Source organism: Lachnoanaerobaculum sanguinis (genome assembly GCF_033242365.1).
Lineage (GTDB): Bacteria > Bacillota > Clostridia > Lachnospirales > Lachnospiraceae > Lachnoanaerobaculum > Lachnoanaerobaculum sanguinis.
This window is the reverse complement of record NZ_BTHK01000005.1, coordinates 57,672-170,134: the sequence shown is the minus strand read 5'-3', so window position 1 is coordinate 170,134 and position 112,463 is coordinate 57,672. Positions and strand designations below refer to the sequence as shown.

Sequence of the window (112,463 nt, the reverse complement as noted above, 5' to 3'; positions counted from 1 at the left end):
TACAAAAACAAAGTAAAGGAAAATAAAATACTATTTTTTAAGTTTCAAAACGAAATACAAAAGCCCTGAAAGCCAGTAAAACACTGGGTTTCAAGGGCTTTTTAACTTTTAAAACTGTCAAAGACGGGATTATACGTAATGAGATAGGTCTTAGCAACCAAAAAATATATTAAGTTTGACCTTAAGTATTATGTTTTGTATAATAGTATTTGAAACAACTAAAAATAAATTTAAGGTATGGTTATTTATGAAAATACATATATTACAAACCGGAGAAGTGATGGTAGCTCCTTCTCTTGCATATAATGGAAACACCGGCTTTAATCCGCAGACACATGGTTTATTACTTAAAAGTGAGGATAGAGTAAATATTCCGGTACTTTCATTCCTTATACAAACAGGTAACAAAAATATTCTTGTAGATACAGGTATAAAAAGGGAATTGGAATCTGAAGAGCCTCTCAGCCTTGACAAACAGTTAAAAGCTATAAAGGCACCTCTAACCTTTGCTTCCACACATTTTCACTTAAAAAAAGATTCATCTCTTTTGTCAAGACTTGAAGAGATCAATATTTCGCCAAAGGATATTGACTATGTGCTTCTTACACATTTGGACTTTGAGAATGTCAGCGGTGTTGCAGATATTTCTTCGGAAACCAAAATTCTTGTTTCAAGAGATGAGGCAAAGGCTGCTGTGAAAAATCCTTTAAGATATTCAAGAAGCTGGTGGAAGAATGCAAATATTTCTGTTTTTGACTGGAACGGTAAGGAAGGACCTTTTGAAAAGTCTTTGGATCTCTTAGGTGACGGCTCCATTATACTTATGAAGCTCTACGGGCATTCTGCCGGAATGTTTGGAGTAAAAGTAACATCTGAAAATAATAAATTTACATTATTGTACTCCGACGCAGGATATGGAGAGCTTGCATGGAAAGAGCTTGCTCCTCCTGCTGTCACAGTCGATAAAGAAGCCACCATGCGTTCCCTTGAATGGGTAAGAATGGAATCCCTTGATAAGAACTGTGCTTACAGTCTTGCATCACATGAAGCAACATCTATGAAAGTTTTAAGATTCTAAAAAATGAGCTGTTATAAGGTCTCCCCTATAACAGCTCATTTTATATTTCAAAGTTCTCGCCCTTTATTTTATCTCTCAGTAAAAGTGACAGTACTATTCCCAAAACCGCAATATTTATCCAGAAAAATCCCGAATCTCCTCCTATAAAGAAAGACATAACGGTGTTTATCGCCTTGACTTTTAAAACACTGCCCATAACTTCTATTCCGGAAAAAACAGTTGTTAAAATCACTGTAACCGCCATCCCGGACTTTGAAAGTCTTACAAATTTATTTAATATAATTATTGCAACTATAACTATTGTAATCGGATATAAAATTCTAAGTACAGGCACAGATATCTTAATTATAGTATTCAGTCCGAAGTTTGACATTGCAAATCCTATTAAAGTAAATATATTCACATAAGTCTTATACTTAAATCTTGGAAATGTGTCCACAAAATACTCCGACACCACCACAATAAGACCTGCAGTAGTTGTAAAGCAGGTAAGTATAGTCATTGCACCTAAAAATACCTGTCCGAAGCTGCCAAAAAGTTCGTATGAGCTTTTTGACAAGATATAGGTTCCTATATTGGTATTAGGATCTGCCAATACCTCTGCCGGTACACTGAATTTATTTCCCAATGCTCCAAGACCTATATACAGGCTGCTGAAGAATATGGCCGTCACTATACCGACTATCGCCATTATCTTTATATATTCCTTCTTTGACGAAAATCCGAAAGTCTTTATACTTGAAGTTGCAATCAGGCAAAAGCTCACTGAAGCCAGGGCATCCAAAGTATTGTATCCTTCCAAAAAACCTGTCTTAAGAGCAGACATTGAATTACTCATTTCACCCTGATTTAATGCATGGAAATTCATATTACCAACAGCTATAAGAATAATTATAAGCATTGCAAACATAGGTGTAAGTATCTTACCGACTCTGTCCATCAGCTTTGACGGGTTGATTGCTATAAGGTATGCAAATAAAAAATAAATTGCACTGAATATAAGAAGCGGCAATCTTCCGTTACCTGTTACAGGCGCTATTCCTATTGAAAATGATGTTCCTGCAGTTCTCGGTATTGCAAAGAAAGGTCCGATGGCAAGATATAATATTGTCAGATATGATGTGGCAAACTTCGGGTCCACCTTTATACTGATTTCATTTTTATATCCACCTTTTACCATAGTGCCAAGTACCAGAGTAATTATTGCTATACCTACTCCTGATAATACAAAACCGAGTATTGCCGGATAGAAATTCACCCCTGCCCTAAATCCGAGTTCTGCCGGAAAAATCAGATTTCCCGCTCCGAAAAATATACCGAAAAGCAAAAGCCCGATTAAAAAACCCTTTTTTATCATACCCTTACTTTTACAACCACCTTTTTGGCAGCTGCAGGAGCAGTAAGTGCGCATCCTGGCATATGTGCATCTTCCGGTGCTACTACTATAAAGTCTCCGGGATAGAGTATAACATGTCCATATACCTCCGGTTTATCATAGAAAATGACATCATTTTCAGGTTTACTTTCACTTACTTTAAGACCTTCTCTATTGCATACCCCGAAAAATTCAACACCTTCCACCAGACACTGGATATCAAAGAATTTATCATGTGCCTCAAATCTTTTTTCTTCAACAGGCAATGTGTTATACACCTGTACATTAGCAACCACATCATCACCCGCTATTTCATACTTACCCGGCTCCAATGCCTTTAAATCATTGTTTCTTAACCAGTCATATGCAGCCAAAAACTTTTCATTTAAATAATTATACTTCTTAGCAAGCTTTATGTTTGTAAAAAACATAACCTCTCCCCCTATAATAAATATGCAGTATTCGGATCTATACTCATTTCATCTGTATAAATAATCCAATCTGTTACATCATTGACGGTATATTCACCCTCATCTCCTTCTTTCATGGCTGAAACTCTATATGGTGCCTGTGTAAGAACCGCCTTAAATCCTTCCTCTGTAAATTCTATAAGTTCAAACCAGATGTGCTCAAGGTTTTCATAATCAGGCTTTCCATCCTCACCGTCTGTAGGCAATCCGACCTTTATCAATGCTCTGTAACTTGGATTTTCCAAAATTGCATTTCTCAAAAGTTCATATCTGTCTCTTGCCATAAACTTCATATGATCTGTTTGCTCATTTGTATAATAATAGAGCGGATTTTCGATAAGCTTGTCCTCTATCTCGGAAGGCTTTGTATACTTACCGTTATTTGCATCCTCCTCAGATAAGAAAAGGAAAATAACCTGACTGTTTGTATTGTGACTGTCAACTCTGTCCGCAGGGCCTCCAAGTATGGTAGAAGGATATTTTTCAATAGCAACATTCCAAGGAAGTGGTGCAACTACTATCTCATTTCCGTCTATGAACTCACCCAGGAAAATATAATCTTCTATAGCCTCATTTTGATACAGTACTCTACAAGCCACTGTATTTAATAAGTAATAAATATCATTTGCATTGTCCTGACTTACATCTAAAAGTTCAAACTCCGAAAAGCCTGTTCTGCACATACCATGTGTATGAAGCCAAACTTTCTTTGTTTCATCATCAAATACCGCCTGTACGGTAAATAAACTTTCGGCATTAGGTGTAACACTTGACTCTGCCGCAAGTTTTACCCATCTTCCGCTTAAAAGTCTCTCTGCACTTTCATCCACTACAGCAAGTGTGTCAGGGAAAAATGCCATTATAAGCTTTAGCTGTAAATGATATGAATCAAAATAATTCTTATTAAAGTTCATATGAATAACAAATGAAGTATCCTTTTCCTTTATCTCTAAAAAGTCCTCATCATGAATCTTTTGGTTCTGCAAAGAATACAAACTTTCCAAAACAAAGTCCTCAAAATAGAATCCTACACCATACTCTTCACCTTTATATTCCAATGTAAGATTTCCTGATCCGTCATCTTTTTCATTAAACTCTATAAGTTTTACACCTTCAATCGCTTCAATTCTTTCCCTTGCACCTTCAATATCTTCATCATCTACAAGATTTGAAAGTACATGCATATAGGAGTTTTCCTCCCATGCAGCCATAGGTTGTACCTGTGGTATCTCTACCTCATTCTGCTTTTTCTTAAAAAAATTAAACATTAGTCCTCCACAAAAGTTATTATTTTTGATATTTTTCTAAAAGTTTTATAGCCTGCAAAAGGTATTTTATTCTTTTCAAAAAAATCACATGCAGTATTCATTATAAGCATAAAACTTCCAAATATTAAAAAATCAAGATATCCGTATTTTTTACCGGTTGCACCCTCAAGGAATGCGATATCATGTTCTCTGTTCTTTTCTTTCAGCTTTTTCATAATATAATCAATAAGCTGACTTCGTAAATTCATTATTTCAAACTCATATTCAAGCATATCATCGGAATGTTTCTTCATGTCCAGGCTGAAACAGAAAAATCCGGCCGCAACTCCGTTTCTGTATAACTCATCCATTATCGGCATTTTATCAAACAGATTTGAGGACATATACTCACTTACAAGAGAAGGTAAACAGGTGGTTCCTGTATATATATCCTCTCTTATCTCATCCTCCACTATAGAAGGCAACTGATAGCCTGAATACATTTTCAGATAGTCTTTTGCATTTATTCCAAGCCTTGCGCCCTTACCCTCGGTACATGCTCTAAGTCCTCTGTAGTCAACACATTCCTTTAAAAAATCTTCCCTGTTTTTAAACTTAAGTACTATGCTGCAAGTCTCATCGTTAGGAGAATCAAAATCCTCTTTATCTGCAAAATCAAACTCAAAATCATTTGCCATCAGATCTATTTCACCGAATATATCAATAAAGAGCTTCTCAAACACCTCCAAGGGAATATCGAATTCATCAGCATATATCACTATCTGCCTATCATCACTGACAAAAAATCTAAGTCCTGTTATATCATACTCTCTGTCGTTAAAAAAAGATGTATCCGGAATATCCGATTTCGGTGATATACCTATTCTTATATCAAAAAGCTCTCTTAAATCTCCTGGCATTACATCAAGTACATATTGAAGCATGAAAATATAGGATTTATCATCACCTGCCTCAAGTTCCATTGTTCTGTCACCTGTTATATGTGCATCGGTTCTTTTTGATATTTCCTTAATACCTTTTGCTATGATAGACAAAGCATTTGAATAAAAGTCTTTATCAAGTTTATTGTACTTATTTATATCTTTTCTTACATCTTCCCACATCGAGCTTACTCTTTCAGACATTTTTATTCTTAAATCCGATTCTGAAAGCATATCGGCACAGGAAGTCATCATTTCTATAGTATCACTGTCTCCCGGCTTTGAATCCAAAGCTTTTTTGAAGTAGTGCAGGGCAAGTCCGTCTTCATCCAAATAATAGTATGAATATGCCAGCCTGAAATAATACTTATGATTTCCTCTAAAATATTCTTCATGAGGCTTTAACAGTTCAAGCGCCTGTGCAAACAACTTATATTCCCCCGGTTCTCCAAGGTTATTATAGGCTCTTGCAAGTTCCGAATCCATTTCAGGTGTTCTGGCATTCTCAGGCAATATTTCAAGTGCATCAACTACGCTCTCATAATCACCGTCATCATTCCAGGTTTTACATTGTTCAAGTAATTCCATGTTATTTTCCTATAAAATTTATATTATTTTTCTGATTAGATAAAATCAGTCCAGGAATCCATCCTTAAAACGCCTTAAGCGCAATCAATATAAATATACCATATATAAAAATTACTGTCAGCAGATTTCATAATATAATATTTTTCAATAAAAATAAGGCACAAATCTTACAAAAATAAAATTTGTGCCTCTTTATAAAAGTCTATTTAATTAGTGTAAAAATAAGCTGAGAAGCATTATTTCAACAATACCTGCAATACCTAAGAGCAATGTACATACAGTCTGTGTCTTATATCCCTTTTCAGGTGACATCGCACCGAAGTTTGTAACAACCCAGAAATATGAGTCATTGGCATGTGAAACAGTCATTGCACCAGCACCGATTGCCATAGTTACAAGTGTAGCACTCATAGGACTTGCAAATCCAAGTGCCGGTAACAGTGGAGCCACAATACCTGCAGTAGTTGTAAGAGCTACTGTGGATGAACCCTGTGCACTCTTTAAAATAGCGGATAATAAGAACGGGAAAAGCATACCCATTGTGCTGAGAACCGCTGCATGATCCTTTATAAAGTTAACCATATCCGAAGATGCTATAACCTTACCGAGTACACCACCTGCCGCAGTCACGAACAATATAGGTCCTACAGTCTTTAATGTCTCATTTGTAATACTGTAGAACTCCTTCATTTTACCTGTACCCTGAAGCTGTAATACACCGAAAACCGTACCGACTGCAAGAGCTATAATAGGTGTTCCGAGGAATTTTAAAACATCCGCAAATACTCCGTCCATCTTCATCATTGCAACTATTGATGCAATAGCCATAAGTAATACAGGAACTAAGATAGGTGCTAAAGACATCGGTCCGCTTGGAAGCTTGCCGTATTCAGCTACAAGCTCTTCATATGTCTTTGTAACTTCACCTGAATCAGCCTCATCATCAGCTTTTACACTCTTGCCGATAAATTTAGCATAGAATAAACCTGCTAAAAGAGGGAATATAGAACATACTGCACCCATACCCATTACAAGTAAGAGATTGTCACCGATACCGAGTGTAGAAGCTGCCGCTATAGGTCCCGGTGTAGGCGGTATAAATACATGTGATATGTATAGACCTGCCGAAAGTCCTACAGTCATAGCCACAGACGACTCTGCCGTTCTCTTTACCAAGGCTTTTCTGATAGGGTTTAAGATAACAAATCCAGAATCACAGAATACAGGAATTGAAACTACCCAACCCATAAGCTCTACCGCCAAAACAGGATTGTTTCTTCCAACCAGCTTTATAACCATATCTGCCAGTTTAAAAGCCGCACCTGTTTTCTCCAAAATAGTTCCGATCAGAGCACCAAGTATGATAACAATACCTATACTTGAAAAAGTACCTGAAAATCCTGCTCCGATAACACTTGCAAGACCTTGTATCTTTGTTCCGTCTTCCAATGTCTTATCTACAAGCGGTATTCCTGCTACAAGTCCCAAAATAAGTGATATACACATAATAGATATAAACGGATGTACACCAAACTTTGAGATGGCAACTATCATAACGATAACCGCCAAAATAAACACGAATATAAGTGGTAAACCTGTCATATAAATCCTCCTTGTCTAGACATATGGGTATAAAATCACTTCATAATTGTTAATATTTATACCCTACTCCACTTAATAATATTGTAAGCTTATTATATCATAATATCTAATAAATGCAATTATAATAATAAATTTTATATAAAGAATAATTTTTTAACAACTGTTTTCTAACAAAAACGCCAAGCTGCAAGACTTGACGTTTTTATTATTGGTATCGGTTTTTATTTTTACATTACTCCCTTTTGGAGTATTATACAGCCGTATGGCTGTCTTTCACTTGTACATACAGTGACAAATGCCCTTCCGGCTTTTTCATAAAACTTTGTTCTCTCAATAGTTCCTACAGCGTCTTTATACCCATATTTTTCCGCCACAGCTTTTATATCTTCCCATACTTTATTACTATCCATAACAACACCTGAATCCGAATCCGGAACCATGTATTCAACAGGATGAACGGCGTAGTCGGTATCTATAGGCAACAGCTGTAGTATTGCCTCCAACATCTCGGCTGCACTGTTGCCTTTTGCCTGTATACTTATCGCATTCGGACTTTTACTGTAAGGAGGATAAAAATCATCTGCAATTACCATCAGATCTCCATGTCCCATATCTGCCATTGCCTTCAATAAATCAGATCCTATTCTTTCCGGAATACCCTTTAACATAAATACGCTCCTTTTTATTTTTTAATAAATACGATTCTATCGTTATTAATATGATAATATCATTTAATGTTCTTTTGTATATTGGCATCTTTACCATTCTTTAACGAAATAATTAGGCATAATGCATATCGGCTTTTATATGACTATATCCTATCATCTATATATTTTACTCCCAAAAATATTTAAGAGTTAACCTTTGTATTTCTTATGTTTTTCAAATAAAAACATATATAAAATTGACCTTACAGGCTTTTTTTTGTATAATATATATAATTCAATCTTTTGGAATTTGTACTGTGGAGGGAATAAATGTATGAATTATTTAGAACTTATTGAAAAGAGAAATTCTATAAGAGATTTTCTCAAAAAGTCTGTTGAGCAAGCTAAATTAGATGAGATAACAGGATTTTTTAATTCAGCTCAAAATCTTTTTGACGTGAATACTCAATTACTTATATTTTCAAATGAAGATACTGCTCAAAGACTTACAGGCGTGGTCGGATATCGTGGAAATGCCTTTAATGCTCCTTCCTATCTTGTTATGTTATCTGAAGAAAAGGAAAATTACCTTATAAATGCAGGATTTGTGTCTGAGCATATTTTATTAAAGCTTGAAGAAATGGGATTGTCCTCATGCTACCTTACATGCGATGATGACGATATAGTAAAGAAGGCTTTACTTATTGATTCAGACCTTGCTGTAGCAACTGTGATTGCATTTGGGTATGGCAAAAAAGAAAAGGATACTACAAAGATAGATATACACTCACCTTCAAATGTAAGTATCAGCAGTAAATCCGGACATATCGCTCCAAAAATTGCTGTTACTGCATTGGCATTTGATAGTGACTTCAATACCCCATATAATTTTGATGATGAATATGCGGATCCTGTCATTGCCGATGCACTTTATGCAGCCAGCCTTTCACCAAGCTTTTTGAATCATCAAAATTATCGCTTCGTTATAAACGGAACTCATATCTATCTGTTTAACCAGCTTGACGAGATGGTTACAGATGATGATAATTTCCTTGGACTCGGTGCTGCAATGCTCAACTTCCATATGATATTATCATCAAAGTATTCGGGAATCGGAAACTGGAGCCTTGATGTTTCAAATATCAAACATGATTTTAAAAATCCGAGTGATTATACTTTAGTAGCGGTTTTGGATATTTAAATTTTTAAAAGGCACAGCCATTTTCGACTGTGCCTTGAGCTTTTTAGTGTTTAGTTTTGTGCAAATGCCTTAAGCATCCACAATGTCTTCTCATATTCTTTTACATAGCCTGTAAAAATATCTGCGGTAACAACATCGCCTTCCTTATCAGCCAACTCCACAATTTCCTTTGAATCGTTTACCCAGTATTCAACATCAATAGTAAGTATGCGAATAGCCTCGTCAATGTTGATGGCTTTGTCCGGAAGTTCCTTTACCTTGCTAATTTCCAACGCTTCTTTTAAGTTAGCTATCGGTAGAGCATCCTTAGCAAGTATTCTCTCAGCTACCTCATCAATAATCTCGGCTGTCTGATCGTAATATTCCTCTAATTTGGAATGAAGAGTGAAAAATCCATGTCCCTTCAGATTCCAGTGCATATTATGTAGTTTGATGTACATAATCTCCTGATTTGCTAAATAAGCATTCATTTTTGCAAGTAATTCCTGTTTCATAAAATATTCCTTTCTGCAAAACAATACCATTTATGCAATCCATTTCTATCACCTCCAACTTTTCAAAAATTAATATTCAGCTTCAAATATATCTGCTGATATAAAACTTTTGAAATGATAGTCTCTATCAAGAGGCAATTATATTTTATCATTTTTTATTGCTAAATCAACTCTTATTGCACATGTATACAGTATACTTATATTTAACCCTGCTACAAATATCTTTTCACATACTTTCCGGTATATGATTTCTCTATATTCGCTATCTCCTCAGGGGTACCGGTAGCAACCACTTCGCCACCTCCTGCACCGCCTTCAGGACCTATATCTATTATATAATCGGCACATTTTATAACATCCAAATTATGCTCTATAACAAGCACCGTATTCCCGCTGTCTGAGAGTCTTCTAAGTATTTCCACAAGCTTATGTACATCTGCAAAGTGAAGACCTGTAGTAGGCTCGTCCAAAATATAAATAGTCTTTCCTGTAGCCCTCTTTGAAAGCTCTGTTGCAAGCTTTATTCTCTGAGCCTCTCCACCGCTCAGCTCTGTGGACGGCTGACCGAGTTTGATATAAGAAAGCCCTACATCATACAGTGTCTGTATTTTCCTTGCTATAGTAGGCACATTCTCAAAGAATGTTAAAGCCTCCTCCACAGTCATATCCAGTACATCATATATGGATTTACCCTTATACTTTACTTCCAAAGTTTCTCTATTGTATCTCTTTCCGCCACAGACTTCACATGGTACATACACATCAGGCAAAAAATGCATCTCTATCTTTATGATACCGTCACCTGAACAGCTCTCACATCTTCCACCCTTTACATTGAAACTGAATCTCCCCTTCTTATATCCTCTCATCTTGGCATCCTGAGTTGCCGCAAAGAGATCTCTGATCATATCAAATACACCTGTATATGTGGCAGGATTTGATCTTGGAGTTCTTCCTATCGGTGACTGGTCTATTGCAATTACCTTGTCAAGCTGCTCTGTACCCTCTATAGACTTATACTTGCCCGGAATAGTATGAGCACGGTTTAGCTTCTTAGCAAGTGCCTTATATACTATTTCATTTACCAAAGAAGACTTTCCTGAGCCTGAAACACCTGTAACACATGTCATCACTCCTGTAGGTATATCTACATTTATATTCTTTAGATTATTTTGAGCTGCCCCTTTGACTTTAAGCCAACCTGTAGGTGTTCTTCTGCTCTCCGGTACCGGTATCTTTATCTCACCTGAAAGATATTTGCCGGTGATGGAATCCGGATTTGCCATTATTTCCTTAGCAGTTCCTGTAGCCACCACTTCACCGCCATGACTTCCGGCTCCCGGACCTATATCAACTATATAGTCGGCTTCCATCATGGTATCTTCATCGTGCTCCACCACCAAAACTGAATTTCCTATATCTCTTAGATGTTTCAATGTGGCAAGAAGCTTATCATTATCTCTTTGATGGAGTCCGATACTTGGCTCATCCAAAATATAAGCCACACCTACAAGCCCCGAACCAATCTGAGTAGCAAGCCTTATTCTTTGTGCTTCACCTCCGCTAAGTGTACCTGTCGCTCTTGTAAGGCTTAGATAGTCAAGACCTACATCTATAAGGAATGTAACTCTTGCCCTGATCTCCTTTAAAATGAGTGCACCTATAGCTTCCTGCATCTTTGTAAGCTCCAAGCTGTCTATAAAGTTTCTAAAATCGGTAATAGAAGCATCTGTAGCATCATAGATATTTTTTCCGCCAAGAGTTACAGCAAGAGCCTCTTTTTTAAGTCTTCTTCCGCCACAGGACTTACATGGTGCAATTCTCATATACTGCTCATACTCTTCCTTGGCAGACTGTGAAAATGTCTCTCTATAACGCTTTTCCATATTTTTTATAAGACCTTCAAATATAACAGGATATACTCCGCTACCTCTCTGACCCGTATATGCTACATCCACCTGCTCGGTAGTACCGTAAATCAATATATCATGTATTTCCTTCGGATAGTCCTCAAAAGGTGTATCCAGACTGAAGTTAAACTTCTCAGCCAGTGCTCTTAGCATTGCATTACTGAAGCTTTTCTTATCATTGCTGCTCTGCCATCCAAGTACTATTATAGCTCCCTGATTTATAGAAAGTGATTTATCGGGAATCATAAGATCTTCATCAAATTCCATAGTATATCCAAGTCCTGCACAGTCAGGGCATGCTCCAAATGGATTGTTGAAAGAAAAGGTTCTCGGCTCCACCTCATCAATTGAAATACCGCAATCAGGACAGGCAAAGTTTTGTGAAAACTTCATTGGCTCACCGTCTATCACATCAATGGTTGCATAGCCGCCACCAAGATTCAGAGCTGCTTCCAATGAGTCTGTAAGTCTTTTTTCTATATTTTCCTTTACCGAAAGTCTGTCTATTACAATATCAATGCTGTGCTTGATATTCTTTTCCAATGTAATTTCCTCACTGAGTTCATACATATTTCCGTCAATCATAGCACGTACATAGCCTGATTTTTTGGCACTTTCAAGTACCTTTTCATGTCTTCCTTTTTTACCCTTTACCACAGGTGCAAGTATCATAAACTTAGTCTTTTCAGGAAGAGTGAGCACTCTGTCGACCATCTGATCAATACTCTGTCTATGTATTTCCTTACCGCAACAAGGGCAATGCGGAATACCTATTCTTGCATACAAAAGCCTGAGGTAATCATAAATCTCCGTAACTGTACCCACTGTAGACCTCGGGTTTCTGTTCGTAGACTTTTGATCTATTGAAATCGCAGGTGAGAGCCCCTCTATACTTTCCACATCAGGCTTTTCCATCTGTCCCAGAAACATTCTGGCATATGAAGACATTGACTCCATATATCTTCTTTGTCCCTCTGCATATATGGTATCGAACGCCAAAGAGGACTTTCCGGAACCGGAAAGCCCTGTTAAAACAACCAATTCTCCTCTTGGTATGTCCACTGATATATTTTTTAAATTGTGCTCGTTGGCACCTCTTATTTTTATATACTTTGTATCCATTACATCTCTCCATTACAATGTTCGACACATTCGAACATACTTTCGTAACAGTATATAATTTATTTTAATTTCCGTCAATAATGGATATTATCTTTTTTACACAATCTTCTATACTGCCGTTATTCTCCACAGTATAGTCGGCATACTTTTGATATTTTAAAATTCTCATATCATACATCTGCTTAAGTTCTTCCTTTGACTTATCTCTTGCAAGAGGTCTGTTTGTATCTGAGAGCAGCTCTTCATAAATCTTATCAAAATCCCTTACAAGGCATATGATAGTGCCTCCCTTTTTCAAAACCTCACCGTTTCTGTCAAAGGTAAGCATTCCTCCACCTGTGGAAATAACTCCGGCCGGCATTTCGGAAACTTTTTTAGCTGTTTCATGCTCCAAATCTCTAAAATAGTCTTCACCATATTTTGTAAATATGGTCGGTATATCCATTTCATAGGTTTCTATCAAAAGCTCATCTGTATCTACATAACAGGTAGAAATCTCTTTAGCCAACGCTCTTCCTACAGTTGTTTTTCCGCTTGCCATAAAGCCGCAAAGTATAATTTTTTTATTTAACATATCAGTATCCGTTTCTATAAACAGCCACAAATGTTTTACTACACTTGTGGCTTTTAATCAATAAACTAAATATACTTTTCTACAATCTTTTTCATCTCTTCAATATGTTCTTCCATGTCCGAAACAAGCTTTATTTGAGTTCTTGCACGGTCAAGATTATGATTTTCTCTTGCTATCTTAAAATACTTATCTCCTGCAATATAATCTCCTAAAAATCTTATACCGCATTCATAAGTCATTACTATGGCTCCCATATGCAAAAGTTCAATCTCTCTTTTATTTAAACTCTTACCGCAAGCTTCCAAAAATCCCCTTGTAAAAGCCTCAAACAACTCAATATCAAGACCTACTTTTGAAAGATCAACCTCATCCTCAAGTCCTTTATTTGCTCCGAAGCGAATAGAATCACCAAAGTCAAATGCCGCAACTCCCGGCATTATAGTATCCAGATCTATTACACATAATGCCTTCTTTGTATCCTTGTCAAATAAAATATTGTTAAGCTTGGTATCATTATGTGTAACCTTCAAAGGAATCTCATTATTTGCAAGTGCTCTGTTAAAGATATGAGTATATTCCTCTCTGTTTAAGAAAAAGTCTATCTCCTCTTTGACATCCTTTACTCTACCCAGAGGATCTTCATTTATCTGTGCTTTAAATGTAGCAAATCTGTCCTCTGTATTATGGAAGTTTTTGATAACTTCACTAAGTTTATTAACCGGAAAGTCTGCTAAAAGATTTTGAAAATTTCCAAAAGCATAACCCGACTCATAAAACTCTTTGGCATTTGTAACCTGTTCATAGCATATAGTGTCCGCTATGAAATTATAGGCTCTCCAAATATCTCCTTTACTGTCCTCATAAAAGCTTTGTCCGTCTTTGGTCTTTATAAGATTTAGAGTCTCACGGTCCGGATCTCCGCCGTTTTTTTCAATCTTATCTCTTAAAAATGATGTTACCAAGGCAATATTTTCCATAAGCTTCTTCGGCTCTTTAAATATTGACTTATTTATCTTTTGTAAAATAACCTTACCCGATCCCTCATAATCCAGAAGATAAGTATCATTTATATGTCCGTTACCATACTCCGAAAACTCTTTCAGTTCGGTAAAATTATTATATTGCTGCAATACTTCTATTACATTCGATTTCATACTTTTCCCTCTATTTCAAACCATTTTATTTCATTAGGCTCAAGTGTAAGTTCAAATGAACTTCCGTCCCCCTTGTATACATTTGTAGACTGAGATTCATAGGTATTGTTTACCACACAGAATTTATTGTTTTCCACATAGGCATTTACCTCCACATTCAAGTTGGTACTAAACCATCTGTGGATACCCTCTTCATCATGTGTAGCCCAAAGTATTGCTCTATAAAGCAATCTGTTATTTTCCAGACTGTAAGGTAAACCGCTGATATAAACCGTACGTCCTTTTCCAATTTCCTTACATGCAAGCTGTACTGAATCTCCTCTTAGTGCAAGAATATCTGTACCCTCGAGTGCATATATGAAGTCCTTGCCTTCGCCGAAATATATTTCATCACAAACTTCCTCTGTAATAAAATGTGATTTTACTTCTTTATAATACTTGCCTTTTGCCAAAGTAAAGCCGTTTTCAAGCTCCACTCCAAGCTGAGTTGCAAGCTGCAATGTTCTTCCCTGATAATTATATCCGCTCGGCTCACCTACACCTATAAAGCCTCCGCCATTATATATGAAATCTCTTATTGCTGTAAGTATTCTCTCATCAGTCCAATACTTTCCACCGGTTTGTCCTGTGTTCGCATCACCGATATTCATAACTATATCAAATCTGTTTAAAATATCCTTATCTTTTAAAATATCTTCGAAACTGATAAAGTCAATATCAAAAGGTGAACCGCTAAGTGCCTCTATTACTCCTGCATATGAATAGTTGCTCTTATAGTATATAGCATGGTGTACCATATGATTTCCCCATGCCTTATATCTTCCCCAACCGCTTAGCACTGCAATCTTCTTGATACAATGAGCCTTACAACCTTGCGCATTTGCATACAATTCTCTAAACTCATCACATACCTGCTTTGTATAATCTATAAACTCAGGAAAATCAAGTGTAAGCTTCAAATAACCGCCATAGCCTATTCTGTCTACAGGCTTTCTAAGTATTGCTCTTCTTGCTGTAATCCAGTTTCTCTTTGCCTCTCCAAGCGGATCACCTCCCTTATGGAATGTATCCGGGAAGAAATAAGGCAAAAGTCTGCCCTCTGTATACTTCACGCCTTCTATATCACTGATAAGTCTAAGTGTCTGACCGTTTCCTACACTTCCAACCACTGCATCCAAGCCTATATTTTTGAACTCTTCCATATAAGGCTCCATGCCGATCCAGTGATCACCCAAAAACATCATCGCTTCCTTGCCGTATTCGTGAACTATATCCACCATCTCTTTAGCAAGTTTTGCAACTTCTCTTCTTTGGAAATCTATGAAGGCGAAATATTCCTTACACGGAACTCTGTAAGTATTGTTCATATAACCCTGATCTATAATATATTCAGGTCTGAACTTGATTCCGGTTTCCTTTTCAAATTGATCTAAAATATACGGGCTTACGGAAGCTGTATATCCATACCAATCCACATACTTTTGTCTTGCAAGTTCATCAAATATCAATGTGAACTGATGGAAAAATGTAGTAAATCTTATTACATCAACCTTCGGATGCTCCTCCAAAAACTTTCTGAGTCTCTTCATAGAATAGACTTTTGTTTTTGGCTGACGTACATCAAAAGTTATCTGCTTTTCAAAATTTGTCCAGCCGTTTGTCACCGCATTGTACATATGTACCGGATCCCAAATGATATAAGCCAAGAAACTTACCGTATATTCATGGTACTTCTTTGCATTTATAATTACTTCACCGTCTTCATAACTCCAGTCACTCACAGGCTCTCCGATTGTCCTGTCCATGACTTCCCACCATCTTTTTATATCATCATAATCATTGACTTTCAAAAGATCCGGATGTAAGCCTTCCATCAATCTGATTCTAAGAGTATCCTCAGTTGCCATATGAAAGTCAGTCATTATATACATCTGCTGCACTTCATCAGGATTAGCCTTTGCCCACTCATTATCCTTTCTGGTGGTATAATAAGTAGCATAGATCTTCGCATCCAGTTCCTCTATTTCCTTCGGCATATCTGTTCCGTCACAATCTCTGATAGCGTCAGCACCCCAAAGCTCCATTATTTCCTTTGTCTCTTCAATGATATCAACATCTGTAGGTATTGTTACCCTTCCTTTTAACATTTGACCCCCTAGGTATCTATATTTATAATTTTTAAGTCAAAAAGTCTTGTACTCTCCAACATTTTCTCTTCTACTTCACATAAGACTTTTTACAAAAGCTATACTATAAAATATAATATTTTATTACAAAAACTTCAACTAAAATCTTAGTCAAAATATACTATTCTAATAAAAAACCCACCTCTTATAAGGTGAGCTTTTAAATTGGCTTAAATTATTTTTAACCTAAGAAGTTTATGAAAAATGTTATTGTCAAACTGTTTAAGAAATCCGCAAACATACTGCCGACTATCGGAATAAGTAAGAATGCCTTAACTGACGGTAGATATTTCTCTGTAACAGCCTGCATATTTGCCATGGCATTAGGTGTTGCACCCATACCGAAACCACATGTGCCTGCTGCCAAAACAGCCGCATCATAATCACTTCTCATACATTTGAACACAATAAATCTTGCAAAGATATACATAAGAACTACTTGACCCGCCAATAGTATAAACAGAGGAAGGGCAAGTGCAGCCAACTGCCAAAGCTTGAGTGTAATCATAGCTACACCTAGGAAAAGTGAAAGACAAATACTTCCAAGATCATTTATTTCACCCATATGTATTCTAAAGCCGTCTGTATATTCACTGATATTTCTCATTACAGCCGCCACTATCATAGAGCCTATGTATATAGGGAAGGTCATACCTGTCTTTGAAAGTACAAAAGATATAACAGTTCCAATACCCATTGCCAAAGTCAGCTGATACACTGCAGGTGCATACATTGAAACCTCTCTTCTATGCTTTATCTCCTCTTCAACAAGCATACTGTCATCTTCATACACTGCAGTATCCATAAGATTTTTCTTTTTTATAAGTCCGTTTGCCAATGGACCACCCATCAGTGAACCGGCTACAAGACCGAAAGTAGCCGCTGCTGTAGCCAAAGTGGTCGCACCGTCAACATTCATATCTTCAAGCAAAGGACCGAATGCTCCCGCAGTACCATGTCCACCAATCATAGGTATGGAACCTGTACACATACCTATAAGCGGATTTATACCAAGAAGTTTAGAAAGACCAACAGCTACAAAGTTTTGAGATATTATAAGCAGCAATACCAAAGCCAGGAAGATAAATGTGCCCTTTCCGCCACTCTTTAACACCTTCATATTTGCCTGGAATCCTACTGAGGTAAAGAACATTACCATACATACATTTCTAAGAGTCTCATCAAAATTTATCTCAAGAATGCCAAGTGCATACAATACACAGAATATTACGGCAAAGATCATTCCTCCTACCACAGGAGCAGGAATACAAAATGTTGTTAAAAACTTTATTCTTTCCTTTAAAAGTACTCCAATAAACAGTGCAAGTACCGCAACCGCAACGGTCTGATACATATCAAGGTTTAAAGTTTTTCTTGAAACATTATCAGCCTTAACCTCGGCCTTTAATCCGGTTATTCCGTTTGCACTGTACCATTCACTTGCCGCTTTATGGAAAGGCACAACAATACTGTTTAAAGTTGCTTCATCAAAAAAATTTACAGTATTACCTGATATCTTATTGAAGCTGTCTTGATGTGCTTTTATAAGATTTAATACAGTTTCAATATTGCTTGAATTTATATTGTTGTTTGCCACAAGCACAGCCATTACTCCAACTGTGGTAATATCCTTGTTTATACCTTTATATGTACCTTTTTTAATTGTAGTAACACTATATCCGCTATAACTGTTCTGAAGAAATCTTATTGCTCTGTCATCCAACGAAAGAATATCGATAGGTACATTTGAATCAGCCAAATCCGAAATTGCCTTTGTAGGTGCCGACGCCGTTACAAAGAATGCATCCAATTCACCGTTTTTTAAGGCATTTGCGGCATCTTCAAATGACAGATATCTCACATCAATATCATCTACAGTCATACCGTAGGCTCTCAGGATATTCTTCGCATTTTTCAAAACTCCCGAGCCCTCTTCACCTACCGAAACTCTAAGTCCACTCAAATCCTCCACGGAGTTTAGCTTCAGTTTCTTATTTACGACTATTTGATAGCTCTCCGTATAAAGTCCTGCAACAGCCTTGGTTATTTTTAAAGGATTCCCCTCAAACTCACCTTTTCCGTTGTAAGCATCTGTAAGAGTATCATTTTGCACTATTGCCATACCGACGATATTGTTTTCAAGCAATCTGAGATTTGCCGCCGAACCAGCACTTATCTGTATGCTCATATCAATATCGCTTTCCTGCTCGGCAATATCCTTTAGGGTATTTCCATATGCAAAATATGTACCGCCTGTCCCACCTGTTCCGATATGAATATTATTGTTTTCACTTTCCTTTGCACAGCCTGAAACCAACAGTGCAAACATCAATATAATAAATACAAAGCTTAAGTTCTTTCTTATACCTTTAATACGCTATACCTCCTTAACCGAATAATAAAAGGGTAGCATATTCTGCTCCCCTTTAAGTCTATGTCATTTTTTGACGAAGATATTATACAGAAAATCAGGCCGGACGTCAAATTTATTTTGTAATATCGGATGTATTAATGTGCATTTTGCAGTCCCGGTTTTCTATTTATTCAAAAATCTTACCGCCGACTTTCTCGCCTTTTCTATTTTCTCAGCATCCATATCTTCCACAGCCGATTGGCTTATCCACTTCTTTCCAAATAAAATCTGTGCCGATTCTATCATAATGCCACAGGCATGTAAATCAGTCTCTGCTGCAATCACAGAAGCAAAGCAAGGCTTTGTCTTTTCCTGAATCACTTCCTTGTCAATTCCGTGAAATGACATTTGCATAAGGCTTGATGCCGACCACGCTCTGCAAAGACTGTCTTTATCTTCCGACATTTGCTTTATCAAAATATCAATCTCATTTAAAGAACCTATCCATCCGAGAGCTATAATGATCTTTTGTCGAAGCAAAGCATCTTTTATCTCTATAAGCAAAGTCATAATCGGAATAAGTCTGCTGCAAAATTCTGTGTAAAAATCTCTATGTCTCAGTTTTGAAAGAGTTTCAGCCATAAGGTATGCGGCAAATACTTTTAAATTCTCGTCTTTTTCATTATTCAAAACTTTAAGCAAAAACTCTAATCCTTCTTTATCGTGTTTGTAGAAACTGCCTGAGAGATTCAAGTTCGTACCCTCATCCCGGTCTTTACAAATCAGCTGATAATGATATTCTATTTCTTCACTCGCTCCTAAATCCGCAATAAATTTTATTCTTTCGCCGTCGGGGAAGTTTTGCTTTTTTAATTCTTCATAACTTTTTTGTAAATCTGTCATACATATACTCACTTTTTGTTATCTGTTTTATCTTCATCTTTAAAAAGCTGAAGTGAAATATTCAAATCACCAAAAATCAACATATTTAAAATGACGACAGGAATAGCGAGTATATTTTTTATAACTTTTACCACTTTAGAGTCTCTTTTATATTTTGAAATTTTTAATACTAAAAGTACAATAGTTAAAAATATAAATATAAAGTAAAACAGCATGTCAGCATTGGCATATATTATTTTCATATATTTACTCCTTCTGGGTATTGCCACAGTGGGTTAATAAAAGATATATTTATGATTACTTTTCATAGCCATTTTGGAATATTTGGCTATGAAAACCTGATACCGGCGAGAATAATCTCGCCATTATTGGTATTTTGGCGTAGAAAAAATACTATTGGCGAGATAATCTGTTCTTACCTTTTCTATCATCTTATCTTTCATCATCTGTTTAATTTCACATCCCCACACCACTATAACATTAATACCCATGCTCTCAAGTTTGATGTAGTTTTGCTTATCTCTTTGAACATTTCCCTCCAACTTACTTTTCCAAAAATCATGATTATTCTTAGGGATGGAAGCATACTTGCAATTTTCATGCATGTGCCAAAAGCATCCATTTACAAATATGGCAACCTTGTATTTAGGAATATAGATATCGGGACTTCCGGGTAGGCTCTTATAATTCAATCTGTATCTGAACCCTCTATGCCACAAAAGCTTCCTCAAATAAACTTCAGGTTGTGTATTCTTGTTTTTAACCCTTGCCATATTCTCACTTCTGGTCATCGGCTTACTCTTCTTCACTATCTGAATCTCACCTGCAAATTAAGCTTTATAAAGTCTTCTCCGTTTTCACTGTACACTTCCCCGAAATCATGTCTTGATGTGGATGCTGTTTCATACTTTGTATTACTTAACAAATATTCTTCAAAGTAATTTCTGTTGTATATATGATATGCAAGAACATTACCTTCCTTTGTAACTACAATATATCCTCCTGTAGCCTCATCCAAACCGTCCCACACTGTAGCAGGTTTCATTCCCAATGCTACAGCCGTCAAAAACTTTTTGAACTTATATCTATAGGCATTTACATTACCGTAGTTCATAGGATTCTCCTGTTCAAGTTTTTCCACCATATCGTTGCAGTTGCTGATTCCGTCTTTATAAAAATATAAAAGTGTCTCGGCAATAATTCTATCCATATTACTGTCGATAAGAACCAAATTATCTTCAAAAACCTGATTATTCATCTTTCGATATTCAAGAGTTCCGTTTTCTTTAATTATCTTACTTATACGTCCTCTGACATCTGTATGATTTTTGCCGCCTGACACCTTGTATATTTCGTTCGCCTCTCTTATCAAATTCGGATAATTATGTACTATTTTATAAATAAAGTTTGTGGTTTTTCCTGCATTCAACAAAGTCGGAGATGAACCCAATTCGGATTTTATTGAGAATCCTACAGTAGGACTATATCCTGTGTTTACATCAACTATTTTTACCGTAATATCACTTTTATCCGTTGCCGGTGCTGAAAGCTTATAACACAAAATTTTATCCATAAAATTCTGCGTACTTTCTACCGAAAACGCCCCCTTTGAATCTTTGCTGTTAATCTCACTCAACAGATTTCCGGACTCCGATTCGAACTCTGTCGCAGGCAATTCCTTCACCTTTGCCCCGTTAATATAAATCGATATCATTTCTCCTGCGGTATATTCTTTGATTTCACCCTTGGTTTCTTCTCTAATTATTTTAATAATAGGAAAATAAACATCCTCAAGCTTATTCAATTCACTATCCGCAGCATATATCTTTCCGTCTGCCAAAAGTCTCAAAAGGACGTATACTTCAGACCATTCTCCCTTATTCCCTTTAAGCATATTTACCTCCATATAAAAGCCAATTGTTCAAATTCTTCTTCACTTTTCTTTGTTTTCGTATTTTCTTTTTCAAGGTGTGCTTTTATCTTTTCGGCTATCGCACGTATTACAGGAACCGTAACGGAATTTCCGAACTGCTTATATAAGTGTGTATCGGCAACTACAAACTTGAAATTGTCAGGGAATCCCTGAAGTCTCGCCCACTCTCTCGGTGTCATCTTACGGATATACTCTTTATTAACACTGCCTTTTATATGTGTAACCGGAGTAAAGTCGGTTAAACGATCGTCAATTATCAAGTTTCTTTCTCTTCCCATACCGCCGCAAACAATAGCGCCTGCTACGGAGTCCAATTCTCTGATTTCATATCCGAATCCGTTCCCCTTGGAAGCATGTCTTGCCTTATGTCTTTTTAACGAATCCAGATAAATGGTGGATAAATAATATTTGGGTGATACTTCATGCTCTTCAATTATATCTTTTATTACTTTTGTATCATCCGTTTTCTCAGGAAATATGAAATCTTCAGGTGCTATATCGTTTCTGAATCCTACAATATATATCCTCTCTCTGTTTTGCGGAACACCGAAGTTTTTACTGTTGAGAACTTTATAGAACACCTTGTATCCCAAATCCTCCAAAACAGATTTTATAACATCAAATGTACGACCTCTGTCATGGTTAACCAGATTCTTCACATTTTCACAGAATACGACTTTAGGTTTATGGTGTTTTACAATCCTTGCGACATCAAAAAAAAGAGTTCCTCTTGCATCTTCAAAGCCCCTCTTCTGCCCTGCAAGAGAAAAGGCTTGACAAGGAAACCCTGCAAGTAATATATCATGTGGCGGTATATCCTTCTCATCAACTTTTGTAATATCTCCAACCACATCTATACCGTCATTATAATTTGCCTTGTAAGTTTCAACCGCTTTTTTATCCCACTCGCTTACAAAAACTGTTTTAATATCATCTTTAAATGCCTGTTCAAAGCCGAGCCTTATACCCCCGATACCTGCAAATAAATCTATTGATTTATACATCTTATCTTCCTCTTTCGTTTTCAACAATGCCTTACAATATTATAACTCAACTTTATGAATATTCTACCCGAAATTTCGGGTATACAAGGGAATCAATTACTATTATTGAAATTGTAGGTCGTCAAATTTCAATTTATCTTCGCAAATCTCTTTTAATCATGTCTATGTAAAGTAAATACTTTCATAGCTTATTCCACGAGGAGCATACAATCCTCATACTATCTATTCATTCGAACAGAGTTTCTATATTTTATTCTAGCATCTTTTTATTGAAAATAAAATCTCGACTTACTGAACTTTATTAGGAAAATCATTAGTAAATAGTGTAAAGACATCTGCTGTAAAAAGTACTTTAATCACAATATTTTAAGAACCGATTAAAAAGTAAATCTTTTTTATTAAAATTGTATATTTTTAAATATATAAAGCCTAACAAAATATTTAATACAAAAATTTTAACTAGAAAAAGTGGATTAAAATCAACCCACTCCAAAACTTAACATAGAGACTAATAGATCGTTATTAGTCGTATTATTTCTCGTCTAAGAAAGTTGGCATATATTCATCCCAAACCCATCTATCTTCATATATACACTGATACATAGCTGCTTGCCATGAGTTTCTTCTTTGCTCACGTTCGATGTCACAGTCACCCTTAAAAATATCTCTTAACAAATTAATATCTTTTACTATTCTATATATATTTTTAATTTTTAATAATACAGTATTAATCTCTGCAGCAGCTAAAGCCCTATACAAATCATAGAGTTTATATACCTCCAAATGATTCTTGGCACGATTGATTTTTTCATCAGACCATGATTTAGGTTTACCGACTTCAAAATCAAAACCAAACGGAATTCCGGCTTGTCTATTGATTTTTGCATACATCCATATCTCATCATCAAAATCATCAAAATAAGGATGGATAGTCTCTTCATCTCTACTATTTGCTATAACATCATTCTTCTTTTTATTACATGCAATGCATTCCGGAATCAAGTTTTCTACAGTTACTGCATATCTATGAAAAATAGCCTTTGGTAAATAATGATCCAATGTATCCGCTAGATAATACCCACATATCGGACATTTTCCATAAGGAGCAGCAGCTTTAATTTTGTCGTAATACTTTTTACCATTTACCGACTTAACAAGACGTTCATCATACAAATAAATCATATCATTTTTCAATACTCCACCTTTTATTTCAATATTTCTTTCTTCTGCACTCAGTTGTCCTAATTCTGCAACCTCTTTATAGCGTCTTGAATATTCTAACAAAACTTGTTTACTGTTATTTAATCTGGTTTTCCTTGCTTTTTTAACCTCGTCATTATCTCTTATGCCATTAATACATGCATTCAGTAAATCTTCCTGTTTAATATCCGGAATGCTAATCATTACTTCTCATCCTTTCAAATATATACGCTTTCAATAAAGATTGAGCTTCTTTTCCCAGTTCATTATCAAACTCTTTAAGCGCTTCTTCGTAATCATCAATTTTATACGACTCCTCTTTTAGCATTTTATGAAATCCTGAATTTAGAACCTCAAAGCCAAATATCTCTTCTGTAAGTTCTCCTAAGTTTTCACCAAATGTCTGAATAGAAGGCCTTTCAGCAACAAATTCTGCATTTATCCTTCTTATCATCCATACGCATTTTTTAGGAATTTCCTGTACAATAACCGGAGAATGAGTGGCTATTATCCCAACTCCATTTCTATAAATCAATAACTTTGATAAAGCGCGTACAAAAGCTGAAACAAGTGGTGGATGAAGATGTTCCTCAGGCTCATCAAGTATTACAAGTGTCTTCTCTTCAACAAGTTCGACTAATTTTGTCAACGTCAAAAGAATTACTTTGTGTCCTGAACTAAGCAGCTTATATTGTTCTATTATCCTTTTGCTAAATTCTTTTTTCCTCTCTTCATTGTTAGCACCCAATATCTTACTATCTGCGTTGCATATCCCTGAATGCTTCAAAATCTGCTCTGCCCCCTCTTCATTGTTAGCACCCAATATCTTACTATCTGCCTCTATCCAATCTTTTATATTCAGCTCAGCAAAAGTCATATCAGAACTCAGAATATCAATTATTTCATTCCATATTTTCTTTTTATAGCTATTTGAAACCTTATATAAACTATCTACAAAGTCACCAGACAAACATTCTTGATCCTTGACATATTTTTCCCCATTTTCTTTTTGACTAATAAGTCCCACAACTGCATACGGTATTTTTCTTCTATCTGAAGGTAAATCTGTTTCAAACACAGGAATATCAAATGCTGAATAAGAAACAAAAATCACATTAGAAAAATGCATTCCATCAAAACTTCCAAATGCTTCCGAGTAATCTTTTACATATACGGCAGATAACATATTTTTTAATAATGTTGTTTTACCAACACCATTTTTGCCTATAATGGCATGTATATTAGTAGGTGGTTTACTTTCCGGTATAACCTCAAAGTCAATTGATTTATCCTCTCCTCCATAGGAAACTGGAAAACTATACTCAAACGAATATCTTGTTAATCGAGACCCACCATGGGCAATTCTATTCAATTGCCCTAGAATCATTGTCTCCGTAATATCTCTCTTCAGAGAAATTTGAGTAACTGTATAAGCCTTAACAGACTCATAGATATCTATATTAAATGCGATATCATTTAATGCTTTTAATACTCTTTCCCTAATATCTGGTTTTAATTTATCTTTTAATTCAAGATAGTAATCCTCTGAAGTACCCAACGAATAAAAATTCTCACTTAATTCTGAGAATACAGATGGTAGCGATGCTCGTCTCTCTGTCTGCCCTTTTTCTGCAATCTTTACACATCCTATTCTTATCCATGTACTGTTTTCATCAACATAATATGATATATATTGAGTTGAATAGGTAAACCAGTCATCCCAGCTATCATTTAATAAATAAATTGTGTTTTTGCGAAGCCCAACCTCGTTGGCTACAATAAATAATAATTCGTTCATTTGGTATTCCACCCCCAACGCTTTAACACAGCATCCTCAGCTATCTGATACAATACCAACCTGAAATTACTTATAAGCTCCGTCGGAACTGTTCCGGAATCAACTGCTGTTCTCTGATATATTAATGCTTTCTTTACATCATCGTCATGGCACACACTCAATGTGCTTACCATGTTATCCGCCTTCATAATTGTGCCTCTAATACCAAAATCTCCAATAACAACCACAGGACTCTGAACCGGTCTTCCAAGTCCAACTGAACAAACATAAGACAATAAGTGTAGGAAGCGCTGGCTTACGATTCATTACTGTGCCATGAAGATCTTGATAATCGATTACAAAATTTTTTATTTATTGCACAAAGAAAACCTCTTTTTATATTTACATTAGCCTTGAAAAAATTAAAAGCTATATCACCCCAATTTAGAAATAGAATTTGTAAGTATACAAACTTCAGTAAACAAAATTATCATTTTTACACTATATAATTCTATTTCTATATTCTTAACATTTACTTATTTAAAAGAATTTTCTCTACTATTCTCTGATGAGATTACTATTTTAATATTGAATGTTATTATTTAATTTTATCTGCTATATTCAAAAATTCATTAAAAGTAATAGCCCTTGTAGGAACTCCCAAATAATAATAAATCGCTAAAATTCGCTTTCTCAATCTATCATCACTAGTTACAAAATAATTGCAGTAGGTTCCATAAATAGAATGAGTGGTATCATATATACCAGAGATTACAGTTGAGTCCTTTTTATCTCGATTGTACCCACATTTATTGAGTGTTGAATGCAAAAATTCGAAGACGAATTCCATAATTGAATAATTATTGCAAATCTCCTTAAAGCAACCTTTTTTAATTTCAAAAATAGAAATTTCTTTTAAAGGAGCAATCTTTAAGGCGATATTAGTACCATATTCTCTTTCTAGCTCTGAGAAAAGTACGGCATTATGCACCTTTACATAATCTTGAACTCTTGATAATATATCTTTCACTTCATTTCTGTCCCAAATTTCTTTAGAATCCAAATTTGAGTAATTTTGAACATTTGGATTCTTTGAAAGCAAATCTTTAAAATATTTATCTTGTTCTTGATGAATTCCCCTACCATTTTCAACCATTCTGTTGGTAGTATCATACGTTTTTACTCGAGATAAGCAATCATCAAAATTTTCTGGTTTGTTTACAATTCGTGTTATACTTGGATTCAATATACCTTTAGATTTTAATGATGACATCAATAATTTTCGGTCATTATTGTATTTAGTAAACTTATTCTCAGCGTCATTTTTTATTGCAATAAAATATTCTTCAACATGAGCTGTACTGATGTAATAGATTATATTAGTAAAGTTGTTCAACTCATCTATGCTAATATCTATTTCTTTTTTAACAATACCCTCAAAAATATTGGTATCAAAATAGACCCTATCAATATTTCTTCCCATGCAAGTTATCCTTTTTATTAATCTTATTCATCTTTATTTACAAATATCATACCATATTAATCAAAAAAACGCATTACATCCTTTACCTTTGTTATTTCTTATTTTACACGAATAGCTATAATGTGCTCACTTCACTGTACAAGTTATTTGCAATAATACATAAAATAACGCCCGAAATACGATCAGACGTTACTTATTATTCTCACTAAAACACTTAAAATCCTCAGCTGCAATCTGTGTTTTACCGACTTTATATGAATCATAACCTCTTTGTATCTTATTATGAATATCATTAAAACTCATTTTAGTTGTATCTATACTCTCATGTGCAACGGGCAATGATTTATTAAATGAGGTTTCTCCAGACAATATACTAAACAATAGGCATCGAATTGAAAGCTGAAGCCATCTCCCTTTTAGCATTTTTTATTTTCTTTTTATACTTAACTACATTAATAAGGACACTTTCACATTCTGTATCTGTCATTGTAGTTACAATTTCCAACCTAAGTCGCGCCCTCGAAGCTCCAACATAAAACCGTTGAACCGCCTCGCTACCAAACGTTTTTTCGTCGACATCTACCAGTATAATCGCATCAGCTTCTAATCCCTTATACTTTCTACATGTGGTAAATATTTTTTTCTTAAAGGTACTGTTGATACATACATCATTTAAAATGCTGACAGCTTCACTTTTACAAGTGAGAATTGTTACATCCGTAATACCTTCTTCATTTAATTCCTCAATTATCGATGCAACGCAATTGCTTACTTCTTCAGAATTTTCTTTATAATGAATCCTTGCCGGTACTCCTTTAATCGCTCCGTCATACAATTTAGGATTTCTATCCGATATGGCTTTTAAAGATGTTATTGCAATATTTTCAGTGTTTCTGCAGTTCTTATATAATGTTAATTTACAATCGGCATCACTTATAAACTTAGGTATATTTTTAGCCTGAATAAGTTGCAATTTATCATAAAAAACATAAAATGTTCCCCCGGACTCTTCATTATCAATTACAACATCATATATTGTTTGCAGAAGATCCGCCTCTTCTATCTCTTCTCGGCCAAAATCTTGTCCTTCATCTACAATAACATGCTTATAGCGGAATGAGCCTGAAATATACATATCTAAAATTCTAATACCGGCAGCCCGGTAGTCAGGTTTCTCAGTTTTAGCAACCTTACATGCAAATTTGTCGATGGTCATATACTCTATGTACTCATGGTGATACTCTCTATCCAAATAATCCCTTAGCATTACATTGTAACAGAGAAATAATACTCTCTCACCGTTAAAAGCATGTCTGGTTGCCTTTTCCACAGCCATCATTGTTTTTCCTGTTCCTGCAGCTCCATTAATAACAGCAGCTTTTTGTTCAACAAGGTAGTTTAACAATCCCTCCTGCTCCTTCAACAATCTATGAAAAACTATTTTTTTCAAATCATTATCAAAGCTTTTGGAAGGAAAGATATTAAACTCAGGACATATTATTTCTCTAATGAGTCTTCTTACATCCTGTTCACTGAGATCTGTTTTGATATGATTTTCCAGCTCGATATCGAACAAAGAACTGATATATGGTTCAGGATCTTCTAACGCCTCCATTGTAAGAGTAATAGTTCTGTCTGCTTCCTTGGGAAACTTGATTCCGCGCAAGCGTTCCTGTGAAATTGAAGGAAACCACACAGCATGCAAAAACTTACATCTACCTGCAACATCTTTTAATGAGCTGTTTTGTACCACATTCAATAAGTCCCACTTGTTTCCCGCAGCTTGATTGTAAGGTCCACCATGCTTCATAATGCATCCACTTGAGTATTTCCAGTATCCTCCCTCATACTTTATAGCTCCTGCTTTTGCTTCCAAACACAACAATCCCTTAGTTCGATTAAAAATAACAAAGTCTACTTCACCTTCATGAAGTATATTATCCTCAACATATACATTCTTAAAAGAATGTACAACATAATAATCAGATGGAAGTTTTTTTAAAGAATCAAACATTACTCCTTCCAAACTGGCAGGGTCAAATTCTCTTGCCACATCAGGTATCATTATTGCCATTTCAAATCTCCTTTAATACTGCCAATACACTGTCAGCGATAGTGCCTTCTCCACTAAGGCAAAAACACTTCCATTCACTTTTTGATGCCTTATCGAATTCTTCTTCATTTTCAGCACTAAAAATCATTACCTTCTTATTAGGCCAATACAAATCAACATTATAATAGTTAGGATCTCCTAGGACCTGAAATGTGCCTGCTTGAAAAGGCTTCTCTCCGTCTTTATAATCAAAAATTTTATCTATCAACTCATTTATTATTTCCCTCTCATGTTTATTTGATGAAAATTGAAGTATATTCTTCCATATATCTACATAATCTGTATTTTTTAAGTTCGTGCCTGAATCTGTTATAATAATCTGAGATTTCGAACTGTCATTTTTAGAATTTTTTACTATATTACATATTTCTGCATTTTTATAAATATATTCTGAAAAAAATCCAATATTACGCTCTTCGTATGTTCCTATTATCATTCCTCTATCCAGAAAAACATTAAATTCTTCACAGCTTGTTTCGGGTACAAGAGTACAAGCATGACAAGCAGACAGATTTAGCGAATCGCGTCCCTGTCCCATACTCAAACTACAAACAGGATCATTTGAACATGTTATAGCACCCTCAATTGCCTTTTTAAAAATACTCGGAAAAATGTCATATCTGCCCTGACGAACAAGTCCACCCATTGTTCCTTCAGAGTCTCCACTCGCTGTATATATCAAAATGCCTGACATACTTTTACCTTCGTAAAATTCACTGCAATATATTCTCTCTTTAATAGATGCTATGCTATACCCACACTCAAAACTCAACTGTTTCATTAATAAATGGGAAAGCGTATGCAACAAAAGGAATTTCGCCGTAATAGTTCTAGGGCGTATGTCGCCATAATAAGATTTGGAATAATTCTCATTCAATTGATCAACTCGGCGTTGTATACTATGATTGTTTGTTCTCCATTTATCAATAACTTCATCATTTAGTTCAATAAAAATGCCCTCGCCTCGAACATCGTATCCGGGATACCAATTTGTATCCTCCTCTTTGATTGACACCTTTTTTATTTTCGTTGTGTTGTCTACATTATCTTCCTCAACCGGCTCCAATCTTGAAAAACCAACCAACGCCTGAACTTCTCTTACTTTATGAATCAATGATACCTTTTTAACATATGGCAAACCATATTGTTTTATATCAGTGGATTCACGAACAAATTCACCATTTTTATCCTCTTGAACTACCTCTCCACTCAAAGCTTCATATTCTTCAGCTCTATACTTAACACTTGTAGTAGTGTAACTGTCGTCTGTGGTTCCACTCCATCTGCGTATCAAAACAGGCTTTACCGATGCTTCCTCATGCCCTATATCTCGACCGATTTTTGAAGCATATTCACTAATCTTTTGCGATACAATATTTTCCCTAATTTCTTGTGTGAGTTCCATTCCCAAGGATGTAACAGTTTTTATCGATTCTGTAATAGCCTTTTTTAAATCTGAGAAAAAAGGACTTCCCTGTATTTTTGCTGTTAATTGGCTTGAGTAAGGAGGAATAACCAACGAGCTCACGACAATAGGAAAATAAACAGATGATCCACCTCTTTGTAATACATTTGGATATTTCTCACACATCTCTGTAATGTTCTTCCAGGGGTGCCTTCCGGTGCACTTAAAACCGTATTCATAACCTGTAGCCTTATCCAAGTTTTCAAGAGCATTCTTATCAAAAGCCCCCTTAAGAGTAGCTCTGGCATGACATGTTTCACATGTTATTGTCAAACCTTCCAATCCTTCGGTTGATGATGCACTTGTTGTAAACCTCAGTTTAGGATTATAGCATATTTTTTTTGCACCTAAACCGTTCTTGGCATGAACCCATTTTATCCATGGGAAATCATCTATATGACCATGACCGCATGCAACAACAATACGCGCCACTACCAGTTCCTGAAAACAAGAAGGACACTTTAAGTTCTTAGTCATGTTAGGATTATTTTCTCTCATCTTTTTGCACTTAGGATTGGAATTATATTCATTTATCCACTCTTTTAAAGGTTTAAAAGATCTGCATCTTGGACAAAAATACCATTCCGGAAATCTTGAATATGCGATACCTTTTTGATATCTTGTGTCATCCTTACTTCCGGGCATCCCAAAAAAATCCACATGAAGAGCTTTCTCAAGTCTCTCATCATGAACTTCAACTACACTGTCCTCCCACGTTTCAGGTGCTGCTGTCATCAAAGTTTGCTCAGGAAAATCAACCATAGCACCAACACCATACTGTAGTACTGCTTGTGAGGCTCTAACTGCATGTGTTATTTTATTTAATTGAATTTTCTCATATTTATATTCCATGTTATCAATCCTTCCATATTAAAATGCTACTTCCAACAGAAATATCTACATTCCTCATTGATGTCATGGTATCAAATGCATTGTCGCTCCTACTTGAGTTATATGCTTTCATCAGTCTTGCATCTCCCTCTTCAGGATATGTAACCATATACTTCTCACCATAAAAGAAGTGATCATCATATCCTTCTTTAAGTTTCTCCCAGCTTTCCAAAAATATATCTATTTCCTCTCGAATATCTGATTCTTCGGTGTCGGTTCCCGGATTAACCCTATTGATTATGTCTTTATTTCGAGCAACTATATATTTAACTATAGAATCAATTTCTTTTTTGTACTTAACGCGAGAGAAAAGTCCGGCTGCATTTTCAGGTGTCAACTCCGGTAATAATTGTCTAAGCAGTGCAATCACTATAGCATGTAACGCTCTATCTCTTGCAGGCTTTGAAAAAGGTGTAACTCCAGTAGGCTCTACGTGTTTATAAAACGATTCATGATAACCTAAAAACTGCTCATAATGTGATCTGTCTCGGCTCTTGGAACCATCATACATCGCAAAAGCCACTCCCGGATATGATCTTCCAACTCTACTTGATGCCTGGATATATTCGCTTGTCAGCTTAGGTTGTCCCACTAAAAGCATAACGTTCAACCTTGCAACATCTATACCTACAGAAATCATATTCGTTGCAAGCAAAATATTGGAAGGCCATCTTTTGTTTTCTATATTTTCCTTGCTATAGGTCAACTTCTCCAACTTATCCAATGTTTCATTTAATTGCGTAGTTGATACACGACTGGTCAATTCATCTGCACCGGTAATTATTCGAGCATCATTTGCAGTTCCCACACGGTAAGCCATTCTTTTGATAAAATCTTTAATATCATCATCTACAAGTGTTGAGCATTTCCCAAGATCTTTTAAACTGTTAAAATATACAGTAAGCGTCCAATACTTATCCTTTATTTCATAAGGCAAATCCATCGTGTGAATCTTTTGAAGCAATGCCGCCATAGTCCTGATTTCCATCATTGCTTTTGTTTTTCCGGACGGCATAAGACCGACATATTTTCTTCCGTATATTCCCCTTTCATAATCTATAACCGACTCTCTTGCGAAAAAGGAATCTTCAGCATCAATACCCGGATGAGGAAATTGACAAACCTCTCTGTTATACAAAGATGAGCATTGTTCTGCAGCTCTTCTTATAGTTGCTGTTGATGCAATAATCTTGGTTTTTGAACCTTTGCTACTACAAATATAATCAATTGCCGCCTCATACAAACCAACCATTGTTCCCAACGGACCGGAAATAAGATGTAACTCATCTTGTATGATCAATTCAGGTGCTCTGTTATCTGTTCTAACACCAAAAAATGCCCCAATTTGTGGGTTCCAAGGAAGCATTGCAAATTTATCTACTGTGCCAAATAAGAGGGTTGGAGGGTTCTGATATAATTCTTCATCAACAACTTGTATCGGTAACTTACCCCGTTCGTTAAAAAAGCATGCTTCCTGAGGGCACCACAATTCGAAGTGTGAGTTACTTCTCATCCTGTACCCCCATGCACCAATTTTTTTATGTCCTTTGCAATCTTGAACCATTTTTGTACCGCACCATGGACACTTCAACACCTGAAACTTATTGTGTCTGTCCTTTTGATACTCAAGCTCTTCTGCTGTTGCTTTTGTCAATTTAGTAAGTTCCGATTTTGCTTGGGCATTTTTATTCGGTGTATGATTGCTTCCTATCCATAGACCAATAGTTATCGATTCTGAACCAAGATCATATTTCCCATATATCGATTTTTTATCAGTAGCATCTACGCGAATATACTCACATGCACAAATAAGCGTAGATGCACGAGTAAACTGTTGTGCCGCCAGAAGTCGCAACGTATAACGCATAATAACAGTCGTTCCGGACGCATTTTCTTTATGAGCAAGTCTTCTGTAAAAAATAGTGAAAGCTGTAAGACCAAGATAGGCTTCTGTTTTACCTCCACCTGTAGGAAACCAAATTAAATCCACCAACTCTCTATCAACTGAACTGTCATCTACTATTGACTTTATACTCATAAGTAAAAATGCAATTTGGAAAGGCCTCCATGCATAGAAGTCTTCAAGAATCTTTTCAACACTAAAGTAGTCAATCTTCTTCAATATTTCAGTTAACTCTTCATCATCAGGATATCTGTTTACATCCGATGTCTTTTCCTGCAATTTCAGATGAGCTCGCTGCATGAACATAGCTCTGTTAGCCAATTGAAACGCATCCCAAGCCGCATCGCTTGACTTAAGCAGTTCTACTCCCTCATACATACGCTTTGAAGCGGCTTCGCATCCCATTATATTTTTTCCTGCAATATAATGGAATTTCTCCTGTAGTAAATTAGTTTTATCTCTGATTTCACTTATCCATTTATCGTATGCCGCTACAATAGATATTAATTTTTCTACCTTGATACTTTTTTCATCCTTTATCAAATCTGATAAGTATTTCATGGACAAAGCATCTTTTGTCACACCCGAATCTTTGGGTAAGCTAAAATCCATTGAAGGGACTTCGCTTACAGGAAAATATTCACTGAATACTTCGCCATTTCCCATAGCATCAACATTCCATGAAATAGAAGTACCTAATCCTGTTCCATATACTTTTTTATTTCTATATTGAAGCGCCAAAGACTGTTCTTCATCATTTAAATCTGAACAGTCTACGTTAGCACCATACTCTACAAAAACAAAACTGTTATTTTCACTGTTAATTCTTATTTCAGGTTGATAAAGGCAAAGCTTTGCACTTGATTTACTTGAGTCATCATTAACAAGCATAATAGTTAACGACCAAATATCATTTCCCATATTACGCCTTAAAGCGGTAACTTTTGCATTTGTTTGATCTAATTCCTTGTTTTGATCAATATAATCAGAATTGGAAAAATCCAACTCAAGTTCACACATATGAGGTTCTCTTACGTACCCCTTTCCAAGCTGGTCAGAAAGTTTATACATGAGTGAAATAATGTTATATTCATCTCCTCCCAACAAGTCCCTTTCTTTTAACGCAAGTATAGACTTTCTGTTAAGTCCGCCCGAAGTAAGCCTTAATGTCTTTTCCTTGCGGTCCAAATAAACACAATGATTAAACTCTGTTGGAAGCTCATATTCATCCCTTATGTCACCATAAGGAATACGACAATCAGTAGCCACAGCCTTCTTATAAGTAGCAAATCTGACCTTACAATTCACCTTTTCACATTTTCCTTTTACAAAAAAGGTTATTCCCATAGAAGAAGGCATATTTTGTGTGGCAAGTCCAATTTCTTCGTCAAGATTATCCTCGTCAGCATCAGTATCTGAATGATGATGTTTAACAAATCCCTCTTCCGTATTAACTAAAACATCTTCCGTCTCGTCAATCTGCACCTCAGTATCCTGTTCCTCAACTCTCAAAGTGTCATTATTGTCAGCGTTCATTTTAATATTCTTTGTAAAAAGTACACCTACTGAGTATCTGGTATTGGGAGCATCTGAGATAAGTTCATGTTCTATATCAGGAATAGATATCTCCGATCCCGGTCCCATAAGTTCTTTTTTTACAAGATCAATATACTTATCTCGTGCTCTTATCATTTCTTGCTTATCTGCCATAATTACCACCCTTAAATCAAAATCGGTCTATTTGCCATCCACATAGGAACTGCCGTTTCAACCTTAGCTATTCGTTCGACTCTTTTAATCTCTGCAAGCGTATCTATTTTTTTGTAAATTGATTCCATATAATTCCCCCTCTGCGGAGTCCGGCCACTTAGTTTATCAAAAATCGCTGTTCCAACCCGGTCCAATATTTTTCGTCTTATAGATCTTATATCTCTACAGGCTTCAAAAATGTCTTCCGGGCTCTCCTTAAGTTCTTCAACACCTGTAATATTTCCTATATGACGTATTGAATCAACATCTCTTGGGCCAACCGTGTAAGAATCTTCATCCAGCCAATGTAATATTGTTTGCTCGTGTACTCCGGCTCCATCTTCGAGCATTAAATCCACCACTTTCCTAGCAGTGTGTCCATTAGAACGCATAAATTCCACCAACGCTCTTTTCCACAAGTTTGCCTTCCTATACTTTTCTTCCGTATTGCTGTCAAACTTGCCGTCTATAAACAGTTTAGCAAGTATAGAACTGACGATGTCTTTGGTATCGTCATTATTTTTCGTAAAGATGATAGAATCTCCTTCACAAAGTTCCTGTACTCCTACTTCCTTAACTATGCCTGTAGCTTCCTCAAGCACATATCCTTTGTAATTTCTACTTAAATAAGCCTTGGTGTCATCATCAAAAACAACTACAGCCACAATATCAGTATTCATTGCGCCTTCATATCCGGAATCGCTTTTATAGATTGAACCCATATATGACAAGTCAACATTAGCAATATAATCTTCGATTTCTTTTTCGAAACCTTTTGCATTCTCCTCTTCAGTCGTTATTATTTCATCTTCATCCTGATTAGATATTATAATTGTCGATTTCCTATTAAGCCTATTTATCCTATTATGAAATATCTTATTCTTAAAATAATACCCTACTTTCTCACTTTCATATATTACCGAAATAATTGTTGCTGCAGCATTACATCTAAAAACATTAAAAGCTTTTCCTTCGTAATCTCCAAGAACAACTACACAGTCGTACATCTTAGAACCGTCAAATCTGTTTGCAGTAACAAAATCCTTATTCCTAAACAAATACTCCGAAAAAATTCCTGTTCCCTTTATGAGTGTTACATAATATGCTTTTGGAACAACAATGGCCACCCTCTTACCTAAATGATTATATAAAAATTTTCGTAACCACTCATACTTTCCGTTAGTATTTTTCTCCTCAATAAGTATTCTCTCAAGAACTTCAACTACGACTAATGCATTTTTTCTCAAGTTTTCAGGAAAATCTTCTGCCAATCTCCTAAGCTCTAAAATCTTTTTCTCCGGAGAATCAACTTCAATAAGCCCTCTCTCTTCGGCAACTGAAAATCTATCCATCGGAAATGGTGCAGTAACAAATAATTTCATCAACGAGTGTGCAAGCATTATAAAATTATCTTTACCTTCTGTAGAATACTCTTCACGCTTTATCTCAAGAATATTCTTCTTGAACTCGTGAATCACATCCGATTCTATACCATTTTTTTCAATAATGACCAACTCATTATTCTTATCAATAATTGTATTAACTCGTGTTACGAGTTCTGTAATATAATGATTATTTTCGACTTTCTCATAAGTTGTATTTTCCAACAGAAATTCCTTGGTGCATGCAAAGATTTCCATCTTTTCAACATCTGATGTCAATTCAAGTCCCAAGTCACTGTTCATAGAAGAGCATATATATACATACTGAAGCGATTTTCTATTAATCAACTCAGGTAACTCAAAATGGCCTCTTGATATCGAATCTTCTCCAAGAACAATTAGCCCTAAATGCCTGTTTCCACGTCCGGACAAAAGTAAATGTCTTGCAACAGAAATCTTAGCAGTAAACTTTAATGTCGGTTCGTTTTTACCTGTATTACCACCGTATCTATATTCTTCTTCCTCTGTAAAATAAGAAGCCGTTACCAGTTCTAATAAGCTGATTTGTTTTTTGTTAAAAAGCAAACTTATGTTCTTTACCAAAAAATCAGCATGTTCACGGGGTGCCACTATCACACATGACGTGTCCAAAATACTAGGTATATTCTCCTTCTCGAAGCCCAACACATCAACATAAAAAACATCTCTTAGTGACGTTTTCTTTCTTATTCCCCTTCCATCCATGCGAAACGAATCACCATTGTATGGTTCAATATTTCTCCATTCTTTTTCAGGAACATATTTCGTAGATATCTCACTTTGTACAAGTTTTATAAACTTTTTACCTTTTTCTGTTCCAATCTCGCTTCCGTCTATAAAACCCTTAAAAATGTAACGGCATTTCTTTGGTTGTCCGTAAAGAACTGTGTCCCCTTCTGAAAAAGAACTAACAATATCCATGGTTTCAGCTTTATTTGATATTAGATTAAAAATAGTTGCGTAAGTAATTAATACAACATCAAAACAAAGCGACCCTGTATGCATAACCAGCCCGATATTGTGGTCTCGCTTCGCTATTGTTTGCGTCAAAAAATCCCCAAAAGTCTTTAACAGTAACTCCTTTGAAATAGTCTGTCCTTCAATCTGTATTTCACACTTTTCAAAAACTCGATACATTATCTCTTCATTCACCTGTATAGCACCCCCATAAACTATCTAATTCTTATTTGTCTATCATAATCGAACGCACAGTCAATTCAGTAGCAAGATCAATTTTATACGTATTCTTGTCAATCAACATCTTACATAACCATTGTATGAAATGAACATGTTTCTTCATTTCACTTAGCCGCTCTTTCATGCGTAAAACAAAAACGCTAACCTATTGAAAGTATATCACAATTAGACTAATAGTCACAATAACTCTTTAGATAGTAAAATACAATGTTCCACTATACTAAATCTATTCTTTATTTGTTAATTTTTATAGTCGATTTAAGCTATCGATTTATCACCCTACCTATTTTGCTAAAACTCTTTATAAAAGTATACTTACACTACAGAGTACTATAAGCACCTGCCTGATGTTCTCGATTCAGTATACAAGTTCCAAAAATATAATATTAATCTCTATATTGTTTATTAAAATCAGATAATCTGAAAACCTTGCCATAGGCAATAATATTAAACAGCATAAAAAATAATGCCTGACTTATAATCAGGCATTACTTACAATTTTACTATTCAAATTTTCTATTTTGATGATATCGCCTCCTGCATCAATCATATCCTGTATCAAGGCATGTTCCGGTTGCAACGCTTCATATTCGCTTCTAATTTCAGCATCATTAAGTTGTTCATTTAAGAAATCATCAAATTTTCTACTCATTACTATCTCCACTCCTGCTTAAATAGTTATCTCCATATCTTAGTGCTTCATCCGTAATATCAACCCTATATTTTTCCATCAATTATGACTCTCTCTAAATTTATCAAAAGCCTTAGCTGCACTCTGTGTTCTACCTTCTTTATAAGATTCATAGCCTCTTTGTAACTTATCATGAATCTCATCCGGACTCATTTTAGTCATATCAATACTCTCAGGGGCACTTGGTAAAGTTATGGCAAAAGGAATCCCTCCGGTCAATACAATTTGGTTAAGAAACATATCTACAGCCGTAGACATAGGAACTCCCAAGCGTCCAAGTATAGACTCCGCATCTTTCTTTAGTGTAGGATTTACTCTTAAGTTCAATGTTGCCGATTTCTCCATATGTACTACCTCCGTTCTTATATCAATATTGTAACTATATTGTCGTTACTTGTCAATGTAACAATATCACTATAATCTAAAAGCAAAATCTACTCAACTAAACAATATAAAGTATTTTCTTTATGTTAATGAAACTATTGATATACTTGCTTCTCAAATACGTTTTCAGTTCTCTTTATTTGAATTAATTACACAGCTTATTTATACGAGAGTTATATCACCATGATCTAAGTTAAAGATAACCTCTCATGTATTTCCATATCTTTATGGCAGTTTAACCATCTCTGAAGACCGGGCATATGACGGTGTTCTTTCATAGGAGAGTCCCATAAATTGATATCTCTGGCGATGACAACCAAAAAGCCGGTTCACATTAGCAATCTTAATTTCCTCTACTTAACACAGGCTGAAATCGACATTCTCTTTCAAAGGTGCACGCTCTTGTACACCTAAAACTAGATTTTGAGAGAAACGACGGAATTCCGGTATGATAATATACGCACATTTAAATCTGTACGAAAAGTTCTACTGTCGGACTTAACGAAACAATACTAAGCAAGACGCATCAAATCTTATTTTTCAAGCTTTTTATATGCCGGCATTCACATGTTTTTTCCATCTATATTAACAGAGAAGTACCATTTCCCATCGTCCTCAAAGGCATGAAAAACACCTAAGATTAAATAACAATCTTTCCATTTATCACGATATTTTCCAAGTTTACTATCTAAAATAAACTCTTCTTTTCTATCCAACGGAACTAACCATCCCGGCACTTTAAACATAATCTTAGTAAGATTAACAAATTCTTCTTCTGTCATATCAGGAAAAAACATATATCCCTTAACTTTACAGTATTTCTGTATTTCCATATATGCTATTTCAGCGCTTTTATATCGATCATTTTTTATCACTACCGGATTCATTTCCCAATTTTGCATTAACCACTCCTCCAATCAAATTCTTGCTAATAGTCCCACCCAAATAAACCTTACTCTCCATAACGAGTTAATGCCAAAGGAACTACATCAACAATAATACATACTATTTGGAAATAAATCAAAAAGAATATCTTCCAATATTTGATTTTGAGTCAGCATTCTTTCTATTTTCAAAGCACCTATTTTATTTTATACCCGTCCGATGATTTTCTCCCAATCAATGATACTTTAGATAAATTTCCTGCCTTCACTTCTTCACAGATACGGCGTACTACTCTTGGAATCGCCGGAGTATTGCCAAAGAAATCTCTTGCCATATAATTACCCGGAGCTAGACCCGTAATTATAAAAAGTGGGCTGAAAAATCAACCCACCCCAACACTTGACAAAGAACCTTAATTTAGATTCATATGTTTTTTTATTTCGAAAGCCTTATTTCTGGAGTAATTATAACTGATAGGTTCATCTATATCAAAAGAATAATACCCCATGATACCTTCTGCGCAGAAGTGTAGCTTATCTTTAAGTTCTTTATCGGAACTGTTTTTCCAAGCCTTGTAAATAACAGGCATTGCAGCCATATCACTTTCCCTAAGATCATATATATCATAGTATGGCAGATTACCGTTCATATAGGCATTAAGATTATACCCGGCAACCACTGCGTCTATATTGGCAAGACAAAGAAGTACAAAAAGTATATTTCCTGCATAGAAACTTAATTTGGTAACAGGAAAGCTCTTCTTAAATTCTCCCATTATGATAAAGGCAAATACAAAACATAAGAAAATCATAAATACACTTGGAATTATGCGCAGTGTTGTAAGTCCATAAGTGCTTATATACAGATACATCTTGGCAAAGTCAACCGATATAAGTGCCAATGTTAATATTGAATTTAGGATTATATGAATACGCAAATACTTATTATTTTCATTTTTAACTGAAAAAATTTTAGCTACCGCAATAAATACTATATTGATTAAGGCAACAGCCAGAAGTTCAAAAAATCCTCGTCTTGCATATTCTGAATAGGTAAAATCAGCCGGCAAAGAACCGCCTAAAATATCTATAAAATATATAGCCTGTATTCCTATAAAAAGAATATAAAAGCAGCAAATAACTGCATTAACGGTATATAAACTAAATCTTGGTATGAAAGCTGCATTATCCATGGTTTTATTAAACTTATCTATATTAAAGGACTTTGAATTATCCTCTATGGAACTTCCGTAGATAAGTGCGTACAGGTAGGTTGCCATAGGTAGTGACCATATAAGAGTTCCTATATTTTCAGGAACATTGATATCGAAGTTGAATAAATGGTCAAAAATATTTTTAAAAGTAGCATCTGCACTTGAAAGCAGGAAAATGACAATCATTATAAACGGAGTACCAATCAAAAGTCCGAGAAAAATATGCAAAAAGTACTTAGTCTTTGTACTTGAAGTGCTTTTTCCCCTCTTTGAAAACATGCAAATCCAAAAAGAAGTAGCATTATGTATAGGAATAAATACAAGTGCATTGATATAGTCATATAATATAAGCGCTGAAGTTTCGCTTTTTATAAGCTTGTTAAATACCGTTACAGGAAGGTAAATAAGCATAAAATTCATAGCTATTTGCATAAATATATTAAGGGAATAGTTATAAAAAACAGTAAAGCTTATGGCTAAAAGTATCATAAGTACCGATAAAATAATACTTTCACTATTGAACTTAACAGCCTTTAATTTAGCATATGCAAGCACTGAGATAACATAAAGTACTATGTATAAGGTAGCTCCCAAACCTAAAGTTACCATACCTGTATTTAAGTTATAATATTTTATGCATAAAAATGCGAGTATAAATACAACGGGCAGCATTATTATATCTAACGTTTCAAACTTATATTTAGGCTCTTTTTTTATTGGAGTCTTATTTGAAGTTTCAGACTCCATATTAATGCCGACTGTGGGAGTACTTGCAGTATTGTTTGAACTGTCAGCTATATTATTGCCTGCACTTGCAGTGTTGTTTGAACCGTCAGCTATATTATTGCCTGCACTTGCAGTGTTGTTTGAACTGTCAGATACATTATTGTTTGCATTTGCAGTTATATCATTATCTGAATTTATAGCTGTATAATTATCTGATAAATTTTCGCTCATGTTAAAGACCTCCTTTAGTTTTCGTCAGGTATGTATTCCAGTATATCTGCCACTTGGCAGTTAAGTTCTCTGCATATAGCCTCCAAAGTGGAGAATCGTACCGCCTTGGCTTTATTATTTTTAAGAATGGACAAATTGGCAGCTGTGATACCTATTCGCTCGGCAAGCTCTCCGGCAGACATCTTCCTTTTTGCCATTACCACATCTATATTTACCATAATCATAACTTTTCTCCTTATATGGTATACTCATTTTCTTGCTTTATTTCTATAGCCTCTGTAAAGACATTCTTAACTACTCTCAGTATAAGAGCCATAAATGCAGAGCCTGTAACAAGTAATACAAAAGGTAGATAGAAAAATGTTAAAATAAAGCATACAAATGAGACAATAAAACAGCACCATGAAAGCATTCTAAGATACTTGACATTTTCTGCTATAAATACTTTAGACTTATGTATATTACATAAGAGCTTATATAGGAGAAACAGTGCGGTATAAGCAAGTATATCAAGTATGTAAACAGCAATCATACTGAAAATGATATACTTTCCGATAAGTTCTTCCTTGGAAAGAGGAATATAAATGCGCCTTAAGATAATAAATTTTATATCATGGTGTATGTAAATATTAAGCAGTATACCCAATATGGCAAAAACAAATACACATACCTTAGATAAAGCTATACTTTTATTTTGTGTCCAATTCATCACAACCTCCTACTTTACATATAGATATTTACAAGCTGTAAAAAATTCATTAATACTGGGAACATGATAACATATAATTTAATGTTTAGCAATAAAAATGTATTGTTATTCGATAAAAAAATATTGAGATTCATTTAAGAATTGTTTTTTAAGATGAGTTGTAAGGTGATATTATTTATTAAAACATTTTGTAAAATAAAAAGTGAGCTGAAAAATCAACCCACCCCAACATTTGACAAAGAACCTACAAAAAAGAGCAGACGCCCTCGCGTCTGCTCCAAAATGTATCTATATATTATATTACTTTCTCTCAGCAATAGCTGCCTGTGCTGCTGCAAGTCTTGCAATCGGCACTCTGAACGGTGAACATGACACATAGTCAAGACCGATCTTGTGGCAGAACTCAACTGATGAAGGATCTCCACCGTGCTCACCACAGATACCTACGTGGATCTCAGGTCTTGTCTGCTTTCCAAGCTCGATAGCCATCTTCATAAGCTTGCCGACACCAACCTGGTCAAGCTTAGCAAACGGATCGTTCTCGAAGATTTTTCTGTCATAGTAAGCATTGAGGAACTTACCTGCATCATCTCTTGAGAAACCGAATGTCATCTGTGTAAGGTCGTTTGTACCGAAGCAGAAGAATTCAGCCTGCTTAGCGATCTCATCAGCTGTAAGACATGCTCTTGGAATCTCAATCATTGTACCAACTTCATACTTGATGTTTGAGCCTGCTGCCGCAATCTCCTCATCTGCTGTCTTAACAACGATATCCTTAACGTACTTAAGCTCCTTAGCGTCAGATGAAAGCGGAATCATGATCTCAGGCTTAAGGTTCCAATCAGGATGAGCCTTAGCTACATTGATAGCAGCTCTGATAACAGCCTTTGTCTGCATTACCGCAATCTCAGGATATGTTACTGCAAGACGAAGTCCTCTGTGTCCCATCATCGGGTTGAACTCGTGAAGTGAAGCGATGATAGCCTTAATCTGTGCTACGCTCTTGCCCTGAGTCTTTGCAAGCTTCTCAATCTCAGCTTCCTCTGTAGGAACGAACTCATGAAGTGGCGGATCAAGGAATCTGATTGTAACAGGGTTACCCTCAAGTGCCTCGTAAAGCTTCTCGAAATCTCCCTGCTGTACAGGTAAAATCTTCTCAAGAGCTTTCTCTCTCTCTTCTACTGTATCTGAACAGATCATCTCTCTGAATGCGTCAATTCTGTCGCCCTCAAAGAACATATGCTCTGTACGGCAAAGTCCGATACCCTCTGCACCAAGCTCTCTTGCTTTTCTTGCATCCTCAGGTGTATCTGCGTTTGTACGAACTTTAAGTCTTCTATACTTATCAGCCCATCCCATGATTCTTCCGAACTCACCTGCGATCTGAGCTTCCTGAGTTGGGATAGCACCGTCATAAACATTTCCTGTTGTACCGTCGAATGAGATAACATCTCCCTCGTGGAATGTCTTTCCGCCGAGCTCGAACTTCTTGTTCTCTTCATCCATAATAATCTCTGAAAGACCTGATACGCAACAAGTACCCATACCACGAGCAACAACGGCTGCGTGTGATGTCATACCTCCACGAACTGTAAGGATACCCTGTGAAGCCTTCATACCCTCGATATCCTCAGGTGATGTCTCAAGTCTTACAAGAACAACCTTCTTACCTGCATCAGCCCATGTCTTGGCATCCTCTGCTGTAAATACGATCTGTCCGCTTGCAGCACCCGGTGAAGCGGCAAGACCCTTACCGATAGGTGTAGCCTTCTTAACAGCCTCTGTATCAAATGTAGGGTGAAGAAGTGTATCAAGGTTTCTAGGCTCGATCATTGATACAGCCTTAGCCTCGTCAATCATACCCTCATCTACAAGGTCACATGCAATCTTAAGTGCGGCAAATGCTGTTCTCTTACCGTTTCTTGTCTGCAACATGTAAAGCTTTCTATCCTCGATAGTAAACTCCATATCCTGCATATCTCTGTAATGATCCTCAAGCTTATGGCAGATCTCAACGAACTCGTTATAAACGTCAGGCATTACTTCCTTCAACTGATCGATATGCTGTGGTGTACGAACACCTGCAACAACGTCCTCACCCTGAGCGTTCATAAGGAACTCACCCATGAGCTTCTTCTCACCTGTAGCAGGATCTCTTGTAAATGCAACACCTGTACCTGATGTATCACCCATGTTACCGAATGCCATCATCTGTACGTTAACTGCTGTACCCCATGAATATGGAATATCATTGTCACGACGATATACATTTGCACGTGGGTTATCCCATGAACGGAATACGGCCTTAACGGCAGCCATAAGCTGTTCCTTAGGATCTGAAGGGAAATCCGAACCGATTTTTGACTTATACTCAGCCTTGAACTGATTTGCAAGTTCCTTCAAATCTTCAGCTGTAAGGTCAACGTCCTGTGTAACTCCCTTTTTCTCTTTCATCTGGTCGATAAGAACCTCAAAATACTTCTTACCAACTTCCATAACTACGTCTGAGAACATCTGGATAAATCTTCTGTAGCAGTCATAAGCCCATCTTGGGTTACCTGACTTTGCAGCCAGAACCTCTACAACCTCTTCGTTAAGACCGAGGTTAAGAATTGTATCCATCATACCCGGCATAGATGCTCTTGCACCTGAACGAACAGAAACTAAGAGAGGATTTTCCTTATCACCGAATTTCTTTCCTGTGATTTCTTCCATCTTAGTAATATTCTCCATGATTTGACCCATGATCTCATCATTTATCTTCTCGCCGTCCTCATAGTACTGAGTACATGCTTCTGTTGTGATTGTGAATCCCTGAGGTACAGGTAAACCGAGATTTGTCATCTCTGCAAGGTTTGCACCCTTACCACCCAAAAGATTTCTCATTGTTGCGTTACCTTCTGTAAAAAGGTATACCCACTTATTTGCCATACGTAAAAACCTCCATATGTATTTTCCTGTATTTTCCGCTCACCATTATACCATATTCATATAATATAGCAAAGCATAAAAAAGAAAATTATTTACCTTTTACATTGATTTTTTGATATTTTCTTACTAAAAAGATGATAATAGTGATTTTTAACAAAATCTTGTATACAATATTCCGCCCATTTTCGTTAAAATTTGTTTTTACAGTCATTAAATCCACAAAACTCACAGCAAAATAAAACTTTAAAAAATTGTATTATATAAAAATCTTGCAAATATAAACTTTTGCATTATACTATTAGTTGTAAAACAGTAAGAATAAGTTATTTAATGATATAGTAGCTTCGGCTGCTTTATATATGCAAATGTATATGGAGGAATTATGCATCAGGAACAATGTATTAAGGACAATTTATATTATGTAGGTGGAAGTGACAGAAGGCAGAGACTTTTTGAGAATGCCTATCCTATTCCGAACGGAATGTCTTACAACTCATATGTTATATTGGATGAAAAAACTGTACTCTTTGACTCTGTTGACAGATCTGTAGAGGAAGTATTCTTTGAGAACTTAAAGGCAACACTTGGTGACAGACCCCTTGACTACGTAGTAATAACACATATGGAGCCTGACCATGCGGCTACTTTGGGCGATCTTTTAAATATGCATCCTGAAATGATGATAGTAGGTAATGCAAAGATTAAGACAATGATCGGTCAGTTCTTTGACTTCTCTTTGGACCACAGATTCTTGGAAGTAAAAGAAGGCGACACATTGAGCACAGGCAAGCATACATTTAAATTTTATTTTGCTCCGATGGTTCACTGGCCTGAGGTAATGATGGTATATGATGAGAAATCAAAAGCGCTTTTCTCTTCAGATGCTTTCGGTTGCTTCGGTGCACTCTCAGGAAATATATTCGCAGATGAATTGAATTATGAATGCGAGTGGTATCCCGAATCCAGAAGATATTATGCAAATATTGTTGGAAAGTTCGGATTACAGGTATTAAATATATTAAAGAAACTTGCCGATTTGGATATAGAGCTTATCTGTTCACTTCACGGTCCTATTTATAGAAGAAAAGAAGATATACTTGCATGTTTCAAAAAGTATCAGACTTGGGGTTCATATTCTCCTGAGGATGATGAGGTGGTTATCTTCTCAGGTTCCGTTTACGGACATACAGAAGAATTTTCAACATTACTTGCCACTCTGGTAGCACAAAGAGGTATCAGAAATACAAAGGTTCTTGATATTTCATCAATTGATGTATCTTACCTCCTTTCAGAAGCTTTCAGAGCAAGGGTACTTGTATTTGCTTCTTCTTCTTACAATGGCGGACTTTTCACTCCTATGGAAAACTTTCTTATGGACCTTGTTGCACATAACTTCCAGAACAGAGATGTTTTCGTGGTTGAGAACGGTTCATGGGCTCTTACTGCAGGCAAGAGCATGCGTGAGATTATAGGTCAGTTAAAGAAGGTAAATATTGCCGAGGAAACAATCAGCATCAAATCTCTCCTTACAGAGGATCAATACGCCGATGTAGTTGCAATGGCTGACAAGATTGTTGAGTGTTTGAAGAAATAAAATGTTTTTATATGTATACCCATATCATGCGGGTATACATTTTTTATTGATTTTTTTATATTCGGGTAGTAAACTTGTATCTTGATTTAATTTACAAGGAGTTTTTATGGTTTCTAAAAATAAGATAAAGGCCGCTTTCTTTGCGGCATTTCCAAATACAATCCCTATTTTGGCCGGATTTTTATTCTTAGGTATTGCCTATGGCATATATATGAATCAATCCGGTTTTAAATTTTACTATCCGATGTTTATGAGTTTTATTATATTTGCAGGCTCTGTGGAGTTTGCTACCGTTTCATGGTTGCTTGGGAGCTTTGATCCTGTAAACATCTTCTTCCTTACACTTATGATAAATGCAAGACATTTATTCTACGGTCTTTCAATGCTTGAAAAATATAATATTCCGGGATGGAAGAAACTTTATTTAATTTACGGCATGTGTGATGAGTCCTTCTCAATTAATGCCACGGTAGATGTTCCGAAAGACATTGACAGGGGCTTGTTTATGTTCTTTGTAACCATGTTAAACCAGATATATTGGGTAGCAGGTGCTACTATAGGCGGAATATTCGGAAGCTTTATCCCCTTTGATACCAAAGGAATAGAATTTGTTATGACTGCACTCTTTGTGGTTATATTCCTTGAAAATTGGCTTAAAGAAAAGGATCACAGCGCCTCTGTAATCGGACTTTTTATTTCGTTTATATGTCTGATAATTTTTAAAGGTACAAACTTTATCATTCCTTCAATGATTATAATACTTAGTGTACTTACATTACTTAGAGGGAGATTGGAAAAACATGAGTAAAATACAACAGCTTATAATAATATTAATCGTAGCATTTGCCACAATGATAACCAGATTTTTACCCTTTATAGTTTTTCCGGCAAACAAAGAAACTCCTTCATATATAAAGTATCTGGGCAAGGTTTTGCCGGCAGCGGTACTTGGACTTTTAGTGGTATATTCTCTTAAAGATGTATCAATATTTAATGAGTTCCATGCTTTGCCTGAAGCCATAAGCATTGCGGTTATTGTAATATTACATTTTTGGAAAAGACAGATGATTCTTTCCATCTCTGCAGGAACAATACTTTATATGTTTCTTATACAATTTATTTTTAAATAAATTGCTTGCAATTATTTATTAATTAATATATCTTAATTATAGATTGAGCATTTAAGGAGATTTATGAAAGAGATTGCAAAAAAGGTGAAAGCGGACAGTTTTATTCTTATGGCAAGCAGCAATGAGATGAGAAATAACTGTCTTCAAAATATTATTAAAAATTTAAACAAAAACAGAGAACATATTCTCTTGGAAAATCAAAAGGATATTGAAAATGCAAAGGCTGAAAATATATCCTCTTCCATACTTTCAAGACTTTTGTTTGACGAGCATAAGATGGATACGGTTATAGCAGGTATCAATGATCTTATAAAGATGGAAGATCCTATAGGAAAGATTACATTAAAAAGAGAGCTTGATGCAGGACTTACACTTACCAGAACCACAACTCCGATAGGTGTTATAGGAGTTATCTTTGAGGCAAGACCTGATGCCCTTGTTCAGATTGCTTCTTTATGTATAAAGAGCGGAAATGCAGCCATACTTAAAGGCGGCAGTGAAGCAAAGCTTACAAACAGAGCACTTTTTGAAAGTATAAAAGAAGCCGTTTTAGAAGCCGGATTGCCTGAAAATATACTTATACAGCTTGAAGCCAGAAGTGATGTTGGCGAGTTACTTGGCTGCAGTGAATATGTGGACTTACTTATACCCAGAGGTTCAAACTCTTTTGTAAAATATATTATGGACAATACAAATATTCCTGTTATGGGACATGCCGACGGTGTATGTCATACATATGTGGATGAGGACTTTGATCTCGAAAAGTCTGTAAGGATTTTGATAGATGCAAAGACTCAGTACCCTTCCGCATGTAATACTACAGAGACTTTGTTGGTTCATGAAAGAGCGGTTTCAAAGATTTTACCGGAACTTAATAAAGCATTTGTGGCGGCAGACATTAAGGTATATGCCGACAAGGATGTTTTGTCATATTTTGATAATGCAAATCTTGCAAATGATGAGTCTTTCCATACGGAATATCTTGAAAAGACTATCAATGTAAAACCTGTAAAAAGCATTGATGAAGCAATTGTTCATATAAATACATACGGCTCACATCATACAGATGCCATACTTACAAATATAGATGCCAATGCAGATTATTTTATGAGCAGAGTTGATTCCGCAAATGTATATAAGAACTGTTCCACAAGATTTGCCGACGGATTCAGATACGGTTTCGGAGCCGAGGTGGGTATCAGTACCGGAAAGCTTCATGCCAGAGGTCCTGTAGGACTTGAAGGTCTTTGTACTTACAAATACAAGCTCTATGGAAACGGCGATATCGTTGCAGACTATGCAAACGGAAATAAAGAATTTCATTTTAGAGAATTATAAAAGGAAGGGTAATCCCCTTCCTCTTTTTATACTTATCTTACCCATGCACCGTTTGCGCCGAGTCTGAATGAATCAACTGTTGTATTTGTAGCCATATATCCCGAGCCCGGATAGAAATAGTACCAGTTTCCGCTGATCTGTGTCCATCCCTCACACATAGCACCGTTGCTGTCAAGGTAGTAATACTTTCCGTCACTGCTGTGAAGCCATGTATTGCTTAGCATCTTACCTCTTGGAACCTCAGCATTCATGTAATACCACTTACCGTTTGACTGCTGCCAACCGGTTGTCATATATCCGTAGGAATTCATATAGTAATACTCTCCTTCGACCTTCTGCCAACCTGTAAGCATTCTGCCGGCATCATCAAAAAGATACCATTTATCTGCTATATATTCCCATCCGCTTGTCTTAAGACTTCCGTCAGGGAATCTGAAATACCATGTATCTCCCGATTTATTCCAGCCTATGCCGTTTCCAACCTGAGTTGTTACATTATTATTTCCTGTTGAGACATTTGAAGCATCCAGATAGAATTCATCTGAAGTAATCCACTCCGAATGTCTTCCATAGTCCTTATCTCCATGTGAAACCGTTCTGATTCTGAACTTATATGTACCCTTTTGAGTCATATCATTTCTAAAGTTATAATTGCTGCCCTTGTAGTTTTCAACTCTTGTGACCTGTGTACTTCCACGCAACAGTATAAGTTCATAGTATCCTGAAGTCTCAGATGGTTCATCCCACTTGGCAATACCTATACCGCTGTCCTTCCACTCTACATCCTCAGGGGCTTCATAAGTTCCCTTTAACGGATTTAACTTGATATTTACTACCAAATCACCGTTTTTCTTGGATGAAGAAAGAAACTTTCCACCGTTCACAGATATGTTTGAAGATGAATATGTTCCCTTAAATGAATAGTCGCTGTTTGCTTCCAAAGTTATTTTCATCTTTACTTCATCACCTATGTTCAGACTGCTTCTTCCGCTTGTAATCTCGGCATCCGCTATATTGAATCTGTCGGATGTGGTATATACATTTATATCTCCGCCTGAGCTACTTCCGTAGTTTATACTTAGATTATCTGTACGATCTCCTATACTCAAATCCGAATTTACTTTTATCGTGACTGAGCTAATAGTTTTATTTGCAGCATAAGCAGGTTTTGATAAAAGTGAACATAATAAAATAGTTCCGAAAACAGCTATTTTTTTAGCTAACCTCATATATTCCTCCTTATATTTTTTGTATCATATCATATGATACAAATATATTTATACTATAAGTATATGTAATTTGAGTGTATATGTACAGTTAAAATTTTCTTACTTATTCATATCTTTCGGCTCAAATTTTATTCAGAATATATTCAATTAAATGTTGCTTAAAATATACTTCCATTACAATATCTGATAAAAAAGTAAATAACTCAACGTTTTCATCTTTTTTGTCAAAGGCATCCACTTTATTCTTTGCATACTCAAGTCTTTTTTTCAAATCATCTACAATCTCGTTTTTTTTGTCATCCTCTATGTGAACCAGAATATCATACAGCTTCGACAAAGACTCATCTCCCTTATCAAAGCTGTTATATATACTCAAATCACAGAGCCTTTTAATATCCGCAAAGGAGAGTACATTCTTGTAAAAATATATAAGTATAAGAAGCATCACATGATTCTTGGTATATTTTTTCTTATCGGAAGGCGGCAAAAGCTTGTTCTTCGTATAATTATTGATCATGGTTTTTGTAAGAAGCTTATCATCCTCCTCTCGTTTGAAACTTTCAAGCTCCTCGTCAATAAAACTTGTCATCTGATCCATATACAAAGAAATATCCGGTATATCTTCCGATTTTACAATATCCAAGCCCTCAAAATGCTTTATCATATCATTGATAATTTCTTTATTGGTTTTCATAACATCAGTATATAGTATTAAAAACCATATATCAAGTAAAATAAAAGAGCCGCCGGTAAGCGACTCCATATCTTATAATTTATTATTGATAAACTTCTCTAAAAGTGTATATCCTTCCTCTATAAATATTCCGGATTCTTTTGCATTCTTTTCCGTATAAGTTATTGCAACATCCGTTTCATTATTTGATCTGTATATCTTAAAAGGAACAGGGTCTGAAGAATGAGTCTTGGTCTCGATAGGTGTCGGATGATCCGGCATTATAAGCATTGCAAAGTCTTCGTTTGCTTCTCTAAGTGCCTCACAAAGAGGTCCTACAACTCTTTCATCGATTCGCTCCACCGCTGATATCTTACCTTCAGTATCTCCATGATGTCCGCACTCATCCGGTCCTTCCAGATGAATATATAAGAAATCATTTCCGTCCTCAAGCAAAGTCTTTTTTGCAGCTGCAAGCTTACCCTCATAATTTGTGTCCACAGTACCTGTAGCACCTTCCACATCGATGCTCTCCATTCCTGCGCTAATGCCGATACCTTTTATAAGATCCACAGCTGAGATAACCGCACCCCTAAGTCCGTTTTTCTTTTCAAAGTTTTCTACATTAGGTTTGGTACCTTCTCCCCAAAGCCATATGGAGTTTGCAGGATTTTTTCCCTCCGCCTTTCTCTTTAAATTCACAGGATGATCCTTTAAGATATTATAGCTTCTTTCCATAAGAGATAAAATCTTATCATTTTTCGGTAAGTATTCACCTATTACTCTGTCAGATATATCATGAGGAGGTGTAAGATCAAGTCCGGTCTTTCCGTTGTCCCATATCAAACAATGTCTGTATGATATTCCGGGATAAAACTTGAATTCCTCATCTCCAAGCTCTTTTTCCACTGTTTCAATAAGCTCTCTTGCCTCCTCAGTGGATATCTCACCGGCAGAATAGTCAAGCATTGTTCTTTTTTTCGGATCCTCCTCATCTGATAGAGTAACCAGATTACATCTTATTGCAACATCTGTTGCTTTCATATTTATACCTATACTTACAGCTTCAAGTGGTGATCTACCCGTATAGCACTTAAGAGGATCATATCCCATTACTGCAAGGTTTGCCACATCACTTCCCGGCTTTAGCTCCTTCGGCACTGTTCTTGCCATACCGAGCACGCCCTTAAGAGAGTCAATATTTGGCTTTTTAGCCACATCAAGTATTGTCTTATTGCCAAGTTCAGGAATATCTTTATCCGCCATTCCGTCTCCAAGTATAACTATGTATTTCATATTATCCACCTTTTTGTTTATTTGCTTAATGCACCTATAAAGTTCTTCATTCTTTCATTAGTTGATGCAAAGACTTCCTCAGGAGTTCCCGACTCAACTATCACTCCGTCAGACATAAATATTACCTTGTCGGATATTTCTTTAGCAAACGCCATCTCATGTGTAACAATGACCATGGCAATTTTTAAATCGGACAAAGATTTTATTACTCTGAGAACTTCTCCCGTAAGCTCCGGATCGAGTGCGGATGTCGGCTCATCAAAGAAAAGTATCTTCGGATTTAGCGCCAGTGCTCTGGCAATAGCGACTCTTTGAGACTGACCGCCTGAAAGCTGATAAGGATATGCTTCGGCTCTGTCCTCAAGCCCCATCTTCTTTAGCAGAGAAAAGGCTTCTTCTTTCACTTCTTCCTTATCCCTTTTTTGTACTCTTATCGGTGCATCACAGATATTTTGCAATACATTCATATGTGGGAAGAGATTGAAGTTTTGGAATACAAGGCCGAAGCATTCAGAAATTTCTTTCAATTTACTCTGGCTCTCATAAACCGCCTTACCGCCTACACTTTTACAAACCGAGTTTCCGTTATAGCTAAGTTCTCCGTCATCCATTTCTTCCAATAATGTAGCACAGCGCAAAAGTGTGGATTTGCCTGAACCTGACGGACCTATAATACTCAAAATTTCACCTTCTTTTACTTCCAGTGATATATCCTTTAAAATTTCCACACCGCCAAAGGATTTCTTTACTGATTTCATACTTAATAATGACATAATCACCTACTTGTAATATTCTAATTTCTTCTCTATTGCTTCCATTACAAACGCTACTATTAAATTAAATATATAATAGAACAATGCGGCGCACACAAAGGGTAACATACTTGTTGTACTGCTTGCGAGTGCCTTTGCCATTGTAAACATCTCCGCCACACTTATTGTAAAGGCCAAAGATGTATCCTTTACCAAAGTTATTACCTCATTTGTTATAGACGGTAAAATTCTCTTTATTACCTGTGGCAGTATTATAACAAAGAAAGTCTGAGATTTACTGTATCCCAATATCTTTGCGGCTTCGTACTGTCCGCTTGGCATGGACTGAATTCCGCTTCTGTATATCTCTGCAAAATATGCCGCATAATTTACCACAAAACCGATTATGGTGGCAACTATCCTGTAATTTCCTGAAGTTGATACTCCGAAAATATAATATGGTCCGAAGTATACAACCATCAGCTGTAACATAAGCGGTGTACCGCGCATTATTGAAATATATACCTTGCACAGATATGAAATAAACTTTATTTTACTCAATCTGCCGAAGGCAACCAACAATCCCAGCGGAAGTGAAAGTAACAGTGTGATAAAAAATATCTGTATACTGACCAACATTCCGGGTACAAGCTTTAATGCAATATCAAGAATATTCATAAAATCTCCAATCAGTGTAAATATCTTACTATTATATCCTTTATTTTACAATCCTACCATAAGTTATTTCTTAAAGCTTTGCAGAATTGCAAAATAAAAGTCTTATATCTATAAGAAAAAGAAAACGCCGGCATATATCTGTCGGCGTCTTAATTTTACTCTAAAGTTGTAACATCCTTACCAAACCATTTTTCTGAAATAGTTTTCATTGTTCCGTCCGCTTTCATATCTTCAAGTGCTTTTTGTACTTCATTTTTTAAAGTTTCATTTCCAAGCTTAAATCCGACACCGTATTCCTCACTTGAAAGAGGTGTATCAAGTACTGTAAATCCGTTTCCTCCTCTCTTTGTAATCTGATAGTTTGCTACTACACTGTCCATTGCAATGGCATCCACACCGCCCATCTCAAGATCCATAAAACCTGTATTATAATCCGCTACAGTCTGTAATTTACCGAAAGTATTTGCAAGTTCGGTGTTTTCCTTCAACGCCGCCTCTGCTGATGAATCTGTCTGAACCTCTACAGTCTTTCCTGCAAGATCCTCTATTGAATCAATACTTGAATCTGATTTTACAACAAATACCTGATCGTTTTTCATATATGGTTTTGACCATGTGTACTTATCTTCTCTACCCTGAATACTGAAGCCGTTCCAGATACAGTCAATGTTTCCTGATGTAAGCTCCATATCCTTTGCATCCCATGCTATAGGCTGATATTTGATTTCCTTGCCTATTCTCTTTGCAACTTCAGCTGCAAGCTCAAGGTCAAATCCTGTGAACTCTCCGTCATCTCCTACAAAGCCCATAGGTGGGAAGTCCTGATCAAATCCCACTGTGAAAGTAGACTTATTCTCTGATGCCGCTGTGGTAGTATCATCCGACTTACTCTCCACCGCACTTGTATCTGCTGATGCTGATGTGCTCTCTGCAGTCTTTGCTGATGAACAACCTGCCAACATAATTGTTGCTAAGATTCCAAGTAAATAAATTTTTTTCATAAATACACCTCATAACTTTCTTTGACTTTTGTTTTCTCTTTATAGTTCATTATGGTAGCATACTAAAGTATATCTGTCAACACTTTATTTTACTACCATGATAAAGTGTTATTATCAATACATTATCTCTCTACTATAGTATAGAAATATTTTATACTTATATAAAAAGAGCCGCTATACCAATCAAATTCTATAATATATGTTGATCATCTGCTCAACTCACATTATAGACTTTTGTATAACAGCTCTTGTAAAAATTTATTTATCGTAAGAATTGTCTTTTAAATGTACTTCCAACTGATTGTAAGGAATCTCTATTCCGTTTTTATCAAATTTAACCTTAATTTCTTCTATAAGGCCCCATTTGACGGTCCAATAATCATCAGTCTTACACCAGGCTCTTCCACCAAGGATTACAGCAGATGATGCCAAATCGCTAACATATGTTAAAATCTCTTTATTTTTTAATATCAGCCCGTTTTCATCAATGGCGTCTTTTATAAGCTTCTTTGCCTTTCTGATATCGGAATCATATGACACACCTACTTGAATATCTATTCTCCTGGTATCATTCGCAGTAACATTTGTTATAACATCGTTTGCAAGCGCACCGTTGGGTATGGATATTCTCTTATTATCGGCCGTCAAAAGTATTGTATATATTACTCCTATTGTATCTACAATACCCTCGGCCTTCGGTGTGATTATATAATCACCTCTGACAAAAGGCCTGCTGAAAAGTATTATCATTCCACCTGCAAAGTTGCTTAAGCTTCCCTGCCATGCAAGTCCTATCGCAACACCTGCAGAACCAAGTATCGCTACCACACTGCCCTGATTTACTCCCAGTCTCCCGGCCAGTCCAAGTACTACCATGGCGTACAGTAATACTTTCAGCGTTGACAGAAGAAACTTTCTTACAGTCAAATCAACATTTATCTTTTTCAGAAACTTTTCAAGCATTCGTGATAAAAATTTTATCACCTGACCGGCAATAATAAATGTAATTATCACTATTACAATATTATAGGCTATTGCCAATAATACCGGAGAAAGCTCTTTTAAAGTCTGCATCATAACACTTGGTTTAAGCTTTTCTATATCCTGTGCTACAGACTCGGCAACTTCACTTTCAGAAATACTCGGTAAACTTGAACTTATTTCACCGGTCATATAAATTCCGGTAAAGCTTTTTAATATATTATAAAAATCCACTATTTCGCCCACTTAAATACTATTGTAGCCATTGGAGGAACCTTTATCTTAAGTGAATTTTCTCTGCCGTCCACTTTTTTCTTAACAGATTTCTTCGCTCTCTTATTTCCGACTCCGCTTCCGCCATACTTCTTATCATCTGAATTGAAGATCTCGGTATATGTTCCCTTATATGGAACACCGATTTCTCTTTCATAAACAACCGGTGTGAAATTGCATACCACAACCAATGTGTCTTCCTCATTCTCGGTCTTTCTAAGGAATACAACCGTACTTTCATCCTTTGATGTACAGTTTATCCACTCGAATCCGTCAGGATTATAATCAAGCTTATAAAGTGCAGGATAATCCAGATACAGTTTATTCAAAGCCTTTGAATACTTTTGCATCTTACTGTGAATATCGTAATCAAGCAGATTCCACTCAAGTGATACATTTTCATTCCACTCATTCATCTGACCGAATTCCTGTCCCATAAAAAGAAGCTTCTTTCCCGGATGAGTCATCATATATCCGTATGCCGCTCTGAGGTTTGCAAACTTTTCTTCCTGAGTTGCTCCCGGCATCTTTCCTGCAAGAGTAGCCTTACCGTGAACCACCTCATCATGACTTAAAACAAGAATAAAGTTCTCACTGTAGTGATAAAAAAGCGAGAATGTCAAAGCATTATAATCTCCGCTTCTAAAATATGGGTCAAGCTTCATAAACTCAAGGAAGTCATTCATCCAACCCATATTCCACTTATAGTCAAATCCAAGTCCGCCTTCATTTAAATCACCGCTTACTTTAGGCCATGCTGTAGACTCCTCGGCTATCAAAAGGCTTGAAGGATTTTTCTTTTTGTAAATTGAATTCAGATGCTTTAAGAACTCTATAGCATCCAGATTTTCATTGCCGCCATATATATTTGCAACCCACTCTCCCGAGTTCTTACCGTAATCAAGGTAGAGCATTGAAGCTACCGCATCCATTCTTATACCGTCAACATGGTATTTATCCGCCCAGAAAAGTGCATTTGAAATAAGGAAGTTGCTTACCTGAGGTCTTGCATAATTATATATCAATGTACCCCAATGCGGATGTGCTCCCTGTCTGGGATCTGCATGCTCATACAAATGACTTCCGTCAAAACATGCAAGGCCGTGCAAATCTCTTGGGAAATGAGCAGGTACCCAATCAAGTATTACTCCGATTCCCTTCTTATGTAAATAGTTTATAAAGTACATGAAATCATCCGGTGTACCGTATCTGCTTGTAGGGCTGTAATATCCTGTCACCTGATAGCCCCAACTTGCATCAAGCGGATGCTCCATTACAGGCATAATCTCCACATGTGTATAATTCATCTTCTTTACGTAAACAGAAAGTTTATGTGCTATCTCACGATAATTATAGAATACAGAGCCGTTTACTTCCTCACCGTTCTCATAATACTGCATTTCTTTTCTTATCCATGAACCAAGGTGTAATTCATAGATATTCATTGCTGCAGATTCATTCACCTTTGTAGATTGGATATTTTCTCTGTCTTTCATCCAATCCTCATCACTCCATTCAAAGCCTGAAATATCCGCAACTATACTTGCAGTATTCGGTCTAAGCTCTGAATAAAATGCATAAGGGTCGGACTTTAGCATAGGCTCTCCCTTTTTTGTCTTTATTTCAAATTTATAAAGGCTGCCTACACTAACTCCGGGTATAAATATTTCAAAAACCCCGAAATCACCGAGTCTCTCCATCTGATGTCTTCTGCCGTCCCAAAGGTTGAAATCACCTACAACAGATACTCTCATAGCTTCAGGTGCCCATACCGAGAAGTTTACACCCTCCACTCCTGAGATTGTCATAGGCTTTGCACCCATTTTCTCATAGATTTCATAGTTGATTCCGGCATCAAATTTTGATAAATCTTCCTCGGAGTATATACTGTCAAAGGAATACGGATCTGATATGGTCTGTTCTGCTTCATTATCATATTTAACTATAAATTTATATTTAAACTCCTGCTTTCTTCCCACAAAGCATGCAAAAAATCCGGCTTCATCCATACATTGCATTGCAACAGGATTTTTGTTCCCGTCAATCAACAACGCCATCTCTTTTGCACTTGGTATAAAAGCCTGAACCAAAAAACCTCCATCCACTCTATGTGAACCGAGAATCTTCTTTGGTCTGTCACATTCTGAATAAGTGATCTCCTCTATCGCTGCCCAATCCATCAAATCATATAAATTCTTATCCATAGCCTAACCCTTCCTTCTAACATTATGAGTAACAGTTCAGATAATATACTGCCTACTTATCCGCTCCATAACATTTACATAGATTATACTATTCTTTTGCAAAACATGAAAGTAAATGTTATAAACTACACTGTTTAAATATGACTATTATTACTTATTATTTTTATACTTCATTATACTTTTTTACTTCTATTATTATACCATAAAACAAAACTCAAGATATTTAAAGTATTCCAAAATATGTTTATTATTATTTTCATAATTATTTTATCATTTGGTTGTATTATAAATTCAATTATCGTAAAATAGTATGAGTTCAAATAAAGAAAAAATTGTGAGAGAAAATTAGATTGGAGAAGATGATGAATAACAATTCAGATTTTGACGTTGTAAAAGAAATTTTCAGTTGGATTTCTATAATAGTGGTAGCTGCTGTGATAGCGCTTGTTTTAAACCTTTTTATTATAGCAAATTCGAGAGTACCGTCTGCGTCTATGGAAAATACTATAATGACAGGGGACAGAGTTGTCGGATTCAGACTCACTTATCTTTTCCAGGAACCGAAGCGTGGGGATATCATAATATTTAAATTCCCTGATGATGAGAGTCTATACTATGTAAAGAGAATTATCGGTGAGCCGGGAGATATTGTAGATATCAAGGACGGCAAAGTGTATTTGAACAATTCCGAAACTCCGCTTGAAGAAGATTATATAAAGGAGCCTATGATACCCGAGGCCGATATGCATTTTGAAGTACCTGACGGAGCTTACTTTTGTTTAGGTGATAACCGAAACAATTCTGCAGACTCCAGAAGATGGGTACACCCATATGTATATAAAGAGAAAATAATTGCAAAGGTAATCTTCCGCTACTTCCCGGGATTTAAGATGTTGAAGTAATATGAATTGAATTTGAAAAACAGGCATATCAATGATATATGCCTGTTTTTTGATATTAAATTTAGTTTTTAAAACTATGTATAGGTGCAGGTATTCTGCCACCTCTGTTTACAAATTTCTCACATGAGAAGCTGTTTACAGGCATTATAGGCGCATAGCCTAAAAGTCCTCCAAACTCTACCACTTCACCCTCGCCTTTTCCGATAACAGGTATAAGTCTTACTGCAGTAGTCTTTTGATTTATCATACCGATAGCCGCCTCATCAGCTATAATACCTGCTATTGTCTCTTCCGAAGTATCTCCGGGTATGGCAATCATATCAAGACCTACAGAGCATACGCAGGTCATTGCCTCAAGCTTTTCCAAAGTCAAAGCTCCGGCATTCACCGCATCTATCATACCTTGATCTTCCGATACAGGAATAAATGCACCTGAAAGTCCTCCTACATATGAAGAGGCCATAACACCGCCCTTTTTCACCTGATCGTTTAAAAGTGCAAGTGCCGCTGTAGTCCCCGGTGCACCTACTCTTTCAAGTCCGATTTCTTCAAGTATTTCAGCTACGGAATCTCCTACGGAAGGTGTCGGTGCCAATGAAAGATCTATTATTCCGAAAGGAATACCAAGTCGTTTTGACGCTTCTCTTGCCACAAGCTGTCCGACTCTTGTAATCTTAAATGCCGTCTTTTTTATAGTCTCACAAAGCACCTCAAAGTTTTCGCCTTCGGCTCTCTTTAAAGCCGCACGCACAACTCCCGGTCCGCTGACACCTACATTTATAATGGCATCGGCCTCTGTAACACCATGGAATGCACCTGCCATAAAAGGATTGTCATCAGGAGCATTGCAAAATACCACAAGCTTTGCACAACCGATAGAATCTCTGTCGGCTGTCATAATTGCGGTGTCTTTTACTATTTTTCCCATAAGCCTTACAGCATCCATATTAAGTCCTGTCTTTGTTGATCCCAAGTTTACAGAGCTGCAAATAAAGTCCGTCTCATTCATTGCCTGTGGTATTGACTCGATAAGAAGTCTGTCAGCCGCAGTTATTCCCTTTGAAACTATGGCTGAATATCCCCCCAAAAAGTTTACACCTAGGTCCTTTGCAGCCTTATCAAGTGTCTTTGCTATCTGTACAAAGTCTTCTTTTGTCTTGCAGGCGCTTCCACCCACCAAGGCGACAGGTGTGACCGATATTCTCTTGTTTACAATAGGTACACCGAAGTCCTTTGATATTTCGTCACCTACTCTTACAAGGTCCTTTGCGGTGTTTGTTATCTTATCATATATATTTTTACAAAGCTTATTTAGGTCTTTGTCTATACAGTCAAGTAAGCTTATTCCAATAGTAATAGTTCTGACATCCAACAGATCCTTGTCGATCATGTCGTTAGTCTCTATTACTTCAAACATATTCAGCATAATTCCTCCTAGAGTCTGTGCATGGATTCAAAAATTTCTTCTTTTTGAGCTTTTATCTTTACTCCGATCTCATCCCCGAGTACATCCAGATCCTCAACAACTTTTGTAAATTTTACAGTGGCGTTTTCCATATCTGTAATCATCATCATATTGAAATATCCGCTTACTATTGTCTGTGATATGTCCAATATATTTATTTTATTTTCTGCAAGATATGTACATACTCTTGCTATAATACCTACTGTATCCTTGCCCACCACAGTTATTATGACTTTGTTCATAAAATTCTCCATTCCTAACATTACACATAGCAAATTTCAGATAATGCATCTCTTTTTGCCACTTCTATATCAAAATCTTTCGGATTGTAAGGTCTCTCATCTGCAAAAATTTCATATCTTACACTTTCAAGAGCCAGTTCCGGAAGATTATTCTTATCTGAAAGATGTCCTAAAAAGATTTTCTTTATATTTTCATTTAAGATCTCACATATAAGCTTTCCCGAATTTTCATTGGAAAGATGTCCTCTTTCACTTAATATTCTTCTCTTAAGCTCATATGGATATGGACCTGTTTCAAGCATTCTGATATCGTGATTTGCTTCAATAAGTAACGCATCCAGATTTGAAAGATTATCGACAATATCCTTTGTATATCTTCCGAGGTCTGTAGCTACCGCAATTTTTTTATTTTCGCATTCCACCCTGTACCCGAAGGGCTCATTTGCATCATGGTCTATATCAAATGCCAAAACTTCCAAATCTCCCAAACTTGTATATTTTTTTGATTGTATTATATGAAAATAATCTTTAATTTTAGAGTATTTATCTCTTTCTTTTAAATATCTGAGCGTACCTTCTGATGCATATACAGGAATTTCATTTTTTCTTACAAAGACTTCCAGACCTGATATATGGTCACTATGTTCATGTGTCAAAAATATTCCTGAAATATCTTTTCCGCAAAGCCCCAATTCGTTCAGTCTTGTCTCTATTTTTTTATTTGAAATACCCGCATCCACCAGAATATGAGTATTCTCACTGCCAATGTAAGTGGAATTTCCGTCACTTCCGCTTGCCAAGCTAACCAGTCTCAAAGTATCACCTCAAAGCCTCTCTTATGTTTTTCTCCAATTCAGATCTATCGCCGTTATTTTGTATAATTTTATCCGCAATAGACTCAAAATCCGACTCTTTTGGCTGCTTTGCGATTATCTGCTCAATTCTCTCTTTCTCAAGCCCTCTTGATAATATAAGTCTGTCTGTTCTGATTTCAATATCTGTATGCAGATACCAAATCTCATCATAGATATCCTTATTATCAGGCATAAGCGCCTGCTCCACCACATTCAATCTGTTCTCTAAAAGTCGGCTTTTAATTTCTTCATATACCAAAGGATGTATTATACTGTTTACCAGCTTTAATTTCTCTTTATCATAGTAAAGTATATCACCTAATTTTTTTCTATCAATGTTTTTTTTATCATCCAGTATAATATCCCCAAAAACCGACCTAAGGGCAGTGTAACCTGCCCTGTCTTTTTCATATAAAAAATGTGCCACTTTATCGGCTTCTATTATATTTGCAAAATGCTCTTCTCTAAGTATTTTCAAGGCTTCGCTTTTTCCGGAGCCTATACCTCCCAAAAGCAAAATATTCATTATTTTGCCTCCAACCAGGTTTTTCCTATATGAGCATCTACTTCAAGCGGAACTTTGAGGCTTACCGCCTCTTTCATCGCCTTTTCTACAAGTTCTGAGACTTTTGCCGCCTCTTCTTCTTTTACTTCCACCAAAAGTTCATCGTGGATTTGCAATACAATTCTTGCGTCAAATCCGCTCTTTTCAAACGCATCATCCACTTTCAGCATGGATATTTTCATAATATCCGCAGCGCTTCCCTGTATAGGCGAATTCATTGCAACTCTGTCACCGAATGATCTGGTCATAAAGTTTGAACTCTTTATCTCAGGTATCGGTCTGATTCTGCCAAACATTGTCTTTACATAGCCTTTTTCCTTGGCATCCGCCACCTGTTTATCAAGGAATGTCTTTACACCGCCATATATCTTAAAATAATTATTAATATAATCCAGAGCTTCTTTTCTTGATATACTTAAGTCTTCCGAAAGTGCGAATGCGGAGATACCGTATACCACTCCGAAGTTTACAGCCTTGGCATTTCTTCTAAGCTCCGGTGTCACCTCTTCAAGCGGCACATGGAAAACCTGTGATGCCGTAGCCGCATGAATATCCGCTGCAGAGTGATAGCTCTCTATAAGTTTTTCATCACCTGAAAGTGAAGCCAAAACTCTAAGTTCTATCTGAGAGTAGTCTGCATCCACAAATACATAGCCTTCCTTCGGTACAAAGATATCTCTTATCTTACTTCCCATCTCGGTTCTTACAGGAATATTTTGCAGATTCGGATCTGTAGATGAAATACGTCCTGTTGCAGTAATTGTCTGATTGAAGGTACCATGTATTCTACCGTCTTCTCTTATATATCCTGCAAGTCCTGTTGCATAGGTCGAATTAAGCTTTGTAAGCTGACGGTATTCAAGTATATCTCTTATTATCTCATGCTCAGGTGCAAGCTTTTCCAGTACATCCGCCGCAGTAGAGTAACCTGTCTTTGTCTTTTTTCCTCCTGAAAGCTTGAGCTTTTCAAAAAGTATCTCTCCAAGCTGTTTTGGAGAATTTATATTGAAGCTTTCTCCGGCTTTTTTTGTTATACTTTCTTCAAGCTTTGCTATTTTTTCAAGCAATGTGTCTGCATATTTTTTCAGTCTTTCTTCATCCACTCTTACTCCGGTGTTTTCCATCTTCGCAAGTGAATATATCAGAGGCATTTCCACATTTTCATAAAGCTCTGTAAGTTCCAAATCTTTAAGCTTTGCCAAGATATTTTCTTTGGCATGAAGTGCCACATAGCTTTCTGTGGCAAAATAATTTATTGCCTTCTCATCGTTAAATCTCAAGACTTCATTGAGTTTAGCCTTGCCTATCATCTCACTCTCTGAAGAACAGGCACTTTCCATATAATCTCTTGCAATATCCTCTACAAAATAGCTGTCTTTTAAAGGATTAATAAGATATGCCGCCACTGAAATATCATAGAAGTTCTTTGCCGCCTTCATATCTTTTACAAGCTTTATAAGAGGCTTTAATGAAAGTATATACTTTCCGGCATCAAGTCGGATGATCTCCTCAAGTATGTCCGAAATATTTTCCATATCCTTTATGATATAGGATTTATTTCCCAAGGTAATAGATATGGCATAAAGCGAATTTACATGATAGCTCTTTATAGCCGTCTCTTCCAGGCATATGGAAATGCCGAATTCTTTTGAAGTTTTCAGCTCAGTGTAAAAGCTCTCCCATGCTTCCTGTTTATCAATTACACTTGTATCAAGTTCGATACTTGCTTCTATCTCTACATTTTCATATCTTTTTAGGAAGGATTTAAACTCAAGCTTGTTTATCCATTCAAGGCTCTCTTTGGTGTAGAGATTTCCCACTTCCATATCTGAAATATCAGCTTCTATAGGAGCATCGGTTACTATAGTAACAAGCATCTTTGAAAATTTTGCATCCTCTACATGCTCACTTAATGCTTTTGAAGCTCTTGGCGGCTTTAATTCATCCACATGCTCAATTGCATTTTCTATAGAATGATATTCCTGTATGATTTTTGTAGCCGTTTTTTCTCCTATGGAAGGGACTCCGGGCACATTATCTGAGGTATCTCCCATCAGTGCCTTTACATCTATAAACTCCTTCGGTGTAACACCATATTCATTCATTACATCCTCAGGAAGGTAATCATGAACTGTTGTAACACCCTTTGAAGTCTTTGGGATCCTTATCTTTATATGTTTATCGGACAGCTGCAAAAGATCTCTGTCACCTGATATTACACTTACAAAAACTTCATCGCTTTGATATCTCTTTGCAATGGTTCCTATAATATCATCGGCCTCATACCCTTCTTTTGTAAGTATAGGTATATTCATTGAAGAGAGCACATCCTTTATAAGCGGAACCTGCTCTCTGAGTTCATCAGGCATTGACTTTCTTGTGCCTTTGTATTCCGCATATGCCTTATGTCTAAATGTCGGGGCAGACAAGTCAAAAGCGACTGCTATATAATCAGCCGCCTCCTCGTCCAAAATCTTGAACATGATATTCAAAAAGCCGTAAACCGCATTGGTATGTAAGCCCTGTGAGTTTGAAAGCTCAGGAACTCCGTAAAATGCTCTGTTTAAAATACTATGTCCGTCTATCAGAACTAATTTCTTCATATATCTCCTACTAAAAGAACCAAATTCGTAACTGCATCATGGCAATAATAAACACTCCGAAAAACATCAGTGTATTTATGGAATACTTAAGCACCCTACCGATAAATAATATAAAAATCTTTTGGTAGGCCTCTCTTATATGGCTGTTTAGAGCTGCAGTCAGATTGTAATCAATATCTTCACCATCCGACTTATCAAGACCCACTTCAACAATATAATAGATTTCCAGCTCATCCATACATGCTTTGCAACTCCTTACATGTTGCAAAAAGTCTCTTGTTTCCTCAATTGAAAGCTCGTCATGTATAAATGGTATGATGAGCTTTCTGGCTTCTCTGCAAGTCATTTTATGACATTTCCTTAACCCTTTGTGAAACGTTCTCTTTGAAATTTATAACATCATGGTCGTATTCGGTATCCATAAGTGATGATGTTATTATAAAGTCCGCACTGGATTTGTTTATAGCCATAGGTACATCATATACCTGAACTATACGAAGCAGTGCCTTCACATCAGGGTCATGAGGTGCCGCAGTAAGCGGATCGGTAAAGAATATAACAAAGTCAATCTTTCCTTCCACTATTCTTGCACCTATCTGCTGGTCTCCTCCAAGAGGACCTGAATTGTATCCCTTTACGGTAAGACCTGTTTTTTCGGTTATAAGTCTGGCTGTAGTACCTGTTCCGTACAATTTATGTTTTGCCAAAACATCCTTATGTTCTTCACACCAGTTTATAATATCAGGCTTTTTGCCGTCATGTGCAATCAATGCAATATTTTTCTCTTTTGGTATCGTAAGTGTTACTTTATCTATATTATTCATATTTTCTCCATTCTTTAAAACGGTTTTCCACACTCCGGACAGAATTTTGGCGGATTGCTCGGATCGTTTGGAGTATATCCGCAAGATGAGCAATGAATGGAAGCTGCTACAGGCTTCGGCTCTCCGCATTCGGAGCAAAACTTTCCGGTATTGTTTCCATGTCCGTGACTGCAGGTCCATGTGGTTGCCGCCTGCTGAGTACTGCCCTGCTGAGATACTCCGTTTTGCTGCATGGTATTTGTCTGCCCGGCCTGATTCATCTGCTGCCTGGCCTGCTCATCTGCAGCCATCTGATAGAGCTGATTTGCATTTATTCCACCCATCTGGGCTGCCATATTCATGCCTGCAAATCCCATCATTGCACCGCCCGAATTTTTTGCCGCATCTCTCATAGCATCAGCCTGAGCCAAAGTAAGATTTGCAGCTGCCATAGATGCATTCTGTAAAACAGCTGCTCTTTGCATCTGCTTTATATCTTTTTCATCTTCCGGTGGAATGGATATTCCGCTTATTGCAAATGAAACGATTTCAATTCCCAGTCTGTCTCCCCATTTGCTTGACATTATACTGTTAAGTTCATCTGCAAGTTCCATAGCATGGTTTGGAATATCACTGTATCTTGATCCTATTCCTGAAAGTCTTCCAAATGCCGGCTGAAGTGAATTCAAAAGATCCGCATTCATCTGGTCTAACATAGGTCCTTCAAGTCTATAATCACCGTCTACATTTCCTGATACATTTTGATAAAAAAGCAGAGGGTCTACAACTTTAAAAGAGTAACTGCCATGACATCTGATTTTTGTCTCATAATCAAATCCGATATTTGAATCAACTATTCTATATGGTATCGGTGTTGAAGTTCCGAATTTAAATCCCGGTATCTCTTTTGTATTGATGTAATAGACTCTGCTGTCTCCTGTAGCACCACCGCCAAATACAAGTCTGTTCTTAAACTGTTCCCAGGTTCTTTTAACTGTCTCTTTCAGATTACCTGCAAAAATCGTAGGCTCTTCAGTGTTACTGTAAACATATTTTCCGGTTTCCGCACAGACATCCTTTACTCTTCCGTTTTCAACGACTATCATACACTGTCCGTCTGCCACTGCAATAATAGAGCCGTCTGTAATAACGTTATTTGTGGATTTATTGTTTGAACCTCTTTGGTCCACTCTTTTTTTACCCTTTGTTACAATTATATCCCCTTCCAGCGAATCTTCATAGAAATAGTCTCTCCATGAATCTGCCAGTACGCCTCCTGCGGCACCGCTTATAGCTGAAATAAGTCCCATAGATTCTAACCTCCTGTTACGCTTAATCTTTGAAGCAATAATAATTTAATTATATCAATTTTTTACAATCAATACCAGTAAATCAATTCTTAAATATTTATAATCAAATAAAATTCACATACAACAGTAAAAAGAGGGTGTACAAATCTAAAAATTAGTATAAAATATAAGAAAAAGAAAAAGGAGATTCACATGAAAGTAATCGATACAAAAAATGCACCGGGTGCAATAGGACCATATTCACAGGGATTTATCACAAACGGACTTGTTTTCACATCAGGACAGATTCCTGTAAATCCTGCTAACGGTGAGGTTCCGGAGGGAATCACAGCACAGACAGAGCAGAGCTGCAAGAATGTAGCCGCTATCTTGGAGGCTGCAGGTTCAGGAATGGACAAAGTTGTAAAGACAACATGTTTCCTTGCAGATATTGCTGATTTCGCTGCATTCAATGAAGTATATGCAAAGTATTTCACATCAAAGCCTGCAAGAAGCTGCTTCGCTGTAAGAGATCTTCCAAAGGGAGTTCTTTGCGAAATCGAGTGCATCGCTGAGGCATAAAATAAAATATTTTAATTATAAATCGGCTCTTTCTTGTGAAGAGTCGATTTTTTTATAAATTTTACCTCCTTTTTTGCGAATAATTCTCACTAAATGTTGTCTTTTATACAGCTTATATTGTATAATAAAGCTAGGTTTCTGTGAGCTTTGTATTTGAACTTTTATTCACAGATATATAATCGATTTTATAGGAGGTTTACCTGATGGCAAACTCAACCAACAATACTGCATGGCAGCAGATTCAAAACGGAGTTTATGATACCCAAAAGCTTTTGGCGGCTCAAGAGTATAACTTGTCAATGATTAAGGCAAAACAGACTTTGGAAATCATAATAAAGCAGCTCAGCGGTCGTGATGATGACGATGAGCAGAGTATTACCGATATTATAGATTCTTTGTATACAAGTAATGTTATTTCATATGACTCATTTGAACATTATCATAAAATTCGTTCTATAGGAAATAAAGCGATACTTGAAAATAATAACGAGGAGTTTAATGCAACTTTTGCTTGTCAATTGCTCTCGGAGGAAGTACAGACATTTATAAATGAGTACTCTCCAAGAAAAACCCGTGTATCACCCGTGGTTACACCTATTAGAAATGACAGTTCTCAAAAAAGAGCAAGCAGTACAGGTACTGAGGGTTCTCAAAGAAGAAGAGTTGTAAAAAAATCTTCAAAGAACAAGAAAAAGCCTACAGTTAACACTGCAGACTTGACCAAGGTAATCATAGGATTTGTAATACTTATTGTTTTGATTCTTTTATTTAGATCACTTGTTCCTTCAAAGAAGAAAACCAATACAACAAATACTACAACTACTACAGCCGTTTCATCAGACAGTACCGATACTTCAGAAACAAGTGCGGAGACTGCACCTGAGACTGCTGCAAGTGTTAAGTATGTTACAACAGCAAGGTTACATGTTCGTTCTTCACCAAGCCTTGACGGAGACATACTTGCAACTTTAAATGTAGGTGTAAGTGTAGATTATGCAGGAGAACATGATTCAACATGGTCTATTATCAATTACAATGGCGGACAGGCTTATGTAGCTACAGCTTATATTAAGCCGGCACAATAAAACATTTATACTTAAATATAATATTTTAAAAATGAGGGTGCGACTTAAAGCTAAGTTACACCCTCACTCTTTATTAAAAATAAAAGTCTCCGCTTTTTCCTCCGGTTTTCTCTAAAAGATGAATATCGCTTATACGCATTCTCTTATCAATAGCTTTACACATATCATATACGGTAAGCAGTGCAATATTTACCCCCATCAATGCTTCCATCTCCACACCTGTTTTACCTGTAGTCTTTGCTTTTGAGAATACGATTATATCATTCCCTTCAATTTCAAAGGTTATCTTTGAGCTTGTAAGGTTTATATTATGGCACATGGGAATAAGCTCTGAAGTCCTTTTTTGTCCCATAATACCTGCAACCTGAGCTACCGTAAGTACATCACCCTTTTTTATCTTTTTACCCGTTACAGCCTGCATAGCTTCATCACAAAGAGTAATTCTTCCTGTTGCAACAGCAACTCTGTTTGTAATATCCTTATCTGAAACATCTACCATTACCGCATTTTTGTTATCATCAAAATGTGTAAATTCCATATATTCTCCATTCTATTTCAATAATAATATATTTTCTTCATCTATCTGTAAGAATTTGGGCAATCCCCTGCCGGCAATCTTTTCTTTTATATCCTTTTGCACGAGCCAGGTAATGTCTGAATTTCCGTTTGTATACAGATAATAATTATCCTCAAATGGCAGCTTTGCCCTACTCTTTAATTTAAACTCTATCAGATTGGTACCGGTCTCTTCCCATACAGGCACGAACTCATGAGCTCTGATGCCTATGGCATTTATATTCTTTGGCAGCTCTTTTAAAAACTTAAACTTTATTCCCCAATCTATAGCCTCTATAGTATTATCTGAAATATACCTTATATCGGAAATATTTTTACAACCTGTAAGTATTGCAGTTATTTTTGTCTCAGGGTATTTAAATATTTTCTTTGTATTTCCAAGATTTGAAATTTTACCTGCATCAATTACCATGGTACTGTCACAAAGCCTGTATACCTCATCTCTTGAGTGTGAAACGAATATTGCACTGCCTTCAAAGTCTTCCAAGATCTGTGCTATTTCTTCCTGTATATGATCTCTAAGATAGATATCAAGTGCAGAAAATGCCTCATCAAACAGTAATGTTTTCGGCTTTCTGATAAGTATCCTTGCCATTGCAACTCTTGCCGCCTGACCTCCGCTTATCTTATTCGGTTTTGAATCCTTTATCTTTGTGAGTTCAAACTTCTCAAGAAACTTGTCCGCATCGGCTCTCTCAGACTTACTAAGACCTATAACTATATTTTCATACACTGTAAGATTTGGGAAAAGTGCGTAGTTTTGAAAGCAATATCCTATATTTCTGTCCTTAGGTTTTATATCTATTTTTTTCTCAGAATCAAAAAGCAGCCGATCATCAAGTTTTATATAGCCTTTATCAGGCTTTTCAATACCGGCAAGCATTTTTAAAATCATACTTTTTCCGGCTCCTGAACCCCCAAGTATTCCTATTCTGTTGCTGTCAAGCTTACATTCTATATCCAAAGTAAAATTATTAAGTTTCTTTTTTATATTTAATTCAAGCATACTACCTCTGTATATACTCCATCAAAAGCATTATTAAAAATGCGATAAACAGCACAATACCTACCCATATTCCGGCTTCAAGATAGCTCTGATTTTGTACAAGATAAGCTATCTGCTGTGATATTGTGGAGGTTTTTCCCGATATATTACCGGCAAGCATGGATGTCGCACCATACTCTCCTATCGCTCTTGCAAAGCTTAAAATCGCACCTGAAAAAAGTGATGGTGATGTTATAGGACATACCACTTTAAAGAAGATCTGAAACTCTGACAGCCCCAAAGTTCTGCCTGCATATATAAGATTCTTATCCAGCTGTAAAAAAGCCGACTTGGCATTTTTATACATTAGCGGAAAAGCTATAATGAATGCCGCCAGTACACAACCTATAAAGCTTTGTACTATTTTTATATGAAAATTACTGTATAAAAAGATGCCTACCGGTCTTCTTCGGCTAAATATAAGAAGCAGGAAAAATCCCACTACTGTAGGCGGAAGTACCATGGGCAATGTAAGTATGCTGTCAAATATCGCCATTATCCTTTTGTTCATGTAAAGACTGACATAGGCAAGTCCCACACCCAGAAAAAAACATATTATTGTAGAAAGAAGCCCTATTTTTAGAGTTATAAAAAAAGGGCTCCAGTCTAAATGTGCTAAAACATTATTCATATAAATATTTTTCAAATACTTTCTTTACATCATCTGACTTTAAGTAATCATAGAACTTGTCGGCTTCGGCACTTATCTTCTCATCAGCTTCGTCATTGTTTACTCTTGCTATAGGATATGTAATTTTTCCGGTGAGGCTCTCATCTATCTTTTCAATGATCTGAACATCATCTTTTCCATAAGTATCTGTAACATATACAAATCCTACTTCACCAAATCCCTCTACAACAGATAAAAGTGTTTTTGTAACATTAGAGTTTTCAATCACTTCAAGTCCAAGCTTTTCCTGAAGCTCGGCACCTGTACTTTCCTTGCTTATACCAAGGTCAGGATAAGCCTTTGAAAGCGCCTCTCTTGCATATGCACCTGCAGGAACGCTACTTTCACCGATTGATATTGACTTGGCATCCTTTATATTGGCAATGCCTGTAACCTTTGTCTCTGAGTTCTTAGGTGCTACTATACAAAGCTTATTGTGAAGCAGATCAACATCAGTACCTTCTTTTATAAATCCGCCTTCTTTTAACTTCTCCATCTGCTTCTTTCCGGCACTGAAGAAGATATCACATGCAAACCCTTCTTCAATCTGAGTCTGAAGTTTACCTGATGAATCTGTATTTAAAGCAATCTTTACATCAGGATTAGCCTTATTGTACTCTGTAATGATTTCTTCCATTGCAGATTTTAATGATGCTGCCGCAAATACATTGATTGCTGATGTATCTGCTGTGTTCTCGGCTTTGGTTGTTTCTTCACTTGCCTTAGTCTCTTCTGCTTTTGACTCTGCGGTTGTTGTGGTTTCAGGTGCTGTGGTTTCTGCGGCCTTTTGTCCTCCACAACCTGCTAATGTCAATGCTGCAACTACACTAAACACTTTACAAATATTCTTCAATCTCATAAATATCTCCCTCTTGTCTTTAATTTGTCTCTCTACCGCTCAATATTCCAAGTCCATGCTTTAGCGGTGTCATTATATATTCAATATTCTCTTTACAAGCCTTCGGACTACCCGGTAAATTTATTATCAGAGTATTTCCTCTTAGACCTGCAGTTTGGCGACTTAACATAGCCTTCGGTGTGATTGTAAGAGAATAGGCTCTAAGCGCCTCTCCTATACCGGGTACTTCTCTTTCCACAACCTGCTTTGTTGCTTCCGGAGTAACATCTCTTTTGGAAAATCCTGTACCCCCTGTAGTAAATACTAAATCCACCTGTCTTTGATCACTGAAATACAACAGTTTTTTTGCTATTTGACTCTTCTCATCCGGAACTATAATATAATCAACTACCTCCATTCCGGCAGCTTCCACCAATTCCTTTATAACAGGACCTGATTTGTCCTCATATTCCCCCTTTGAAGCTCTGTCAGAAACGGTAATTATACCCACTCTGTACGGACCTTCTTCTTTTTCAATAACTTTTATACTCTCTCCCTTTTGTACAACTCCCCCCTTTAATACTTCTGCAAATATGCCTTCTCTCGGCATAATGCAGTCCCCCATTTTTTTATATATATTGCAGTGACTGTGACATTCCTTGCCTATTTGTGTAACTTTTAGCTTTGCCTCTCCTATTTCAAGTACAGTTCCCACAGGCAGACTTCTAAGGTCTACTCCACCCACAATTATATTCTCACCAAATGCTCCGAAATCTACTTCGGCGCCTTTTTTTCTGAAAGCATCTATTTTTTCAAATGCCAATAAACTGACCTGTCTATGCCATTTTCCCGCATGTGCATCTCCCTCGATACCCCAATCTTCTTTTAATACAATTTTTTCTACTTCTTTTTTCTCAGTGCCTTTTTTCTCACTGATACATACCGCTAAAACTTCTATATTATTTTCCATTACCCACCTATTTCTACCATATCTTTCATTTCACTGATCTTTGACAAGTCTTCAAAAGCATGAGCTTCGGGCTTTCCTGCTATACATTCTCTGATTTTTTCTTTTAATATATTATGCTTTTTTTCAGATCCGATTTCAGTATTTTTTAAAATATCCTTTACATCAATATTTGATTCATAACAAAGACATGGTTTTAGTTTTCCTGTAGATGTAAATCTTATTCTGTTACAATTGTCGCAAAATTTTCCGTGCATTGCGCTGATAAAGCCTATAGCTCCGGTAAATCCTTCAAGTTTTATATATTTTGCAGGACCGTTACCATACTTTTTATTATCCTCGGCGACATTGTATCTTTCTTTTATTCTTTCAAGGATATCGATATTGCTTATCCCGATTGATTCCTTGCCATGCCCAATAGGCATCATCTCTATAAATCTGATATTTAATTTATCATTCTTTGCAAGCTCTATAATATCAAAGAGCTCATCATCATTTACACCCTTTTGTATTACTGTATTTATCTTTGTACTTATTCCTGCATTTATAGCTTCTTTTATACCTGCCATTACATCATTTAATGCATCAACACCGGTAATTTTTTTAAATTTCTCTTTCTTAAGAGTATCCAGACTTATATTTACACTTGAAAGTCCCGCTTTCTTTAAATCCTTAGCGAGCTTTTCAAGGTAAAACCCGTTTGTTGTCATTGTAATGTCTTTTATATTATCCAAGGTATGAAGCTTTTTTATAAAATCAACTATACCGTCTCTTATAAGAGGCTCACCACCTGTGATCTTATACTTTGTAATACCGCATTCGCTTGCCGCAAATGCCACTTCATATATTTCATCCAGGCTTAGAGTCTCTTCCACTTTTTTTGTTTCAGGCATACAGTATGTGCATCTGAAATTGCATCTGTTGGTAACGGAGATTCTCATATAGTCAATTTTTCTATTGTAACAATCTCTCATATTTAATCTTAAACAAGTTCAAGAAGTACTTCTATTCTTCCGCCGCAAACCATACCTTCAATGCTCGCTTCATCATCTGTAAGATCAACATTTAATAAATATGGTTGCATATCATCATCTTTCTTAAGTATATCTTCTACCTTGACCATAATGTCATGTTCGGACTTTCCTCCGCCGATAGTTCCGACAAAGCTGCCGTCTTTTAAAAACAATGCCTTTGCCCCGACACCTCTTGGCGCGGAACCTTTTTTTCCTACTATAGTAGCCATGACCATTCTTTCAGCACTGGTCTCTATCTTCTCAAGCATTCCGTCTATATAGCCGACATTTTTATTTTTTGCATTTTTTACAGATATTATCTCGGCAAAAATTGAAATAGCTATTTCTACAGGAGTCTCTGAATTTATATCAAGTCCTATCGGACTATAGATTTCATCAATCTTCTTTTCATCATAACCCTCACTTCTGATGGCATCAAGTACAAAGCCGACTCTTCTCTTTGCACCCATAAGTCCTACATAGGCATATGGTTTCTTAAGGATTTCTCTGATACATTCTTTATCCCACTGATGTCCTCTTGTAACTACTACAAAATATGTATCATAGTCGGATTCAAATTTTGAAAGTGCTGATGAAAAATCCTCACAACAAACTCTGTCTGCACCTGCAGCCCTTGCCTTATCGGCAAACTCTTCTCTATCCTCTACAACTACCATCTCAAAGCCAAGCATCTGACCTATCTTAATCATAGCAATACTTGTATGACCGGCACCGCAGATTACAATCTTGCTTGTATTACATATATGCTCTACATATACTCTGTTACCGGCTATCTCTACCATACCGGATTTATTTATTTCCTTTATCTGTTCAAGATTTTCCTTGAAAAAGCTTGTATCCTTACTTATCCATGCAAGCTCTCCCTCTCTTATTACAGCCTTACTGCCATAATCTTTATCACCCAATGATGTAAATACAAATGTTCTTAATCCGTTTTTCTTTGACTCAGCTATAACTTTGTATAATTCCTTGTCCATATCCTCGCTCCTTTTAATTTATGACACACCAAATGAACAATTCGGGAATATGCATACCGGACAATGCATGCAATATCCGCCTACTCCCAAACAGTCAATATCAGACTTTTCCACCTTTTCCCCTGCCATAATTCTTGGCAATACAATATCAAATATTGTTTTCTTCTCATACATTACGCAGCCCGGAAGTCCCATAAAGGTTACATTTTCATTTTCACCGCCGTAAGCAAGCATAAACATGGCACCCGGAAGTACAGGTGCACCATAAGTAATAACCCTGCTTGCATTCTGTCCTATAGCATAAGGTGTCTTATCATCAGGATCCACACTCATTCCGCCTGTGCAAAGTACAATATCCACTCCTGCAGCCATGACCTTCTTTATGCACTCTATTTCCATTTCCACATCATCACTGCTTATCTCATGTGCTATAACTTCGGCACCGTATTCTTTTATTTTGTTTATAACAACAGGTGTAAAGGTATCCTTTATTCTTCCGTAGTAAACTTCATTACCTGTAGTCACTATTCCGACTTTCATTTGTTTATATGGTAAAAGTTCAAAGAGAGGCTTATCTCCCACAATTTCCTTTGCCTTTTCCATTTTTTCTTTTTCTATAATAAGCGGTATGACTCTCATACCTGCAAGATGCTGACCGGCCTTTACAGGGAAGTTATCATGTATACTCGCAATCATCATCTCACCAAGTGAATTGAGCTTGTTGATTCTTTCCTTATCTATCTTTAAGAGTCCGTCACATTCTGCAATCAACTCGACCTTACCTTCTTTTATATCCGGATCTCTTGTAAGATGTTCATTCTTACACATATCATAAAGCATAAGTGCCGCATCATTTTCATGCAGCATATTTTCATTTACTTCCCAGATATAGATATGATCCTTACCAACTGAAAGCAGTACCTCCACATCTTCTTCTCTTATTATATGTCCCTTTCTGAATACAGGACCTTTTTTCTCACCTTTTATGATCTGCGTTATATCATGACAGAGCATATGCCCTACGGCATCTTTTGTATCAATAAGTCGCATATTTCCCCTTCTATATTCCGTAACGGTTTGAGCCAATCCGCTACACCATTTTTTTCTATATTAAAGCATTATACTATAAAATCAATAAAAGCGCCATGATTTATTTAAATACAGAATAAATCATGGCGTCTAAAAACAGGATTATTATAAAAATTTCTGATACGGCTTTCTTGCTAAGAACTTACCTTCAGGAGTATCTTTGATTTTGGTATTGTCAACTATTTCGCTACCTCTTAAGAATACTGTGTCGATATGTCCGCTAAGTACTTTACCCTCAAGCGGTGCATAGTCACATTTTGAAACCTGAGTAGCGGCAGTAATCTTAGTCTGAGCATTAGGATCTAATATGACGATATCGGCATCAAAGCCTTCTTCTATGAATCCCTTTCTGTCATAAAGTCCGTAGAGTTTTGCAGGGTTCTCACAAAGTACTTCACACATCTTTTCTACACTGATTCTGCCCGCAGCAACACCTTCGGAATACATTACAATACCTCTTGTCTCTACACCCGGCATTCCTCCCGGAATCTTTCTGAAATCTTCCATTCCAAGTTTCTTTTGCTCATATGTGAAAGAACAGTGATCTGTTGCTACAGTTTGAATTTCTCCGTCCGCAATAGCCTTCCAAAGCTCATCAATATCGGACTGTTCTCTAAGTGGTGGCGCTATAACATACTTAGCTCCTTCAAATCCGGGTAACTCATACAGACTGTTGGTCATAGTAAGATACTGTGGACAGGTCTCCGCATATACCTTCTGTCCTCTTTCTCTTGCAGCCCTTATCTCATCAAGTCCTTCCTTACAGGTCAAATGGACATCAATTATATCACTTCCTGCCACCTCTGCAAGATGAAGTATTCTGTTAATAGCCTCCGCCTCAGCTGCAGCCGGTCTGGTCTTATAATGAGATGAAACTTTGTTCTGTAATCCTGCTTCCACAAATTCCTGCTGAAGTGCAAAGATAAGTCCTGCATTCTCACAGTGTACTCCGGTAATCGCTCCAACTTCCTTAAGTCTTTGTAGTACCTCAAAAGCCTCATTGTCATGCAGAAGAATGTCATATGTCAGGTAAATTTTAAAAGTGGTAACGCCTCTGTCCATCATATCCTGACACTGGCGTTTAGCCTCTTCATTCCAATCACTGATTGACATATGTATTCCATAGTCACAGAATACTCCGTCTTTAGCCTTATTAAGCCAATTGTCCATGCCTTCGTTAAGAGTTTCTCCCTTATATTGGGTGCCGAAATCGATAATAGTTGTAGTTCCACCGCTTATCGCCGCTCTTGTTCCTGAATAGAAGTCATCACATGTCACTGTGCCTGCCACATGCAATTCAAAATGTGTATGTGCATCAATAAATCCAGGGAATATAAGCTTACCGGAAGCATCTACTACCTTTGTATCTTCATCAAGCTTAGCTACCTCACCGTTTTTAAATACTTTGCTTATTTTCTCATCTTCAATGAGTATATCGGCAACAAAGCTTTCTTTGGAATTTACTATTTTTCCACCCTTAATAAAAACTCTCTTCATATTATCTCCTTACATAGCAAAATATGCCACTTTTTAGGGTGGCATATCTTAACTATATCATATTTTATCTCAGTCTATATTATAGGAGCAAATACTCATATTCATTATAGATAGTGTCGATAAGTTCAGCATATCTATAATTGAGCTTGTCATTGCTCTCGCCTATTCTATATACAAGATTTTGTCCGTCAATTCTTACCTTAACATCCTTGCTTCCCTTAACGATTACAAAACCGTCATTTTCTGAATCAAGCATGTCTTCTTCACTTGCGAATAATGTAAGCTTATCCTTGTATGGTGCAGAAGCGTATGGACAGAATGTCTCACAGTTACCGCACTCATTGCACATATAATCCACATGAACTATCTGATGGCTACCCTTTACATTAACATATACATTAGCTCTGTTTGGACAAACCTCTGTACAATTCTCACAAATATAGTCACAAGCTAAACATCTGTTGTCAGCCTTCTTCTCCTCTACCTCTTCAAGGATTCCTCTGTATGAGTATACCTTCTCGTCAGTAGTATCGGAAATCTTAAGCTCACCGATTGCATGATTTACGATAGCCTCGCAAACCTTCTTACTGTCGGCAATAGCCTTTACAATAACAGATGCACCCTTAGCACCGTCACCTGCAGCATATACTCCCTTAACATTTGTCTCAAGAGTAACAGGATCGAGTACCGGAAGATTCTTCTTGTCGATCTCAATACCGTTGCTTGTATAGAAGTCACCTCTTACACTCTCACCGATAGATGCGATAAGTGTATCACATGGTAATTCAACAAGTTCATCTGTCTCCTTAACACCTCTTCTACCGCTTGCATCAGGCTCACCAAGTACATTCTTAGCACATACAAGCTTTCCGCCCTTGAATGATTTTGGAGAAACAAGTGTGACGAACTCTACACCGTCCTCAATTGCCTCGTGAAGTTCTTCCTCGTCAGCAGGCATATATCTTGCATTTCTTCTGTATGCAAGGTATACATTCTTAACACCCGGAACTCTCTTAGCCGCTCTTGCAACGTCCATAGCTGTGTTTCCACCACCTACAACGATAACATTCTCGCCAAGATCCATCTTTCCTTCAGTCTTTTTGAAGTCCTCTAAGAAGTGAAGTGCATTGATTGCCTTTCCTTCTTCAAGCTCAAGTGGAAGCTCCTTATGTGCACCGATTGCAAGGATAACCTTATCAAAGCCTTCAGCCTTAAGTGCATTTATATCATCAATTCTCTTGTTTGTAACAAACTTTGCTCCGTAAGCCTTTGCAAGCTCTACGTCTCTCTGGATATCATCAGCAGGAATTCTGAATCCCGGAATGATGTTTGCAACAACACCACCCATAGTATCTCTCTCATCAAATACAGTAACATCCACACCTTCTCTTGCAAGGAAGAATGCTGCTGCGATACCTGCAGGACCACCACCTACTACAGCAACCTTTAAGTTCTTCTTATCAGCGCTCTTTAAAGTAGGTACAACCTTTTCAAATGCGTTCTGTGCCGCAATAAGCTTATTTCTTCTGATCTGCACATCTTCTTCATAGTGATTTCTTGTACAAGCACTCTGACATGTATGTGTACAGATATGACCTGTCATGAATGGAAGCGGGTTCTTCTCTAAGATGACATTAAGAGCATCCTCATACTTTCCTTCATTAACAAGGATTCCGTAAGTTGTAATATCCTGATTGATAGGACATCTGTTTACACAAGGTGCCATGTAGCAATCAAGGTAAGGAACCTTCTTATCAGCCTTTCTGTTTGGAAGCGGCTTAACAGGCTTAACGTGATGCTTATCACTTCTAACATCTGAAACAAGCTTCTCAAGAGCCTCTACATCAATTCCTGACCAAGCCTTAATCTCAGGCTTTTCAAGCTTTTGCGACATCTCAATAAATCTCTGATATCCGCCCGGTTTCAAGATAGTAGTAGCCACTGTTACAGGCCAAATTCCACTACCGACAACCTTATCTATATTGAAGTAATCACAACCACCTGAATATGCAATTCTAAGCTTACCGTTAAAGCTTCTTGAAAGATTTCTCGCAACAAGAAGTGAAAGTGGATAAAGTGACTTTCCTGACATATACATTTCCTGTGATGGAAGTTCATTGTTCTTTACATCAACCGGGAATGTATTTGTAATCTTAACACCGAACTCAAGGTTCTTTGAAGAAGCGAGTGCCATAAGTCTCTCTAACATAGGAACTGCATCCGAGTACTGTAAATCCTCTTTAAAGTGAAGATCTGTAAACGCAATGTAGTCATATCCCATGCTGTCAAGCATCTCTCTTGCAACTTCATATCCAAGAAGAGTAGGGTTACATTTTACAAATGTATTTAATCCCTTTTCTGTAATAAGGTATGATGCAATAGCCTCGATCTCCTGTGGAGGACATCCATGCAATGTAGATACTGTTACGGAATTTACAATATCAGGAGTGATAGCATCAAGATCGGCCTTTGTAAACTTCTTGAACTTGCTTAAATTCTTCTCAAGATATTCCTTACACTCTTTGTATATAGGTGTTTCTGAAGCATCCATCATTCCGTTGATGAAATTATCAACCTTAGGAAGCTTAATACCTGCAAGATCGTAACCTACTGAAATGTTAAACTGGAATGCATCACTGCCGCCAAGATCCCATTCTTTTGAAATAACCTTAAGTGCAAACCAACCCTTGATATACTCATCAAAAGCCTCCTGAACTGTAAGCTCTGTAGACCACTCACAGTTGTAGCACTCATCCTCAGCTGTAATACATGGCTTGGCAACGCAAGCTGCAAGCTCTCTACCGTCCATCTTCTGAACTGTCTTAAGCTCGAAGAATCTTGCACCTGCATAATATCCTGCGATAATATTCTGTGCGAGCTGTGTATGAGGACCTGCTGCAGGACCTATCTGTGTCTCCAATTTTCTTCCGAAAATAGTGTAAAATTTATTCTTATCAGCCTTATAAGCCTTCTTTACTCCGTAACAAGAGCCTTCTTTTTCCATCTCCTCAAGGAGTCTTCCCATGATCCTATCAAAAGGAATGGGTGTCATTATATCGCCCATTATGCATTTCCCCTTCCATTGATCTTATTTGCAAGTCTCATAGCACCTTCTCTTACCTTAGCAAGTACTTCTTTTTCATCAATGTGAAGAAGCTCTCTATCTTTCATCAAGATATTTCCGTTTGCAATTGTAGTTCTGACATCTTTTCCGCATACTCCAAACAACAGATGACTGTTGATATTTGAATCGTTCATAGGTGTATTCGGTGTATAATCAACAACGATAACATCCGCTGCTGCACCGGGCTTTAATACTCCAAGCGGCTTCTTAAAGTATCTGTTTGCAATATTTGCATTGTACTCAAAGAGCATCTTCGGAACTTCGCTCCAAGCTGCACTAGGATCGCATAAATGGTGCTTATGAAGTACATTTGCAACCTTCCATGACTCTAAAACGTCATGTGTATAGCCGTCACTTCCGAGTCCGCATACGATTCCTCTGTGAACGAGTTCCATTGTTGGAGGGCATCCGCATGCATTACCCATGTTTGACTCCGGGTTATGTACTACGCATGTATTTGTATGCTTAATCAAATCCATCTCGTGCGGGTTAATATAAATACAGTGTGCAAGTAATGACTTATCGCCAAGAACTTTCCAATCATATAATCTGTCAACAATTCTTTGGTTGTGTACTTTTAAGCATGAATATAAATCTTCAATACCTTCAGCCACGTGGATATGACATCCGATATCTTCCGGCTTTCTTGACATAGCATATTCCATTGACTTGTCAGAAATTGTGAAACTTGCGTGCATTCCCATCATACCTGCAATCATGTCTGAATCGTCTTTTTTTGCATAATTTGCAAAATCAACGTTTTCCTTAACAGCCGCCTTCATCTTGTCTTCGCCATCACGATCGGATATCTCATAGCAAAGACAGCTTCTAACACCTGTCTCTCTCGCAGCCTTTTCAATAGCAAAAAGACTTCCCTCGATCTCACCGAAGCTTGCATGATGATCAAAAATAGTTGTAACACCATTCTTGATGCAGTCAATATAAGTAGTCATAGCAGAAAGATATGTGAGCTCGTTGTCTAAATTTCTGTCCATGGTCCACCAGAAGCCGTCCAGGATCTCCAAGAATCCGTTTGGGTTGTAACCGTTGATGCTCATGCCTCTTGCCATTGCAGAATAAATATGCTCGTGTGTGTTGATGAATGCCGGCATTATGAGCCCGCCCTTTGCATCCACGAAAGTTGCATCCGCATATTTTTCCTTCAAATCACGGTAGTTTCCAACCTCTAAAACTGTGTTGCCATCCAGTACTACAGACCCATCCTCAATCAATGGCTGTTCCTGATTTCCAGTAACTACCCTTCCATTACCAATTAGTAGCATTGTAAATCTCCTCTCTGAATTATGCAGTTTTAATTACAAAAACCTAATAATGTAGCTTGTATTTTAACATTTTTCTATATGCTTTTCAATACTTATCTAATTATATTTTATTATTTCTAAAATATTTTAAGACAAACAGGAATGTATTAAAAAATATACACAAAATTCATATTTATTCTATTTTTTCCACTTGACATTCATCTCTCGTTTTGATATCATGACAAAGTAATTTTTTGCAGGTGTGGTTCAATGGTAGAACATCAGCCTTCCAAGCTGAATACGTGGGTTCGATTCCCATCACCTGCTTTTTTTGTGCTCTTCTTTAGGCACTTACTCTCTTTACATAATTGTAAAACATAAGTACAATATATTTGTACAATTCCTATAGAAAGGGGTGATACCTTGAGAATTGAAAGGATTAGTACCAACCAGATAAGATGTACACTGTCAAATGTGGATTTGGAAAACAGAAATTTAAATGTAGTTGAATTGGCCTACGGCAGTGACAATGCCAAGGCATTGTTTCAGGAAATGCTAAGCAAAGCCTCTTATGAGGTAGGATTTGATGCGGATGACTCTCCTCTTATGATAGAGGCGGTTCCTCTCTCAAATGAAAGCATTATTATATATGTAACAAAAGTTGACGATCCGGATGAACTGGATACGCGTTTTGCAAAGTTCTCTCCGACTATGGCTGATGATGTGTTTGCCTCTTTTGATATGAAGTTTAATAATCTTTTAGAGGGTGCGCTCGATCTTGATGAAACTGATAAGTCTGAAGAACAGGAAAGCTATTTAAGAGCATACTCTTTTGAAACTTTAGATGAACTTATAGAGGCCGCAAAGGCGGTAAAGATCTATTCAGGTGAAAACACTTTATATAAGGATGAGGTAAATAAACGCTTTATTCTGGTTCTAAAAAAGAATGAGAATAAAAAGGATTTCGCCTCGGCAGCAAATATTCTTTCAGAATACGGTGTGAAGCTTTCCGCTACCGCATTCAGTGAAGACTATTATAAAGAACATTTCAAAGTAATGGTCAAGGAAAATGCCATTTCACAAATATCAAAAATATAATATTTTGATTATTTTAAAGCACTGATTCGTTCGGTGCTTTTTTATTTCGTATTTTTTTTAACAAAGTTCAAAATATTATTGATTTTTTCCAAATTGTTATGTATATTCTAATAAGGTTATTGTACTTCAAAGAGTACATGACTTTATATTTTGTATCAAGGGGAAAATACCTTTTCACCCGGGTTTCATGATAACAAAATAAATGAATTATAGAAAAGAGGATTATTATGGCAAATATTGATTTAACTCAGTATGGCATCACAGGCACTACAGAGATAGTACACAATCCATCTTATGATGAATTATTTGCAGCCGAGACAGATTCTGCATTATCAGGCTATGAAAAGGGACAGGTTAGTGAGCTTGGTGCCGTTAACGTATTAACAGGTATCTACACAGGTCGTTCCCCTAAAGATAAATTTATAGTTATGGATGAGAATTCAAAAGATACAGTTTGGTGGACATCTGCAGATTATGCAAATGACAACCATCCGCTTTCAGAGGATTCTTGGAAAGTTTTAAAGGACCTTGCAAAGAACGAGCTTTCAAACAAGAAGCTTTATGTAGTAGACGCTTTCTGTGGTGCAAACAAGGACACAAGAATGTCTGTTCGTTTCATCGTTGAGGTTGCTTGGCAGGCACATTTCGTTACAAATATGTTTATTCAGCCGACTGCCGAGGAGCTTGAGAACTTCAAGCCTGACTTCGTAGTTTACAATGCTTCAAAAGCAAAGGTAGCCAACTACAAGGAGCTTGGTCTTAATTCAGAAACAGCTGTTGCTTTCAATATCACAAGCCGTGAGCAGGTTATTCTTAACACATGGTACGGCGGTGAGATGAAGAAGGGTATGTTCTCAATGATGAACTACTATCTTCCACTTAAGGGAATTGCTTCAATGCACTGTTCAGCAAATACAGATATGAACGGTGAGAATACAGCTATCTTCTTCGGTCTTTCAGGAACAGGTAAGACAACTCTTTCAACAGATCCTAAGAGACTTCTTATCGGTGATGATGAGCACGGTTGGGATGACAACGGTGTATTCAACTATGAAGGCGGATGCTATGCCAAGGTTATCAACCTTGACAAGGAGTCTGAGCCTGATATCTACAATGCTATCAGAAGAGATGCTCTTTTAGAGAACGTTACTCTTGATGAGAACGGTAAGATTGACTTTAATGACGGAAGCAAGACAGAGAACACAAGAGTTTCATATCCTATCGACCATATCGAGAATATAGTTAAGCCTATATCACACGGTCCTGCTGCAGAGAATGTAATCTTCCTTTCAGCAGATGCGTTCGGAGTACTTCCTCCTGTATCAATCCTTACACCTGAGCAGACACAGTACTACTTCCTCAGCGGATTTACAGCTAAGCTTGCAGGTACAGAGCGCGGTATCACAGAGCCTACACCTACATTCTCAGCTTGCTTCGGACAGGCATTCCTTGAGCTTCATCCTACAAAGTACGCTGAAGAGCTTGTAAAGAGAATGGAAAAGAACGGTTCAAAGGCTTATCTTGTAAATACAGGATGGAACGGAACAGGAAAGAGAATCTCTATCAAGGATACTCGCGGTATCATCGACGGAATCCTTAGCGGTGCAATCAAGAATGCTCCTACAAAGAAGATTCCTTACTTTGATTTTGAGGTTCCTACAGAGCTTGAGGGCGTTGATACAAAGATCCTTGACCCAAGAGATACATATGCAAATGTTGCCGATTGGGAAATCAAGGCAAAGGATCTTGCTTCAAGATTCGCAAAGAACTTCAAGAAGTATGAGACAAACGAGGCCGGCAAAGCTTTAGTAGCTGCAGGACCTAAGGTAGACTAATACTTTAAAAGATTTATAAATTCCAAGAGGCTGTAGCAAATGCTACAGCCTCTTTTTCTTATCTGAAAAGATTTTTCATAAATGCAAGATCTTCCTTTGCATATTCAGCTCTTTCTTCTTCTCTTATTACACTGATATCCGGTTTTTCTTTTTTAAGCCAGTCTTTAATGATATCATATCTCATAATACCTTCACCGAGCTTACATGCCACATGTCTGCCTTTATCAGGAAAAATACCGTCTTTTAAATGAATAATTTTTGTTTCCTTTCCGAATGCATCTATACATTCTTTCCAAAGAGCTTCCTGTGAATCCACTCTCTCCTTTGTAAGTACATTTAGCGGATCAAATATTATCTTTAATCTCTCACTGCTTAATGTATTCAGCATCTTAGCCGTACATTCCGCATTATACAGCGTATGTGATGCCACAGGCTCCATTGCCACATAGACACCATATTTATCGGCTTCATTTAAAACATCATCAAGTCTTTTTAGAAGCTTCGGAAAAAGCCTTACCTTGTTTTCCATATCCACTTCTCCGTAAGAACTTTCACTTCCTACATATAATGCTCCAAGAGGTTTGCTTATTTTAAGTGCCGCAACAAACTCATCTCTATGCTTTTCCCATACATCTTCATCATCCGTGGTAAAGTCGATATAGCTGCCCAAAACACTTATTTCCATTCCGCAAAAAGCATCTTTTATATATTCAATATTCTCCTGCGTTACATCAATATTTCCGTTCATTCCCGGCAAAGATTTTTTTACAGCCAAATGAACAGCTTCAAACCCGTTTTCTCTAATCTTCTCTGCAAGAATTTTTGCATCATATTTCCCGAAGTCGTGAGCTCTTACACCAAATTTCAAATTTCCATCCTCCAAATAAAAAATTAAATAATTTCAACCATCATCCTTACAGCCGCTTTGCCTGCAATATGCTTATTCTCAGTTGCAGAGCTTACAAGTATAGAATCGTCAAAATCATCGATATCCTTTACCACAAATTCATCTCCTAAAGCAATCTTTTTTTCTTCCAGATATTCAATCAAATCCCTGTCATCTTCAACTTTATGAAGGCGGCAGGAAATCCCCTTTGATACCTCCGAAAGCTTTTTTAATTTATCGGTCTCCGGATGATTTTCGTATATTTCATTTCCGTGTGGGCAGTGCATAGGTTTATTTAGAAATTCATTCAGTCTGTCCTTTAGTCCGTTTGAAGTGACATACTCCAAAGCTTTTGCATCCTCATGGACATCCTGCCATGAATAACCCAGATATTCCACCAGAAACAATTCCCACAATCTATGCTTTGTCAGCAATGCTCTGGCCCTCATTTTACCTGTTTCCGTCAAAAGAATCGACTTATTCTCAGTATATACTTCTCCCTCTTCTACCAGTTTTTTTAACATCTCACTTACAGATGCAGCCTTTACTCCCAAAATCTCCGAGATCTTTTTATTTGTTGCAATTTCCTTTTTTTCAATAAGTTCATAAATTGCTGAAATATAATCATCTCTACCGGTGTCTATCTTAGCCATATCATTTTCCCTTACTCTGAGTCCGTAATGTTTTCTTATATCATCACTTAATTTTTTACCCGTTTCAGTCAGGGAATATACACCTCTTTCTTTTGCACGATAAACATATCCTTTTTTTATCAACTTGTCCAAAACATATTTGAGCTTTCTGTCGGACCAGGCAATATGCTCTCTAATTGTACTGTATCCCAATTCACCGAGAGCATTTTTCTTTCCTGTATGATTATCTATGTGTAAAATCAAAAGTTCTCTACTGAAACGATTTTTGTTTTTAATATATCTTATCATCTTAGTAATGATTCCACCCGGATATACTGCAATGGTTATCATAAATGTTAAACCCGAAACCAAAGCACACATTCCCGACATGGATACATTAAATTTTACAGCAAGAAAATAACCAATGCAAGAATTAACTACTGCATATACAGCCGCCAAAAATATTGTTATTTTAAGGTCCTTTGAAATCAGATATGCACTTGCAGCCGGTGAAATAAAAAAGGATATTGTAAGTATCGCACCTACCGACTCAAACGCAGAAACTGCAGTAAATGAAACCAAAGCCATAAAAACATAATAAAGACCTGCCCCTGCAATACCGGCCACTCCGGCATATACAGGATCAAATGAACTTATTTTCAGTTTTCTAAAAAAGACCGCTATAAATACTGTATTTATCAAAAGCACAAAAACCATCTGTACCAAAGCCTTTGGAAGGCTTAATCCAAGGAAATTTATTCTATGAAGCGGAGCCAGTATAATTTCTCCAATCAAAACCATCTCAGTATCCAGATGTACATTTCTTGCATATCTTGTAATAAGTATAACGGCTATCGAAAAAAACAGCGGAAAAATTATACCTACAGAAGCATCTTCCGTCACTCTTTTACTTTTTATCAGTAACTCTATACAAACAGTCGTTAAAACACCGAAAAGACTTGCTCCTATTATTAATAAAACACTCCCTATATCTTTAGTAACAAAATATCCTATAACTATTCCAAGAAGTACGGAATGTGAGATTGCATCAGAAACCATTGAAAGTCTTCTTAACACTAAAAACACTCCCAAAACAGCACAGGCAAGCGAGGTTATTATAAGAATATACAAAGATTCAATCATTTACCTACCCTCATCTTCCTAATATTTAAAAGCATTCTCACAATACCTCTCGGTGCAAACAATACAGAAAAGAGAGCAATTACAGACATAATAAGTATAATGCTTGGTCCTGTGGAAAATCCCTTCACCGCACTGCTTATAAAAGTACCCAGAAAAGCAGATACGGCTCCTGTTAGTGCCGCAATCATCAATACTTTCTCATAACTTTTACTCCATTGTAAACCTGTAACCGCAGGAGTTATAAGCATACTGCTTATAAGAATGGCACCCACCGCCTTTAGACCTGCCGCAATCAAAATCATGGTTATTATCATTATAAGAAGAGAGGTAAGCCTTGAATTTATCCCTATTGTATACGCATAAACCATATCAAAAACATATACCTTTATCTCTTTGTAAAAGACTATAAATAGGGCAAGAGATATGACAGATACAGCGAGTATTATATAAACATCCTCCCTTAGTATATATGCCGCCTGTCCGAATATATAGCTCGCAAGTCCCGACTGTGAAGCTCCCTGATATTTCGGATTACCCTGTATATAACTTTTTAATACCATACCCATACCAAACATAGCAGATAAAATGACAGCCATTGCGGTGTCCGCTTCTATCTTTGAGCCTTCCGCAATAATCTGTATCAGTATAAAAGCGACTATGCCTGCCACTATTGCACCAAGCATTAAAATAAGAGAACTTTTTCTTCCGGATATCATAAATGCCAGAATTATTCCCGGAAGTGATGCATGACCTACAGCATCACCTATCAGACTTTGCCCCTTTAAAATACTTATCGTTCCGACTATACCTGTTGCCATGGCAAGCAGCATTGTTCCTATCGCAACCACAATAAACGAATACTGTGTAATAATACTTATATTCATAGCCTACTCCCCATATGTCGCATCTATATTCTCTTTTACAAAGGTTTCCTCGGTCCTTCCGCTTGCTATAAGCTGCTTATTAACCATAATTACATGATCGAAATATTCGCATAGGGTGTTTAAATCATGGTGTACCGCTATAATGGTCTTTCCCTCTTTTTTAAACTCCCTCATTGTTTCTATAATTATATTCTCTGTTTTCTTATCAACTCCTGCAAGCGGTTCATCCATAAAGTAAATAAGGGCATTCTGAGCAATTGCCCTTGCTATGAATACCCTTTGTTTTTGTCCACCTGAAAGTTCTGAAATCTGTCTGGATGCAAAATCTTCCATTTTCATTTTTTTCAATGCTTCCAAAGCTTTTTCCTTTTCAGAAGCATTTACTCTTTTAAATAAGCCAAGTCCCACATATCTTCCCATTGTCACCACATCAATTACCGTAGTGGGAAAATTCCAGTTCACCGTGGTGGTCTGAGGTATATAAGCAATCTGCTTATATACCTCCTTGTAAGACTTACCCATAATACTTACTTTACCTGAAATAGGCTTCATAAGCCCCAGTATTCCCTTCATTAATGTGGATTTACCGGCACCGTTTGGCCCTATTATTGCAGTAATACTTCCCTCATAAATATCAAGATCCATATCCCATATTACAGGAATATCTGTATATGCCATTGTAAAGTCTTCCAAATGTATCAATACTTTTTCCATATCTAACCTCAAAGGTACTATTTTAAATTATCGGTAATCAGTTTTACATTATGCTTATACATATCAATATATGTATCTCCGTCTTCACCCTTTGGTGCCAAAGAATCTGAGAACAACTCATTTCCTTCACCGCTTACTATTTTTACATCCGCTCCCTTTGCAGCTGCACCTTCTCTTAACTTTTCCATACGGGCAGGATCAGTTGTAGATTCTGCAAATATAGCTTTTATTTTATGTTCCACTATAAAATCTATAGTTTCTTGTATATCCTGATTTGCCACCTCCGATTCGGTGCTTACACCTTGAGGTGCTTTTACTTCTATATCATATGCTCTTGAGAAATAATTAAATGCATCATGAGGTGTAATCAAATATCTGCTCTCCTTAGGTATTGAAGAAATATTCTCCTTTACATACTCATCAAGCTTTGTAAGTTCCTCCAAATACTTTGTCTTATTCTCTTCATACTTATCCTTATATTCAGGATTCAAATTTTCAAGTGATTCACCTGCAGCTTCTACAGCCATCTTATAAAGTCCTATATCAAACCAGAAATGCGGATCTGTAATAACTTGTCCGTCTTCATCCATTGTTCCTATACGATCTTTCGGAAAATTTCTACTCACAGCCTCGCCTTTAGCTTCAAGTGCCTCCACCATTTTACCTTCAAAATGAAGTCCATGATAAAGTGTAAGATCTGAAGAACTAAGTTTTGTATAGTCCTCAGGCTTTGCAACATATAAATGCGGATCCTCTCCGGCAGGTATTATAAGCTCTACATTAACAGTATCACCTGCAAGTTGTTCTACCATATCCTGTAAAAATGAAGTTGTAACAACCACATTCTTCTTATTCATGGTATCACTGCTTGCTTTTGATGTTTCCTCCATTGACTTTGACTCTGTATTTTGTGCAGTAGCATTAGTATCTGAAGTTTTCCCTCCTGCACATGCACAAAGTGATAAAGCCATTCCTGCGGCTGCAATAAGTATACTCAAATTTCTTTTAAACATATTATCCCCTCCTAATGAATTAGGTTATTTTATTTTTATAATTAGGTTTACCTAACTATATTTTTATTTATACCTTATTTCATTCAAGAAATCAAGTACAATGCAGAGTATTTTATAAATTAAATTCTTCACGTGAATACAGATAATTACAATAAAATACCTTTTCGTAAATAATATTCCGTTATTCTTTAAAATTTATTCTGTTATTTTCGCCGAAATTCAAAATTAGTTACAATATAGTAAGATAAACTTAAGTCTAAAGGACTATATTTTCTACTAAAAATACTTTAGAATATAGTCATAACATTAAAAGATTTATTTCGCAGGATAACCTGCAGAATGGAGGAAAATATGATAAGAAACCATATTAAAAAAGTGGCTTCAGTTGTTTTAACGGCTTCCATGATTCTTGGAATGACCGGTGTGGCTTTTGCCAGAAACACAAAGACAGTTGTACAGAATGTAAGGATCAATATAAATTACGATCTTGCACCGGGTATGAATGCCGGAAACATTGATGTAGACAGTGACAGTGCAGGAGTTGACGATGTAAAAGTCTCTTCTATTACAAACACCGACTTCGGTAAGAAACCTAAGGTTACTATCAAGGTAAAGCCTGATGAGGACTATACATTTAAGGGAACTCCTTCAGGTAATATTACACTTAATGATGCTACAGGTAAGGGCGCTACAATCTCTAAAGTTTCTACAACAAGCGGAAATATGTCAATCACAGTAACTCTTCCAAAGACAAGCGCAGGTGATAGCGGTGCATTGGAAGTAAACGATATTTCATGGGGTGATGATGACAGTCCTGTAGTTACATGGGAAAGTGCAAATTACGCAAAGCAGTATGAAGTAAAGCTTTATCGTAACAATTCAATCAAGGACAATATCACAACATCAGGAACAAGCTATGACTTCCGCAGCAAGATCCGTGAGTACGGTAAGGGAAGCTATACTGTAAAGATTCGTGCAGCTGCAAGCAACGGTACTAAGGGTAACTGGACAGAGTCAGATGAGTTTGATGTAGATGAAGATATTTTAGCAAGCCTTGGCGGACAGTCAAGTTCAAATAACGGAAGTTCTACAGGACCTAACGGTTCAAGTGCAGGTAATACAGGCGCTTGGTTAAAGGACAATGTAGGCTGGTGGTATATCAATGCCGACAGAACATATACAACAAACAACTGGCAGCAGATAGGCGGCAACTGGTACTATTTTGATAACAGAGGTTATATGGTGACCGGTTGGCTTAAGAGCCCATATTCAGGTAAGTGGTATTGGCTCAGCACAGAGGGTGGAAGCAATCTCGGTAAGATGCTTACAAATCAGTGGGTTGATAACAATCGCTACTATGTAGACGGAAGCGGTGTTTGGACACAGAGCAGATAAAATTTTGGGGCTGTCGGGAAATACTGAATTTTAATCCCTACAGAACAAAATAGAAATATCCTGACAAATACAAGGCATTTTGGCTTTGTGACTTTGTCAGGATATTTTACTTTTCTATAATACTGTCTGTTTTTGGGCATAAAACCCCCTTGGCTGAAATTTTGCTTTTGCATTTTTTACTATGCTGTTTTCTCCTGTAGTTTTCCTTCAAATTTCTTTAGTTTGGCATAGAGAAAACGATGATATTTATTTATATTTCTTCCTATTGCAAAAAGCATAAATTCTTTATAAACCTTATCTGAAGTACGATAGTTAAAGCGTCGGAAATCTTCATTCTCTTTAATATCTCCAAAATGACCTTCTGTTTGAATAGAGCGTATCTGTCGTTTCAGAATACCTTTTTCACTCTGTATGTTAGCATGTGACTTCTCTCGAAGCTCTTCCCATACTTCATTGATCTTCATTACTTTATTCTTATCAATATCTTTATCAGGATTATACTTGTATAAACATTTAGACTTATGTTCACATCCACTACAGTCTGAACATCCATATACTTCATATGTTTGTGTATAACCATTCTGTTCTTTCTTTTCTGTGTTGATATGTCTCAGTTCACGGCCGTCATGACAGATATAGACTTGCTCATCCTCAAATACTGTTGTCTTCATGTTGTAGTATTTACCTATATCTTTACTGTATGCTCTTGTTTTTCGTTTTTCGTGATCCTGTAGTTTTATATAACTGTCTATTTGATTTTCTTTCAGATATAAGAGGTTTTTCTCACTACAATAGCCGCTATCTGCCGTAACTTCTTCAAGCACTTCTCCAAATGCTTTCTTATGCTTTTCAAGGACAGGAATCAGTGTGTTATAGTCTGTACGATCATTACTTACATAACCATGCACAATAAAATAATTCTCTACTGCTATCTGTACATTGTATGCCGGCTTTAGCTGCCCGTTCAGCATATGATCTTCCTTCATTCGCATAAAGGTTGCTTCCAAATCAGTTTTTGAGTAGCTGTTTCTATCTTTTCCCATAATCTCAAAGCATTCTTTATAGTGCATTAATCGCTGTCCACAATGTTCAAGCTCTTCATAGAGTTGTTGGAGTTTTGGCTTTCTCTTGCCATTTCCGTTAACAAATACAATACCTTCTCCGTCAGCAATAACCATAAGATTTTTCTGAAGCTTAAGTATTTCAATAGGCGAACAGTTATCAATCTCTATAATACGGTTATTAGATAGCTTTTTATGTTTTGTAATCTTTCTTTTTCTGTTCTTTTCAATAATATCTCTGACTTTATCAATTCCGTCAATCACAAACATCTGTGCATTTCCAAGCTCGTACTTCTCACCAAATCCATTATCTTGTAAAAAAGAGTTATAGTCTGAATAAAGCTTATCTATAGAATCCAGAAGACCTGCAAGATGATAATTAATGCTTCCACGCCATACAAAAGTATAACGATTGGCATTAGCTTCTATTTTTGTTCCATCGATAAATAATTCTTTTAATGTTACAAAACCTTCTTTTTTTAATCGTCTCATAAACTGATAGTTTAAGTCATCTAGAATATCTGAAGTAAGTTTCTTACCTTTAAAATCATAAAATGCATCTCTTTTAGGCTTCCTCCCTTGAGTAAGCCAGATAAAAGCAATATCTCTTTCACATAAATCTACAATACGATCAATAGAACGAATTCCTCGCATATTTGCATAAGTAATAACTGCATACATCATGATTGGATTGTACCCTGTTCTTCCCTTATCCGAACAATTGGCTAACAGTCCGGAAAAATCTAAATCCTCCATAACTTTTTTTAGGGTATAGACCGGATCGTCATCGGGTAAACTCAATTCATAGAAACTAAAGTTGATTTTCTGTTGACCTATTTCAAAAAAGTCGTTATAATAATTAACTGTGAGCATAGTTACATTATAACATGTAACGGAGAAAGATGGTTATCGTTAGCCATCTTTTTTTATGTAAAAACTTAAGGAGGAGTGACTCATTTTAAGTCACTCCTCCCTCTTTTATGACTGCCATTTCCCGACAGCCCCTTTTTATAGTTATTTAATCAGGTGAACATTAGTTATCTAATATATCTTTTCAAATACACCCCAATATTTAATCCAACACCAATAACATGGATATAAGTTCCTGCCATCCGGTATAACGAGAACAAAATCCTCTCGGATTACAACCAATTTCCTTGAATCCAAATTTTTTATAAAGTGCAATCGCATTTTTATTTTCAGCAACCACTTCAAGTTCCAATTGTCTATAGCCGGCAGTTTTTGCGCATTCAATACATGCCTTTGTTAATGCAGTGCCTATGCCTTTTCCATGATATGCTTTTTCAATACTTATCCCGAACTCTGCACGATGCTTTACCTTGTCTTTTGAGCCAACCGAAGAAATTCCTGCTAAACCTACAATTCTATCATCAACAAGCGCACAAATTTGTATCTCACAAGGGCTGTTTTCTTTATCTTCAAGGAATTTCTCTTTTTCCTCAACACTAAAATTTATTTCATCCGGATAAGAAAGGAGGAAGTCTGTTTCCTCACGGATAATCTTTGTATTCTCAAGCACTCCCTTGGCATCGGTAATTGTTGCATTCCTTATAATACAAAGCGTATTGTTTGCAAGTCTTATTTTTTTATAATATTTCAACTCATCATCTCCTCTAAACAACTATACTGTTATATGTATACCTATTAACGACATTATTAATTGTTGTAATAATCGCATTATATAACAACTTTAATGTTTTATATAGCATTTTGCGTTTTTATTATATCTGTTTTTAACCTTGTAATAAAAAAGTTTACATTATAAATCTTGTCTCTTATTCTTGAAAAACAAGTATTATCATTATCTGGGCAGGTATTTTCTCATTATTCTTTAGATTATAGCTTGTGTAATGAGGTCTTATATGACAAAACAATAAACCACATGATTAGCCGGTGGTTTACTAATTTTTTCTTAAATGTTTCGTCCATTTAGCCTTGTATCCATAAATCCATTCTATGTTCCATATATTCTCTTAACTCTTTTTTTGTCCAGAATCTTTGTAAATATTTTTCCAAATCACCTTCAACATCAACTTCTATAAACCATTCCTCATGATCAGTCCCAAATACGGTTGGATTTTCAGAGTTTACATCTTGGCTTACAACATAAATACAGTCAGGATATCCATATCCATAAAATAGCTGAACAAAATCCGGATCCTTATTATCAGTTACATCAAAGATTTCTTTAAATGAGTGCAAATAATCATTGAAGAAATCATTCCATTCTTCAAAATCCGTACTGCCTTCCTTAAAAGGAGTAAACATTTCACCACTCCAGAAATACTGTCCGTAAGCTTCTTCTGTTAAAATAAAATATTTTTCATATAATCTGTTGAAAAAAACATCTTTATCTTTTTTGTATAATTCTATATTTTCATCAACAAAATCTCCTAATCCTTCAATAGGTTCCTCATCATCTGCATTGGACCAAGGTGTATCAACATTCTTTCTATATAAAACTGTATCAAATGTAATACTGCATAAATCCTCGGCTAATGACTTTCCTGCTACCGATGATATATTTCCACCTAATTCTTCTATTCTCTCTAAAATCTCTCTCTTCATATTTTCCCTATCTTAAAAACGAAAAATAAGAAGAACAGCTTTCACTTAAATAAAGATCAAAATGTTCTTCTTAATTCTATAATACATTTATTTATTATCTTGCAGGATATTTTGCTCTGAAGCTTTCAAACCACTCAAGGTATTTAGCCACATTTGCTTTATTCTCAGGATCTTCATCAAACTCTTTAGTTTCTGCATCGACTCTCTCTTTGTCCTCAGCCGATAAAGCTCTCTCGGCAAATGTATATACTACTTCATCCTCTTTTCCTATATGTCTGTTAAGAAGTGTAGCATATCCGGCAGCATTTGTAATTATATCGAGCTTATTTAACGTGGACGGATCTTTTTCATATCTGTCGACAGCTTCTAAAAGCTCGTTCATATGAAGTCTTCCAAGGTCATGCTCTACAAGCATACCGTTTCTGATAAGTTTATCTGCTACAGGACCCAGCTTTTCAAGCATTATTTTGAAAAGGATCTTCTCTTCCTTTCCGTGATGAAGGTGGTCCGCATATGTCTTACCGAAAGCCACGCATTCTTTTACGAGCTTCGCATCTACTTCATTTCCCTCTATGATTGAGCAGCACATAGACTTCATGCTCTTGCAAAACTCTACTATATTCTTGTGTTCATCTACTAAAATTTCTATTCCGTACATATTACTCCCTTACCAACTTATATGAGCCATTTCCCAAAGCATAATATGTCAGACCGCTACCGTCAAACACGCCTTCAATCATGGCATTTCTTATTTCATAAAACAGTGCTACATTTGCACCTACTTCATCCCAGTACTGCTTGTGAATATCTACAGTTTCCTGCCACATAAGCTCATCACTGTCCTCATTCACAACCATATTTACACCGTCGCATGGCATTCCGCTTACAAATGTATTCTCATAATACTCAAAACCGTCAACAGGTGAAGCTCCGCTTTCAATAGCATTTTCCTTGCCGAAAGCTCTTGCACACTCACAGATAATACCGATTGCATCAGCATTGCCATCTGTAAGATTCTTTGCAACATATGCAAGTCTTCTCTCTACTATGGCTATCTTATCCTGTAACCAACCATGTATATTTGTCGGATCAATTATATTTCCAAGATCGCCCTCAGGAAGTGAACCGAACTTCTCATCTATATCGGCAAGAGCCGATACATTCAAGCCCTTATCCTTTGCTGTTGCTATTAAAGCATTTGTTAAATCGTTTTGTATCTTTATCTTTCTAAAAAGCCAATGATGTATTGGACCCAGTATTGCACTCATATCTTTATTCCTTTACTTAATTTATTTTATCTTTCTAACGGAAAAACTACAGTAAGCTGCATCTTAAAGCTCTCAATTGCATGAACTGAATGCGGCTTTCTTGCCGGCATCACTACGCTCTCTCCCGCATTTAATATATATTCTTTTCCGTCTACAATAAACTTTCCTGTTCCCTCAAGCACTGTAACCAAAGCATCTCCGTCAGACTCATGAGTTGAAATCTCCTCACCCTTTGAGAATGCGAAAACTGTAATGCTGACATACTTGTTCTGTGCCAGAGTCTTTGAAACCACCTGTCCGTCTGTTGCCTGAGCCAAATCAGCCAACTTTAAAACTTCTTCATGATTTATATTCTTTAAAAACTTATCCATATTCTTCTCCTTTATGGTAAAAAGCTTTAACCTTCATTACTCTTTCAGTATAGTATTTTTTTATATATTTTTCTGTAACAATTGTTAATTTTACAAATTTATTTTACACAATTTTTTTGGATTAAAAAAACCTGCCTCGTTTTCTCGAAACAGGTTTTTATTAAACTTATTAAAACTCTTTACCGCCGTTTACATTTATATCCGCATCTAAATTTTTATCAATCGCGGCTATTGCGGCTTCAAGTCCTCTCTTTATGTCCTCGAGTGCCATATAAGGAGCCACAGGTGTTCTTCTTGCTACCTGTGCAGGTATAAAAGGAACATGTGTAAATCCACCCTTTATATGAGGATATTTCTTTGCCAATGTATAGAGTACACCATACATCAAATGATTACATACAAAGGTTCCTGCCGTATTAGATACTGCAGCCGGAAGATTTGCCTCTCTGATTGCTTCTACCATCGCCTTTATAGGAAGTGTGGTAAAATAAGCATTCTCTCCGTCTTCAAAAATCTTTGTATCTATAGGCTGATTGCCCTCATTGTCCTTTATTCTGGCATCATCCACATTTATAGCAACTCTCTCAGGTGTTATCTCAAATCTTCCACCTGCCTGTCCTATACAAAGAACTACATCAGGTTTTTCTTCCTCAATAGCCTTTGCCACTGTATCTATTGACTTTCTGAATACGGTAGGTACTTCCAGCTTTACGATATCAAATCTTCCGATTTTATCAGCTACAAGCTTCACTGCCTCAAGCGCAGGATTTACAGCATCACCACCGAACGGATCAAAAGCCGTCAATAATAATTTCATATTTTATCCTTTCAAATGCTTATCTAAAAGCACATATATACATCAATACGATGTGAGTAACTAACATAACAATTGCAAAAGGCAATTGCATCTTTATTATTCCATACTTGTTCTTAGTCTCAAGAAGCGCAGCCGGCATAATATTGAAGTTTGCAGCCATAGGTGTCATCAAAGTACCGCAATATCCTGCTGTGAGTCCCATAGCACCTACTACTAAAGGATTTGCACCCTGGTTGATAAGGAATGGAATACCGATACCCACTGTAATAACAGAGAATGCCGCAAAACCGTTTCCCATAATTGCTGTAAAAAGTGCCATTGCAAGACAATATACAATAACAGCAATAATTCTGTTGTTATCAGGAATAATTGTCTCAATACCCTTTGCTATAACCTCACCGACCCCTGCTGCAGTAAATACTGCACCGAGAGCCGCCAAAACCTGTGGCAAAAGTCCTACAGGACCTACATTGTCCATAAGTCTTGTACCGTCTTTTACAGCATACTCTTTCTTGGCACCTGTTACAAAGAATACAACTATCAAAGCTATAAGAGCAGACAAACCTACAGCATTATTTGCCTGCTCTTCTTTCTTTAACACTAAAAGCCACATTTGTGCCTTTCTTTGTTTTAACCACCACTCTGTCAGCTTTTGTGATTTTTTCAGCTAAGGGTTGTCCCATTCTTTTGGCCACCTTCGGGCTCATTCTGATAAACTCTCTCTCAAATATAGAGCTGTTATCATTTGTATGCATCGGAAATGAAAGAAATCTTGAGCCTTTTTTCAAGGCGTATTCTACCGCTTCAGTAGTAATAAATGAATAATGTGTGGCGCCTATTATCACATCCGAATAATACATTGTGCCCTTCATTTTTTCTATTACTTCACCCGACTGTACACCGTCCGAGGAAAGTATGGTTATCTTCGGAATAACACCGCACTCAAAGGCCGCCAGCTCAAAAATATCGGCTTCTTTAATATGATTTTCATCGGTTATAAAATGTAATACCTCATTTTCCTTTGCCTCTATCCAGTTTTGTATAATACATCTTGCACCTGCAAGAGCTTTTACATTATCTTTAATACTGACAGCCACCAAAATACCCCCCTATGATATTTTTTAAATCATTAAAACAGTGCTTTACCCCTGTCCGTAATAAAAACCTGTCCGTTGCAAATATTTTCATGCTCGAAAAAAGCCACTTCCTCAGGGGTAACTTTATTCATTTCTGTAAACCCTTCTTTACATACCGATTCTTTTTCTATATCACATTTACAAAATAATACGGCACCGCTTGCTCTCCACGGTCTTGCCATATATCCCGGAAGACTTTTATAATTCTTATCCTTATTCTTTTCGATTCTGCATTTATAGAATGTAAATACTCCCTTCGGAGCACATATTATTCCGGGAGATGCCTCCTCTCCCGTATATCCGAGCCATATAAGATTACATTTTATAAAATCGGCTCTTGCATCTTCTTCACCGAAAATATAGTCTACATTGCCATAGATATTGCAGTTAATAAATCTTTGCCTGCCATGTCCTGCATATAATGTGTCCTGACTTGATTTGAAATTACAGCTTACAAATACGGAATTGTCGGCTTCACAGACCAAAGCCGCAGCTCTCTCTTTATTATGATACTCTCCCACTTTAATTTCAAGGGATAATCTCTCTTCATTTATTTCACATTTACTCTGTCCGTATTCTTCACTGCTGATTTTCTCAATGCCGTCTTTTATTTCACTCTCCGTCATATACAGATTAAAAGAGTTTTCAAAGTTTATATTCTCGGCTCTGAAATTATATGCAGATTTTTCAACTATTACAGTTGCGCCCCATCTTTTTGCAAAATGCTTTTCTTCTCCTTTATTTTCCTCAAAATAGCCCGACTCTCCTATGCTTTTATATTTATAGCCTATTCCATAATAAAAGCTTATTGTAGGGCTTACCCCCTCTTTTGCTCTCAATAAGATATCAGGTTTTGTAATAATCACCTGCTCAAAGTATTTTTCATCTGTAAGTATTATCTCTATCTTTTTATTAACTGTATTTATAAAATTAAGAGAGTGCATACACTCTCTTAAGCTGTTGTAATCGCAGTCTTCTTTTCCGACTGTGACTATTATTTTATTATCTTCTGTTTTCAATTAAATTTCACCCCTGTACATTCACAGTCCTCAATATTTTCCATAAAAGGATTATCATCTTTACTGCCTGTAATTTCTATATTCTTTAATATCAGCTTTTTTATATTCTTTGCAAATATTCCTCTTTTACACATAGTCGGGAAATTGTCCATCATTATCGGAACAACAGGCTTGATATTCTCATTCTTATCAAAATTCAATGTAATATTTTCAAGTACAATTTCCTCAATAGGCATCTCAGGCAGTCCATACAAACATACAAATATATTTTTTACATTTTCACATCTGATATCTCTTGCCGCTATTTTCCCGATCTTCGGAGTCTTTTCATTGACTTCCATCTTATCCTGATTTTGTACATAATCGGAATGTCCGTCAGGATCACAGAAATAGAACATATTTGCGGTAAAAGGCATGCATACATCTTTCATAAGAATGTTCTCAAAACAAATATTATCAAGTACGGATTTCTCTCCTCTGCCTCTTCTTGTCTTTATTCTAAGTCCTCTGTCCGTACCTTCAAATATACATTTTTCCACACTTACATCATATACTCCTGCCGCAACCTCGGAACCTATAGTCACACTTCCGTGACCTTTTCTGAATATTGAGTTTCTGATAACTATATTCTTTGCAGGCTTATAATGCTTAAGTGCCATATAGTATTTTCCGCTCTTTATTGCAACACAATCGTCTCCCACAGAAATATCCGCACCAAGTATAAGGACATTTTTGCAACTTTCAGGATCAAGTCCGTCAGTATTTGGAGAATTGTCAGGGTTCATAATTGTATTGTTTAAAAACAAAAGATTGTCACTGTAATAAGGATGAACAGTCCATGAAGGTGAATTCATTATACAAAGTCCCTGCATGGCTATGTTTTTACAATTATGTAAAAATACCGTATTCGGTCTCCATGCTATATTTTTCTTCTTTGCATCCTTCCACCAGTCAAGCATACCGGCATTGCCGTCCAGTATACCCTCACCGAATATGAGTACATTCTCCACACTTATTCCCGTAATAAGTGCGGCAAAGCAGTCCAGCGGATTACCTTCCCATGATCCTATATTGTACTCGTCATTCTCATCACTTGATTGTGTCATACCCGGTAGAATCGGATACTTTTTTCTGTCCTTTTCACCGATAAGTATGGCATCCTTATCTATCCAAATATCTATATTGCTCTTTAAAAATACCGGAGTACATAAATATTTTCCCTTAGGAATATAAACGGTACCGTCCTTAGGACAGGCATTTATTGCCGCCTGTATACATACCGAATCAGTCTTTACTCCGTCACCTGCAGCACCGAAATCTTTTACATTAAGAAGTACATATTCATATTCCGTATGAAAGCTTTTTTTATCGGAATCCTCATTCTCGCAAGTGATATATATATTATAATCACTGTCAGGAAGAAGATTGAAAATTGATATAACATTTTTATTTGTTGATATTTTCTTTTCACCATTTATAAAAACATCATATATTTTTTTATTTTCATAAGGAGTATCACAACCGACTTCAATTGTTACACTCCTTTTAAATACCTTTACAATTTCAAAGTCAATCATATGCCATACCCAACCTTATTATTTCCGTATATGCCATAAGAAGCGGTGCCACACCTTTGGCTTCATTTTTTACAACCGGTTCAGAGTAATAATACTCTGCGCTTCCGTCCCTGTTTTCCTTGCCTCCAAGTCCGGCTACAAGGCAAATTCCTCCAAGTGAGAGTTCTTCTCCCTCAACACACAGATACCTGTCCAAAATACCGTCAAATATCTTCTTTCCGATATCTTCAAATCTTTTCGGTAAAAGTTTATTTCTTACGGCCTTCAAAAAAGCATATGAAATAAGCGCACTTCCTGATGTCTCAAGGTAATTGTCTTTATCATCTTCCCTGTCTACCAGCTGATAAAACATTCCGCTATCATCCTGAAACTTAAGCAAATCGTTTGCAAGATTATAAAGCATCTCCTGTAATCTTCTGAATTCATAGTATAATGACTCATCAATGGCAAGTGCCGTATCCACAAGACTTAAGATAAACCATCCTATTGATCTCAACCAAAAATTTTTGCTTAAGCCGGTTTTCTTATCACACCAAAGCGACTGCCTTGACTCGTCATATCCGTGATAATACAGTCCTGTATTTGTATCTTTCATTATTCTTTCCACATTTTCAAACTGTGAAAAGCTGTTAATACAAAATCTCATCCTGTTATATTTTGTTTCATACTCCATATAAAATGGCTGTGCCATATAAAGTCCGTCAAGCCAAACCTGATAAGGATAAATTTTCTTATGCCAAAAATTACCTTCATTAGTCCTCGGCATGGTTTTAAGCTGAGAGTATACGGTATCCATAGCTTTTCTGTACTTTTTTTTACCTGTAAGTTCAAAAAGCTTAAAAAGATTCTTTCCGGGTCTTATATTGTCGATATTGTACTCTTCTATATCATAGGTATTTATACTTCCGTCCTCGTTTACAAATGCGGATACAAAATCATCGCAAAAGTTCAGATACTTTTTATCTCTCTTTATTTCATAAAGTTCAAGATATGCGCTTATCATGCAGGCGTCAATATAATTCCATTTGTTTTTACGTCCGCTTCTAATCTGCTCTATATTCCACATCGGTGAAGAGGCATCCGAGTTTTCCAATAAAAAATCAATATATTTATCAAGTAATATATATTTTTCTTTTTTTACCATATTAACCCTTTACTCCACCTGCAGATATTCCCTCTACAAACTGATTCTGTGCTATAAAGAATATAATTATTGAAGGTAGGATTGAAATAAGCGATGTTGAAAGTATCCTGTTCCATGCAAATCCTGCATCCGAGTCCATAGCAAGCTTTACAAATATAGTTGCAGGATATTTTGCAGGATTGTTTACATACAAAAGCGGTCCAAGGAAGTCATTACTTGCCCACATAAATTTAAAAAGTGCGCATGAAACAAGTGCCGGCTTTAACATAGGTACTATTACCTTTATCAAAGTCTGTATTTCATTACATCCGTCAATCTTTGCCGCTTCTTCAAGCTCCTTAGGTATATTTCTTAAAAACTGAATAAGCATAAATACAAAATATGTCTCGGTAGCAAACATTGAAGGAACAATGAGCGGCAGATAAAGCTTTGAGCCTACCCAGCCAAAAATATTGTACATAATATACTGCGGTACATTAAAAACCACCTGCGGCAGGAAAAGTGTAGACATAAGTATTGCAAATAATACACTTCTTCCGAAGAATTTAAATCTTCCGAAACCGTATGCCGTTAAAGTGGATGAAACTATTGTAAATATTACGGCAGGTATAACATATGAATATGTATTTAACATCGCCTTCCATATATTTATATCACCACCATAGTTTTTCATTGCATTTAAATATCCTTCAAATGTAGCCTTTTTCGGAAGAATATTAAGCCCTGAGAAAATCTCATTATTCGGCTTAAATGTAGCTCCGATCATCCATAAAAGCGGATATATCATAAATATTCCTACCGCAGTCAATACGGTATACCTTATTACAATTTGTATAGTTCTTTTTGTCTTCAGGCTCATTTTTATCTCTCCTCATCCGCATAGTAAACCCAACGTTTTTGTGAATAGAATGCTATCGCTGTCAAAACAAGTAAGATAACAAATAACACCCAGGCCTGTGCACTTGCCTTACCCATCTGATAGTTTTTAAATGCATTGTTGTATATCAAAAGTGACATCAAAGTAGTTGAACCTCTCGGTCCACCCTGTGTAATGATATAAGGTCCGTTAAACTCCTGAAATGCCTGTACAAGCTGAGTTATCAGATTATAAAATATTACAGGTGTGATAAGCGGTACCGTAACAGAGAAAAACTGTTTCCACTTTCCCGCACCGTCAATTGATGCCGCCTCATAAAGTTCAGCCGGAACTCCTTTAAGTGCAGCAAGGAATATGACCATTGCCGAACCGAACTGCCACATTCTAAGCAGTGATATGGAAAACAATGCCCAGTTGGGATCCGAGAAAAAGCTCGGTGCATGAAGTCCAATCATTGCAAATGCTGTCTGAATAAGTCCTTCATCTTTAAAAAGTGCCTTCCAAAGTACTGAAATAGCTACAGAACCTCCAAGGATTGAAGGAATATAGTATGCGGTTCTGAAAAAGTTTACACCCTTTATCTTAAAGTTTAATATATATGCGATAAACAGTGCGGCTACAAGCTTTAGCGGTACCGTTATAAATGCATATTTAAAAGTCACAATCAAAGCCTTGAGCTCGTTTTTATTTGTAAATACATCCACATAATTTTCTACAGTATACTTTGATATTCCCTTAAACAGGTGAAAATCCGTAAAGCTGAAATAAAGTGATGATGCAAAAGGATAGAGCTTAAAAACGCAGAATCCTATAAGCCATGGTAATATAAAAAGAAAACCTATATTATTTTTCAAAACTTTTTTAAATGTCTTATTTTTCAAAACAATTCTCCTTATAAAAGGGGGCTGTAAAACTACGGCCCCCTCTGTCAGATTAAAATATTTATTTTGCAAACTTAGTTGCTTACATTGCTGAATCCGTCAAAGAGCATCTTTGCGCCGTCCTCGGCACTGTAATCTCCATAGCTTACGCCGCCGAATACTTCTGTATAAAGTCCGCTTGAACCCTTAAGTGATGAATCATCAAATTTAGGACTCATACTGAACTCTGCCGCTTCAAGAACCTTCTTATGTGCATCACCTGTCATAGGATTTATTTTATCTGCCTTTGTAAGCTGCTCAAGAGCCACCTTTGAAGCCGGTATTCCTCTTTCTGTTCCGATTATCTCTATACCTTCAGGATCGTTTACAAGGAAGTTAAGTAACATTGCAGCTTCCTTCGGATGCTGTGATTTTGCAGATATTGCATAAAGCATTGATATCTTTGTGAATACTCCTGTATTGCTTCCGTCTGCAAGATCCTTAAACTCTTCACCTACAACAAGTTCTCTTGCATCTCCCAATGCCTTTTTAAACTTGCTTGCCGAGCTGTCCCACTCTAAAATACCTGCATATTTTCCACTGATAAACTTCTCGTTTACATCAAAGCTTGCCGCACCGTCGCCGTCTACAGTCTTTATTGAAGGAATAACATGGTCCGCTTCAAGTGACTGAATAAACTCTATACCGTCCTTTATCTGATCCTCAGTGAAGTTGAACTTTCCATCGTCACTAAAGATTGCTTCCTTATATTTAGCCTGAAGATAGAATGTCATAAATATTGCTCTGTCATACTGTCCCATTGCCAGAGGATAATAGTCATCTCCAAGTTTCTCTTTAAATGTGGCACCTGCCGCTCTAAGCTCCGCAAGAGACTTAGGTGTATCAATACCCGCCTCATCAAAGGTTGTCTTATCCCAATAGAAAATTCTTCCGGTCTCGGCTATAGGCACACCTGCAAGTCCGCCCTTTGAATCTTTTGATCTCTCAAGAAGTGCACTGTCATACTGAGTAAGATCTATAACATCAGATACAGTGTTTAAATCAAGGAAGGTATCACCGTTTGCATCATAGTTACTTATCCAGTCCATATTTATCTGTGAAAGATCTGCCGCCGTACCTGACTGGAACTCCAAGGCCCTTGCAGTTTCCCAGTCTGTCCATGCACCGAAGTTTACTTCAACCTTTATATCAGGATTCTTTGCCATAAAAGCGTCTACAGCCTTTTTTGTCGCCTCATGTCTGGAATCTCCGCCCCACCAGTTAAATGTGATTGTAACAGGACCTGAAGATCCGTCTTCACTCTTTGCTGTTGTACTCTCTCCGGTTTGTGCTTCCTTTGAAACATCCTTACCTGCATTTCCTGTACACGCTGTTAATGAACCTGCCAATAAAACAGCCATTGCCAAACTTAACTTTTTCATCATAATTCTCCTCTTTTTTTATTATAAATATTTATTTTTATAATTTCTTATAACAAAGCAAATCACTGTCACAGACATAACTGTTATAGAAATATTGCTTACCATCATTACTATACCTATACTTGCATCTTTTAAATTTGTAAAATTTTGAAGAAAGTAAAGTACCGGTATTCTGAATACAAAGACTCTTGATATATTAAGAATCATTGTTATCCTTGTCTTTCCCAAACCGTAAAGTAATGACATCACCGCCGCATTGACTCCCAGGAATAACGAGCCTACGGCTTCGTATCTGTAAACTTCTTTGATCATTTTTGCAAAATTAATATTTCCTCCTGCAAAAATATTACTTAAGAAATCCAGTCCCAGTAAAGTTGCCGTGCATATTATAAATCCCATTACGGTATTTACAATTGCAGTATTATAAAATGCGCTTAACACTCTCCTATATTTGCCTGCACCGAAGTTCTGGCTTATTATTGCACTGCTGCCGTCTTGAAATCCGTTTTGCGGTGATGTTGTAATTCCTCCAAGAGTATTTGATACTCCCAATGCTCCAACCATCAAAGCTCCGTATACGGTACTCATGCTGTTTATAAGGGTCTTTCCCAAAGAAAAGAATATCTTTTCCGCCACAACAGGAATTGAAAGCATATACATATCATTTACCACATTTTTTCTAAAGCTTACAAACTTTAGATCAAATGAGAAAATACTTTCTTTTCCAAAACTGTTATATATTGCAAATATAAGCAATATACTCTGAGACAATAAGGTGGCAATTGCAATCATATGCAATCCGCCGTTGAATATGTATACAAATATTGCTGTAAGTATAAGCTTTGATACCAGTACAAGCATATTCATCCACAGTATTCTTGATGTATTCCCCCTTGACCTCTCCACTGCAATATAAATATTATTTATAAAACTTACAGCCATGGTCAAAATTTCAATACTGAAATATGAAGCACCGGCTTTTATAAGTATATCCGGTGTTGCCGCCAGTTTTAAAAACGGTTCTGTCAGCGGAATGAATACAGCCAACATCAAAACCGCAAATACTGCAGCTGTCAAATAAACAGTACTTACTCTTTTTTTGACCATATCATAGTCGCCCTCTCCGAATGCGCTTGAAATCTTTATTCCGGCACTTACTGAAAGACCGCCCGATATGGCAGACAATAAAGCTATAAGCTGTGACAAATATGCTACCGCGGAAACCGATTCGGCATTTATATGGGCAGCCATTATTGTGTCAAATATTTTGAACAACTGACTGAGTCCCTGATATATCGCCAGCGGCATACCTGTATAAATAACCAATGCAAGCATATCACCATTTAAACTTCTCTCTCTAAATGCTTCATCCCTGCTACATTTGATACTTTCACTCATACTTTTGCCTTTCGTTTAACTAATTTATACAACAGCTTAAGCCAAAAAACCAACTGAAAATAGTGCAAAACAAAGTAAACTACTGTTTTTTTGTTATTTTTAATTAAGTACTGTGTTATAATATTTTTAATCACTGATTTAAGGAGGCCTCATGAGAGTATCAAATTCCGATATTGACAGAATTTATGTGAATATCGCTACAAGAAATAACAGCTATAAATTTAATATGTCTGACAATCACTTTCATATGTATTATGAATTATATTATTGCAAGGCTTCAAAATGTACTTTTTTTATAGAGAATCAAATGCTTGAGATGAATACAGGAGATTTTTTGCTTATTCCGCCAAGAGAAATGCACTATACAAAATATACTTCCGATACTCCATGTGTGAGAATAAATATTTACTTTAAATACAGCGATCTTGTTGACAATATTTATATAAACAATGACACTTTTAAAAACTATTTTTCAAGCAAAGAGGTATTCCATGTGCCTGCAGCCTATCAAGGTAAAATAAATGAGCATCTGCAAAGTATGCTTACGGAGGATAAGCTTGATGATGAACACAGCTCAAAAACTCTCAGGCTTTTATTGAAAGAATTATTCCTGTACTGTATCAGACTCTGCTCTTTTAACCGCTCTACACCGGCTATTATCAATACCACCGACGAGCATATGCTGACATTGGCAAAGTATATCACGGACAATTATGATAAACCTCTAACACTTAATGATATTGCGGATATGGCAGGTCTAAGTTATACCTACTTCAGTAAAAAATTTAAAAATACTACAGGAATGAGATTTAAAGAATATCTGAACTATGTAAGGTTAAAGCAGGCCGCCACAAAGCTTGCCACCACAAAACTTACCGTAACAGATATAGCAATGAGCTGCGGATTCAATGACAGCAACTACTTTAAGGACGCATTTAAAAAAACCTACGGTCTTTCTCCCAGACATTACAGAAAATCAAGTGATGCACAGATTGATGAATAAATTATGTCTAAATTTTTAATAAATACTTACACTCTTCTACATTTATTATATTGTATTTAATGTTACTATTATTATAAGCTTTACACTTGATTGTTTTATTAGGAGGATGAGTATATGAAAAATAGATTAAGTTTTTGTAAGGTAAGCGCAGGTATGTTGATATTTGCCCTCAGCACACCTGCCTTACTTGTAGGATGTTCAGGACCACAGCCTAAAACAGAAGGTGCAATTTATGATACCGGAAAGGTGGCTGAATATGCCGCTCCTTATGTAAGTTATGATGCAAATTATAATACTGAGGAATACAATGCTGTTGATGAAAGTAACTTCAAAGCTGTAGCTACTTCACCACTTTCCACATTTGCAGCTGATGTAGACACGGCGTCTTATGCAAATATCAGGCGTTTTATAAATTCGGGAGAATTACCACCTGCCGATGCGGTAAGGATTGAGGAAATGCTCAATTATTTCCACTATGACTATCCGCAGCCAAATGATGGTGAGCCATTCTCGGTAACTACTGAAATTTCCGCATGTCCATGGAATCCCAACACCAAGCTGATGATGGTAGGAATGCAGGCTAAAAATATGGAGGAACTTGAAAAGAAACCTTCAAATCTTGTATTCCTTATAGACGTATCAGGATCTATGGAAGAACCGAATAAATTGCCTCTTGTTAAAAATGCATTCTTGCTTCTTTGCGAACAGTTAAAAGAAAATGATACTGTTTCCATAGTTACATATGCAGGAAGCGATCAGGTTGTACTTGAAGGTGCAAAGGGATCGGATTCAAAAGAAATAATGGCTGCTATAGAAGATTTGGAAGCCGGAGGAAGTACTGCAGGATCTGAAGGTATCAAGACCGCTTATGAAATTGCCGGAAAATACTTTAAAGCAGACGGAAATAACAGAGTTATACTTGCTACCGACGGTGATTTGAATGTCGGAATCACAAGTGAAGGCGAACTTACAAGGCTTATAAAGAAAGAAAAAGAAAGCGGTGTATTCCTTTCCGTTCTGGGATTCGGTACTGAGAACATAAAGGACAATAAGATGGAGGCACTGGCTGACAACGGAAACGGAAATTATTCATATATCGATTCAAGATTTGAAGCAAAGAAAGTACTTTCAGAAGAGCTTGGTGCAAACTTCTTTACTGTAGCAAAGGATGTAAAGTTCCAGTTGGAATTCAACCCTAAATTTATAAAGGGATACAGACTGATAGGCTACGAAAATCGTATCATGGATGATGAGGACTTTAAGGATGATACCAAAGATGGCGGTGAAATAGGCTCAGGACATAGAGTAACCGTATTATATGAAATAGTTGACAATGATTCACCTATGGAAATAGGTTCAGACCTTAAATATCAAACCGCTGTCGCCAACGATTCAAATGATCTTTTAAATATTGCAGTAAGATATAAGGAGCCTGATTCCGAAACAAGTAAGGAATTAAACTCCCCTGTTACAACTGAATCCATCAAAACCGAGATGTCAGATAATATGAAGTTCGCCGCCGCAGTGGCAGAGACCGGCATGTTACTTCGTGATTCGGAGTTTAAGGGCAAATCAAGTTATGACAGCGTTGTGTCATTACTTGATTCAATTCCCGATATCAAAAATGATACAAGCAAGTTGGAATTTTTATTGCTTGTAAAAAAGATGGCTACCCTGGTGAAAGAACAATAAAAATATAATTATAGAAATATCGGCTTTATCCTAAAATAAAGCCGGTATTTTTATATTTACATCCCCCTATAGTTTTCATAGCGTCAGACTATACGTCTACATTAAATATATTGTCCATATTGGTGTAAAACACCGGCAAGTCAAGATGTTTTAACTTTCCTGTCTCATAAACACATTTACATCCATACATCATATCCCCTACATCACTATGTAAGGTCATGATTCTTCGTGTAAGTTCATTCTTTTTAAACATTTGTTTCATAATGATTCCTGCAAATGTTGCCAGAATTCTATAAGGAAGAAGTTCATTTTTATATAAACTTAAGTCTACTCCTCTTGTCTTTACCACCTGAAGCGTCTCCCTTATTGACTTTACTGCAACAGAAAGAGCATGTACATCATTCATCAGATTAAGAGCAAGCTCTTTTGGATTTTCAATTTCTCCTTCCCTTGCAGCAGAAGAGGTGACCCCTGCATTGATGGCCATATGAATCCATATCCATTCCACCATATCGTGAGGAATCTCCGTTTTCAAATTTGCAGATTCAAGAAGTGCTTTTAAAGCTTTGTAATTGGAAATCTCAGCTTTTCCCTCACCTTCCAGCATAATATGGTCAAAGAGAACACATTCCAAGTTATTCTGCAAAAGTCTTCCACCTGCGGTAGGGAAACCTATAATATAAGTATATTCACCTACTATTTCGTTCAGCTCTTCTCGACTGTTCCAAAAGTTACAAAACAAAATCAGGCTTCCTCTAATATGGTTTTGTGAAAGTGTTGCTATAGCGTCCTTTATTCTCCCGCTTGCCACACTCAAAATAATAAAATCATACTCTGCATTCGAATCCGCAATGTTCACCTTGTATTGATCTCTTTTTTCATCTCCTTTTTTGTTATAGCGTCCGTCTAATAAACTGATATTTAGACTTTTCGGTGCTTTCGCTTTTTTCCCCTCTCTCAGCAAATGCTCGACTTGATGCCCGGCTTTTTGGAACACATACCCGTACGTTGTGCCTATGACACCAAGACCTACTATGCATATTCTCATAAATCCTGCCTTCTTTCTTCTATTCTCCATCCGATAATCCAAGCAAGAACCAAAAGGTAATTTTCCACAGCACCGATTAAATTTACCATTTGATGCATCTTCAGATAATGTACAAAATGATTGCTTCCGATACCGATTCCTCCAAGGACCAGAGCAAGTAAAATTGACTTTAGATAGGTCCAATTGTAATTCCTATATGCTGTAATCAATATAACCAAAACGGCAATATTCCAAAATCCGATTTCTCTCTGCCATCCTGTAGAAATTCCATACGCAGAGTTTCTTCCCATATATTCCGGTGCGAAAATCTGTATGATCGCCGCACCGGATATCGCTATGATAAGAATGATAAACAGCACACGCAGGAAAAGATTCATTTTTTTCTGATGCATTGCCTGTTCTTTCTTCATTCCTTCGCCCCCTCTACTAAGACCTTGCTGATAAAATGCATTGTTCCCGTTTTTGCCCCAAGTGACTTCTCCAACATATCGATATACACCTCTACATCTTTTTCACCAAAATTTCCATAATCAAACATATGCTGACTCATAACCAGAAGCATCTTCACTCGCTCTTCAATATAATTACACATAAATATCCCCTGTGCTATTCCTTCTTTAACAATCTCTGCCAGAATAGGTACAGCCACCTCTACAATTTTCTTGCACATTTTATCATGCATAATAATATTTTCTTTTCTTTCCAACACATCTGTAATCACTGCTTCCTCTTTATCAGGACGAAAGGCATTCACAACCGAAACCAGCTTTTCAGGTATGGAAAGCGGTTTCGTAAGAATCTCTTTGGCTACGGTGCTCTCCTTCTCTATCATCTTTTCAATAACCGCTTCCAGCGTTGCCTCTTTGCTTGCAAAATAATAATAATACGTACCTTTTGCGATACCGGCTTTAGCCACAATCTCATCAATACTTGTATTCTCATATCCTTTTTCTATAAACATTCGATAGGCAAGATTTAGAAGTTCCTGTTTTCTTTGTTCACCTTTTTTCATTACCCCTCTCCTTTTCGACTAATAGTCGACTTTTATTATAGAATGCCACTTACTCACCGTCAATACTTTTTTCGACTATCAGTCGATAATTATTTTGAGAAATAAAAAAGACACCTGCATCTTAGCAAGTGCCATAGTATTTACTACAACAAATAGTTACTATACATATTTTATTTTAAT

99 protein-coding genes, 1 tRNA gene and 1 pseudogene are annotated in these 112,463 nt (G+C 36.6%); 16 read left to right on the top strand and 85 right to left on the bottom strand.

Going from position 1 to position 112,463, the window contains the following annotated elements; genetic code table 11:
• Positions 1-247: 247 nt before the first annotated feature.
• A complete protein-coding gene (locus tag SBH76_RS05025; protein ID WP_317977019.1) occupies positions 248-1,078 on the top strand; it encodes an MBL fold metallo-hydrolase in 831 nt (276 codons plus the stop codon).
• 40 nt (positions 1,079-1,118) lie between these two features.
• Here SBH76_RS05025 and brnQ read toward each other — a convergent pair whose 3' ends face one another.
• The 6 genes from brnQ to SBH76_RS04995 form a co-directional block, all read right to left on the bottom strand.
• A complete protein-coding gene (gene brnQ, locus SBH76_RS05020) occupies positions 1,119-2,435 on the bottom strand; it encodes a branched-chain amino acid transport system II carrier protein (protein WP_317977018.1) in 1,317 nt (438 codons plus the stop codon).
• Positions 2,432-2,884, bottom strand: a complete 453-nt coding sequence (locus SBH76_RS05015) for a NanQ anomerase/TabA/YiaL family protein (RefSeq protein WP_317977017.1) — start codon at positions 2,882-2,884, stop codon at positions 2,432-2,434. Before SBH76_RS05015 ends, brnQ begins: the two co-directional genes overlap by 4 nt.
• Before the next feature lie 11 nt (positions 2,885-2,895).
• Positions 2,896-4,191, bottom strand: coding sequence for a DUF4026 domain-containing protein (locus SBH76_RS05010; RefSeq protein ID WP_317977016.1), 1,296 nt, complete (start codon positions 4,189-4,191; stop codon positions 2,896-2,898).
• The gene (locus tag SBH76_RS05005) at positions 4,191-5,699 is read right to left on the bottom strand and encodes a tetratricopeptide repeat protein (protein ID WP_317977015.1); all 1,509 of its coding nucleotides are present in this window, start codon (positions 5,697-5,699) and stop codon (positions 4,191-4,193) included. Before SBH76_RS05005 ends, SBH76_RS05010 begins: the two co-directional genes overlap by 1 nt.
• A gap of 210 nt (positions 5,700-5,909) precedes the next feature.
• Entirely contained in the window at positions 5,910-7,301 is a 1,392-nt protein-coding gene (locus SBH76_RS05000) for a GntP family permease (protein WP_317977014.1), read from the bottom strand.
• Positions 7,302-7,528: 227 nt separating this feature from the next.
• Positions 7,529-7,969 (bottom strand): RbsD/FucU family protein, encoded by a 441-nt coding sequence (locus tag SBH76_RS04995; RefSeq protein ID WP_317977013.1) that lies wholly within the window; start codon positions 7,967-7,969, stop codon positions 7,529-7,531.
• A gap of 313 nt (positions 7,970-8,282) precedes the next feature.
• On the opposite strand from SBH76_RS04995, the gene SBH76_RS04990 reads away from it, so the two are divergent.
• Positions 8,283-9,149, top strand: a complete 867-nt coding sequence (locus tag SBH76_RS04990; RefSeq protein ID WP_317977012.1) for a nitroreductase family protein — start codon at positions 8,283-8,285, stop codon at positions 9,147-9,149.
• Between the two features lie 50 nt (positions 9,150-9,199).
• On the opposite strand, the gene SBH76_RS04985 is transcribed toward SBH76_RS04990, so the two are convergent.
• The 22 genes from SBH76_RS04985 to SBH76_RS04875 all read right to left on the bottom strand — a co-directional run bounded on the left by SBH76_RS04985 (position 9,200) and on the right by SBH76_RS04875 (position 39,017).
• Positions 9,200-9,643, bottom strand: a complete 444-nt coding sequence (locus SBH76_RS04985) for a Dps family protein (RefSeq protein WP_034212781.1) — start codon at positions 9,641-9,643, stop codon at positions 9,200-9,202.
• A gap of 212 nt (positions 9,644-9,855) precedes the next feature.
• Positions 9,856-12,675, bottom strand: coding sequence for an excinuclease ABC subunit UvrA (uvrA, locus tag SBH76_RS04980; protein WP_317977011.1), 2,820 nt, complete (start codon positions 12,673-12,675; stop codon positions 9,856-9,858).
• A gap of 64 nt (positions 12,676-12,739) precedes the next feature.
• A complete protein-coding gene (locus SBH76_RS04975) occupies positions 12,740-13,249 on the bottom strand; it encodes a shikimate kinase (protein WP_317977010.1) in 510 nt (169 codons plus the stop codon).
• Between the two features lie 65 nt (positions 13,250-13,314).
• Positions 13,315-14,403, bottom strand: a complete 1,089-nt coding sequence (locus SBH76_RS04970) for a phosphotransferase enzyme family protein (protein WP_317977009.1) — start codon at positions 14,401-14,403, stop codon at positions 13,315-13,317.
• The gene (gene gnpA / locus SBH76_RS04965; protein ID WP_317977008.1) at positions 14,400-16,550 is read right to left on the bottom strand and encodes a 1,3-beta-galactosyl-N-acetylhexosamine phosphorylase; all 2,151 of its coding nucleotides are present in this window, start codon (positions 16,548-16,550) and stop codon (positions 14,400-14,402) included. The genes SBH76_RS04970 and gnpA overlap by 4 nt, the downstream gene beginning before the upstream one ends.
• Positions 16,551-16,770: 220 nt before the next feature.
• A complete protein-coding gene (gene gltS / locus SBH76_RS13755) occupies positions 16,771-18,918 on the bottom strand; it encodes a sodium/glutamate symporter (protein WP_334309066.1) in 2,148 nt (715 codons plus the stop codon).
• Between the two features lie 207 nt (positions 18,919-19,125).
• Positions 19,126-19,845 (bottom strand): HEAT repeat domain-containing protein, encoded by a 720-nt coding sequence (locus SBH76_RS04950; protein ID WP_317977007.1) that lies wholly within the window; start codon positions 19,843-19,845, stop codon positions 19,126-19,128.
• Positions 19,846-19,853: 8 nt separating this feature from the next.
• Positions 19,854-20,087, bottom strand: coding sequence for a hypothetical protein (locus SBH76_RS04945; RefSeq protein ID WP_317977006.1), 234 nt, complete (start codon positions 20,085-20,087; stop codon positions 19,854-19,856).
• A gap of 123 nt (positions 20,088-20,210) precedes the next feature.
• Positions 20,211-20,654, bottom strand: coding sequence for a very short patch repair endonuclease (locus SBH76_RS04940; RefSeq protein ID WP_317977005.1), 444 nt, complete (start codon positions 20,652-20,654; stop codon positions 20,211-20,213).
• Entirely contained in the window at positions 20,654-21,739 is a 1,086-nt protein-coding gene (locus SBH76_RS04935) for an HpaII family restriction endonuclease (RefSeq protein ID WP_317977004.1), read from the bottom strand. The genes SBH76_RS04940 and SBH76_RS04935 overlap by 1 nt, the downstream gene beginning before the upstream one ends.
• A gap of 2 nt (positions 21,740-21,741) precedes the next feature.
• Positions 21,742-22,782: a DNA cytosine methyltransferase gene (locus SBH76_RS04930; protein ID WP_317977003.1), complete on the bottom strand. Its 1,041-nt coding sequence runs from the start codon at positions 22,780-22,782 to the stop codon at positions 21,742-21,744.
• A 531-nt stretch (positions 22,783-23,313) separates the two neighbouring features.
• Positions 23,314-24,186 (bottom strand): HNH endonuclease, encoded by an 873-nt coding sequence (locus tag SBH76_RS04925; RefSeq protein WP_317977002.1) that lies wholly within the window; start codon positions 24,184-24,186, stop codon positions 23,314-23,316.
• Positions 24,179-25,780, bottom strand: a complete 1,602-nt coding sequence (locus tag SBH76_RS04920; protein WP_317977001.1) for an AAA family ATPase — start codon at positions 25,778-25,780, stop codon at positions 24,179-24,181. The genes SBH76_RS04925 and SBH76_RS04920 overlap by 8 nt, the downstream gene beginning before the upstream one ends.
• On the bottom strand, positions 25,777-25,968 hold the full coding sequence (locus SBH76_RS04915) for a hypothetical protein (RefSeq protein ID WP_317977000.1): 192 nt from the start codon (positions 25,966-25,968) through the stop codon (positions 25,777-25,779). Before SBH76_RS04915 ends, SBH76_RS04920 begins: the two co-directional genes overlap by 4 nt.
• 389 nt (positions 25,969-26,357) lie before the next feature.
• On the bottom strand, positions 26,358-27,242 hold the full coding sequence (locus tag SBH76_RS04910; RefSeq protein WP_317976999.1) for a hypothetical protein: 885 nt from the start codon (positions 27,240-27,242) through the stop codon (positions 26,358-26,360).
• 189 nt (positions 27,243-27,431) lie between these two features.
• Complete coding sequence (locus SBH76_RS04905) at positions 27,432-27,611, bottom strand: hypothetical protein (RefSeq protein WP_317976998.1); 180 nt, start codon at positions 27,609-27,611, stop codon at positions 27,432-27,434.
• A 4-nt stretch (positions 27,612-27,615) separates the two neighbouring features.
• Complete coding sequence (locus SBH76_RS04900) at positions 27,616-29,316, bottom strand: ATP-binding domain-containing protein (protein ID WP_317976997.1); 1,701 nt, start codon at positions 29,314-29,316, stop codon at positions 27,616-27,618.
• Position 29,317: 1 nt separating this feature from the next.
• Positions 29,318-31,672 (bottom strand): DUF1998 domain-containing protein, encoded by a 2,355-nt coding sequence (gene drmB / locus SBH76_RS04895; RefSeq protein WP_317976996.1) that lies wholly within the window; start codon positions 31,670-31,672, stop codon positions 29,318-29,320.
• A gap of 4 nt (positions 31,673-31,676) precedes the next feature.
• Positions 31,677-35,324: a helicase-related protein gene (locus SBH76_RS04890; RefSeq protein WP_317976995.1), complete on the bottom strand. Its 3,648-nt coding sequence runs from the start codon at positions 35,322-35,324 to the stop codon at positions 31,677-31,679.
• An 11-nt stretch (positions 35,325-35,335) separates the two neighbouring features.
• Complete coding sequence (locus SBH76_RS04885) at positions 35,336-37,936, bottom strand: DrmE family protein (protein WP_317976994.1); 2,601 nt, start codon at positions 37,934-37,936, stop codon at positions 35,336-35,338.
• 526 nt (positions 37,937-38,462) lie between these two features.
• Positions 38,463-38,633 (bottom strand): hypothetical protein, encoded by a 171-nt coding sequence (locus tag SBH76_RS04880; RefSeq protein ID WP_317976993.1) that lies wholly within the window; start codon positions 38,631-38,633, stop codon positions 38,463-38,465.
• A 78-nt stretch (positions 38,634-38,711) separates the two neighbouring features.
• The gene (locus SBH76_RS04875) at positions 38,712-39,017 is read right to left on the bottom strand and encodes a type II toxin-antitoxin system RelB/DinJ family antitoxin (RefSeq protein WP_317976992.1); all 306 of its coding nucleotides are present in this window, start codon (positions 39,015-39,017) and stop codon (positions 38,712-38,714) included.
• Positions 39,018-39,141: 124 nt separating this feature from the next.
• Between SBH76_RS04875 and SBH76_RS13920 the strand changes: the two are divergent.
• Positions 39,142-39,347: pseudogene (locus tag SBH76_RS13920) on the top strand (IS1634 family transposase); the annotation flags it as partial.
• A gap of 272 nt (positions 39,348-39,619) precedes the next feature.
• Here the strand turns inward: SBH76_RS13920 and SBH76_RS04870 are convergent.
• The 6 genes from SBH76_RS04870 to ppdK all read right to left on the bottom strand — a co-directional run bounded on the left by SBH76_RS04870 (position 39,620) and on the right by ppdK (position 45,751).
• Entirely contained in the window at positions 39,620-39,958 is a 339-nt protein-coding gene (locus SBH76_RS04870) for a hypothetical protein (protein ID WP_317976991.1), read from the bottom strand.
• 179 nt (positions 39,959-40,137) lie between these two features.
• On the bottom strand, positions 40,138-40,275 hold the full coding sequence (locus tag SBH76_RS04865) for a hypothetical protein (RefSeq protein WP_314098713.1): 138 nt from the start codon (positions 40,273-40,275) through the stop codon (positions 40,138-40,140).
• A gap of 78 nt (positions 40,276-40,353) precedes the next feature.
• Positions 40,354-42,111, bottom strand: a complete 1,758-nt coding sequence (locus SBH76_RS04860; protein ID WP_317976990.1) for a DUF4153 domain-containing protein — start codon at positions 42,109-42,111, stop codon at positions 40,354-40,356.
• A gap of 14 nt (positions 42,112-42,125) precedes the next feature.
• Positions 42,126-42,335 (bottom strand): helix-turn-helix domain-containing protein, encoded by a 210-nt coding sequence (locus tag SBH76_RS04855; RefSeq protein ID WP_007590663.1) that lies wholly within the window; start codon positions 42,333-42,335, stop codon positions 42,126-42,128.
• An 11-nt stretch (positions 42,336-42,346) separates the two neighbouring features.
• The gene (locus SBH76_RS04850; RefSeq protein ID WP_007590662.1) at positions 42,347-42,820 is read right to left on the bottom strand and encodes a DUF2975 domain-containing protein; all 474 of its coding nucleotides are present in this window, start codon (positions 42,818-42,820) and stop codon (positions 42,347-42,349) included.
• A gap of 300 nt (positions 42,821-43,120) precedes the next feature.
• Positions 43,121-45,751, bottom strand: a complete 2,631-nt coding sequence (gene ppdK, locus SBH76_RS04845) for a pyruvate, phosphate dikinase (protein ID WP_314098708.1) — start codon at positions 45,749-45,751, stop codon at positions 43,121-43,123.
• Positions 45,752-46,133: 382 nt separating this feature from the next.
• Between ppdK and SBH76_RS04840 the strand changes: the two genes are divergently transcribed.
• The 4 genes from SBH76_RS04840 to SBH76_RS04825 all read left to right on the top strand — a co-directional run bounded on the left by SBH76_RS04840 (position 46,134) and on the right by SBH76_RS04825 (position 49,813).
• The gene (locus SBH76_RS04840) at positions 46,134-47,345 is read left to right on the top strand and encodes an FprA family A-type flavoprotein (protein ID WP_317976989.1); all 1,212 of its coding nucleotides are present in this window, start codon (positions 46,134-46,136) and stop codon (positions 47,343-47,345) included.
• Between the two features lie 106 nt (positions 47,346-47,451).
• Positions 47,452-48,153: an AzlC family ABC transporter permease gene (locus tag SBH76_RS04835; RefSeq protein WP_317976988.1), complete on the top strand. Its 702-nt coding sequence runs from the start codon at positions 47,452-47,454 to the stop codon at positions 48,151-48,153.
• Positions 48,146-48,475 carry a branched-chain amino acid transporter permease gene (locus SBH76_RS04830; RefSeq protein ID WP_317976987.1) on the top strand — a complete coding sequence of 110 codons (330 nt, stop codon included), beginning with the start codon at positions 48,146-48,148 and terminating at the stop codon, positions 48,473-48,475. The genes SBH76_RS04835 and SBH76_RS04830 overlap by 8 nt, the downstream gene beginning before the upstream one ends.
• Positions 48,476-48,538: 63 nt before the next feature.
• Positions 48,539-49,813, top strand: a complete 1,275-nt coding sequence (locus SBH76_RS04825; protein ID WP_317976986.1) for a glutamate-5-semialdehyde dehydrogenase — start codon at positions 48,539-48,541, stop codon at positions 49,811-49,813.
• 32 nt (positions 49,814-49,845) lie between these two features.
• Here the strand turns inward: SBH76_RS04825 and SBH76_RS04820 are convergent, their stop codons facing one another.
• The 8 genes from SBH76_RS04820 to glgB all read right to left on the bottom strand — a co-directional run bounded on the left by SBH76_RS04820 (position 49,846) and on the right by glgB (position 58,900).
• Positions 49,846-51,042 carry an N-acetylmuramoyl-L-alanine amidase family protein gene (locus SBH76_RS04820; RefSeq protein ID WP_317976985.1) on the bottom strand — a complete coding sequence of 399 codons (1,197 nt, stop codon included), beginning with the start codon at positions 51,040-51,042 and terminating at the stop codon, positions 49,846-49,848.
• Positions 51,043-51,163: 121 nt separating this feature from the next.
• The gene (locus tag SBH76_RS04815) at positions 51,164-51,736 is read right to left on the bottom strand and encodes a DUF1836 domain-containing protein (RefSeq protein WP_317976984.1); all 573 of its coding nucleotides are present in this window, start codon (positions 51,734-51,736) and stop codon (positions 51,164-51,166) included.
• A 72-nt stretch (positions 51,737-51,808) separates the two neighbouring features.
• Positions 51,809-53,011 (bottom strand): cofactor-independent phosphoglycerate mutase, encoded by a 1,203-nt coding sequence (locus tag SBH76_RS04810; RefSeq protein ID WP_317976983.1) that lies wholly within the window; start codon positions 53,009-53,011, stop codon positions 51,809-51,811.
• Positions 53,012-53,028: 17 nt separating this feature from the next.
• On the bottom strand, positions 53,029-53,784 hold the full coding sequence (locus SBH76_RS04805; protein ID WP_009662918.1) for an amino acid ABC transporter ATP-binding protein: 756 nt from the start codon (positions 53,782-53,784) through the stop codon (positions 53,029-53,031).
• 6 nt (positions 53,785-53,790) lie between these two features.
• Complete coding sequence (locus SBH76_RS04800) at positions 53,791-54,441, bottom strand: amino acid ABC transporter permease (RefSeq protein WP_128673216.1); 651 nt, start codon at positions 54,439-54,441, stop codon at positions 53,791-53,793.
• A gap of 155 nt (positions 54,442-54,596) precedes the next feature.
• Positions 54,597-55,442 carry an amino acid ABC transporter substrate-binding protein gene (locus SBH76_RS04795; RefSeq protein ID WP_317976982.1) on the bottom strand — a complete coding sequence of 282 codons (846 nt, stop codon included), beginning with the start codon at positions 55,440-55,442 and terminating at the stop codon, positions 54,597-54,599.
• Positions 55,443-55,700: 258 nt separating this feature from the next.
• Positions 55,701-56,615 carry a mechanosensitive ion channel family protein gene (locus SBH76_RS04790; RefSeq protein WP_314098768.1) on the bottom strand — a complete coding sequence of 305 codons (915 nt, stop codon included), beginning with the start codon at positions 56,613-56,615 and terminating at the stop codon, positions 55,701-55,703.
• 41 nt (positions 56,616-56,656) lie between these two features.
• Positions 56,657-58,900: a 1,4-alpha-glucan branching protein GlgB gene (gene glgB / locus SBH76_RS04785; RefSeq protein WP_317976981.1), complete on the bottom strand. Its 2,244-nt coding sequence runs from the start codon at positions 58,898-58,900 to the stop codon at positions 56,657-56,659.
• A gap of 362 nt (positions 58,901-59,262) precedes the next feature.
• Here glgB and lepB point away from each other — a divergent pair, with 362 nt between their 5' ends.
• Positions 59,263-59,802: a signal peptidase I gene (gene lepB, locus SBH76_RS04780; protein WP_009662907.1), complete on the top strand. Its 540-nt coding sequence runs from the start codon at positions 59,263-59,265 to the stop codon at positions 59,800-59,802.
• 61 nt (positions 59,803-59,863) lie between these two features.
• Here the strand turns inward: lepB and SBH76_RS04775 are convergent, their stop codons facing one another.
• The 8 genes from SBH76_RS04775 to SBH76_RS04740 are packed head-to-tail and all read right to left on the bottom strand — an operon-like array spanning position 59,864 to position 67,644.
• Positions 59,864-61,228 (bottom strand): PFL family protein, encoded by a 1,365-nt coding sequence (locus SBH76_RS04775; RefSeq protein ID WP_317976980.1) that lies wholly within the window; start codon positions 61,226-61,228, stop codon positions 59,864-59,866.
• An 8-nt stretch (positions 61,229-61,236) separates the two neighbouring features.
• Positions 61,237-61,509, bottom strand: a complete 273-nt coding sequence (locus SBH76_RS04770) for an ACT domain-containing protein (protein WP_290649071.1) — start codon at positions 61,507-61,509, stop codon at positions 61,237-61,239.
• Positions 61,510-61,529: 20 nt separating this feature from the next.
• Positions 61,530-62,324 carry an MBL fold metallo-hydrolase gene (locus SBH76_RS04765; protein ID WP_314758093.1) on the bottom strand — a complete coding sequence of 265 codons (795 nt, stop codon included), beginning with the start codon at positions 62,322-62,324 and terminating at the stop codon, positions 61,530-61,532.
• 4 nt (positions 62,325-62,328) lie between these two features.
• A complete protein-coding gene (gene coaE / locus SBH76_RS04760) occupies positions 62,329-62,889 on the bottom strand; it encodes a dephospho-CoA kinase (RefSeq protein WP_317976979.1) in 561 nt (186 codons plus the stop codon).
• A complete protein-coding gene (polA, locus tag SBH76_RS04755; RefSeq protein WP_317976978.1) occupies positions 62,889-65,531 on the bottom strand; it encodes a DNA polymerase I in 2,643 nt (880 codons plus the stop codon). Before polA ends, coaE begins: the two co-directional genes overlap by 1 nt.
• 10 nt (positions 65,532-65,541) lie before the next feature.
• Positions 65,542-65,877, bottom strand: coding sequence for a zf-HC2 domain-containing protein (locus SBH76_RS04750; protein WP_317976977.1), 336 nt, complete (start codon positions 65,875-65,877; stop codon positions 65,542-65,544).
• A 1-nt stretch (position 65,878) separates the two neighbouring features.
• A complete protein-coding gene (locus SBH76_RS04745) occupies positions 65,879-66,355 on the bottom strand; it encodes a methylglyoxal synthase (RefSeq protein ID WP_007596063.1) in 477 nt (158 codons plus the stop codon).
• A gap of 14 nt (positions 66,356-66,369) precedes the next feature.
• Positions 66,370-67,644 (bottom strand): SPFH domain-containing protein, encoded by a 1,275-nt coding sequence (locus SBH76_RS04740; RefSeq protein ID WP_317976976.1) that lies wholly within the window; start codon positions 67,642-67,644, stop codon positions 66,370-66,372.
• Positions 67,645-67,836: 192 nt separating this feature from the next.
• Between SBH76_RS04740 and SBH76_RS04735 the strand changes: the two genes are divergently transcribed.
• Together SBH76_RS04735 and SBH76_RS04730 are read left to right on the top strand one after the other, a co-directional pair.
• Positions 67,837-68,205: a RidA family protein gene (locus SBH76_RS04735; protein ID WP_007596054.1), complete on the top strand. Its 369-nt coding sequence runs from the start codon at positions 67,837-67,839 to the stop codon at positions 68,203-68,205.
• Between the two features lie 203 nt (positions 68,206-68,408).
• Positions 68,409-69,290 carry an SH3 domain-containing protein gene (locus SBH76_RS04730; RefSeq protein WP_009662890.1) on the top strand — a complete coding sequence of 294 codons (882 nt, stop codon included), beginning with the start codon at positions 68,409-68,411 and terminating at the stop codon, positions 69,288-69,290.
• 73 nt (positions 69,291-69,363) lie between these two features.
• Here the strand turns inward: SBH76_RS04730 and moaC are convergent, their stop codons facing one another.
• From moaC to ssnA, 11 genes are all read right to left on the bottom strand, one after another.
• Positions 69,364-69,828, bottom strand: coding sequence for a cyclic pyranopterin monophosphate synthase MoaC (moaC, locus tag SBH76_RS04725; RefSeq protein ID WP_317976975.1), 465 nt, complete (start codon positions 69,826-69,828; stop codon positions 69,364-69,366).
• Between the two features lie 12 nt (positions 69,829-69,840).
• Entirely contained in the window at positions 69,841-70,872 is a 1,032-nt protein-coding gene (locus SBH76_RS04720) for a sulfate/molybdate ABC transporter ATP-binding protein (RefSeq protein ID WP_317976974.1), read from the bottom strand.
• Position 70,873: 1 nt separating this feature from the next.
• Complete coding sequence (gene modB / locus SBH76_RS04715) at positions 70,874-71,542, bottom strand: molybdate ABC transporter permease subunit (protein WP_009662933.1); 669 nt, start codon at positions 71,540-71,542, stop codon at positions 70,874-70,876.
• On the bottom strand, positions 71,535-72,440 hold the full coding sequence (modA, locus tag SBH76_RS04710; protein ID WP_317976973.1) for a molybdate ABC transporter substrate-binding protein: 906 nt from the start codon (positions 72,438-72,440) through the stop codon (positions 71,535-71,537). The genes modB and modA overlap by 8 nt, the downstream gene beginning before the upstream one ends.
• A 19-nt stretch (positions 72,441-72,459) precedes the next feature.
• Positions 72,460-73,389, bottom strand: a complete 930-nt coding sequence (gene mog / locus SBH76_RS04705) for a molybdopterin adenylyltransferase (protein ID WP_317976972.1) — start codon at positions 73,387-73,389, stop codon at positions 72,460-72,462.
• Complete coding sequence (gene moaA / locus SBH76_RS04700; RefSeq protein ID WP_317976971.1) at positions 73,389-74,360, bottom strand: GTP 3',8-cyclase MoaA; 972 nt, start codon at positions 74,358-74,360, stop codon at positions 73,389-73,391. Before moaA ends, mog begins: the two co-directional genes overlap by 1 nt.
• An 8-nt stretch (positions 74,361-74,368) precedes the next feature.
• Positions 74,369-75,397 carry an XdhC family protein gene (locus SBH76_RS04695; protein ID WP_317976970.1) on the bottom strand — a complete coding sequence of 343 codons (1,029 nt, stop codon included), beginning with the start codon at positions 75,395-75,397 and terminating at the stop codon, positions 74,369-74,371.
• Positions 75,398-75,415: 18 nt separating this feature from the next.
• Positions 75,416-76,447 carry a molybdopterin-binding protein gene (locus SBH76_RS04690; RefSeq protein ID WP_317976969.1) on the bottom strand — a complete coding sequence of 344 codons (1,032 nt, stop codon included), beginning with the start codon at positions 76,445-76,447 and terminating at the stop codon, positions 75,416-75,418.
• Positions 76,448-76,591: 144 nt separating this feature from the next.
• Positions 76,592-77,983 (bottom strand): dihydropyrimidinase, encoded by a 1,392-nt coding sequence (gene hydA / locus SBH76_RS04685; RefSeq protein WP_317976968.1) that lies wholly within the window; start codon positions 77,981-77,983, stop codon positions 76,592-76,594.
• Between the two features lie 79 nt (positions 77,984-78,062).
• Entirely contained in the window at positions 78,063-81,047 is a 2,985-nt protein-coding gene (ygfK, locus tag SBH76_RS04680; RefSeq protein ID WP_317976967.1) for a putative selenate reductase subunit YgfK, read from the bottom strand.
• Positions 81,047-82,390, bottom strand: a complete 1,344-nt coding sequence (gene ssnA, locus SBH76_RS04675) for a putative aminohydrolase SsnA (protein ID WP_314097461.1) — start codon at positions 82,388-82,390, stop codon at positions 81,047-81,049. Before ssnA ends, ygfK begins: the two co-directional genes overlap by 1 nt.
• 235 nt (positions 82,391-82,625) lie before the next feature.
• Between ssnA and SBH76_RS04670 the strand changes: the two genes are divergently transcribed.
• From SBH76_RS04670 to pckA, 3 genes are all read left to right on the top strand, one after another.
• Positions 82,626-82,696, top strand: a tRNA-Gly gene (locus SBH76_RS04670).
• Positions 82,697-82,792: 96 nt separating this feature from the next.
• Complete coding sequence (locus SBH76_RS04665) at positions 82,793-83,467, top strand: adaptor protein MecA (RefSeq protein ID WP_315034550.1); 675 nt, start codon at positions 82,793-82,795, stop codon at positions 83,465-83,467.
• A gap of 227 nt (positions 83,468-83,694) precedes the next feature.
• Positions 83,695-85,302 carry a phosphoenolpyruvate carboxykinase (ATP) gene (pckA, locus tag SBH76_RS04660; RefSeq protein WP_007596025.1) on the top strand — a complete coding sequence of 536 codons (1,608 nt, stop codon included), beginning with the start codon at positions 83,695-83,697 and terminating at the stop codon, positions 85,300-85,302.
• A gap of 58 nt (positions 85,303-85,360) precedes the next feature.
• Here pckA and SBH76_RS04655 read toward each other — a convergent pair whose 3' ends face one another.
• From SBH76_RS04655 to SBH76_RS04635, 5 genes are read right to left on the bottom strand one after another with little or no spacing between them, the layout of a single operon-like run.
• Entirely contained in the window at positions 85,361-86,170 is an 810-nt protein-coding gene (locus tag SBH76_RS04655; protein ID WP_317976965.1) for a sugar phosphate isomerase/epimerase family protein, read from the bottom strand.
• A gap of 23 nt (positions 86,171-86,193) precedes the next feature.
• Positions 86,194-87,963, bottom strand: coding sequence for a metal ABC transporter permease (locus SBH76_RS04650; RefSeq protein WP_317976964.1), 1,770 nt, complete (start codon positions 87,961-87,963; stop codon positions 86,194-86,196).
• The gene (locus tag SBH76_RS04645) at positions 87,960-88,847 is read right to left on the bottom strand and encodes a metal ABC transporter permease (protein ID WP_317976963.1); all 888 of its coding nucleotides are present in this window, start codon (positions 88,845-88,847) and stop codon (positions 87,960-87,962) included. Before SBH76_RS04645 ends, SBH76_RS04650 begins: the two co-directional genes overlap by 4 nt.
• A 3-nt stretch (positions 88,848-88,850) precedes the next feature.
• Entirely contained in the window at positions 88,851-89,561 is a 711-nt protein-coding gene (locus tag SBH76_RS04640) for a metal ABC transporter ATP-binding protein (protein ID WP_317976962.1), read from the bottom strand.
• Between the two features lie 17 nt (positions 89,562-89,578).
• Complete coding sequence (locus SBH76_RS04635; protein WP_009662854.1) at positions 89,579-90,574, bottom strand: metal ABC transporter solute-binding protein, Zn/Mn family; 996 nt, start codon at positions 90,572-90,574, stop codon at positions 89,579-89,581.
• A gap of 351 nt (positions 90,575-90,925) precedes the next feature.
• Here SBH76_RS04635 and SBH76_RS04630 point away from each other — a divergent pair, with 351 nt between their 5' ends.
• On the top strand, positions 90,926-91,969 hold the full coding sequence (locus SBH76_RS04630; protein WP_009662894.1) for a PspC-like choline-binding domain-containing protein: 1,044 nt from the start codon (positions 90,926-90,928) through the stop codon (positions 91,967-91,969).
• A gap of 179 nt (positions 91,970-92,148) precedes the next feature.
• On the opposite strand, the gene SBH76_RS04625 is transcribed toward SBH76_RS04630, so the two are convergent.
• The 16 genes from SBH76_RS04625 to SBH76_RS04550 all read right to left on the bottom strand — a co-directional run bounded on the left by SBH76_RS04625 (position 92,149) and on the right by SBH76_RS04550 (position 107,528).
• The gene (locus tag SBH76_RS04625) at positions 92,149-93,903 is read right to left on the bottom strand and encodes an IS1182 family transposase (protein ID WP_317976961.1); all 1,755 of its coding nucleotides are present in this window, start codon (positions 93,901-93,903) and stop codon (positions 92,149-92,151) included.
• A gap of 199 nt (positions 93,904-94,102) precedes the next feature.
• Positions 94,103-94,651: a GNAT family N-acetyltransferase gene (locus tag SBH76_RS04620; RefSeq protein WP_317976960.1), complete on the bottom strand. Its 549-nt coding sequence runs from the start codon at positions 94,649-94,651 to the stop codon at positions 94,103-94,105.
• 329 nt (positions 94,652-94,980) lie between these two features.
• On the bottom strand, positions 94,981-95,619 hold the full coding sequence (locus tag SBH76_RS04615) for a hypothetical protein (RefSeq protein WP_317976959.1): 639 nt from the start codon (positions 95,617-95,619) through the stop codon (positions 94,981-94,983).
• Positions 95,620-95,713: 94 nt separating this feature from the next.
• A complete protein-coding gene (locus SBH76_RS04610) occupies positions 95,714-96,277 on the bottom strand; it encodes a hemerythrin domain-containing protein (RefSeq protein WP_317976958.1) in 564 nt (187 codons plus the stop codon).
• Position 96,278: 1 nt separating this feature from the next.
• Positions 96,279-96,887 carry a hypothetical protein gene (locus SBH76_RS04605; RefSeq protein WP_317976957.1) on the bottom strand — a complete coding sequence of 203 codons (609 nt, stop codon included), beginning with the start codon at positions 96,885-96,887 and terminating at the stop codon, positions 96,279-96,281.
• 26 nt (positions 96,888-96,913) lie between these two features.
• The gene (locus SBH76_RS04600; protein WP_317976956.1) at positions 96,914-97,258 is read right to left on the bottom strand and encodes a cupin domain-containing protein; all 345 of its coding nucleotides are present in this window, start codon (positions 97,256-97,258) and stop codon (positions 96,914-96,916) included.
• A 169-nt stretch (positions 97,259-97,427) separates the two neighbouring features.
• Positions 97,428-98,075: a pyroglutamyl-peptidase I gene (gene pcp, locus SBH76_RS04595; RefSeq protein ID WP_317976955.1), complete on the bottom strand. Its 648-nt coding sequence runs from the start codon at positions 98,073-98,075 to the stop codon at positions 97,428-97,430.
• A gap of 19 nt (positions 98,076-98,094) precedes the next feature.
• Positions 98,095-98,688 carry a 5-oxoproline transporter, DUF979 family subunit gene (locus SBH76_RS04590; protein WP_317976954.1) on the bottom strand — a complete coding sequence of 198 codons (594 nt, stop codon included), beginning with the start codon at positions 98,686-98,688 and terminating at the stop codon, positions 98,095-98,097.
• Complete coding sequence (locus SBH76_RS04585; RefSeq protein ID WP_317976953.1) at positions 98,648-99,172, bottom strand: hypothetical protein; 525 nt, start codon at positions 99,170-99,172, stop codon at positions 98,648-98,650. The genes SBH76_RS04590 and SBH76_RS04585 overlap by 41 nt, the downstream gene beginning before the upstream one ends.
• Positions 99,173-99,204: 32 nt before the next feature.
• Positions 99,205-100,230 (bottom strand): pectinesterase family protein, encoded by a 1,026-nt coding sequence (locus SBH76_RS04580; protein ID WP_317976952.1) that lies wholly within the window; start codon positions 100,228-100,230, stop codon positions 99,205-99,207.
• The gene (locus SBH76_RS04575) at positions 100,227-101,807 is read right to left on the bottom strand and encodes a glycoside hydrolase family 28 protein (protein ID WP_317976951.1); all 1,581 of its coding nucleotides are present in this window, start codon (positions 101,805-101,807) and stop codon (positions 100,227-100,229) included. The genes SBH76_RS04580 and SBH76_RS04575 overlap by 4 nt, the downstream gene beginning before the upstream one ends.
• Complete coding sequence (locus tag SBH76_RS04570) at positions 101,800-102,951, bottom strand: glycoside hydrolase family 88/105 protein (RefSeq protein WP_317976950.1); 1,152 nt, start codon at positions 102,949-102,951, stop codon at positions 101,800-101,802. The genes SBH76_RS04575 and SBH76_RS04570 overlap by 8 nt, the downstream gene beginning before the upstream one ends.
• A gap of 1 nt (position 102,952) precedes the next feature.
• Positions 102,953-103,810 (bottom strand): carbohydrate ABC transporter permease, encoded by an 858-nt coding sequence (locus tag SBH76_RS04565; protein ID WP_317976949.1) that lies wholly within the window; start codon positions 103,808-103,810, stop codon positions 102,953-102,955.
• A 2-nt stretch (positions 103,811-103,812) separates the two neighbouring features.
• Positions 103,813-104,709: a carbohydrate ABC transporter permease gene (locus SBH76_RS04560; RefSeq protein WP_007595971.1), complete on the bottom strand. Its 897-nt coding sequence runs from the start codon at positions 104,707-104,709 to the stop codon at positions 103,813-103,815.
• A gap of 74 nt (positions 104,710-104,783) precedes the next feature.
• A complete protein-coding gene (locus SBH76_RS04555; RefSeq protein ID WP_331678095.1) occupies positions 104,784-106,130 on the bottom strand; it encodes an ABC transporter substrate-binding protein in 1,347 nt (448 codons plus the stop codon).
• Between the two features lie 21 nt (positions 106,131-106,151).
• A complete protein-coding gene (locus SBH76_RS04550) occupies positions 106,152-107,528 on the bottom strand; it encodes an MATE family efflux transporter (protein ID WP_317976947.1) in 1,377 nt (458 codons plus the stop codon).
• A 151-nt stretch (positions 107,529-107,679) separates the two neighbouring features.
• Here SBH76_RS04550 and SBH76_RS04545 point away from each other — a divergent pair, with 151 nt between their 5' ends.
• Together SBH76_RS04545 and SBH76_RS04540 are read left to right on the top strand one after the other, a co-directional pair.
• Positions 107,680-108,531 carry an AraC family transcriptional regulator gene (locus SBH76_RS04545; protein WP_317976946.1) on the top strand — a complete coding sequence of 284 codons (852 nt, stop codon included), beginning with the start codon at positions 107,680-107,682 and terminating at the stop codon, positions 108,529-108,531.
• A 114-nt stretch (positions 108,532-108,645) separates the two neighbouring features.
• Positions 108,646-110,223 (top strand): vWA domain-containing protein, encoded by a 1,578-nt coding sequence (locus tag SBH76_RS04540; protein ID WP_317976945.1) that lies wholly within the window; start codon positions 108,646-108,648, stop codon positions 110,221-110,223.
• 88 nt (positions 110,224-110,311) lie between these two features.
• On the opposite strand, the gene SBH76_RS04535 is transcribed toward SBH76_RS04540, so the two are convergent.
• From SBH76_RS04535 to SBH76_RS04525, 3 genes are read right to left on the bottom strand one after another with little or no spacing between them, the layout of a single operon-like run.
• On the bottom strand, positions 110,312-111,271 hold the full coding sequence (locus SBH76_RS04535; protein ID WP_317977022.1) for a ketopantoate reductase family protein: 960 nt from the start codon (positions 111,269-111,271) through the stop codon (positions 110,312-110,314).
• Positions 111,268-111,663 (bottom strand): hypothetical protein, encoded by a 396-nt coding sequence (locus SBH76_RS04530; protein ID WP_317977021.1) that lies wholly within the window; start codon positions 111,661-111,663, stop codon positions 111,268-111,270. The genes SBH76_RS04535 and SBH76_RS04530 overlap by 4 nt, the downstream gene beginning before the upstream one ends.
• Positions 111,664-111,677: 14 nt before the next feature.
• A complete protein-coding gene (locus tag SBH76_RS04525; RefSeq protein WP_317976944.1) occupies positions 111,678-112,283 on the bottom strand; it encodes a TetR/AcrR family transcriptional regulator in 606 nt (201 codons plus the stop codon).
• Between the last annotated feature and the right edge of the window lie 180 nt (positions 112,284-112,463).

Excerpts from the sequence above, each read along its gene's own strand:
- SBH76_RS05025 (WP_317977019.1), top strand. The coding sequence starts at position 248 with ATGAAAATACATATATTACAAACCGGAGAAGTGATGGTAGCTCCTTCT.
- brnQ (WP_317977018.1), bottom strand. The coding sequence starts at position 2,435 with ATGATAAAAAAGGGTTTTTTAATCGGGCTTTTGCTTTTCGGTATATTT.
- SBH76_RS05015 (WP_317977017.1), bottom strand. The coding sequence starts at position 2,884 with ATGTTTTTTACAAACATAAAGCTTGCTAAGAAGTATAATTATTTAAAT.
- SBH76_RS05010 (WP_317977016.1), bottom strand. The coding sequence starts at position 4,191 with ATGTTTAATTTTTTTAAGAAAAAGCAGAATGAGGTAGAGATACCACAG.
- SBH76_RS05005 (WP_317977015.1), bottom strand. The coding sequence starts at position 5,699 with ATGGAATTACTTGAACAATGTAAAACCTGGAATGATGACGGTGATTAT.
- SBH76_RS05000 (WP_317977014.1), bottom strand. The coding sequence starts at position 7,301 with ATGACAGGTTTACCACTTATATTCGTGTTTATTTTGGCGGTTATCGTT.
- SBH76_RS04995 (WP_317977013.1), bottom strand. The coding sequence starts at position 7,969 with ATGTTAAAGGGTATTCCGGAAAGAATAGGATCTGATTTATTGAAGGCA.
- SBH76_RS04990 (WP_317977012.1), top strand. The coding sequence starts at position 8,283 with ATGAATTATTTAGAACTTATTGAAAAGAGAAATTCTATAAGAGATTTT.
- SBH76_RS04985 (WP_034212781.1), bottom strand. The coding sequence starts at position 9,643 with ATGAAACAGGAATTACTTGCAAAAATGAATGCTTATTTAGCAAATCAG.
- uvrA (WP_317977011.1), bottom strand. The coding sequence starts at position 12,675 with ATGGATACAAAGTATATAAAAATAAGAGGTGCCAACGAGCACAATTTA.
- SBH76_RS04975 (WP_317977010.1), bottom strand. The coding sequence starts at position 13,249 with ATGTTAAATAAAAAAATTATACTTTGCGGCTTTATGGCAAGCGGAAAA.
- SBH76_RS04970 (WP_317977009.1), bottom strand. The coding sequence starts at position 14,403 with ATGAAATCGAATGTAATAGAAGTATTGCAGCAATATAATAATTTTACC.
- gnpA (WP_317977008.1), bottom strand. The coding sequence starts at position 16,550 with ATGTTAAAAGGAAGGGTAACAATACCTACAGATGTTGATATCATTGAA.
- gltS (WP_334309066.1), bottom strand. The coding sequence starts at position 18,918 with ATGTTTGCACTGTTGGTTTCAGGCTGTGCAAAGGAAAGTGAAAACAAT.
- SBH76_RS04950 (WP_317977007.1), bottom strand. The coding sequence starts at position 19,845 with ATGACAGATTTACAAAAAAGTTATGAAGAATTAAAAAAGCAAAACTTC.
- SBH76_RS04945 (WP_317977006.1), bottom strand. The coding sequence starts at position 20,087 with ATGAAAATAATATATGCCAATGCTGACATGCTGTTTTACTTTATATTT.
- SBH76_RS04935 (WP_317977004.1), bottom strand. The coding sequence starts at position 21,739 with ATGCTTAAAGGGAATAAGGGAGAATGGTCTGAAGTATACGTCCTTTTG.
- SBH76_RS04930 (WP_317977003.1), bottom strand. The coding sequence starts at position 22,782 with ATGTATAAATCAATAGATTTATTTGCAGGTATCGGGGGTATAAGGCTC.
- SBH76_RS04925 (WP_317977002.1), bottom strand. The coding sequence starts at position 24,186 with ATGATTAGCATTCCGGATATTAAACAGGAAGATTTACTGAATGCATGT.
- SBH76_RS04920 (WP_317977001.1), bottom strand. The coding sequence starts at position 25,780 with ATGAACGAATTATTATTTATTGTAGCCAACGAGGTTGGGCTTCGCAAA.
- SBH76_RS04915 (WP_317977000.1), bottom strand. The coding sequence starts at position 25,968 with ATGAAGGCGGATAACATGGTAAGCACATTGAGTGTGTGCCATGACGAT.
- SBH76_RS04910 (WP_317976999.1), bottom strand. The coding sequence starts at position 27,242 with ATGGGAAGAAATATTGATAGGGTCTATTTTGATACCAATATTTTTGAG.
- SBH76_RS04900 (WP_317976997.1), bottom strand. The coding sequence starts at position 29,316 with ATGGCAATAATGATACCTGATGTGGCAAGAGAATTTGACCCTGCCAGT.
- drmB (WP_317976996.1), bottom strand. The coding sequence starts at position 31,672 with ATGGAATATAAATATGAGAAAATTCAATTAAATAAAATAACACATGCA.
- SBH76_RS04890 (WP_317976995.1), bottom strand. The coding sequence starts at position 35,324 with ATGGCAGATAAGCAAGAAATGATAAGAGCACGAGATAAGTATATTGAT.
- SBH76_RS04880 (WP_317976993.1), bottom strand. The coding sequence starts at position 38,633 with ATGAGTAGAAAATTTGATGATTTCTTAAATGAACAACTTAATGATGCT.
- SBH76_RS04875 (WP_317976992.1), bottom strand. The coding sequence starts at position 39,017 with ATGGAGAAATCGGCAACATTGAACTTAAGAGTAAATCCTACACTAAAG.
- SBH76_RS04870 (WP_317976991.1), bottom strand. The coding sequence starts at position 39,958 with ATGCAAAATTGGGAAATGAATCCGGTAGTGATAAAAAATGATCGATAT.
- SBH76_RS04865 (WP_314098713.1), bottom strand. The coding sequence starts at position 40,275 with ATGGCAAGAGATTTCTTTGGCAATACTCCGGCGATTCCAAGAGTAGTA.
- SBH76_RS04860 (WP_317976990.1), bottom strand. The coding sequence starts at position 42,111 with ATGAGCGAAAATTTATCAGATAATTATACAGCTATAAATTCAGATAAT.
- SBH76_RS04855 (WP_007590663.1), bottom strand. The coding sequence starts at position 42,335 with ATGATTATGGTAAATATAGATGTGGTAATGGCAAAAAGGAAGATGTCT.
- SBH76_RS04850 (WP_007590662.1), bottom strand. The coding sequence starts at position 42,820 with ATGAATTGGACACAAAATAAAAGTATAGCTTTATCTAAGGTATGTGTA.
- ppdK (WP_314098708.1), bottom strand. The coding sequence starts at position 45,751 with ATGGCAAATAAGTGGGTATACCTTTTTACAGAAGGTAACGCAACAATG.
- SBH76_RS04840 (WP_317976989.1), top strand. The coding sequence starts at position 46,134 with ATGCATCAGGAACAATGTATTAAGGACAATTTATATTATGTAGGTGGA.
- SBH76_RS04835 (WP_317976988.1), top strand. The coding sequence starts at position 47,452 with ATGGTTTCTAAAAATAAGATAAAGGCCGCTTTCTTTGCGGCATTTCCA.
- SBH76_RS04830 (WP_317976987.1), top strand. The coding sequence starts at position 48,146 with ATGAGTAAAATACAACAGCTTATAATAATATTAATCGTAGCATTTGCC.
- SBH76_RS04825 (WP_317976986.1), top strand. The coding sequence starts at position 48,539 with ATGAAAGAGATTGCAAAAAAGGTGAAAGCGGACAGTTTTATTCTTATG.
- SBH76_RS04820 (WP_317976985.1), bottom strand. The coding sequence starts at position 51,042 with ATGAGGTTAGCTAAAAAAATAGCTGTTTTCGGAACTATTTTATTATGT.
- SBH76_RS04815 (WP_317976984.1), bottom strand. The coding sequence starts at position 51,736 with ATGAAAACCAATAAAGAAATTATCAATGATATGATAAAGCATTTTGAG.
- SBH76_RS04810 (WP_317976983.1), bottom strand. The coding sequence starts at position 53,011 with ATGAAATACATAGTTATACTTGGAGACGGAATGGCGGATAAAGATATT.
- SBH76_RS04805 (WP_009662918.1), bottom strand. The coding sequence starts at position 53,784 with ATGTCATTATTAAGTATGAAATCAGTAAAGAAATCCTTTGGCGGTGTG.
- SBH76_RS04800 (WP_128673216.1), bottom strand. The coding sequence starts at position 54,441 with ATGAATATTCTTGATATTGCATTAAAGCTTGTACCCGGAATGTTGGTC.
- SBH76_RS04795 (WP_317976982.1), bottom strand. The coding sequence starts at position 55,442 with ATGAAAAAAATTTATTTACTTGGAATCTTAGCAACAATTATGTTGGCA.
- SBH76_RS04790 (WP_314098768.1), bottom strand. The coding sequence starts at position 56,615 with ATGACCGGTGAAATAAGTTCAAGTTTACCGAGTATTTCTGAAAGTGAA.
- glgB (WP_317976981.1), bottom strand. The coding sequence starts at position 58,900 with ATGGATAAGAATTTATATGATTTGATGGATTGGGCAGCGATAGAGGAG.
- lepB (WP_009662907.1), top strand. The coding sequence starts at position 59,263 with ATGAATAACAATTCAGATTTTGACGTTGTAAAAGAAATTTTCAGTTGG.
- SBH76_RS04775 (WP_317976980.1), bottom strand. The coding sequence starts at position 61,228 with ATGCTGAATATGTTTGAAGTAATAGAGACTAACGACATGATCGACAAG.
- SBH76_RS04770 (WP_290649071.1), bottom strand. The coding sequence starts at position 61,509 with ATGAACAAAGTCATAATAACTGTGGTGGGCAAGGATACAGTAGGTATT.
- coaE (WP_317976979.1), bottom strand. The coding sequence starts at position 62,889 with ATGAATATTTTGCTTTTGGGAGGTATAGGCTCCGGAAAAAGCGAAGCC.
- polA (WP_317976978.1), bottom strand. The coding sequence starts at position 65,531 with ATGAAGAAATTAGTTCTGATAGACGGACATAGTATTTTAAACAGAGCA.
- SBH76_RS04750 (WP_317976977.1), bottom strand. The coding sequence starts at position 65,877 with ATGACTTGCAGAGAAGCCAGAAAGCTCATCATACCATTTATACATGAC.
- SBH76_RS04745 (WP_007596063.1), bottom strand. The coding sequence starts at position 66,355 with ATGAATAATATAGATAAAGTAACACTTACGATACCAAAAGAGAAAAAT.
- SBH76_RS04740 (WP_317976976.1), bottom strand. The coding sequence starts at position 67,644 with ATGGGACTTATTTCAGCTATAAGCGGTGCCGCAGGAGGCGTACTGGCA.
- SBH76_RS04735 (WP_007596054.1), top strand. The coding sequence starts at position 67,837 with ATGAAAGTAATCGATACAAAAAATGCACCGGGTGCAATAGGACCATAT.
- SBH76_RS04730 (WP_009662890.1), top strand. The coding sequence starts at position 68,409 with ATGGCAAACTCAACCAACAATACTGCATGGCAGCAGATTCAAAACGGA.
- moaC (WP_317976975.1), bottom strand. The coding sequence starts at position 69,828 with ATGGAATTTACACATTTTGATGATAACAAAAATGCGGTAATGGTAGAT.
- SBH76_RS04720 (WP_317976974.1), bottom strand. The coding sequence starts at position 70,872 with ATGCTTGAATTAAATATAAAAAAGAAACTTAATAATTTTACTTTGGAT.
- modB (WP_009662933.1), bottom strand. The coding sequence starts at position 71,542 with ATGAATAATGTTTTAGCACATTTAGACTGGAGCCCTTTTTTTATAACT.
- modA (WP_317976973.1), bottom strand. The coding sequence starts at position 72,440 with ATGAGATTGAAGAATATTTGTAAAGTGTTTAGTGTAGTTGCAGCATTG.
- mog (WP_317976972.1), bottom strand. The coding sequence starts at position 73,389 with ATGGAAAATAATATAGAAGTTTTAGCGGTATGTATCAGTGAGAAAAAA.
- moaA (WP_317976971.1), bottom strand. The coding sequence starts at position 74,360 with ATGAGAGATTGTTACAATAGAAAAATTGACTATATGAGAATCTCCGTT.
- SBH76_RS04695 (WP_317976970.1), bottom strand. The coding sequence starts at position 75,397 with ATGGACAAGGAATTATACAAAGTTATAGCTGAGTCAAAGAAAAACGGA.
- SBH76_RS04690 (WP_317976969.1), bottom strand. The coding sequence starts at position 76,447 with ATGCGACTTATTGATACAAAAGATGCCGTAGGGCATATGCTCTGTCAT.
- hydA (WP_317976968.1), bottom strand. The coding sequence starts at position 77,983 with ATGAAGAGAGTTTTTATTAAGGGTGGAAAAATAGTAAATTCCAAAGAA.
- ygfK (WP_317976967.1), bottom strand. The coding sequence starts at position 81,047 with ATGGGCGATATAATGACACCCATTCCTTTTGATAGGATCATGGGAAGA.
- ssnA (WP_314097461.1), bottom strand. The coding sequence starts at position 82,390 with ATGCTACTAATTGGTAATGGAAGGGTAGTTACTGGAAATCAGGAACAG.
- pckA (WP_007596025.1), top strand. The coding sequence starts at position 83,695 with ATGGCAAATATTGATTTAACTCAGTATGGCATCACAGGCACTACAGAG.
- SBH76_RS04650 (WP_317976964.1), bottom strand. The coding sequence starts at position 87,963 with ATGATTGAATCTTTGTATATTCTTATAATAACCTCGCTTGCCTGTGCT.
- SBH76_RS04645 (WP_317976963.1), bottom strand. The coding sequence starts at position 88,847 with ATGAATATAAGTATTATTACACAGTATTCGTTTATTGTGGTTGCGATA.
- SBH76_RS04640 (WP_317976962.1), bottom strand. The coding sequence starts at position 89,561 with ATGGAAAAAGTATTGATACATTTGGAAGACTTTACAATGGCATATACA.
- SBH76_RS04635 (WP_009662854.1), bottom strand. The coding sequence starts at position 90,574 with ATGTTTAAAAGAAATTTGAGTATACTTATTGCAGCCGCAGGAATGGCT.
- SBH76_RS04630 (WP_009662894.1), top strand. The coding sequence starts at position 90,926 with ATGATAAGAAACCATATTAAAAAAGTGGCTTCAGTTGTTTTAACGGCT.
- SBH76_RS04625 (WP_317976961.1), bottom strand. The coding sequence starts at position 93,903 with ATGCTCACAGTTAATTATTATAACGACTTTTTTGAAATAGGTCAACAG.
- SBH76_RS04615 (WP_317976959.1), bottom strand. The coding sequence starts at position 95,619 with ATGAAGAGAGAGATTTTAGAGAGAATAGAAGAATTAGGTGGAAATATA.
- SBH76_RS04610 (WP_317976958.1), bottom strand. The coding sequence starts at position 96,277 with ATGTACGGAATAGAAATTTTAGTAGATGAACACAAGAATATAGTAGAG.
- SBH76_RS04605 (WP_317976957.1), bottom strand. The coding sequence starts at position 96,887 with ATGAGTGCAATACTGGGTCCAATACATCATTGGCTTTTTAGAAAGATA.
- SBH76_RS04600 (WP_317976956.1), bottom strand. The coding sequence starts at position 97,258 with ATGGATAAGTTTTTAAAGAATATAAATCATGAAGAAGTTTTAAAGTTG.
- pcp (WP_317976955.1), bottom strand. The coding sequence starts at position 98,075 with ATGAAATTATTATTGACGGCTTTTGATCCGTTCGGTGGTGATGCTGTA.
- SBH76_RS04590 (WP_317976954.1), bottom strand. The coding sequence starts at position 98,688 with ATGTGGCTTTTAGTGTTAAAGAAAGAAGAGCAGGCAAATAATGCTGTA.
- SBH76_RS04575 (WP_317976951.1), bottom strand. The coding sequence starts at position 101,807 with ATGATTGACTTTGAAATTGTAAAGGTATTTAAAAGGAGTGTAACAATT.
- SBH76_RS04570 (WP_317976950.1), bottom strand. The coding sequence starts at position 102,951 with ATGGTAAAAAAAGAAAAATATATATTACTTGATAAATATATTGATTTT.
- SBH76_RS04565 (WP_317976949.1), bottom strand. The coding sequence starts at position 103,810 with ATGAGCCTGAAGACAAAAAGAACTATACAAATTGTAATAAGGTATACC.
- SBH76_RS04555 (WP_331678095.1), bottom strand. The coding sequence starts at position 106,130 with ATGAAAAAGTTAAGTTTGGCAATGGCTGTTTTATTGGCAGGTTCATTA.
- SBH76_RS04550 (WP_317976947.1), bottom strand. The coding sequence starts at position 107,528 with ATGAGTGAAAGTATCAAATGTAGCAGGGATGAAGCATTTAGAGAGAGA.
- SBH76_RS04545 (WP_317976946.1), top strand. The coding sequence starts at position 107,680 with ATGAGAGTATCAAATTCCGATATTGACAGAATTTATGTGAATATCGCT.
- SBH76_RS04540 (WP_317976945.1), top strand. The coding sequence starts at position 108,646 with ATGAAAAATAGATTAAGTTTTTGTAAGGTAAGCGCAGGTATGTTGATA.
- SBH76_RS04535 (WP_317977022.1), bottom strand. The coding sequence starts at position 111,271 with ATGAGAATATGCATAGTAGGTCTTGGTGTCATAGGCACAACGTACGGG.
- SBH76_RS04530 (WP_317977021.1), bottom strand. The coding sequence starts at position 111,663 with ATGCATCAGAAAAAAATGAATCTTTTCCTGCGTGTGCTGTTTATCATT.
- SBH76_RS04525 (WP_317976944.1), bottom strand. The coding sequence starts at position 112,283 with ATGAAAAAAGGTGAACAAAGAAAACAGGAACTTCTAAATCTTGCCTAT.